108 protein-coding genes (1 of these 108 running past the window's edge) are annotated in these 115,343 nt (G+C 31.5%); 24 read left to right on the top strand and 84 right to left on the bottom strand.

Translation table 11 applies throughout. The features are described 5' to 3' along the window. A protein-coding gene (locus tag MUN68_RS03545; RefSeq protein ID WP_249995343.1) for a DUF6122 family protein crosses the window boundary here: on the top strand, positions 1–229 show its 3' portion. 80 nt of this gene lie to the left of the window's left edge; only the last 229 of its 309 coding nucleotides appear in the window; the start codon falls outside the window, past its left edge; its stop codon occupies positions 227–229. Positions 230–286: 57 nt separating this feature from the next. Here the strand turns inward: MUN68_RS03545 and MUN68_RS03540 are convergent, their stop codons facing one another. The 7 genes from MUN68_RS03540 to MUN68_RS03510 form a co-directional block, all read right to left on the bottom strand. Beyond that, complete coding sequence (locus MUN68_RS03540) at positions 287–1,309, bottom strand: endonuclease/exonuclease/phosphatase family protein (RefSeq protein ID WP_249995342.1); 1,023 nt, start codon at positions 1,307–1,309, stop codon at positions 287–289. Between the two features lie 8 nt (positions 1,310–1,317). Then, complete coding sequence (locus MUN68_RS03535) at positions 1,318–2,193, bottom strand: rhomboid family intramembrane serine protease (RefSeq protein WP_249995341.1); 876 nt, start codon at positions 2,191–2,193, stop codon at positions 1,318–1,320. Beyond that, positions 2,190–2,963, bottom strand: coding sequence for a rhomboid family intramembrane serine protease (locus tag MUN68_RS03530; protein WP_249995510.1), 774 nt, complete (start codon positions 2,961–2,963; stop codon positions 2,190–2,192). Before MUN68_RS03530 ends, MUN68_RS03535 begins: the two co-directional genes overlap by 4 nt. Positions 2,964–2,973: 10 nt before the next feature. After that, positions 2,974–4,833, bottom strand: a complete 1,860-nt coding sequence (gene mutL / locus MUN68_RS03525; protein ID WP_249995340.1) for a DNA mismatch repair endonuclease MutL — start codon at positions 4,831–4,833, stop codon at positions 2,974–2,976. After that, positions 4,833–5,120 (bottom strand): riboflavin synthase subunit beta, encoded by a 288-nt coding sequence (locus MUN68_RS03520; protein WP_249995339.1) that lies wholly within the window; start codon positions 5,118–5,120, stop codon positions 4,833–4,835. Before MUN68_RS03520 ends, mutL begins: the two co-directional genes overlap by 1 nt. A gap of 351 nt (positions 5,121–5,471) precedes the next feature. Further along, positions 5,472–5,954: a 6,7-dimethyl-8-ribityllumazine synthase gene (gene ribH, locus MUN68_RS03515; RefSeq protein ID WP_249995338.1), complete on the bottom strand. Its 483-nt coding sequence runs from the start codon at positions 5,952–5,954 to the stop codon at positions 5,472–5,474. Positions 5,955–5,960: 6 nt separating this feature from the next. After that, the gene (locus MUN68_RS03510) at positions 5,961–6,725 is read right to left on the bottom strand and encodes a tetratricopeptide repeat protein (protein ID WP_249995337.1); all 765 of its coding nucleotides are present in this window, start codon (positions 6,723–6,725) and stop codon (positions 5,961–5,963) included. Between the two features lie 121 nt (positions 6,726–6,846). Here MUN68_RS03510 and recF point away from each other — a divergent pair, with 121 nt between their 5' ends. From recF to MUN68_RS03495, 3 genes are read left to right on the top strand one after another with little or no spacing between them, the layout of a single operon-like run. Then, complete coding sequence (gene recF / locus MUN68_RS03505; protein WP_249995336.1) at positions 6,847–7,926, top strand: DNA replication/repair protein RecF; 1,080 nt, start codon at positions 6,847–6,849, stop codon at positions 7,924–7,926. Between the two features lies 1 nt (position 7,927). Next, positions 7,928–8,350: a hypothetical protein gene (locus tag MUN68_RS03500; RefSeq protein WP_249995335.1), complete on the top strand. Its 423-nt coding sequence runs from the start codon at positions 7,928–7,930 to the stop codon at positions 8,348–8,350. An 18-nt stretch (positions 8,351–8,368) separates the two neighbouring features. After that, the gene (locus MUN68_RS03495; RefSeq protein WP_249995334.1) at positions 8,369–8,665 is read left to right on the top strand and encodes a DUF721 domain-containing protein; all 297 of its coding nucleotides are present in this window, start codon (positions 8,369–8,371) and stop codon (positions 8,663–8,665) included. A 129-nt stretch (positions 8,666–8,794) separates the two neighbouring features. Here the strand turns inward: MUN68_RS03495 and MUN68_RS03490 are convergent, their stop codons facing one another. Further along, positions 8,795–9,727, bottom strand: a complete 933-nt coding sequence (locus MUN68_RS03490) for a peptidylprolyl isomerase (protein WP_249995333.1) — start codon at positions 9,725–9,727, stop codon at positions 8,795–8,797. 188 nt (positions 9,728–9,915) lie between these two features. Here MUN68_RS03490 and MUN68_RS03485 point away from each other — a divergent pair, with 188 nt between their 5' ends. Next, on the top strand, positions 9,916–10,371 hold the full coding sequence (locus MUN68_RS03485) for a hypothetical protein (RefSeq protein WP_249995332.1): 456 nt from the start codon (positions 9,916–9,918) through the stop codon (positions 10,369–10,371). Between the two features lie 5 nt (positions 10,372–10,376). Here MUN68_RS03485 and MUN68_RS03480 read toward each other — a convergent pair whose 3' ends face one another. From MUN68_RS03480 to MUN68_RS03460, 5 genes are all read right to left on the bottom strand, one after another. After that, positions 10,377–10,985: a MarR family transcriptional regulator gene (locus MUN68_RS03480; RefSeq protein ID WP_249995331.1), complete on the bottom strand. Its 609-nt coding sequence runs from the start codon at positions 10,983–10,985 to the stop codon at positions 10,377–10,379. A 53-nt stretch (positions 10,986–11,038) separates the two neighbouring features. Continuing rightward, on the bottom strand, positions 11,039–11,302 hold the full coding sequence (locus MUN68_RS03475; protein WP_249995330.1) for a DUF2024 family protein: 264 nt from the start codon (positions 11,300–11,302) through the stop codon (positions 11,039–11,041). Positions 11,303–11,306: 4 nt separating this feature from the next. Next, positions 11,307–12,032: a hypothetical protein gene (locus tag MUN68_RS03470; RefSeq protein ID WP_249995329.1), complete on the bottom strand. Its 726-nt coding sequence runs from the start codon at positions 12,030–12,032 to the stop codon at positions 11,307–11,309. Between the two features lie 48 nt (positions 12,033–12,080). Continuing rightward, the gene (locus MUN68_RS03465) at positions 12,081–12,314 is read right to left on the bottom strand and encodes a thioredoxin family protein (RefSeq protein ID WP_249995328.1); all 234 of its coding nucleotides are present in this window, start codon (positions 12,312–12,314) and stop codon (positions 12,081–12,083) included. Positions 12,315–12,473: 159 nt separating this feature from the next. Then, a complete protein-coding gene (locus tag MUN68_RS03460; RefSeq protein ID WP_249995327.1) occupies positions 12,474–14,675 on the bottom strand; it encodes an ATP-dependent DNA helicase RecQ in 2,202 nt (733 codons plus the stop codon). A gap of 86 nt (positions 14,676–14,761) precedes the next feature. Between MUN68_RS03460 and MUN68_RS03455 the strand changes: the two genes are divergently transcribed. Genes MUN68_RS03455 through lptB form a run of 4 tightly spaced genes read left to right on the top strand, consistent with a single transcriptional unit; the run spans position 14,762 to position 17,701 of the window. Then, positions 14,762–15,727 carry a KpsF/GutQ family sugar-phosphate isomerase gene (locus MUN68_RS03455; protein WP_249995326.1) on the top strand — a complete coding sequence of 322 codons (966 nt, stop codon included), beginning with the start codon at positions 14,762–14,764 and terminating at the stop codon, positions 15,725–15,727. Then, complete coding sequence (gene tatC, locus MUN68_RS03450) at positions 15,727–16,554, top strand: twin-arginine translocase subunit TatC (RefSeq protein ID WP_249995325.1); 828 nt, start codon at positions 15,727–15,729, stop codon at positions 16,552–16,554. Before MUN68_RS03455 ends, tatC begins: the two co-directional genes overlap by 1 nt. Continuing rightward, positions 16,547–16,906, top strand: coding sequence for a carboxymuconolactone decarboxylase family protein (locus MUN68_RS03445; RefSeq protein WP_249995324.1), 360 nt, complete (start codon positions 16,547–16,549; stop codon positions 16,904–16,906). The genes tatC and MUN68_RS03445 overlap by 8 nt, the downstream gene beginning before the upstream one ends. 51 nt (positions 16,907–16,957) lie before the next feature. Next, entirely contained in the window at positions 16,958–17,701 is a 744-nt protein-coding gene (gene lptB / locus MUN68_RS03440) for an LPS export ABC transporter ATP-binding protein (RefSeq protein WP_249995323.1), read from the top strand. A 60-nt stretch (positions 17,702–17,761) separates the two neighbouring features. Here the strand turns inward: lptB and MUN68_RS03435 are convergent, their stop codons facing one another. Continuing rightward, positions 17,762–18,655, bottom strand: a complete 894-nt coding sequence (locus tag MUN68_RS03435) for a DUF808 domain-containing protein (RefSeq protein WP_249995322.1) — start codon at positions 18,653–18,655, stop codon at positions 17,762–17,764. Positions 18,656–18,677: 22 nt separating this feature from the next. Continuing rightward, on the bottom strand, positions 18,678–19,433 hold the full coding sequence (locus MUN68_RS03430; protein WP_249995321.1) for a CDP-alcohol phosphatidyltransferase family protein: 756 nt from the start codon (positions 19,431–19,433) through the stop codon (positions 18,678–18,680). A 121-nt stretch (positions 19,434–19,554) separates the two neighbouring features. On the opposite strand from MUN68_RS03430, the gene MUN68_RS03425 reads away from it, so the two are divergent. Together MUN68_RS03425 and MUN68_RS03420 are read left to right on the top strand one after the other, a co-directional pair. Then, complete coding sequence (locus tag MUN68_RS03425) at positions 19,555–20,625, top strand: putative type IX sorting system protein PorV2 (protein WP_249995320.1); 1,071 nt, start codon at positions 19,555–19,557, stop codon at positions 20,623–20,625. A gap of 13 nt (positions 20,626–20,638) precedes the next feature. Further along, positions 20,639–21,808 (top strand): lipoprotein N-acyltransferase Lnb domain-containing protein, encoded by a 1,170-nt coding sequence (locus tag MUN68_RS03420; RefSeq protein ID WP_249995319.1) that lies wholly within the window; start codon positions 20,639–20,641, stop codon positions 21,806–21,808. 7 nt (positions 21,809–21,815) lie between these two features. On the opposite strand, the gene MUN68_RS03415 is transcribed toward MUN68_RS03420, so the two are convergent. The 42 genes from MUN68_RS03415 to MUN68_RS03210 form a co-directional block, all read right to left on the bottom strand. Then, on the bottom strand, positions 21,816–23,210 hold the full coding sequence (locus MUN68_RS03415) for a sugar transferase (protein ID WP_249995318.1): 1,395 nt from the start codon (positions 23,208–23,210) through the stop codon (positions 21,816–21,818). Between the two features lie 46 nt (positions 23,211–23,256). Then, positions 23,257–24,273: a glycosyltransferase family 4 protein gene (locus tag MUN68_RS03410; RefSeq protein WP_249995317.1), complete on the bottom strand. Its 1,017-nt coding sequence runs from the start codon at positions 24,271–24,273 to the stop codon at positions 23,257–23,259. After that, the gene (locus tag MUN68_RS03405; RefSeq protein WP_249995316.1) at positions 24,233–25,588 is read right to left on the bottom strand and encodes an O-antigen ligase family protein; all 1,356 of its coding nucleotides are present in this window, start codon (positions 25,586–25,588) and stop codon (positions 24,233–24,235) included. Before MUN68_RS03405 ends, MUN68_RS03410 begins: the two co-directional genes overlap by 41 nt. A gap of 72 nt (positions 25,589–25,660) precedes the next feature. Further along, positions 25,661–26,467 (bottom strand): transglutaminase-like domain-containing protein, encoded by an 807-nt coding sequence (locus MUN68_RS03400; RefSeq protein WP_249995315.1) that lies wholly within the window; start codon positions 26,465–26,467, stop codon positions 25,661–25,663. 163 nt (positions 26,468–26,630) lie between these two features. Further along, on the bottom strand, positions 26,631–27,095 hold the full coding sequence (locus MUN68_RS03395; protein WP_249995314.1) for a hypothetical protein: 465 nt from the start codon (positions 27,093–27,095) through the stop codon (positions 26,631–26,633). Further along, the gene (locus tag MUN68_RS03390) at positions 27,092–28,165 is read right to left on the bottom strand and encodes a lipid II:glycine glycyltransferase FemX (protein ID WP_249995313.1); all 1,074 of its coding nucleotides are present in this window, start codon (positions 28,163–28,165) and stop codon (positions 27,092–27,094) included. The genes MUN68_RS03395 and MUN68_RS03390 overlap by 4 nt, the downstream gene beginning before the upstream one ends. Then, complete coding sequence (locus MUN68_RS03385) at positions 28,162–29,772, bottom strand: polysaccharide deacetylase family protein (protein WP_249995312.1); 1,611 nt, start codon at positions 29,770–29,772, stop codon at positions 28,162–28,164. The genes MUN68_RS03390 and MUN68_RS03385 overlap by 4 nt, the downstream gene beginning before the upstream one ends. Before the next feature lie 83 nt (positions 29,773–29,855). Next, complete coding sequence (locus MUN68_RS03380; RefSeq protein WP_249995311.1) at positions 29,856–30,986, bottom strand: glycosyltransferase; 1,131 nt, start codon at positions 30,984–30,986, stop codon at positions 29,856–29,858. After that, positions 30,983–31,939: a hypothetical protein gene (locus MUN68_RS03375; RefSeq protein ID WP_249995310.1), complete on the bottom strand. Its 957-nt coding sequence runs from the start codon at positions 31,937–31,939 to the stop codon at positions 30,983–30,985. The genes MUN68_RS03380 and MUN68_RS03375 overlap by 4 nt, the downstream gene beginning before the upstream one ends. After that, complete coding sequence (locus MUN68_RS03370; RefSeq protein ID WP_249995309.1) at positions 31,939–33,384, bottom strand: MBOAT family O-acyltransferase; 1,446 nt, start codon at positions 33,382–33,384, stop codon at positions 31,939–31,941. The genes MUN68_RS03375 and MUN68_RS03370 overlap by 1 nt, the downstream gene beginning before the upstream one ends. A 41-nt stretch (positions 33,385–33,425) precedes the next feature. Next, on the bottom strand, positions 33,426–34,523 hold the full coding sequence (locus MUN68_RS03365; protein WP_249995308.1) for a glycosyltransferase family 4 protein: 1,098 nt from the start codon (positions 34,521–34,523) through the stop codon (positions 33,426–33,428). After that, entirely contained in the window at positions 34,520–35,848 is a 1,329-nt protein-coding gene (locus tag MUN68_RS03360; RefSeq protein ID WP_249995307.1) for a glycosyltransferase family 2 protein, read from the bottom strand. The genes MUN68_RS03365 and MUN68_RS03360 overlap by 4 nt, the downstream gene beginning before the upstream one ends. Beyond that, on the bottom strand, positions 35,848–36,675 hold the full coding sequence (locus MUN68_RS03355) for an FkbM family methyltransferase (RefSeq protein ID WP_249995306.1): 828 nt from the start codon (positions 36,673–36,675) through the stop codon (positions 35,848–35,850). The genes MUN68_RS03360 and MUN68_RS03355 overlap by 1 nt, the downstream gene beginning before the upstream one ends. Positions 36,676–36,708: 33 nt before the next feature. Continuing rightward, a complete protein-coding gene (locus tag MUN68_RS03350) occupies positions 36,709–37,503 on the bottom strand; it encodes an FkbM family methyltransferase (RefSeq protein ID WP_249995305.1) in 795 nt (264 codons plus the stop codon). A gap of 133 nt (positions 37,504–37,636) precedes the next feature. Then, positions 37,637–38,533: a hypothetical protein gene (locus MUN68_RS03345; protein WP_249995304.1), complete on the bottom strand. Its 897-nt coding sequence runs from the start codon at positions 38,531–38,533 to the stop codon at positions 37,637–37,639. Positions 38,534–38,535: 2 nt separating this feature from the next. Further along, on the bottom strand, positions 38,536–39,963 hold the full coding sequence (locus MUN68_RS03340; protein ID WP_249995303.1) for an MBOAT family O-acyltransferase: 1,428 nt from the start codon (positions 39,961–39,963) through the stop codon (positions 38,536–38,538). 38 nt (positions 39,964–40,001) lie between these two features. Continuing rightward, complete coding sequence (locus tag MUN68_RS03335; protein ID WP_249995302.1) at positions 40,002–41,189, bottom strand: glycosyltransferase family 4 protein; 1,188 nt, start codon at positions 41,187–41,189, stop codon at positions 40,002–40,004. 26 nt (positions 41,190–41,215) lie between these two features. Beyond that, a complete protein-coding gene (locus MUN68_RS03330; RefSeq protein WP_249995301.1) occupies positions 41,216–42,388 on the bottom strand; it encodes a glycosyltransferase family 4 protein in 1,173 nt (390 codons plus the stop codon). A 7-nt stretch (positions 42,389–42,395) separates the two neighbouring features. Further along, complete coding sequence (locus tag MUN68_RS03325) at positions 42,396–43,109, bottom strand: class I SAM-dependent methyltransferase (RefSeq protein WP_249995300.1); 714 nt, start codon at positions 43,107–43,109, stop codon at positions 42,396–42,398. A gap of 12 nt (positions 43,110–43,121) precedes the next feature. Further along, the gene (locus MUN68_RS03320; protein WP_249995299.1) at positions 43,122–44,351 is read right to left on the bottom strand and encodes a glycosyltransferase family 4 protein; all 1,230 of its coding nucleotides are present in this window, start codon (positions 44,349–44,351) and stop codon (positions 43,122–43,124) included. Further along, a complete protein-coding gene (locus MUN68_RS03315; protein ID WP_249995298.1) occupies positions 44,344–45,579 on the bottom strand; it encodes a glycosyltransferase family 4 protein in 1,236 nt (411 codons plus the stop codon). The genes MUN68_RS03320 and MUN68_RS03315 overlap by 8 nt, the downstream gene beginning before the upstream one ends. After that, complete coding sequence (locus MUN68_RS03310) at positions 45,579–46,367, bottom strand: glycosyltransferase (protein WP_249995297.1); 789 nt, start codon at positions 46,365–46,367, stop codon at positions 45,579–45,581. Before MUN68_RS03310 ends, MUN68_RS03315 begins: the two co-directional genes overlap by 1 nt. A 3-nt stretch (positions 46,368–46,370) precedes the next feature. Further along, entirely contained in the window at positions 46,371–47,201 is an 831-nt protein-coding gene (locus MUN68_RS03305; RefSeq protein ID WP_249995296.1) for a hypothetical protein, read from the bottom strand. A 68-nt stretch (positions 47,202–47,269) separates the two neighbouring features. Then, positions 47,270–48,706 carry an MBOAT family O-acyltransferase gene (locus MUN68_RS03300; RefSeq protein ID WP_249995295.1) on the bottom strand — a complete coding sequence of 479 codons (1,437 nt, stop codon included), beginning with the start codon at positions 48,704–48,706 and terminating at the stop codon, positions 47,270–47,272. A gap of 161 nt (positions 48,707–48,867) precedes the next feature. Then, entirely contained in the window at positions 48,868–49,830 is a 963-nt protein-coding gene (locus MUN68_RS03295; protein ID WP_249995294.1) for a glycosyltransferase family 2 protein, read from the bottom strand. Positions 49,831–49,863: 33 nt separating this feature from the next. After that, positions 49,864–51,222, bottom strand: a complete 1,359-nt coding sequence (locus MUN68_RS03290) for a sulfotransferase (RefSeq protein ID WP_249995293.1) — start codon at positions 51,220–51,222, stop codon at positions 49,864–49,866. A 1-nt stretch (position 51,223) separates the two neighbouring features. Further along, the gene (locus MUN68_RS03285) at positions 51,224–52,462 is read right to left on the bottom strand and encodes an ABC transporter ATP-binding protein (RefSeq protein WP_249995292.1); all 1,239 of its coding nucleotides are present in this window, start codon (positions 52,460–52,462) and stop codon (positions 51,224–51,226) included. A 2-nt stretch (positions 52,463–52,464) separates the two neighbouring features. Beyond that, positions 52,465–53,322, bottom strand: coding sequence for an ABC transporter permease (locus MUN68_RS03280; RefSeq protein ID WP_249995291.1), 858 nt, complete (start codon positions 53,320–53,322; stop codon positions 52,465–52,467). Next, positions 53,323–54,954, bottom strand: coding sequence for a glycosyltransferase family 39 protein (locus MUN68_RS03275; protein WP_249995290.1), 1,632 nt, complete (start codon positions 54,952–54,954; stop codon positions 53,323–53,325). It abuts the gene before it with no gap. After that, on the bottom strand, positions 54,944–56,071 hold the full coding sequence (gene rffA / locus MUN68_RS03270; protein ID WP_249995289.1) for a dTDP-4-amino-4,6-dideoxygalactose transaminase: 1,128 nt from the start codon (positions 56,069–56,071) through the stop codon (positions 54,944–54,946). The genes MUN68_RS03275 and rffA overlap by 11 nt, the downstream gene beginning before the upstream one ends. Continuing rightward, positions 56,071–56,703 (bottom strand): acetyltransferase, encoded by a 633-nt coding sequence (locus MUN68_RS03265; protein WP_249995288.1) that lies wholly within the window; start codon positions 56,701–56,703, stop codon positions 56,071–56,073. The genes rffA and MUN68_RS03265 overlap by 1 nt, the downstream gene beginning before the upstream one ends. 7 nt (positions 56,704–56,710) lie before the next feature. Further along, complete coding sequence (locus MUN68_RS03260; protein ID WP_249995287.1) at positions 56,711–57,640, bottom strand: glycosyltransferase family 2 protein; 930 nt, start codon at positions 57,638–57,640, stop codon at positions 56,711–56,713. Continuing rightward, entirely contained in the window at positions 57,633–58,289 is a 657-nt protein-coding gene (locus MUN68_RS03255) for an HAD family hydrolase (protein WP_249995286.1), read from the bottom strand. Before MUN68_RS03255 ends, MUN68_RS03260 begins: the two co-directional genes overlap by 8 nt. Then, positions 58,289–59,272: an ATP-grasp domain-containing protein gene (locus tag MUN68_RS03250; RefSeq protein ID WP_249995285.1), complete on the bottom strand. Its 984-nt coding sequence runs from the start codon at positions 59,270–59,272 to the stop codon at positions 58,289–58,291. Before MUN68_RS03250 ends, MUN68_RS03255 begins: the two co-directional genes overlap by 1 nt. Further along, positions 59,251–60,099 carry an NAD-dependent epimerase/dehydratase family protein gene (locus tag MUN68_RS03245; protein WP_249995284.1) on the bottom strand — a complete coding sequence of 283 codons (849 nt, stop codon included), beginning with the start codon at positions 60,097–60,099 and terminating at the stop codon, positions 59,251–59,253. Before MUN68_RS03245 ends, MUN68_RS03250 begins: the two co-directional genes overlap by 22 nt. A 16-nt stretch (positions 60,100–60,115) precedes the next feature. Then, the gene (locus tag MUN68_RS03240; protein ID WP_249995283.1) at positions 60,116–61,231 is read right to left on the bottom strand and encodes an acyltransferase family protein; all 1,116 of its coding nucleotides are present in this window, start codon (positions 61,229–61,231) and stop codon (positions 60,116–60,118) included. Positions 61,232–61,259: 28 nt separating this feature from the next. Further along, positions 61,260–63,077 (bottom strand): DCC1-like thiol-disulfide oxidoreductase family protein, encoded by a 1,818-nt coding sequence (locus MUN68_RS03235; RefSeq protein ID WP_249995282.1) that lies wholly within the window; start codon positions 63,075–63,077, stop codon positions 61,260–61,262. A 53-nt stretch (positions 63,078–63,130) separates the two neighbouring features. Beyond that, positions 63,131–64,114 (bottom strand): SDR family oxidoreductase, encoded by a 984-nt coding sequence (locus MUN68_RS03230; RefSeq protein ID WP_249995281.1) that lies wholly within the window; start codon positions 64,112–64,114, stop codon positions 63,131–63,133. Then, a complete protein-coding gene (locus tag MUN68_RS03225) occupies positions 64,114–65,406 on the bottom strand; it encodes a nucleotide sugar dehydrogenase (RefSeq protein ID WP_249995280.1) in 1,293 nt (430 codons plus the stop codon). Before MUN68_RS03225 ends, MUN68_RS03230 begins: the two co-directional genes overlap by 1 nt. Continuing rightward, complete coding sequence (locus tag MUN68_RS03220; protein ID WP_249995279.1) at positions 65,403–65,972, bottom strand: sugar transferase; 570 nt, start codon at positions 65,970–65,972, stop codon at positions 65,403–65,405. The genes MUN68_RS03225 and MUN68_RS03220 overlap by 4 nt, the downstream gene beginning before the upstream one ends. Before the next feature lie 26 nt (positions 65,973–65,998). Next, a complete protein-coding gene (locus MUN68_RS03215) occupies positions 65,999–68,485 on the bottom strand; it encodes a polysaccharide biosynthesis tyrosine autokinase (RefSeq protein WP_249995278.1) in 2,487 nt (828 codons plus the stop codon). A 1-nt stretch (position 68,486) separates the two neighbouring features. Beyond that, positions 68,487–69,281, bottom strand: coding sequence for a polysaccharide biosynthesis/export family protein (locus tag MUN68_RS03210; RefSeq protein ID WP_249995277.1), 795 nt, complete (start codon positions 69,279–69,281; stop codon positions 68,487–68,489). A gap of 103 nt (positions 69,282–69,384) precedes the next feature. On the opposite strand from MUN68_RS03210, the gene MUN68_RS03205 reads away from it, so the two are divergent. From MUN68_RS03205 to MUN68_RS03175, 7 genes are all read left to right on the top strand, one after another. Beyond that, on the top strand, positions 69,385–71,253 hold the full coding sequence (locus MUN68_RS03205) for an ABC-F family ATP-binding cassette domain-containing protein (protein ID WP_249995276.1): 1,869 nt from the start codon (positions 69,385–69,387) through the stop codon (positions 71,251–71,253). 3 nt (positions 71,254–71,256) lie between these two features. Further along, positions 71,257–72,027, top strand: a complete 771-nt coding sequence (locus MUN68_RS03200) for an O-methyltransferase (protein ID WP_249995275.1) — start codon at positions 71,257–71,259, stop codon at positions 72,025–72,027. Positions 72,028–72,102: 75 nt separating this feature from the next. Next, positions 72,103–72,786, top strand: a complete 684-nt coding sequence (locus MUN68_RS03195) for an ABC transporter ATP-binding protein (RefSeq protein WP_249995274.1) — start codon at positions 72,103–72,105, stop codon at positions 72,784–72,786. A 66-nt stretch (positions 72,787–72,852) separates the two neighbouring features. Continuing rightward, complete coding sequence (locus MUN68_RS03190) at positions 72,853–73,428, top strand: cob(I)yrinic acid a,c-diamide adenosyltransferase (RefSeq protein ID WP_249995273.1); 576 nt, start codon at positions 72,853–72,855, stop codon at positions 73,426–73,428. Positions 73,429–73,580: 152 nt separating this feature from the next. Beyond that, positions 73,581–73,802 (top strand): DUF2795 domain-containing protein, encoded by a 222-nt coding sequence (locus tag MUN68_RS03185; RefSeq protein WP_010177336.1) that lies wholly within the window; start codon positions 73,581–73,583, stop codon positions 73,800–73,802. 177 nt (positions 73,803–73,979) lie between these two features. After that, on the top strand, positions 73,980–77,333 hold the full coding sequence (gene secA / locus MUN68_RS03180) for a preprotein translocase subunit SecA (RefSeq protein WP_249995272.1): 3,354 nt from the start codon (positions 73,980–73,982) through the stop codon (positions 77,331–77,333). A gap of 131 nt (positions 77,334–77,464) precedes the next feature. After that, on the top strand, positions 77,465–77,872 hold the full coding sequence (locus tag MUN68_RS03175) for a hypothetical protein (RefSeq protein WP_249995271.1): 408 nt from the start codon (positions 77,465–77,467) through the stop codon (positions 77,870–77,872). Positions 77,873–77,881: 9 nt separating this feature from the next. On the opposite strand, the gene MUN68_RS03170 is transcribed toward MUN68_RS03175, so the two are convergent. The 6 genes from MUN68_RS03170 to MUN68_RS03145 all read right to left on the bottom strand — a co-directional run bounded on the left by MUN68_RS03170 (position 77,882) and on the right by MUN68_RS03145 (position 84,772). After that, entirely contained in the window at positions 77,882–79,741 is a 1,860-nt protein-coding gene (locus MUN68_RS03170; protein ID WP_249995270.1) for a T9SS type A sorting domain-containing protein, read from the bottom strand. Positions 79,742–79,830: 89 nt separating this feature from the next. Then, complete coding sequence (locus MUN68_RS03165) at positions 79,831–80,511, bottom strand: peptidoglycan DD-metalloendopeptidase family protein (protein WP_249995269.1); 681 nt, start codon at positions 80,509–80,511, stop codon at positions 79,831–79,833. 4 nt (positions 80,512–80,515) lie between these two features. Then, on the bottom strand, positions 80,516–82,021 hold the full coding sequence (locus MUN68_RS03160; protein WP_249995268.1) for a serine hydrolase domain-containing protein: 1,506 nt from the start codon (positions 82,019–82,021) through the stop codon (positions 80,516–80,518). A 41-nt stretch (positions 82,022–82,062) separates the two neighbouring features. Further along, the gene (locus MUN68_RS03155; RefSeq protein ID WP_249995267.1) at positions 82,063–83,532 is read right to left on the bottom strand and encodes a hypothetical protein; all 1,470 of its coding nucleotides are present in this window, start codon (positions 83,530–83,532) and stop codon (positions 82,063–82,065) included. Positions 83,533–83,652: 120 nt separating this feature from the next. Next, on the bottom strand, positions 83,653–84,237 hold the full coding sequence (locus MUN68_RS03150) for a hypothetical protein (protein WP_249995266.1): 585 nt from the start codon (positions 84,235–84,237) through the stop codon (positions 83,653–83,655). Continuing rightward, complete coding sequence (locus MUN68_RS03145; RefSeq protein WP_249995265.1) at positions 84,221–84,772, bottom strand: RNA polymerase sigma factor; 552 nt, start codon at positions 84,770–84,772, stop codon at positions 84,221–84,223. Before MUN68_RS03145 ends, MUN68_RS03150 begins: the two co-directional genes overlap by 17 nt. A gap of 214 nt (positions 84,773–84,986) precedes the next feature. On the opposite strand from MUN68_RS03145, the gene MUN68_RS03140 reads away from it, so the two are divergent. Continuing rightward, entirely contained in the window at positions 84,987–85,562 is a 576-nt protein-coding gene (locus MUN68_RS03140; protein WP_249995264.1) for a DUF2911 domain-containing protein, read from the top strand. Between the two features lie 6 nt (positions 85,563–85,568). After that, entirely contained in the window at positions 85,569–86,642 is a 1,074-nt protein-coding gene (gene meaB / locus MUN68_RS03135) for a methylmalonyl Co-A mutase-associated GTPase MeaB (RefSeq protein WP_249995263.1), read from the top strand. On the opposite strand, the gene MUN68_RS03130 is transcribed toward meaB, so the two are convergent. Beyond that, positions 86,632–87,576, bottom strand: coding sequence for an NAD-dependent epimerase/dehydratase family protein (locus tag MUN68_RS03130; RefSeq protein WP_249995262.1), 945 nt, complete (start codon positions 87,574–87,576; stop codon positions 86,632–86,634). The two genes, meaB and MUN68_RS03130, sit on opposite strands and share 11 nt — an antisense overlap. A gap of 99 nt (positions 87,577–87,675) precedes the next feature. On the opposite strand from MUN68_RS03130, the gene MUN68_RS03125 reads away from it, so the two are divergent. Continuing rightward, a complete protein-coding gene (locus tag MUN68_RS03125) occupies positions 87,676–88,392 on the top strand; it encodes a glycosyltransferase (protein WP_249995261.1) in 717 nt (238 codons plus the stop codon). Between the two features lie 2 nt (positions 88,393–88,394). Here the strand turns inward: MUN68_RS03125 and MUN68_RS03120 are convergent, their stop codons facing one another. Genes MUN68_RS03120 through MUN68_RS03110 form a run of 3 tightly spaced genes read right to left on the bottom strand, consistent with a single transcriptional unit; the run spans position 88,395 to position 90,597 of the window. Then, positions 88,395–88,970 carry a phosphatase PAP2 family protein gene (locus tag MUN68_RS03120; protein WP_249995260.1) on the bottom strand — a complete coding sequence of 192 codons (576 nt, stop codon included), beginning with the start codon at positions 88,968–88,970 and terminating at the stop codon, positions 88,395–88,397. Further along, positions 88,970–89,197 carry a hypothetical protein gene (locus tag MUN68_RS03115; protein ID WP_249995259.1) on the bottom strand — a complete coding sequence of 76 codons (228 nt, stop codon included), beginning with the start codon at positions 89,195–89,197 and terminating at the stop codon, positions 88,970–88,972. Before MUN68_RS03115 ends, MUN68_RS03120 begins: the two co-directional genes overlap by 1 nt. A 17-nt stretch (positions 89,198–89,214) precedes the next feature. Further along, a complete protein-coding gene (locus MUN68_RS03110; RefSeq protein WP_249995258.1) occupies positions 89,215–90,597 on the bottom strand; it encodes an MATE family efflux transporter in 1,383 nt (460 codons plus the stop codon). Positions 90,598–90,986: 389 nt separating this feature from the next. Here MUN68_RS03110 and MUN68_RS03105 point away from each other — a divergent pair, with 389 nt between their 5' ends. Beyond that, positions 90,987–91,934, top strand: coding sequence for a TolB-like translocation protein (locus MUN68_RS03105; RefSeq protein WP_249995257.1), 948 nt, complete (start codon positions 90,987–90,989; stop codon positions 91,932–91,934). Here the strand turns inward: MUN68_RS03105 and MUN68_RS03100 are convergent. From MUN68_RS03100 to MUN68_RS03080, 5 genes are all read right to left on the bottom strand, one after another. After that, positions 91,885–93,045 (bottom strand): ATP-grasp domain-containing protein, encoded by a 1,161-nt coding sequence (locus MUN68_RS03100; RefSeq protein ID WP_249995256.1) that lies wholly within the window; start codon positions 93,043–93,045, stop codon positions 91,885–91,887. The genes MUN68_RS03105 and MUN68_RS03100 overlap by 50 nt on opposite strands. Before the next feature lie 49 nt (positions 93,046–93,094). Then, positions 93,095–94,042 carry an NAD(P)H-dependent flavin oxidoreductase gene (locus tag MUN68_RS03095; protein ID WP_249995255.1) on the bottom strand — a complete coding sequence of 316 codons (948 nt, stop codon included), beginning with the start codon at positions 94,040–94,042 and terminating at the stop codon, positions 93,095–93,097. After that, complete coding sequence (locus tag MUN68_RS03090) at positions 94,043–95,656, bottom strand: S8 family serine peptidase (RefSeq protein WP_249995254.1); 1,614 nt, start codon at positions 95,654–95,656, stop codon at positions 94,043–94,045. 32 nt (positions 95,657–95,688) lie between these two features. Beyond that, positions 95,689–96,876, bottom strand: a complete 1,188-nt coding sequence (mnmA, locus tag MUN68_RS03085; RefSeq protein WP_249995253.1) for a tRNA 2-thiouridine(34) synthase MnmA — start codon at positions 96,874–96,876, stop codon at positions 95,689–95,691. Positions 96,877–97,042: 166 nt separating this feature from the next. After that, positions 97,043–97,765 (bottom strand): toxin-antitoxin system YwqK family antitoxin, encoded by a 723-nt coding sequence (locus MUN68_RS03080; RefSeq protein WP_249995252.1) that lies wholly within the window; start codon positions 97,763–97,765, stop codon positions 97,043–97,045. A gap of 63 nt (positions 97,766–97,828) precedes the next feature. Between MUN68_RS03080 and MUN68_RS03075 the strand changes: the two genes are divergently transcribed. Beyond that, complete coding sequence (locus MUN68_RS03075) at positions 97,829–99,235, top strand: fasciclin domain-containing protein (protein ID WP_249995251.1); 1,407 nt, start codon at positions 97,829–97,831, stop codon at positions 99,233–99,235. 168 nt (positions 99,236–99,403) lie between these two features. Here the strand turns inward: MUN68_RS03075 and yidC are convergent, their stop codons facing one another. The 10 genes from yidC to prfA form a co-directional block, all read right to left on the bottom strand. Continuing rightward, a complete protein-coding gene (yidC, locus tag MUN68_RS03070; protein WP_249995250.1) occupies positions 99,404–101,320 on the bottom strand; it encodes a membrane protein insertase YidC in 1,917 nt (638 codons plus the stop codon). A 64-nt stretch (positions 101,321–101,384) separates the two neighbouring features. Then, a complete protein-coding gene (locus MUN68_RS03065) occupies positions 101,385–103,022 on the bottom strand; it encodes a CTP synthase (protein WP_249995249.1) in 1,638 nt (545 codons plus the stop codon). 234 nt (positions 103,023–103,256) lie between these two features. Further along, entirely contained in the window at positions 103,257–103,487 is a 231-nt protein-coding gene (locus tag MUN68_RS03060; protein WP_249995248.1) for a DUF3820 family protein, read from the bottom strand. A gap of 141 nt (positions 103,488–103,628) precedes the next feature. After that, positions 103,629–104,171 carry a DUF922 domain-containing protein gene (locus tag MUN68_RS03055; RefSeq protein WP_249995247.1) on the bottom strand — a complete coding sequence of 181 codons (543 nt, stop codon included), beginning with the start codon at positions 104,169–104,171 and terminating at the stop codon, positions 103,629–103,631. Between the two features lie 50 nt (positions 104,172–104,221). Beyond that, positions 104,222–106,129 (bottom strand): LysM peptidoglycan-binding domain-containing protein, encoded by a 1,908-nt coding sequence (locus MUN68_RS03050; protein ID WP_249995246.1) that lies wholly within the window; start codon positions 106,127–106,129, stop codon positions 104,222–104,224. Positions 106,130–106,197: 68 nt separating this feature from the next. Further along, the gene (gene guaA, locus MUN68_RS03045; RefSeq protein WP_249995245.1) at positions 106,198–107,733 is read right to left on the bottom strand and encodes a glutamine-hydrolyzing GMP synthase; all 1,536 of its coding nucleotides are present in this window, start codon (positions 107,731–107,733) and stop codon (positions 106,198–106,200) included. 108 nt (positions 107,734–107,841) lie between these two features. Then, complete coding sequence (locus MUN68_RS03040; RefSeq protein ID WP_249995244.1) at positions 107,842–109,212, bottom strand: pyridoxal phosphate-dependent decarboxylase family protein; 1,371 nt, start codon at positions 109,210–109,212, stop codon at positions 107,842–107,844. 11 nt (positions 109,213–109,223) lie between these two features. Then, on the bottom strand, positions 109,224–110,042 hold the full coding sequence (pyrF, locus tag MUN68_RS03035; protein ID WP_249995243.1) for an orotidine-5'-phosphate decarboxylase: 819 nt from the start codon (positions 110,040–110,042) through the stop codon (positions 109,224–109,226). Then, a complete protein-coding gene (gene lepB, locus MUN68_RS03030; RefSeq protein ID WP_249995242.1) occupies positions 110,042–110,716 on the bottom strand; it encodes a signal peptidase I in 675 nt (224 codons plus the stop codon). Before lepB ends, pyrF begins: the two co-directional genes overlap by 1 nt. A gap of 37 nt (positions 110,717–110,753) precedes the next feature. Next, positions 110,754–111,830, bottom strand: a complete 1,077-nt coding sequence (prfA, locus tag MUN68_RS03025; protein WP_249995241.1) for a peptide chain release factor 1 — start codon at positions 111,828–111,830, stop codon at positions 110,754–110,756. A 749-nt stretch (positions 111,831–112,579) separates the two neighbouring features. On the opposite strand from prfA, the gene MUN68_RS03020 reads away from it, so the two are divergent. Then, on the top strand, positions 112,580–113,245 hold the full coding sequence (locus tag MUN68_RS03020) for an ATP-binding cassette domain-containing protein (RefSeq protein ID WP_249995240.1): 666 nt from the start codon (positions 112,580–112,582) through the stop codon (positions 113,243–113,245). On the opposite strand, the gene MUN68_RS03015 is transcribed toward MUN68_RS03020, so the two are convergent. Together MUN68_RS03015 and MUN68_RS03010 are read right to left on the bottom strand one after the other, a co-directional pair. After that, positions 113,242–114,420, bottom strand: coding sequence for an AIR synthase related protein (locus tag MUN68_RS03015; RefSeq protein WP_249995239.1), 1,179 nt, complete (start codon positions 114,418–114,420; stop codon positions 113,242–113,244). The two genes, MUN68_RS03020 and MUN68_RS03015, sit on opposite strands and share 4 nt — an antisense overlap. A 36-nt stretch (positions 114,421–114,456) precedes the next feature. Beyond that, complete coding sequence (locus tag MUN68_RS03010) at positions 114,457–115,104, bottom strand: Curli production assembly/transport component CsgG (protein WP_249995238.1); 648 nt, start codon at positions 115,102–115,104, stop codon at positions 114,457–114,459. Positions 115,105–115,343 lie beyond the last annotated feature (239 nt).

Raw genomic sequence — 115,343 nt, 5'->3', positions numbered from 1 at the left:
GAAATTCGCATATATAATAATGATTAGCACAATGCTAATAGATTTAGATCATCTTTTGGCAACACCTGTTTTTGATCCTAATCGCTGTAGTATTAATTTTCATCCACTACACTCCTACTACGCTATTGGCATTTATGTTCTGTTGTCAACACTAAAAAAAACAAGAATTTTAGGAATTGGTTTTTTAATTCACATCTTAGCTGATGCTATGGATTGTTGGATGATGTAAAATGGTTGTTGGCAAAAACCTTACTTTTTATAGAATAATCCATTTGACTAAATATAATTAATTTTCCAGTTTCAACTTAGCCATTACAGGATAATGGTCGGATAATTTAACGTCATAAGTTTTAAATGAATTCACTTTAAAGCTATTGTCAACAAGTACGAAATCAATTCTAACGGGAAAGAATTTAAAATCAAATGTTCGTCCGAAACCATTTCCAGCTTCTTTAAATGCATCTTTAAGGTTTCCTTTTATCTCTTTATAGACGTAAGAATAAGCTGTATTATTAAAGTCACCACAAATAATCATTTTATAAGGACATTGCTTTTTATGCTTTAAAAAAAGCTCTGCTTGAAATTGTTGCATTTTAAACGTACTGCTCACACGCTTAAATAAATTTTCAGAATCCTCATTCTTTAACTTTTCAACAGTTGGATCAATTCCTAATGACTGTAAATGCACATTGTAAATTCTAATGGTATCAGAACCTTTTACAACATCTGCAAAGATGGCATTATTAGAAGTGTTTGGGAACTCAATAGAACCCGATTTTATAATGGGAAACTTAGTAAAAATTGCTTGTCCGTTTTTCACTTTATTTCCAGATAGTTCTTCATATTTATAATAGCCTTCTAGGTCCACTTCAGCATCTGGTCTATACTCTTGAATACACAATATATCTGGTTGTTTTTCAGCAATAAAATTCGAAACATCTAGCTTTACATTGGTGCCTTTAATCCATTCAAACACATTAAATAAACGAACATTATAATTCATAACAGAAAGGTTCTCATTATCATCTACATTTTTAGAAGAAGAAAATTTATACAATGAGAACACGTGATTATAACCAATAGCAAGCACGAATAGAGATAGCATGATTTGCCGTTTAATATTGAGCAACCAATACACCGCAAATAAAATATTGATAATTATCAACGCTGGAACAGCAAGGCTTAGAACAGATAAAAAAGCAAATTGTTTTGGAGCCATAAATGGTAAGACATAAGATAATAACAAAGCAAATGCCATCAATGAATTGACGACAAATATTAACTTGTCAAAACCTTTAAGATTTTTCATTTAAACACCTAATCTTTACCTGCTTTAAATAGGAATGTCTTTTCCTCATTGGTTAGACTTTCATAACCACTCTTACTTATTTTATCAAGAATAAGGTCAATCTTTTTTTGATTATTAAACTCATTAAACTGTTCTTTATTATGACCAGCAAACGGTTTTTTTTTATTTCTATGTACCGTTTTTAATGGTGACTTCGGTTTAAACACATTTGAAATCACATCCATAAACTGCCCAAAGCCTTTACCAATATCAGTCCCTTTAAGCAATTGTGTAGCATATAAATATCCTAGAAAACTACCGCCTAAATGTGCTATTTTACCTCCTTGATTAGCTCCAAAAAGCCCAATAAAATCAATTAAAACAATAGCCAAACCAATATGCCACAATTTAATTGTTATTGCAAAAAATTTAGTTTCACGATTCGGCATATAAGCACATAAAAAAATAAGTAAAGCATTCACTCCTGCAGATGCACCAACTAATGCTCCTACTGTATCAGAAAAGCTATCTGGCATTATATTATACACAGCTAAGTAAGCCAATGCTCCTGCTATTATACCAAGGAAGTATATATTTAGGGATTGTTTTTTTGGAAACAAATTCACCATAGTCCTTGAAATAAAATACAGAACAATCATATTAAATAATAAATGGAAAGGTCTGTAATGTATAAAGCCATACGTAATGATCGACCAAGGCTGCGCTATAAAATCAAAGATATCTTTAGGCAATTCAAACCAAGATAGTGTATCTACTCTAGGCGTTTTTAGAAATACCTTAAGCAACCAGCTTGTAAAAAAAACTAAAACATTTACAGCAATAATCTTTTCAAAAACATTAAGGTGTTTTAGCTTGTCTTTTATGTCGTATGCTAACGAGGTCATCGATCCCAACGATTTTGATTAAACTGATTTTTTTTCCAGTACCACATGATAATAAATCCGGTTATAGCACCACCAATGTGAGCCATATATGCGGTGTTACTTGGGCTAAAGAACGACTGACCAGTTACCGCAGAAATAACATCTAAAAGAATAATTCCAGGAATAAAGTACTTGGCTTTTATAGGTATTGGCAAGAAAATCAACATAAGTTTAGCTTCTGGATTCATCATACCGAAAGCTGCTAGAATTCCCATAATACAACCTGATGCTCCAACCATGGAAGCGTTATAAATTGGATATAATTTATTCAACTGTGCCTCTTGTATATCTGTAGTCTGGAAATTCCATTTTCCAGTATTCATAATATCATTAATGGTATCAATTGAAAGTCCTGAAGCTTGCAATTCTGAAAAAGTTGGTAAATAATTAAAGTAATAATATCCTAATTGAAATAATACAGCTCCAAATCCTGCAGACATATATATAAATAAGAATTTCTTACTTCCCAATTGTGATTCAACTGCAGTTCCAAACATCCATAACGCAAACATATTAAACAAAAGATGTGTAATACTTAAATTTTGCAAATTTGCTCCTCCATGCATAAACATATGTGTAATAATTTGCCATGGCTGAAACAATTCATTCTGTGGAAAATATAATGCAAACCATCTATAAAATAACTCGCCATTACCAACAAACAATGTCCCAATGAACATTATAACATTAATAATAATTAAATGTTTTACCGTATCTGTAATACCTCTCATCATAAATTAATTACATAAATTTTTTATCAAAATCATCTACACTCATGGTAATAAATGTAGTTCTATTGGTTGGCGAAACTGAAGGTTCCTTACAAGCGAATAAGCTATTTACCAAATGTTCCTGCTCCATATTTGATAAAGATTGTCCACCTTTAATAGCTAAACTTTTAGACAATGATTTAGCAAGCAAATCAGTGGAGCTAAAATTACTATCTGGTACTTCTTGTTCGGCATCACTGATAAGCTGTTCTAAAATGATGGACACTTCACTTTCAGGCACATTTACAGGAACACCTGTGATTTCAATGGTCGTGTCTTCAAATTTAGAGAACACAAATCCTGTATGTTCTAAATCTTCTTTTAAGCGTAGTAATAATTCCATTTCAGAAGATGAAAATTGCAATTGCAATGGGAATAATAGCTGCTGACTTATCGCTTCTTTCCGCATCGTATGCTTTAATAAACCTTCATAAAGCACACGTTGATGCGCTCGATGTTGATCTAAAATCAGCATACCAGATTTAATTGTGCTAATTATATATTTATTGTGTAACTGATATGTTCTTTGTTTAGTTTCAATAGAACTATTCTCCTTAAAAAGGGATTCATTCTCTGGCTGACTCTCAAACTCAACTTCTCTAAACTCCTGTGTAGATTTTGTGCCTTTACTTTCAAGTCCAACATACAAACTTTCCCATTGTGCAGCAGGTTCTTTTTTATATGGCATTGAAAAACTACTAGATTTACTTGGCGATTTTTCCTCTTGGAAGGGATTAAAACTTCGATCTACTTCAACGGTTGGATTAGACACTTTTTTCCTTTCAAAATCGTAAGGTGTATCAAGATTTTTGTCACGATCAAAATCTAAAACTGGAGCAATATTAAACTGTCCTAGACTATGCTTCACAGAGGAACGCAAAATTGCATATAGTGTATGTTCATCATCGAACTTAATTTCAGTTTTAGTTGGATGAATATTTATATCTATTGTTTTTGGATCGACAGTTAAGTTTAGGAAATAACTTGGATGACTTCCATCTTTCATCAGGCCTTCAAATGCAGCATTAATAGCATGATTGAGGTAAGCACTTTTAATGAATCGGTTATTAACAAAGAAAAATTGTTCGGTTCTTGTTTTTCTAGAAAACTCAGGTTTACCAACAAAACCAGAGACTTTTAAAACTTCAGTTTCTTCTTCTACAGGTACTAATTTCTCATTAGTTTTACCTCCAAAAATATTGACAATACGCTGTCTATAATTACTTTTAGGAAGGTTAAAACTTTCACTTCCGTTATGAAACATTGTAAAGGAGATATCAGGATGTGCTAAAGACACACGATGAAATTCATCAATAATATGCCTTAACTCTACATTGTTCGATTTCAAAAAATTTCGTCTTGCAGGAATATTGAAAAACAAATGCTTCACAGCAATCGACGTTCCTTTTGGAGTTACAACAACTTCTTGGGATTTTATTTCACTACCTTCAATTTCAATTTGAGTACCTAGCTCATCTTGTTCTTGTTTGGTTTTTAATTCTACATGCGCAATTGCAGCAATACTGGCAAGAGCTTCGCCACGAAATCCTTTAGTATTTAAACTGAATAAATCTTCGGCAGAACGAATTTTAGAAGTTGCATGACGTTCAAAACTTAATCGAGCATCTGTTGTACTCATCCCTTTACCATCGTCAATGATTTGAATTAACGTTTTTCCAGCATCTTTAATAATTAGCTTTATAAATGTTGAACCTGCGTCAATAGCATTTTCAAGTAATTCTTTAACCACAGAAGCTGGACGCTGTACGACTTCGCCTGCTGCGATTTGGTTAGCAACATGATCTGGTAAAAGTTGAATAATGTCTGCCATTAGCTATTTGAATAGAAAATAGAGAGATCAAAATCTATAACAAATAAGAACACCAAAATTAAAATACCAATAATTATCATGATACGACTATTAGCACCTGATTTATCATCGTTGTATTTATAATCCTCAATAGCATTATTAAGCTTTGTCTTAAGACCTTTATGATTTGTCACAGTTACACGATACTCATCAAACTTATGTTTAAGTTCATAAGGACTCCCTTCACCTTTATAATAGCGAGGAGTGTAACTATACTTTTTATTTTTACGTGTGTTTAGAATTCCCATAATTATGATATTTCGTAATGAGTTAATATAAACCAAACCGCAATTATCATTCCTAAACCAATTAATAGCATTACTAATTTATTCGAGGATTTACTTGAGTATTTACCTTGATTTCTTACAGTTTTCCATTGCGATTTGATATTATTATCTGAATTGCTTTTGGAATCTCTAAGATGCCTAGGTATATAACTGAAGCGTTTATTTTTTTGTTGCTGAAATAAGCTCACTACAAAACCTAATAGATGTTATATCTCAAAAGTACTGAATTTACAAGGAAATATAAGTTTTGAAGTCTTAAAAATTGTTAACAATAATGAAGTTGGCAAGTGAGTTAAAACCAGTTAAATAAACTTACTTCAAGTTTAGATCTGCCATTTTAATTGCAGCAATAGCTGCTTCTGTACCTTTATTACCATGTTTACCTCCAGAACGATCTATAGATTGCTGCATGTTATTATCGGTTAACACACAAAAAATCACAGGAGTGTTAGTGGTCAAATTTAAGTCTTTAATGCCTTGAGTGACACCATCACAGACAAAATCGAAGTGTTTTGTTTCGCCTTGAATCACACAACCAATAGCAATAACAACATCTACATTTTGTTCTATCATTTTTTTTGAGCCATAAATTAACTCAAAACTTCCTGGCACATCCCATTTAATGACATTTTCAGGTAATGCTCCACAATCTAATAAAGCATCTAAAGCCCCTTTAAAAAGTCCGTTTGTCACATTATCATTCCATTCTGAAACAACAATCCCAAACCGAAAATCTTTCGCGTTTGGGATTGTGCTTTTATCGTAATTAGATAAGTTATGGTTTGCAGTAGCCATAGTATATTAGTTCTTTGCCTCTGCTCTTCCTATAAAGACATCAATATTCGTAGCTTCAGCAGCGCTTGAAAATTCTTCTTTTATTCTTTTGAAATATCCCAAAGCTTTATCAGCTTGTCCAAGTCCTAAAGCAACATTAGCAGCTTTAAACAAATACATTGGTGTAGTATACTCATTTGTTGAACCAGCAATAGCTTTTTCATAATAACCTAAAGCATCTTCAGGCTGATTTAATTGAACAAATGCATCACCAATTCCTCCTTTAGCAACAGGTCCTAAAACTGCATCATCAGTTTTAAAATCACTTAAGTGCTTCACAGCATTTGTATAATCTTTAAGATTTAAGTATGCTATTCCTGCATAATAGTTAGCTAAATTTCCAGCTCGTGTACTACCATATTCGCTAACAATATCTAACATACCATATTTTCCTTCTCCACCTGCAAGTGCTAGATTATATAATGAATCTTTAGCAGTTCCATTAACCGCTTCCTCAAAATATTTTTGAGCTGTGAACATTTCATTCATAGCTTCGTCTGCTTTAGGTTCGGCTATAAATTTATTATACCCTAAGTAACCTAAAACTATAACAGCAGCAAGACCAATTAATATGAAAATATTCTTCTGATTCTTAACAGCCCAATCTTCAGCTTTAGAAGCTCCTTCATCCAAGGTATTAAAAACTTCAGCAGTTGTTGAGTTTTCTTCGATAGCCTCAACTTTCTCTTCTTTAGTTTTTGGTTTGTAACCTCTTTTCTTATATGTTGCCATAATTCTATATTTGTGCCCGCAAAAATAAAATTTTTATTGGGATTTAAAAGGTAAATTATTTGTTATTTTTACTTCTTCTTACTTTAAACTAAACCCAAACACAAATATTCCGGTCTGTTTTATGATTTTAAAAACCCTTAGCTTGGTCAATTACAAGAATTTTGAAAGTCAAGATTTTGAGTTCGACAATAAGATTAATTGCTTTGTTGGGTTTAATGGAGTTGGCAAAACAAATGTCCTAGACGCCATATATCACCTATCTTTAGGGAAAAGTTATTTTAATCCTGTAGCGACTCAAAACATAAAACATAATGCCGAGTTTTTTGTAGTTGACGGGATTTTTGATAAGCACGAACGTACCGAAAAAATTATAGTTTCGCTTAAGCGAGGTCAAAAAAAAATGATTAAACGCAATGGAAAAGCTTATGAAAAATTTAGTGACCATATCGGATTTATTCCATTAGTTATCATTTCTCCAGCAGATCGTGACTTAATTATTGAAGGAAGTGACACAAGACGAAAGTTTATTGACAGTGTGATTTCACAAAGTGACAAAGGATATCTTAACAATTTAATTAGCTACAATAAAGTGTTATCACAACGAAATGCATTATTGAAATATTTCGCATTAAATAATACATTCAACCTAGATACTTTAGAGGTCTATAATGAACAACTTCATACCTATGGCTCAGAAATATTTAAGACAAGATCTGAATTTCTAGAAGCCTTTATTCCTATTTTCAAACAACGTTATGAAGCTATAAGTAATAAAAACGAAATTGTAAACCTTAGTTATAAAAGTGATTTGCATGAAGATGATTTAAATGCACTTCTTATGCAACGCATTAATAAAGACAAAGCTCTGCAATATACTAGTGTAGGCATTCATAAAGATGATTTAAGTTTTGAAATTGAAACACATCCAATTAAAAAATTTGGCAGTCAAGGTCAACAAAAATCATTTTTAATTGCTTTAAAATTAGCCCAATTTGATTTTGTAAAACAACAAAGTGGTGTCACACCTTTATTACTTTTAGATGATATTTTTGACAAATTAGATGAACAACGAGTCGCTCAAATTATTGGTTTGGTTGATAATAAGGACTTCGGTCAATTATTTATAAGTGACACACATGCTGAACGTACGGAAAATGTAGTCAAGCAAATTCATCAATCGTATAAAATTTTTAAACTATAATATGAATATAAAAAAAATTAGTTTATTCGTCTTAATACTTATATTTTTAAGTTGTTCAAAAGACCCAAAATCTTTTGTACCTCATCTTAATGGGTATTGGGAAATTGAAGAAGTAACACTTTCTGATGGTTCAAAAAAATCATATAATTACAATGACACGGTTGATTATATTGAAATCACAGATGGTTTAATTGGATTTAGAACAAAGTTGAAACCAAATTTATCTGGCACTTATGAAACGTCCACTGACAAAGAACGAATTGAGGTTAAAATAGAAAACGATAGCTTACATCTTATGTATTCTACACTTTATTCAAATTGGAAAGAAACCGTTTTGAATGCTGATAAAGACAAATTATTAATCATAAATACCAATAAAGATATGTACCTTTATAAACGGTATGTACCTTTAAATTTAGAGTAAGACTTAATTAAAATTGACATGGCAAAACGCAATAACGACAATCAACCCATTAGTGATATCTTAAAGGAATTTGTCGATGCTAATAATCTACAAACTGGCTTAGACAAAGTCAATGTAAGAGAAGCTTGGGCAAAAATGATGGGCAATGGTGTAAATAATTATACTACCAATATTATATTAGAACGCGACGTACTTTATGTACAATTAAGTTCAAGTGTATTACGTGAAGAATTAAGTTATGGTAAGGAAAAAATCATTAAAATGTTGAATGAATCTTTAGGTAAAGACGCTATTTACAAATTAGTCTTACGTTAGACTTCTAAAAATTAAGACATAAAAAAAGCACCTATAAAGGTGCTTTTCTTTTATTCAAATGAGTCCTGAAACAAGTTCGGGATAAACCGATTCACTCAAGTTTTGCTTAAACAAAATTTGGCTCTTTGCTTACTTTACATCCATCAATTCTACATCAAATACCAAAGTAGCATCTGGTGGAATTACACCTCCTGCTCCTGCAGAACCATAACCCAAATCGCTAGGAATAACCAAGCGTGCTTTATCACCAACGTTTAAAAGGCAAATACCTTCATCCCAACCAGCAATCACCTGACCAACACCTACTTGAAAATCTAAAGGTGCATTTCTTTTGTAAGACGAATCAAACACAGTACCATCAGCTAATTGTCCTTTATAATGTACAGAAACTGTTTTACCAGCTTCAGCAGATGTACCATCACCTTTTTGAATGATTTGGTAACGCAATCCGCTTTTAGTTTCTTCAAAACCTGAAGCTAATTTATCTAATTCAGCTCTTGCAGCTTCACGCTCAGCAGCTACACGCTTTTCTCTTGAACCTTCAAAAGTTCTAAATGCTTCAACTGCATTAAAGTTTTCGGCAGCAGCTCCAACTCTTATAATTTTTAACGTTTCAATAGCATCATCTTGCGAAATCGCATCAACAACATCTTGTCCTTCTTGTACTTTTCCAAAAACAGTATGATTGTTATCTAACCAAGGTGTCTCTATATGAGTGATGAAAAACTGGCTTCCGTTTGTTCCTGGTCCAGCATTTGCCATAGATAAAATTCCTGGAGCATCATGTTTTAAATCTGGATGAAACTCATCATCAAATTTATAACCTGGATTTCCAGTACCAGCTCCTTGTGGACAACCACCTTGAATCATAAAATCAGGAATTACTCTGTGGAATTTCAATCCATCATAATAAGGAGTTCCTTGAGGCTTAGCAGAATTCTCTAAATTACCTTCGGCTAAAGCAACAAAGTTACCTACTGTTCCTGGTGTTTTTTCAAATTCTAAAGCGACTAAAATTTCGCCTTTTGTCGTATTAAATTTTGCGTATAAACCGTCTTTCATGTTGTTTTATTTTAATTGAGGTGCAAAGATACACAATGATTTATGATATCCGAATTAGGATTTATGAAATTAGAAATGAAGTCACGTGTTTTTATCATCGTAATATTGCATTATTACCAAAAAATTATTATCTATTGTAATTTTGTACAAGTCATTATTAAAACTAATTTTACCTAAAATTCTTATTCATGAGCTTTATCACCAAATTAAAGTCAGCTTTCGGAAAACCTAAAACCATAAAAAAAGGTCAAGTTGATGATCATACTAATGCTATTATTAATGATATTGACAATGATCCTTTTGCTATTTCAGAATCTAATGTGCTTTATGCAGGACTTAACGAATTAGGAGGTTACTATTTTTTTCAAACTGTTATCGTTGGAACGTTTCATGTTAAAACAGTTAAAGGTGCACAACTAAAAGTTTTGGGCCATGATTTTGAATTGGTATTAAATTCTGATATGATAGAGTTAGAATCTGATCATTCTAGTGTTTCAAATAGAAGTATTTCGAAAATAGATTTTCAAATTGAGGAAGTTGATGCAGCAAGAATAGATCGAGCTAACATAAAGCAACTTATTTTAACTTCAAAACAAGAAAACATCTTGTTCTCTATATATGAATTAAGTGATGAGGAAGAATAGAAATCTTAACTTTTTTCTTCAAATTCCGGACAATCTAGCCTAATATCTTCATTTAATAATTCTTTTTCTAGTAATTTACAATAATCTGTATCACCTTGCTTTTGATGATATTTGCAACCAAAACATGTACGCTGTATTGTTAACGTTCCATTTTGATTCAATTTATAAATTAATTCGCTCAACGTTTTGAAAATATTTTCAAGTTCTACCTTATTAAATTTATCGATTTGTAACTTTAGAGGAGATGCAAAATCATGAGTTTCTGAAACAATTTGAGTTCCTAATTGAGATAAGTGAATACTATAACTTCTGCTATCGCTCGAAGAATAATCTTTTAAAATCAATTGTTTCTTATCGAGAATTTTAACCGCGTCACTAATTGTAGGTTTTGTAACATTAAATTCTTTAGCTAAATGACTCACATTACATAAATCCTGTTTATGAAAAGCTACAAAAATTAAAATTTGAATTTGTATCGGACTTAAACCAACTTGTTTAGCTTTTTCCCAAAGTAACACTTTAAATACTTCAGACACACGCTCAAGACCTGAAACAATTTTACTTGAAAGATCTTCTACCTGATGATTGGGATTAAAAACACTGTTATCCATCATAAAAAAGCCTGCCGAATTTATGTCGACAGGCAAAGTTAGTCATCCTAATTAAATTAATTACAGTTTTTCAATTCAATTATGGAATATCCTTTTTTTGAAATATCATCAACTACTGATTCTGGTGCTGTTTCTATATGACAAAAATTACAAATGTCTGCAGTGAGGCTTTTAGTTTCAAATGTCTTAGCAGATAAATAAGAATTCCCAAAACTTATAATCTGTGTTTCATTCTTAAAATTACTAGGTACTAAAATATCAAAATGCATAGTTTTTCCGTCTTTTCTTTGAACATAAGTATCCCAAACTGAAACTTTCATAAGCTTACTGTTTTACTTTATAAGGCAATGACAAATCTCCACTAGCAATACTAAAGACTTCATAAACGCCAAGCATTGGAAGTTCTGTATTACTCGTATTAACTTTCAAAAATGCGGTAACACCATCATAATTAAAATCGGTTCTATTATTGATTCTATAATCTGGAACTACAACTTTAATGGTATTCATTTTTGCAGTTACAGGATAACCAGGTGAATCCATATACATTGGCATTCCAGGATTAGTTGGTGGCAAAACAACGGTTTCGTCTGCTTTTTGAAATTGTTTAACTGAAAGTCCGCCAGCAACTCTTTTATCTTCATGCAAGACGACCCAATGTGGATGCCATACAATACCATCATTATTATAAATATTGTCGCTATTCTCATCCCATAATGGCGTATCATCAAAATCTGGATGAGAGGTTAAGGCAAGCGCTACAATGCCTTCCGTTTGATTAAAACCAACATCTATGGGCTTTAAACTGGTAGGAAACACATATCCTAATACTGGAGCTCCATCTAATTGACCAGCTTTTATTGGTGTCGTTTGCGCAGCTTTACCATATACTGTTATTTCCCAAACGGTAATACCTAGATCGATATGGTGTGAAACATTTACTTCATTTATATTGAAGTCTTCATTGTGGTATTTGCCTATTTGAGCACAAGTATTATATGTTATGCTTGAAAATAAGGCTGCTGTAATTATTGATATAATTGATTTCATAATTGCTTGTTTTTACTATATTAAGGAATCCTAACTATTTATCGTCTATCAACTTTTAACATCAATCAATGATGCTCCAAAATTGATATGTAATATATTTCCATTTGGTGTTAGCAAAGCTGGAACAGATTCTACTCCTGCACTTTCTGCTTCTTGAATTCTTGATTGATTTTCTCCAATATTGACAATTTCAACATTTTCTGAACCGACTAAATTAATGATGTCATGTTCTGCACTTATACAAACCGGACATCCTGCATGATAAAAAATTGATTTATTCATTTTACTATATTTAAAAATTATTGCATTATTGCAATTCAAATATAGTTAGGATTCCTTACTTTATAAAATAAATTCATATAAAATATCAGTTTTAAATTCTAAATACTTGAATATAAATACATTACACTACTAAATTATTAGGTTTCAGGAATAAAAAGATTAATTAGCGACTTCACTCATAAACTTAATACGATACAAACGAAGTTCATCTTCCTCATAATCACCATCAAATTCTTCAATGGCATCAGAAATTTTATCAGTTTCAGATTCCATAAAATAATCATGGATTTCCTCTTGTTGATCTTCATCTAAAATTTCATCAATCCAATAGTTAATATTAAGTTTTGTCCCAGAAAACACAATAGCCTCCATTTCTTTAGTAAAATCGGTCATCGTCATCCCTTTAGAAGACGCAATATCATCTAAGCGTAACTTTCTATCTACATTTTGAATGATATATAACTTTATTGCAGAATTTGATCCAGTACTTTTAACAACAAAATCATCTGGCCTCATAATATCATTCTCTTCAACATAGGTAGAAATCAGCTGAATAAAATCGTTACCATATTTTTTTGCTTTACCATCACCAACACCATGAACATGACTTAACTCTTCAATGGTTATTGGATATTTCAAAGCCATATCGTCTAATGAAGGGTCTTGAAAAATCACAAAAGGAGGAACACCTAATTTTTTAGCATTACGTTTTCTAAGATCTTTAAGCATCTTCATTAATTTCTCATCAGCGACTCCACCTCCACCTTTAGATGCCGTAATAATGCCATCATCAGAGCCTTCATCAAACACATGATCTTCAGTCATCATGAACGATTTAGGTGATTTTATAAAGTCGTGACCAGCTTGTGGCATGCGTAATACACCATACGTTTCAATATCCTTTTTTAAGAAACCAGCCACTAAAACTTGACGAATTAGTGCCATCCAATAGCGTTTATCTCTATCCTTTCCTATTCCGAAGAAAGGTAAAGCATCTGTTTTATGAGAAGAAATTAATGCATTAGATGCACCAATTAAAACATTAACTAAATCTTTAGATTTATATTTTTCTTTTGTTTTTTCAACGGTTTCTAATAAAGTAATGACTTCTCCTTTAGCTTCATGTTGCTTTTTAGGGTTGCGAACATTATCATCCATTTCACCACCTTCGCCAGTAGCATTATCAAACTCTTCTCCAAAATAGTGCAATATAAATTTTCGTCTGGACACTGAACTTTCAGCAAAAGCAACTACCTCTTGAAGTAGTGCTTGTCCGATTTCCTGTTCGGCAACAGGTTTCCCAGACATAAATTTTTCAAGTTTTTCAATATCCTTATACGCATAGTATGCTAAGCAATGCCCTTCACCTCCATCACGTCCAGCTCGACCAGTTTCCTGATAATAACTTTCAATACTTTTTGGCATATCGTGATGAATAACAAAACGCACATCAGGTTTATCGATTCCCATTCCAAAAGCTATGGTAGCAACAACAACATCTGCGTCTTCCATTAGAAACATATCTTGATGTTTGACACGAGTTTTTGGATCTAAACCTGCATGATAAGGAACTGCTTTTACACCATTCACTTGAAGAACTTGTGCTAATTCTTCTACTCGTTTTCGACTTAAACAATATACAATTCCAGATTTTCCTTCATTTTGCTTAACAAATCGAATAATATCAGCATCTACATTCTTAGTTTTTGGGCGTATTTCGTAGTATAAATTTGGTCTATTAAATGATGCTTTAAATGTGGTTGCATCAGTAATATCTAAACTTTTCAAAATATCCTCTTGTACTTTAGGTGTTGCAGTTGCCGTTAATCCTATGATAGGAATATTGTCACCAATGCGTTTTATAATATGCCTCAGGTTTCTATATTCTGGTCTAAAGTCGTGTCCCCATTCACTAATACAATGTGCTTCATCAACAGCCATAAATGAAATCGTAACCGTTCGCAAAAACTCAACGTGTTCTTCTTTGGTTAGTGATTCTGGAGCAACATAAAGAAGTTTGGTCACACCATTTGTGATATCTTCTTTAACGCGTTTGACTTCAGTTTTGTTTAATGAAGAATTCAAAACATGTGCGACACCTTCTTCATCGGAAATCCCTCTGATGGCATCAACTTGATTTTTCATTAAAGCTATTAATGGAGATACAATAATTGCTGTACCTTCTTTTATTAATGCTGGAAGCTGGTAACACATTGATTTCCCGCCTCCTGTTGGCATTATTACGAATACATCCTCACCAGTAACAACACTTTCAATGACACTCTCTTGAAGGCCTTTAAATTTTGAAAATCCAAAGTATTGTTTTAGTGCAGAATGTAAATCAATTTCTTTTATACTCATTAATCCCTATTAGTATTTTTGATACATTTGCATAAGACTAAAGATAACAATTTCTTTAAACCCATCAAACTCAAAAAAAATTAATTTTGAACAGTATTCAATCTATCCTAGAAACCGCTAGAAAAACTATAGATTTAGAACGTGATGCTATAGCAAATCTCAGTCATTTATTAACTGAGGACTTTGCAAACGCTGTCTCATTAATATACAATTCTAAAGGTCGTGTCATTATTACTGGTATTGGAAAAAGTGCAATAATCGCAAATAAAATTGTTGCAACTCTAAATTCTACAGGAACTCCAGCTGTTTTTATGCATGCTGCAGATGCCATTCATGGCGATTTAGGATTAATTTTAGAAGATGATGTCGTGATATGTATTTCAAAAAGTGGAAATACACCCGAAATCAAAGTCTTAGTGCCTTTGATTAAAAATGCTAAAAATAAAATGATCGCTATTACTGGAAATCACACATCGTTTTTAGCACTTCAATCAGATTTCATACTTAATACATTTGTTGAGCAAGAAGCTTGTCCGAATAACCTAGCTCCAACCACAAGTACAACTGCACAATTGGTTATGGGAGACGCCTTAGCTGTTTGTTTATTAGAACTTCGTGGTTTTTCTAGCCAAGATTTCGCAAAATATCATCCTGGTGGAGCCTTAGGAAAACGTTTATATATGCGTGTGAGTGATTTATCATCAGTTAACCAGAAACCTAAAGTTGAATTAAATACTTCTGCAAAAGATGTTATTGTTGAAATTTCAGAAAAAATGCTAGGCGTTACTGCAGTAGTTGACAACAATAAAATTGCTGGAATTATTACAGATGGAGATTTAAGACGGATGCTTACAAAGAGTGAAGATTTTATTCACTTGTGCGCCAAAGACATTATGGGAAGTAACCCAAAACGAATAGATGAAGATGCTATGGCAATTGACGCCATGGAACTCATGGAAGAACATGGAATTTCGCAACTTTTAGTTGAAAAAAATGGAGAATACGCAGGCGTCATTCATATTCATAACCTAATAAAAGAAGGCATTATATAATGGGAGAAACAAATACCAAAGAAATGTCTTTTTTGGATCACATTGAAGAACTAAGATGGCATTTAATACGAATCACACTTTCGATTTTAATTTGTGCTACTGTTGCATTTATTTTTAGTGGTTTCGTTTTCGAACATATTATTTTTGCGCCTAAGCGTATGGATTTCCCAACCTATAAATGGTTATGTCAAGTATCGCAATTTATAGGGATAAATGACACCACGTTTTGTGCTACAGAATTCCCATTTAGAGTTCAGAGTAGAACTATGGGTGGCCAATTTTCAGCTGATATTTGGACCTCTATTTTTGCTGGATTCATACTAGCTTTCCCTTATGTAATTTATCAGTTATGGAGCTTTATTAGTCCAGGATTACGCAGTAGTGAACGTAAATATTCTAAAGGTTTTATTTTCATGACTACATTTTTATTTTTCTTAGGCGTGTTATTCGGTTATTATATAGTGACACCATTATCTATTAATTTTTTAGGAAATTATAGTGTAAATGATCAAATTTCAAATGAGTTTGATATCAGTTCTTATATTTCATTAATTCGCTCATCAAGTTTAGCCTCTGGCCTTGTATTTCAGTTACCAATCATTATTTATTTCTTAACAAAAGTTGGGTTGGTTACACCACAAATCTTGAAAAAATACAGAAAATTTGCATTGGTTATTGTGCTAGTGCTTTCTGCTATAATTACACCTCCAGATTTAGCAAGTCAAGTTATTGTTGCTATTCCTATTTTAGTATTATACCAAGTAAGTATTTATATCTCTAAAGTTGTTTTACGAAACCTAAATAAAAAAAAGAAAGCCAATGTCTGATGTAGTTTCTGAATTTAATGCCTATCGTTCAAAAATGAATGATGCTATTTTAGCAGATAATAATAAAATTATTAAACGTATTTTTAATCTAGACACCAATGCGTTTGCTGAAGGTGCTTTAGATAAAAAAACTAAAGAATTATTAGGCCTTGTTGCATCAACAGTACTTAGATGTGACGATTGTATTAAATATCATTTAGAATCCACTCATAAAGAGGGACTAAAAAAAGAAGAAGTCGTTGAAGCTTTAAGTATAGCAACTTTAGTTGGTGGTACTATAATAATTCCGCACTTAAGACGTGCTTATGAGTATTGGGATGCTTTAGAAGATCAAACAACTTCGGAGAGTTAAACTTTTAATAAAGAAAAAGCTTGTCCTAGTAAATTTACTATTTTAGCAATCATGAAAAAATTAAGAGCCGATAATTTGATGAAATCCTATAGCGGAAGAAAAGTCGTTAAGGATGTGTCTTTGGAAGTAAATCAAGGAGAAATTGTTGGATTACTAGGACCAAATGGTGCAGGTAAAACAACATCATTTTATATGATTGTTGGTCTTATTAAGCCAAATGGTGGTCAAATTTTTCTTGATGATACCGAAATCACATCGTTTCCAATGTATAAACGTGCTCAAAATGGAATTGGATATTTGGCACAAGAAGCTTCTGTATTTAGAAAGTTAAGCATTGAAGATAATATCTTGAGTGTATTACAAATGACAAAGCTTAGTAAGAAAGAGCAGCAAGACAAAATGGAATCTTTAATTGAAGAATTCAGTTTGGGACACATTAGAAAAAGCAGAGGGGATTTATTATCTGGTGGAGAACGTCGTCGTACGGAAATTGCTAGGGCTTTAGCCACAGATCCTGATTTCATTTTATTAGATGAGCCATTTGCTGGTGTTGACCCTGTTGCTGTTGAAGATATTCAGCGAATTATTGCCCAACTCACCAAAAAAAATATTGGTATTTTAATTACGGACCACAACGTTCAAGAAACTTTAGCGATTACAGATCGAACGTATTTGATGTTTGAAGGTAGTATTCTTAAAGCTGGTGAACCTGAAGAACTAGCTAATGATGAAATGGTACGCAAAGTATACTTAGGTCAGAATTTTGAGTTGCGCAAGAAGAAATTGCATTTCTAGAATTCCATTCGTAATAATTTAATCTACTTGCTATTTTAAAAGCCAAATAGTATTTAGCAATTATTTACTACTAGCCTTTTTCGAAAAAATAACACTTATCATTTTTTTTATCAGTTTAACCACTACAAGTGCAGCTATACCAACTAACAATCCAACAATAAAATCTCTAAGTATTGATGGGAGTTCTTCCAAGAAATGATGTAAAAAATCTAAATTGTGTATAAATATTCCGCCTGCAACCAAAAGTAAAGCTATAGTTCCTATAACAGATAAGCTTTTAATTATGATTGGCAATGCTTTCACGAGAAGAGTTCCGATTGCAAAAGCAACTCCTTTTTTATTTTTACTCATTTTAATCAATCGAAAACCAAAATCATCCATTCTAACAATGAGTGCAACAATTCCATAAACTCCTACAGTAGCAATAACAGCGACAATTGAAACTACTAAAATCTGAAACAATAATTCTTTTCCAACTACAGTTCCTAAAGCGATGATTACGATTTCTACCGAAAGGATAAAATCGGTAAAAATAGCAGACTTTATTTTAGATTTCTCTAAAACCAAAAGCTCTTCTTCAGTTAAGTCTTCATTCAATTCAACAACATGTTCATGCTGATGTGGTACAAAATATTCATAAATTTTCTCAGCACCTTCGTAAGCTAAATACACACCACCTAATACAAGGATAACTATTACTCCTATGGGTAAAAATGCGCTTAACAAAAATGCCAATGGAAGAATAATGAGTTTGTTTAGCATCGAGCCTTTGGTTATTGCCCAAAGCACTGGAATCTCTCTTGAGGACACAAAACCTGAAGCTTTTTCTGCATTTACAGCCAAATCATCACCTAAAATACCAGCTGTTTTTTTAGTCGTAATTTTACTCATAGCGGCTACATCGTCCATAAGTGCGCCAATATCATCTAATAATGCAAAAAACCCTGATGCCATTAGTTTTAGTTAATTAAATAAATTATTTAGTTGTTGCATTTTTTAGTATCGAAAGTACAATGTAAAGAATAATAATTAATGGAATTGCAATAAAATGAAAAAGCACCATTAAAAGAATACTCAAAACAATCAATATATATCTGAATTTATTATCTGAAAAATCGAAATTTTTAAATTTTAAGGCAAAAAGTTTAATATCAGAATTCAGTAAATAGCAACTCACAATAGTTAATACTATTAAAAACCACAGATTGGAAATTAATGACATAAAAATATCACTATTCTGAAATTCAATAATTAGAGGCAATGACATGATAAGCAATGTATTTGCAGGAGTTGGAAGTCCTTTAAAATAGGCTTGTTGGTCTTCGTCAATATTAAATTTTGCTAAACGATATGCAGATGCAAGTGTAATAAACAATCCGACTAGAGCAATTGGCTCTATATGCATATTTGAGACATTAAAATTAGAATTCCACGATTGAATTGGCATCATTTCAGGTGCTTCAACACTCATAGACATCAATTTAAACATAACAATTCCAGGTACTAATCCACTAGTCACCATATCTGCTAAAGAGTCAAGCTGTATTCCTAATTCGCTTTGAACATTAAGTTTTCTAGCCAATAAACCATCAAAGAAATCGAAGAAAATACCAAGAAAAACAAATAGAGCAGCTGCCACGAAATTATTATGAACTGCAAATACAACAGCAATACTTCCGCTGAGTAAATTAAGAAGTGTTACAAAATTAGGAATGTACTTATTTATAGACATGCATTCAATTTTTGTAAAAATAGCAAACTATTTCTGACTTATACAAGTTGTATGCAATATCTACATCATTTTGCAGTTTAATAGATGAAAAATATTATGCATATTTGTAAAAATTTTGCTGTTGAAAAAATACTTACTTTTTCTACTGTCATTAATGACATTGGTAGGCTCTGCTCAAACTGTTCGTAAATACTCAAATGAGTTTTTAAATATAGGTGTTGATGCGGCAGCACTAGGCATGAGCAACTCTGTAGTTTCTCATACTTCAGATGTAAATTCGGGATATTGGAATCCTGCAGGACTACTTCATTTGGAGGACAATCAATTATCGGTTATGCATTCTAGCTACTTTGCAAATATTGCCAATTACAATTATATTGCTTTTGCGAAACCTATAGATGATAGAAGTGCCATTGGTGTATCCTTAATTCGTTTTGGTGTTGATGATATTTTAGACACGACACAGTTAATTGACGACCAAGGAAATGTTAATTATGATCGTGTAAGTCTATTTTCAACTGCAGATTATGCTTTAACAATTTCTTATGCTAGGAATTTACCAATTCCAGGTTTAAGCTATGGCGTGAATGCAAAAGTTGTTCGACGAATTATTGGTGATTTTGCTAATTCTTGGGGATTTGGTTTAGATTTAGGTGTCCAATTTGAATCTAAAAACGATTGGAAATTTGGCATCATGGCAAGAGATATTACTACAACGTTTAACGCTTGGTCTTTTGATGACGATAAGCTTAAAGACATTCAAGATGCTATTGAAGGTCAAAACCAAACAGTTCCTGAAAGTACTGAGTTGACCATTCCTAAATTACAAATTGGAATGTCTAAGAAATACATCTTTCATTATGATTATTCATTATTAGCCTCTTTAGATTTAAACGTAAGATTTGAACAAAACAATGATCTTATTTCTAGCTCTTTTGCAAGTTTTAATCCTGCTTTAGGGTTTGAATTTGGTTATACAGATTTAGTGTTTTTAAGAGCTGGTGTTGGGAATTTTCAAAATGAATTACAATTAGATAACTCCGAAAGCCTCACCTTTCAACCGAGTTTAGGGTTAGGATTTAAATACAATGGGATTTATGTAGATTATGCGTTTACAGATATAGGTGATCAAAGTGTTGCGCTTTATAGTAATGTGTTTTCCGTAAAAATCGATTTTAGTATCTTTAGATAGTGAATAGGTGCTTATGAAGCTAAACGTATTATTTTTTTTATCTGTATTACTTTCTATAGCTACATTTGGTCAACAAAGACAGTTATCTAATCAAGCAGAAATATCAGTTTTAACAATTGGTCCTGGTGATAATCTTAATGATGCTTTTGGTCATAATGGTTTCAGAATAAAAGACAAGCAATTAGGCTTAGATGTTGTTTATGGCTATGGAGAATATGATTTTGACACACCTAATTTTTATTTAAAATTTGCTCAAGGCAAACTTAATTATCTCATTAGTAAACATTCATTTTCTAATTTTTATAAAATCTATAAGTATTATGATCGAACTATAGATGAGCAGGTTTTAAATTTATCATCTTCAGAAAAACAACACCTTTACGACTATCTCGTCAATAATTATAAACCAGAAAACAGACGATACCTCTATGACTTCTTTTATGACAACTGTGCGACTAGAATTAGAGATGTTACTAAACGTGTTACCGACAAAAACATTGTATTCTCTACATCTCCAGATTACAAAGCAAAAACTTTTAGGCAACTCATACACGAACATGTAGGTTTAAATACTTGGGGAAGTTTTGGTATTGATATCGCATTAGGCTCTGTGATTGACAGAAAAGCAGAACCTTATGAACAGATGTTCTTACCTAAGTATATTCATGATTTTTTTGGTCAAACTAAAATTAATAACTCGGAAAATCTAGTAAAGAAAAATACTACTATTTATAAAAGAAAAAATCAAAACACTGCTAACGAATTTCTTTGGAGTCCATTACTAATAATGAGCGTTATTTCGGTTTTAATTCTATTTGTAACCTATAAGGATCGTAAGCATAAACGACTTAGTAGATGGTTGGATGTTGTATTATTTGGATTGACAGGTATAATTGGTATTCTGCTATTATTTTTATGGTTTGGCACAAATCATTCAGCTACAGCTCAAAATTATAATATGCTTTGGGCATTTCCTTTAAACCTATTAATGATTCGACAGTTATTAAAAACACAAGTAAAAAATTGGTTTAAAAAATATTTAAAATTTTTAATCATCATGTTTTGTTTAATGACGTTACATTGGATTATTGGAGTTCAGGTATTCGCTATTGCACTAATTCCACTAATGACAGCTCTATTTATCAGATATATTTATATGCTTAAATATTTCAATAGAGTTTAAATCAACTTTATTGTCCACGATAATATAATATTGTACTTAAGGTTTTAACGACAATATTCAAATCTAAAAAAATACTTCTGTGCTTAATATAATACAAATCGTATTGTAGTTTAGTTAGACTATCATCAACTGAAGATCCATATCTTGTTTTAACTTGAGCCCAGCCTGTAAGCCCTGGCTTTACAATATGTCTAGTTTCGTAAAATGGTATTATTCTAGATAGCTCATTAACAAAAAATGGTCGTTCGGGTCTTGGACCAATAATACTCATTTCACCTTTCAAAACATTAAGAAATTGTGGCACTTCATCTAATCTAGAGCGACGCAAAAACTTCCCAAAAGTAGTAATTCTAACATCATTTTTTTGTGCCCATTTTGCACCATCACTTTCAGCATTTACAATCATACTTCTCAATTTCGTTATCTGAAATATCTTTCCGTTTTTACCAACACGTTCTTGAGTATAAAATAAAGGACCTCTATTAGCGATGAGATTGCCCAATAATATAATGGGTGTTAAAAGGATTCCAAATAACAGCCCAATTATAGAGAAGAGAACATCAAATGTTCTGTGAAAAAACAGATAAAGTGTATTTTGATTACTTCTGCTAAAAGGGAAATATTTATAAAAATCTTTTCCAACAAACTGAATAGGGACTCGATACGTTATTTCTTCATAGACTTGTGTGTACTCTCTAATTGTAAAACCATGCTCTAACAAATTAATTAAATCATGATAAATCTCTGTTGTTATTGTTTCTGAATCGTAACTAGCAACAAGGATTTCAGAGATTTTATGTTTTTGAATAACCTCCATAAGTTCATTAGGCTGAAATTCTTGCAAGCCTTTAAACTTAATTGGATCTTCAGATTCTTTTTCACAATTGATAAATCCTATTATTTTGTAATTTGGATCGGTTTCTTTTAATGGCTTAACGATGTTTTCAATATTAGAAATTTCTCCAACCAAAAGTACTTTTTTATAAAAACGAGGTGAAGAAATAAAAGTAGTATAAGCTAATCGCCATAAAAAAAGCATGACAATTATAATTAAGTAGAAGTAAATAATTTGTAGCCTATTCTCTGGTAGAAATGGTGTAAAGAATGGTGTTAACAAATAAAACAAAACTGTAGTTGACACAGTAATTACAATGTTTCTAAAAGTAACATCAAGTTTATTTGATTTCTGAAGGTCGTAAATTTCAAAAATAGTACCAAATATAGATATGTATAAAATTAGTACAAATAAAGCGACTCCGTTTTGATTATTAATTCTTAAATAATCAAAATCAAGAAACAACTCAATGAGATAGAGTCCAAAAAAAATGAACAATACATCAAAAATACGCAAGAGAATTTTACGTTCAGATATTTCAAAATGTATCCCTTTCTTTTTAGTCATTTTTCAAATTATTGATAAATATAATAAGTTAAAATAAGTTTATCACCTAATTAATGTTTAATGCGTTAAACCAAAGTAATTTTACTTGATTCCAATCAAATATATTTACTTTTTCTCTAGCATTTTGCACCAAAGAGTTTCTTTTTTTTGAATTCCTAATTATTGAAACTACAGCAGAACTCATCTCTTCAGGTTGATTAGGTTCAACTAAAATTCCATCAACTTCATGCTCTATTAAATATGGCATACCTCCAACATTTGTAGAAATAACAGGCAGACCTAAAGCCATCGCTTCAATTACACTTACTGGTGTATTATCATAATTTGTTGTGTTAATAAACACATTATACGCTCTAGATAAATTTATCCAATCTTTCTTTTCTAATTTGCCTGTGAATTTAATATTAAGATTTAACTTTTTTGCTAATTCTTCTACTGTTTTACGAGACCCATCAGCATCTGGGCCAACCATACATAAACTAGCACTTGGATATAATACTTTTAACTTATTAAATACATGCACAGCCAACTCTGGGTTATAAATTTTAGAAAATGAACGAACCCAAAGTAATCTTGGTTCATCATAGGCTCTATCACTAAGTGGATAATTATCAATTTTAATGGTATTAGGAATATGCATTATATTTTTAAAACCAACATCTTCAAAAGCATTTTTTAAATACATTGAAGGTGACACATTATGCTTTGAATTGTTAAAAATTAAGCGACTCAATTTAGGAGACCTACTTAGTCTTGACGTAAGATTTCCACCATGTAAAATGGGAATATATTCTATATTTAAAAGCCTACAAAACTGACTCACAACAAATGCATAATAAAAATTTTGAGTACTATATGTATCTATTAATACTATATCTATTTTTTTAAATAATTTAAGGCATGTCCAAACCATATCAAAAAGTCTAAGGATTTTATTAGCTTTTGAAGATGCGTAATGAATCACAAAACCTTCTGTTTCCAGCAAAGGTCCTAGAGTTTGGATTCCAGATAAATTTGATGTTTTATTGTTTAAGTTGTTTCCTATGTATAGGATGTTTCTCATTAGTTACATTTAAAAGTGCTAGTGCATATATAAAAGCTGGTGCTGCAATACGCATTGATGAATGATTTATAGTAGCGAACCAAAAACACAAGAATGCATAAAAATAGTAGTTTCCTTTATTTCTAGATCTAAAATCTAAAGGTTTAAAAATAAGAATAATCAACACAATAACACCTAACATACCATGTTCAGCCAAAACTCTACTCACTTCATTATGTGAGGTAACTCCTTGTCCCTCTTCTTCTATTCGTTGATCTTTAGCTCGACTAGATCCTATTCCAAAAAAAGGATTATCAATAAAACCTTGTATTTCCTTTTCAAATAAATCACCTCGTCCTGTTGAAACATCTTGTTTTTGACGTCCAGTGTGATCTTTATTAGCATATCTTAAATCAATAAAACCTCCTGTTTCACTAGAACTAATTACCCAAGTTACTGCCATTGTTGAACAAAAAATAAGAAATAGCATAACTATATTATTTTTTTGACGCCTCGATACTATTGAATAATAAATGACTAAAAAAGCCAAAATACACATTATGGCAGTTATAACTCCTCCTCGACTAAACGTAACAATGGCACGAAAACTCATTGCACAAAATATGATTATATTAAGAATTTTGAGACCTATTGATGGTGACTTTGCAAACAAACGTGCGGCAAATACAAACATTCCAATACCCAATATAGTTGCTACTTGATTTGCTCCCCAACCACCTGAACTTGCCCTATTTGAACCTGTATTTGATAATACTTCTTTCACACTCGGATTATATAAAAAGATATAAACAGTATGTGATACAATAGGCAAAGCCATATATAGAAGTAGTGAATTCACTTGCTTCATTGTTACTCTTTTATCATAACAGAATAAAACAGCTGTTCCTAGACATATTGGACCACTTAAAACAAAGGCAATATTAGTTCTAAAATTAACATCAAAACTTAATGTCGTTGAAGCCACAAAAATTGAAGGGATTAGAAGCAATAAATAAATAAAATAGGGATAACTATTTCCGGATAACCCTTTATAAAACATGCCAACTATAGAAAAAAGAATGACTATATATTTTACAGCTTCATACGAAAACGCGCCTTTAGTCATTCGGAAAAATACTTCGGCACCAACGAAATAGGCGCAAGCATTTAAAATTTCTATTGTTTTTCTACTACTAGGAGATAAAATAATTCGATATATAAAAAATCCAAATGCTAAAAAAAAATAAAACTTAGAAAGAGTTTCATTAAAAAAGACTAGCATTCCTAGGAGAATGTGAAGTGCAATTAGACTAATATAAGTAATGTTAGTTTTCAACTATCTGGAATATATCTGATATTAATTAACTTTTCGAATTACCCTTTAATAAACAAAATGAGCAATAACAATTTAAGAGAATATATTTTTATAATTATCTAAAGGAAACTTATAGTTATAGCTTTTTCCAATTATAAATAAAAAAAAGTGTATGATAAAAATTGGAATTAATGGACGAAATGTTTTTAAAAATGAATCATATACTTTATTCGAATAATTACAAATAAGGAAAGGTACATTGTCAGGATTTAAATAATTCTTGTCTATACTTTCATGTTCGACTGCTATACTCGTATTAAAAATTTTATACGAGACTTTTTTCCCTTCTCTAAGCAATTTATAAAATTCGGTTACTGATAGAGGTGTATCACCATCTAGATAAAATAAAGCACAATAAGACACATCAATCATTATCCATTTATTCAATTCTTTAATATATACTTCATTAAATGAATGTCCTCCATAATCTGTATTAAATGGTGCTCGAGTCACTCCCCATTCACGGACTTTAATATCATTAATAACACAAAAATTATTAAAGATTTGTACCATATCACTACAAACTCCGCCTTTTCCAGCTAACATTATTTTTAAGGCATCTTCAGAAGGCACACTAAGACCTGGTCCTCCATTTACATTATCAACTAACCAATTCCCTAATTTTTTAACGAGGTCAAAGTCTGAAATCTGTTCATCATTCTTAAATATGGTATCATTTATTTTGGTAAAGTAATTTGGAATATCTTTTTTGTCATTAATAATATTATAGGAATAACCCATAATCTCATTTATATTAGAATTCTTAGACAGAAGTCTAAATCTAGTCAAATATAAGAAGGGATGACGTTTAAGCGTCCAAAGTATTTTCTTTAATATCATAAATTTATATTACATATAATAAGTAAAACAAAGGCTAAAAATAAATTTTTTTTTTTGTTACACCTAATAAATAAATTTATAACAAAAAATATTTACTCTTCTCCTTTTCAATTCTTTACAAGTTATTTATTTATATTTTCAATTAATTGGTTAAAGTAGCCAATTAATTATAGTTTTTCACTTTCTTTTTCAAATAAAACCAAAGCCATCTCTTAGCGTTTACAGAAGCTATTTTGGTAAATCTAGCCTTTTCAATTCCTTTTATTGAACTTTGATTATCTACATTTACTATGACATATATATCTTCTTCTTTTTTATCTAAAACATCTTTAGCAATTTTATTAATTACATAAGGATAAATTGATTTACCTCTATGACTTTTTACAGTAACACAATCACCTATTGCAAGCCCATTCTTTTTAATCGAATTCAATAAAAACACATTCGGAATCAAGTAACTTTTATGAACAACTCTATCATTATCTTCAATGAAATAACGTGTTTTTTCACCTTCAACAGACGTCTTTATTGCATAATTGTTAGCTATATTAGTTGGTTTATAGTCTATCATTTGATATATATAAACATCAATTAAAACAATCTTTAATTTTCTAAGTAGTCTTTTCATCTGCTTAATTTTGAGAGTACTTTTGAAATCTTTGCCTTATATGGTTCTAAATACTTATCTAAAAATAAAAACAACTTGAAATAAAATCCATTTAAAACACTATGATAATGAGGGTTTTCATAAGGAATTGCAGTTGTACTAAATTTTGATTTAAAATTTAGCACACCTCTTGATCCACCCATTGATATATTATAACCATTAAAATTTTTATTGATAGACATTTTTAGAGCTTCCCATTGCAATACATAACCACTTAAAAGATTTGGATGTTCACGTTTTGTGCCTCCAAAAATGTAGGTATAAAAACCTCCTGATTGTACAATAAAAACAGCTCCTTTTTGATCTTCATCTTTGAATACTCCAATAAAATGAGCAATTCCTTTTTCTATAAGATCTAAAACGGTTGTTTTAAAATCTGTCCATGATCTGAGTGCATAACCATGTTCATCAGCATTTTGTTGACATAATTGGTATGCTCGTTTAATGTCAGATTCGGTAGTAAGTAACCTAAATGCATCATGTTTTCTTAAACCAGCTCTAATATCTCTTCTCGTATTTGACTTTAGGGTGTTCAATAATTCTTCTTCATTAAACCCTTGCAATTCAACCCAATTTAACCCATAACCACTATACACATAATTAAATAATTTTCCTTTTTTTAATATGGGTTCTAAAAATGAAACGTCTTGGGGTCTGTATGTATTTGCATGTATCATTTTATTTGATGATAATGGAACACTAATTTGCATGTAACAACAGCCTTTTTGCTTTGCTCTATTTTTTATTTCTGGCACATGAGTTTCAAAAAGATGTTCATAATCACTATCATAAACTAAACCATGAGGTATGATATAAAATTTAAAAAACATAAACTTGGGAATCACAGCACCATAGCCACCTACTATTTTATCATTTTCTAATACTAACCCTAATTCAAAATCAAAACCATAAGACTTATATGATTTCAGCCAATCTGATAATATTAAATGGCTTCCTTTGGGATTATTTACCAAAAACTCATCCCACTTCTTTAGCCAAGCGCTATCTTTTGTAAATATTAATTCCTTCATTTAACTTGTCTAGAAACTAATTTATAATCATTAATTATAAAAATCTCACCCTTTTCATTACAATCAAATACAATGTGATTAATTTTTTTCATATGCGTAATTAACTCCTTTAAAGTTGGATTCCAAATGTCTTTTGAATTTATTTTCTGAGACAAATATTTAAATCGTTCTTCTACTTCTGAATCAATTTTATCATTATCATCATCAAATAATTTTCCTTTATGATAATTCATTGGTGCGGAAAAATAAGTATGAGCAATAAACAATCCCTTTTCTCTAATTAACAAATCAAGATTATTTTTACTTAAAGCTCTCTTAAAATTGATCATTTCTAATGTTTGAAACACAGTAAATGATTTTCCATTTATAATATGCTCGAAAAATACTGGTGCGAATTCTGCTAATTGATATACCTTATGCCTTTTAAATCTCCAAAATAATATAATTGGTATAAAAAGCACCATCAATTTAATCATATTAACTGCAAAATACAGATGCTTAATTCGGCTTTTTTTTAGCTTTATTGTTTTAACATAATTAGCAACTTGTCTGTATAGGCTTAATCCATAATCATCATTAAAATAATGGAAAATTATATTTTTAATCATTAAACTAGTAACTGCTTTAACGCCTAGGTGATTGATGCCTTTATAAAACGAATGCAAGGTAAAATAGTTTGGATTAATTTGATTAATTACGCCGTCAACAGCAGTACCTGAATCTATATAACTCCATAACTTATTAATATGTCTTTCCTTTAAATGATTTCCGTAATTATCCTTTATTTCATCTTTACAATTAGACAAAGTAAAATTATAAGGCTGAAATCCATGATCTATCCAAGTGGAAATATTTTCAAAAGGAGGTTTGAAGGACAAAAAGTCTATAAAACTTTCTTCTTGTGACTTTAAAGACTGAGATAATGAATGATAAGCTAATTCATGACCATCTTTAATCCATTCTTCTATTTCATCCTTATTAAATTCAATCGAAGCGGTATCTTTTCGTTTTGAATAGTGGTTTAGAAAAAAACCCTTAGTTACTTTTATATTATGTTCTTTAAAAAAATGTCGTTGTTCAATTAAATTATTCAATGTATCAAAATCACAATGATCAGTAAAACATGCAATTGCAGAAAAAGGGAATTTAGATCTACTAACTTCAATTCCAAAATGATTTGAAAATAAAAAAGATAATGGTTCATCTAAATTAACCTTAGAAACTGCCTGAGTAATGTTTTTTGAATTACTCTTATCATAACTTGAAATTGGATTAGCATTATCAGGATTAAAATGCCAGAGTAAAATATTTTTTCTATTTGTATTTACATCCCAAATACCAATATTTTGATTAGACTGAACTATTTGATTGTTTTCTAACTTTAAAAGTTTTGGTGAGTACCAATTTGATATTCGTCTCTGATTAATATCAACCCAAGTGTAATCATGATTTCTGAAAGAAACTATAAGGCAATTAAATTCAATTTTTAAGGAAAAGGATGATAAATCACCTTCTAAAGCATCAAGCAGAACTTTATAATCATGAACAAAAGTAAAGTCAATGTTCTTGTTTATTTCCTTGCTTAAAAGCTGAATTGATTTAATCATATACTTTTATTACTTGTTTTGGAATTTGAATAAGCAAATTACGCGAAAATCTCATCAATTCTTATTGTTATTTCACATAAAGATTATTTAATCAATTCATTTTGCACTCTTGAATTGTAAAAATCAAACGTAAATTTTTCTATTTGCTCTCTATTACAATTCAACATTTCTAAATAGTCTTGTGCTGAAAGGCTCAAAATGCATTGTAATTTTACAGCTATTTCTTCAACCGAAATATCGTCTAATAAAAACCCATTTTGGCCATCTTTAATGTAATTGGAAATTCCAGACACATTAGACACAACAGGCAAACATCCAAAATTTAAAGCTTCAGCAATTACTTTTGGAAAACCTTCCGAAGATGATGGTAAAACAATTGCATGAGATTTAATATAGATTTCATGAACCATATCTCTTGACAAAAAACCATGAAAATGAAAATTTAATTTAGAATCTTTAGTGTCATTTTTATAAACCTCCATCCTTTTTCCATCTCCAACAACATGAATAGTTCCAACTTTAGATGAATCCTTTTCATTTAGACTTTTAAAAGCATTAATTAGCAAATCAATTCCTTTTGCCTCTTCAAGTCTACCTACAAAACAAAAATTAATAAGGTTATTGCTAAAAGTTTTATTTTTTGCTACTCGATGTCCTTTTTCAATGTCTTCTTTGCTTAAACAAGGATTTTCAAATGTTAAGCATTGACTTGGTTGATTGGCCCATGAACCATTAATAGTAACATGTCGATTTTGTTTTTCTAACATCCATTTTTGAAATCTATAAGCTAAAGGTGCATTACTTTGTTTCCAGTTTCCTGCATATTTAAACCAACCGGTTTTAGCACTAAAAAAAAACAAATAAGGAATAACATATACGCCTATTCCTGTTGGTGCTCTAAACTGAAAACAATCACTTTGCTTTAAAGCTTTTTTCACAACGTTTATAACTTTAGGTGCTTGCCATATTACTGAAAACTTATCGACAAACCTTTGTCCACCAACAGCCTTTAAAGGAATAAGCTTCACTCTATCTGACAAATAAGGTAATGTACTCGCAGGAGCAGATGTAGAATGCAACATTGCCACATGGTTAATTTGATCAAATACCTTTAAAAGATGATTAATTTCAGTAACAGTAGATGCTAAACCGACAATAGTTCCATTTGACAATTTGTAATGCTCGGTATGTGAAATTATGGTTAGTGTTTTCATTTTTTAATTAGGTCTGTTTTTATTTTAGATGCTAATTTCTTCGTAAAAAGTTCTGACCCATTTTTATTCAGGTGCCTTGCATTATAAAAATATGATTTATCAAAACAGATGTCATCATTTGTAAAATCAAAAAACTTAAAATTATAAGTTTCAGCAAAATTGGTGTAAGTTTTCTTTATTTCATCTATGTTTTTAATAAACTCTTGCCCTTCAATATAAACAGGAGTATAAACTAATACTACTTCAATATCACTAGCTTTACAAGCTTTAAGATACTCATTAAATCTTTGTTTGAGATCTTCATCAATTACAACCTCATAGTGTTTCATTATTTTTTTTGCATTATCAAAATCCTGATTCCATATTCTTTCTTGCCCTTGATACCCTTTTATTCTTTGCTCATTATTCGTTGAACTTTTAAAACTCATTTTAAATGCTGTGGAAATAGCATCAGTTTCACCATAATATCTTAAAATTGGAAGCTTATAATCTAAGTAGGAATATGATGTATAATTAGATGTGTACTTTTCGAAATCTTCATCCCAAAGCATGAAAGGTAAGATTTGTTCAGCATTATAGAAATTCCCTTTTTGCAATGTTGTAGCATCAACAGAATGAATAATCATTTTTGGTTTCTCATTATATTTTAATGCCAATTCATGTCGCAATTGTTGCATATTAAATGTATGACCATCAACACCAAGATTATAGGAAGATAAATGCAATGTGTCTTCTAAAATTTTAGGAGCTATATGAACCCAAGCACGAGAACTTCCGTGAATTAATATATCAGCATTTAAATTACTTTCAAGAATATCATTCCAAATTGGATATTCCAAATGTGCAAATACTCTTGATTTCCTCAAATTATTTGAGAGATAAGCATCAATTCCATAAGCCAATACAAGAATTGGAACAACAAAAGTTAATATTTTTAAAATGAACTTCTTCATCAAAATTGAAAGTAAATAAATTCCTGACTAGTTCCTGCGAAAACAAAAATTAAAATCAAAATCAAGTAGTAAAAACACCATTTTAATAATTTATTTTTCATTAAGAGAGATTCAATTCCATATTGATCTTCTCTACCAAACCATTCAATAATCACAAAAAACATGACTAATATTAATGTAGGTATTGCCAAAGTTCCATCTTTAAAATATGGCATCGAGAAAAGAGATTCTGTGAAAATCCCAGAAATATAACTAAAAGCATGCGCTATAGTTTCTGCTCTAAAAAAGATCCATGCAAAAACTGTTAAAGCAAAGGTCACAAACATTAAGCTAAACTCTTTAAAGCTTGGCAAGTATTTGCCTTCTGCTATTGTATTTAAGTGATTGCGATTATTTTTTGTAAGCAATATGGGTAAAAAATACAGCGCGTTTAATGCGCCCCAAATTATAAATGTCCAGTTAGCACCATGCCAAAACCCACTTACAATAAAAATGATAAAAACATTCCTAATGGTCTTAGTTAATGTTCCTCTACTTCCTCCTAGCGGAATGTAAAGATAATCTCTAAACCATGTTGACAATGACATGTGCCATCGTCTCCAAAATTCAGCAATATCTCTTGAGAAATAAGGAAATGCAAAATTTTGTTTTAGATTAAAACCAAACAACCTAGAAACACCAATGGCTATATCAGAATACCCAGAAAAGTCTCCATAAATTTGAAATGTAAAAAAGACAGCACCTAAAACTAAAGTGCTTCCACTTAAATCTGCTGAATTATCAAATATATAATTGGCATATTTGGCACAATTATCTGCTATCACTACTTTTTTAAACAAACCCCAAAGTATTTGACGTAAACCATCAACTGCGTTGGCATATTTAAATTTTCTTTTCGCATAAAACTGAGGTAATAAATTTGTTGCTCTTTCAATTGGACCTGCGACTAATTGTGGAAAGAAGCTAACAAAAGCTGCAAATGAAATAAAATCCTGGGTAGGTTTTAATTTTCTATTATATACGTCAATAGTGTAACTAAGTGTTTGAAAGGTATAAAAACTAATACCTACTGGTAATATAATATTTAATGAATTGGCATTGATTTCATTTCCAAAAAACGAAAAAGCTGACACAAAATTATCTAGAAAAAAATTGTAATATTTAAAAAAACCTAGAAACCCAATATTCACTAAAATGCTAATCCAAAGCAACATTCGCCTTTTAGTTTTACCTTGCTCTTTTGCCACTGCTTTTCCAACAAAAAAATCAACTAGTGTACTAAAAAGAATCAGTGATAAAAAACGCCAATCCCACCATCCATAGAAGAAATAACTAGAAACGACAAGCAATACATTTTGGAGTTTCAAACTTCTATTTGTCACAAACCAATACAGTACAAAGACGATTGGCAAGAAAATAGCGAAGTCTAATGAGTTAAAAATCATTGGTTAATTCCTTAATATTAATTTATAGAGTTTTGACTCGTCTAAAATAATTCTTCATAGCGTTTAATTATATGTGACCAATCATGAGTGTTTGCCCAAGTCACAGCTTCAGTTTTAAATTTTGTGGTATTCTGAAGTATTTGTAAAATACGCTCTTTAAACTCGTTGGTGTTTTTAACATCAATTAAAAATCCAGATTTACCATTATTTATGGCATCTTCTATTCCGCAGCCCTTAGCACCTATTGCAGGAATTCCCATGGCATTAGCTTCTAAGATCGCTATTCCGAATCCTTCAACATCACCTGTCATACTTTCTGTGCTCAACATTACAAAAATATCTGTAGCCTCTATTGATTGTTTTAATTCATCTTCTGTTACACTGCCGTGAAACGTAACATAAGACGCAACTTTTAAGGATTCTGCAACCTTAATAAACGCATCAGCTTCAGTAGGAATACCTACACAATGGTAATGCAACTCAGGAAATTGTTTTACAAGTTGTGGAAGATGTTGAATGACATTTAACTGACCTTTTCTAGAACTCACACGACCAACCGTAGTTATAACTGGCTGACCTTTGAGTTTAATTTTCTCCTTTGAATTCTTCCATTCTGATGTTGTAATACCATTTGGAATCACAATAATTTTTTTATTCAAATGCGAAATCAGACTTTTGGTATAATTAGAAACTGCTACAATTTCATCAAAACGTTTCAGTGAAAAATTAATAGATTTTCGCAACAAAGCAGACTTAAAATTAACTTCAGTTCCGTGAACTACTGCAATAGTTTTTCGATTAAAAAAAAGTCTACAAAAAGCAACATTCCATAAGGAAAATTTCCCAGTAGCAATACAATACGTTGCACTTTTAATGTATTTAATAGTAAGTATAATCCGTTTTAAATACATTATAAATCGAAACTTATACAATTTGATGCGCTCTACAGAAAATGGTAATGATTTATCAAATTCTAATTCTTCGTCACCTGTTTTTGAACGTTGATCTGCAATTACCTTAACTTGATAACCAAGGTTGCTTAAATGCAATGCCAAATTATACGCATGATTTCCTATTCCTCCAGGTTGTGGTGGAAATTCTGATGTTACGATTACAATATTTGACTTCAATGTGATCATGTTAAGACTTCAATTAAAGCGCCTTCTTTTATTTTTTTACTAGATAAATTCCAAGATTTCCATACTTGAAACACAACTATTGGCAATATTAAAATTGTTACTATTAGTCCGACAAACAATAATGGTTTATTTTTTTTGAATTGGTATGGCATAATTGAGATTGGCACAGTTCTTAACAATGCTAGTCTAGCTGACGAATTCCCAAAATACCTTCTGAAATAGTATAAAACACTTGGTATTGGTCTTGGAGCTAAAAAGTTTGAAGGTCTAAACGCATCCCAACTTCCCATTTCTCTTAATCCTCCAGTTCCTGCTTTTACATCGACACAAGAAGCGAACGGATTTGAAATGCTTTTCAATCCTTCTAAATAAAGCCTCATTCCAAACTCGCCATCTCCCATTCGCTGCTTTTCAAACTGACGATCAAATAAACCTACATTTTTAAAAACAGTTTTATGTAGCATTGCATTTCCTGTTGCAAATTGAGACGCAACTGCAAAAAACGAACGAGATTTTGGTATGTACTGACCTTCAGGATAAAATACACCTGCAGAAATCTTAGAATTAAAAAAGTCGAGACATTTTAGGTGCATACTTATCCAATCTGGACCGATCCGAACATCATCTTCAGACAAAGCAACCCAATCGCCTTTACTTGTTTTAATAGCAGTATTTCTTGCCAACCATAAGGCTTTTTCCTTTTGATTAACAATTTGAAAATTCAGGTTAAAATTCTTATAAAATTTCTCATTAAAATCATCAGATTGATCCACCACAATCACCTCAAAATTAGAATAATCTTGAGCTTCTAAATCTTTTAATACGTCTTTTAAATACTCATATCGATTTAAAGTAGGAATAATAACACTTACAAGTGGTTTTTCTTCAATTAACTGGGATTGAAATGAATCCCAATCTTTATAAACAATAGAATTTTCTACTTCTTTTATCTGATTAACATTTCTTGTGCTTAGCCAAGCAACACATTCTTTAAACGGATTATGAAATGAAAGTATGCGACATAAAAACACGTAAAACACCCAAACCGAATGGAAATTTTTTCGAATAAAACGGTAATTATCTTTTAATGGGAGTTTTACAAACTTTTGATAGGTTGCAACTTCTCCAATATATCCTGACTGTATGGCTTGCCATGATACATCGTATGCTTTTGCTTCTTCAGAAAGGTATTGATCATCCTGATGTAATTGACTTAAAATATTAGAAGGCAACGCATCTACTTTAGGAAATATAGAATGACCTGCTTTAGTAAAGCTTAGAAAATAATGAGTTGGCTGTAAGTATTTTAAGAAACTGAATAGCATCAATTTGATTTTGGAATGCAATATATATTTGGTGGCAACGGTTTATTTGAATCGTATTCTTTTAGGTTTCCATTTAATACTTGATAATTGTTTTCAATAAAAAACTCTACAATTCGTATATCATCATTAATTTCGACAATAACTATTGGTCTAAATTTATTTAGCATGTTTATGCTCCCTTTCAAAATATCTAATTCTATTCCATCTACATCAATTTTAACTAAATGACATTGAGTTAATTTTTGACTTTTAATAAAGTCATCAATTCTAATCATTTGAATAGTTCCTAATGATTGAGAAATATCAGATTGTATAACATTTGAAGTGGTAGAGTTTTCAAAAAATAAATTGACAGACTTGTTTTCATTTCCAATCGCTAAATTTTCAACTTGAATATTATTTAAGTTATTAATCGCAATAGATTTTAATAAGCTATTATAAACATTTTTATTAGGTTCAAATGAAATAACCTGTCCTGTTTTGCAAACAGATTTTGCCCAGACTAAGCTTAAATAACCAAAATTAGCTCCAATATCTAAAATTGAAATGTCATGTAAATCTTTATTATATTTTTTAAGAAGTGTAATTGAATTTCTGAGCAAGGTATTTTCGACACCTTTAGAATATGCTTTAGAGGCATCTTTTATAGACGCTACAAATTTAAATTCAACTGGAAACTCTAGATACGATCTATTAATTTTGACGATACTCTCTCTAAAGACACCCTTATTTCTAAAAATTAAATCTCTTACAGATTTTAATGCCTTAGCTTTTCCAACCTTATGCCTTAATGACTTTGGTATTTTATTATAGAAATATACAAGCATCTGCATCTTTATTTTTTTATGTAATTTAAACTACTATATATGATTAGGAAGTGGGCTATTTTGAACTACAGCTTTCAGATATTCTGGATAAGCTGCATCTTTAGGCAATAACAATAAGTGACATTTCCCTCTTGTAGCAATAGGTGTTCCAGACGAAAGCACTTCTTGTGTTTTTAAATACCACGCTTTATAATCATTTTCGTTGCACCATTGAACCATTAAATCACCAGCAGCTTCCATACCTAAATTCTCAACATTATGCATTTCAATAAAAAAGGTACATTTCGTTTCCTTTGCTAATTTAGTAGCTGCCTTCATTACTAAAGTTTCTGCTCCTTCAACATCAATTTTCACTAAATCTGGTTTGATTCCATAAAAGTCATACATATAATCTAAAGTTATTGTATTCACATCCATAAATGAATTCATAGCAGAAGCAGTTTCAGCATGCGAAGCATACATACTTCCAGCGGCTCCTGAACCTACAGTATAAAATTTAACAGTATCGTCTAATTTATCTCCAACAAAAGCAGTGAGATATTGTACTCTACGACCTAAACCATTATTAATAATATTCATTGCTGCATGTTGCAATGCGACAGGATTAGGATCAACAAGAACAATTTGTTTGTTAGTATCTTGAATTAATGCTAATAACGCAGTATAACCAATATTACATCCAACATCATAAATGATATTGTGATGCTTAGTAAGATAAAACCACCAAGTATCATCTTGATCTACTTTTGTTCTAACTGCGCCTGGTAAAACGTTTAAAGGAACACCACATAAGTTAACCTCAACAAAATTGTTTTTTTTGGGTTTCATAGAATGATAAAACCTTTTTATTGTTCTCTTAAAATTCATTAATGTGTTGATTTAAATATAAAATATGCATGCAAGTTAAATATAAAGATTAGAATTGAATAGAAATTCTTAATTTGATATAATTTGATGTTTTTTAATCCTTAAAATAAGAACTTAAATCATTTGCGAAACGTTCACTAATGACTTGACGTCCTAAGCTATTGACATGAACATTGTCAAAAAAGTAATCTGTTTTTATTAAAACATCACTATGATTAATAATCTCATAATCAGAAGTATTACTTACAATTTCTATATTCTTAATTGGTGAGATATAGCAAATTAGCTCAATATTGTTTCTATCACAAAGCTCCTGAATTTTCTTTAGAGCACCATTTTTAAAATTCAATTTTATAGATTGCCGATTTTTAATATGTCCAGACATTAGGTCTTGTACTGGATACGTATAATTACCATTAGTATCAAATCGGTTGTGGCGATTTGGTTGAAAAACACTTAATAGTGATGGATAAAACACTTCAGAATTATAATAAGAAACGCCTAACATAGGAAAATATTTACTTCCAGACAATAGTTTAGCATTCACTGAAGAAAAAGACTGAAAATAGTCTGAAACATAAGAACGATCTACATATGGCAAAAACCTATAGTCGTTTGCATTTAGACTTTGAATTTGAGTATCAAATGATGTAAAACTTGGTGCAATGACACATATTTTTGTTGTTTTCCCTAATGCCAAAAAATGTTCAAGCATTAAATACTGACTAGAAATTGACGTATCATCAATTGCTAGATTAATACCTTTTTTACCACTAAGAGAATCGATAACCTGTGTATCAAGTGTAGTTAATCCAGTACTTGCACCAAGTACAATATAATCAAAATTCGTTTCAGAAACAGCATTAACCAAAAACGAAGGTTTATAAAAACTACTTTGTCTTAAAGTCCACAGACTAATATAAGACAACAGATTAGCTATAACGAAAGTGCTAATAATTAAAATACCTATTTTTTTTAGAAAAATACTCATAACTAAAACTGAAAATAAATAAAATCTGAAGGATTTTTAAAAACACCCATAAATATGATTAACATGACAATGAAAATTGCAGACAATTGATTTAAATGCACTTCCCTTTGATTACGTTGTAAAGTTAAAAACTCAAAAACAAGCATCACCAATAAAGATGTTAGAATAATACTGCTAAATAATAGCATTTTAGAGCTTTTGTAAAACAATTCTAAACTCCAGCCAGAAAATTCTAGAATATTTAAAATATAATCATATGCCATATGTATACTATCTGCTCTAAAAAATACCCAAGCAAATGTTACCAACATAAAAGTTAAAACTATTTTTGGCAATTGCTTCAGTACGATTCGAGTTTTAGTAATGTGATTCCTGTTGCTTTTTGAGAGCAATAAAGGCAAAAATAGGAGTCCGTGAATTAAACCCCAAACTATAAAAGTCCAATTAGCACCATGCCAAAATCCGCTAACCAAAAACACAATCATCACATTTCGAATTTGTGTATAACGTTTACCTCTTGAGCCACCTAATGGAATGTATAAATAATCGCGAAACCAAGTTGAAAGTGAAATATGCCAACGCCTCCAAAACTCAGCAATATCTCTTGAAAAATATGGAAATACAAAATTTGTCATTAATGAAAACCCAAATAAACGCGCTACACCAATTGCAATATCAGAATATCCTGAAAAATCACCATAAATCTGGAAACCAAACAGAATAGCACCAACTAGTAATTCAATGGAAGAGCAGTCTCCTGGAGAGTTAAAAATTTGGTTTACAAAAAATGCGCAATTATCTGCAACAACAACTTTTTTAAACAATCCCCAAATAATTAGATATACACCACTCATAGCAAAATCACTATTAAATACACGTGCTTTTTGAAATTGAGGCAATAATTGAGTAGCGCGTTCAATTGGACCTGCTACTAATTGCGGAAAAAATGCAACATAAGCCATGAACTGCAACAAATGTTGTGTTGGCTCAATTTTTTTACGATACACATCAATAGTATAACTCAAAGTTTGAAACGTATAAAAAGAAATTCCAACAGGCAAAATGATATTCAGAGTACTCGCTTGCATGCTAATCCCTAAACTTTCCCAAGCTGCAATCCAACTGTCTACAAAAAAATTGCAATACTTAAACACTCCTAAAAGCCCTAGATTGAAGAAAACACTTATAGAAACGAATACTTTTCTTTTAAAATTTCGTTGCTCATCTTTCAGTAGATTTGCGACAAAATAATCTAACAAACTACTAAATATTATCAAACTCAAAAAACGCCAATCCCACCATGCATAAAACACGTAGCTAGCAAGCACAATCAATAGATTTTGCAATCGAATAGATTTCTTAAACAGAAACCAATACAGTATAAATACTATAGGTAGAAATATGGCAAAATCTAACGAATTGAATAACATGTATTCTTATTTAAATGGCTTTGAAATTCATGTACTAATTACAAACGTATTTCATTATTATAAAAATCAACAAATTGTTTTTGCTGTTCTTTGACATTAAAGTTAGCCATTACATGATTAATTGCATTTTTTGAGATTGATTTTTTTTCATTGTCAGATAATTCATTAATCTCAAGAATTTTTTCTGCTATTAATCTAGGCGCTCTTTTAGGAACTATCCAACCTGTTTTTTCGTGTATGATATTTTCATTGAGTGCTCCTCCATTGGTAGCTAAACACAATAATCCCATTGCTTGGGCTTCTAAAACCGCATTACAAAATCCTTCTTGTATGCTTGGCTGTAGATAAATATCAGCTGAACATAATTTTAATAATGTCTCTTCATGTGATAACTTACCATGAAGAAATACATGGTTTTGCAATTGATTTTGATGCAACTGAAATGTATAACGTTCAATTTCTGTTGGTGTACCAGATCCTATAATATGATATTCAAATTCTAAACCTTTATCGTTTAAAAGCTTCATCGCATTTAGTGCATGATCCAATCCTTTTATCCAGTTTAATCTTGCTATAGTGATAATTTTAAGCTTTGAGTTTTCAGATTTAAAATCCTTCCTAGCATTAAAATTTGAAACATCAACAGCTGGTGTTATTACTTTGTAAGATGAATCATTAGCCAGTCCTAGACCATAAGCTTTTTGGAGTAAATCTATTGAAATACTATGCACTTTATTTACATGTTTCCAAACCAAATCATAACAATTTGGGTGTTTCACAGGATAAACATTAATATCAAATCCTCTAAAACTCACAGCCATTTTAGCTCGAATTGCTTTTGCTACAAGTTCGCTTTCTAAAGCTTGAGTTGTAAATCCAAAATGCAACCAATCTAATTTTTGACTTAACAAATGTGAATTAAAATATACCTTTTTAATAATACGAGAGGTTGAAATATTTTCTTGCCGTTCTAGTTTTATATAATTGATTACAGGTTTTAAATGCCATAATAATTTTAAAAACACAAATATCATGGCAATCATTTGAAGAGCTGTGCTTTTATAAATTTTTGGTGCCTTAACAACAGGGCATAAATCAAAATTTTTCCCTATGGTTTGTGTTAGTAACACAACACTAAAACCATGCTCTTGAAGCCCTTTAATTTTTGAAGTAAAAAAAGTTTCAGAGTAACCAGGAGTTGAAGGAAGGACGAGTCCTATTTTCATGTATTAGTGTTTGTTTTAATTATCATTTAACATGTATAGAAATCATTAAAACTTTGTTTGAATGTTTTCCAATTGTGCTGAATTATTACTTTTTTCAATGCCGTATCTGTCATTTTTTTAACGTCTTCTTGAGGCATTGAATTAAAACCCTTTATCATTTCGGCTAAATCGTTTACATCTCTATTTTCGAATAACAATCCGGTTTCCTTATGAATTACCAATTCTGACATACCAACTGCATTTGTACTAATTACTGGTAAGCCAAGTGCCATAGCTTCAATAACCACATTGGCAAGACCTTCAGAAACGCTTGGTAACACTAACACATCTGCTTTTTGCATTTCTTTCAAGACGTCTTGATAATCCATTTTTGACGTTAAGCGTACTTCATTTTTAAGATTTAAATCGTGAACAGTGTAAATAATCTCTTCTGAATCTGCTGCTCCAATAATTGTAAACGTTGCTTTAATATCTCTTTCAAGAACAATTTTTAAGGCTTCTAAAGCATAGTTATATCCTTTTTTCCAATGCTGTCTTCCTACTGAGAGTATTTGCAACGTGTCTCGTTTTGCATAATCTTTCTTTCTAAAAGCATCAAAAGAATTCACTTCAACACCTGAATAGATGACTTTAATTTTATCTTCAGCCGCTCCATATATCATTGCTTGTTTTTTGATATGATGTGTCACAGCATGAAACTGATTTACTTTTGGAAAGGTTCTTTGATATAATGCTTTTAAATCGGCTTCGGCAAGTGGTGTGATGTTTATTAATCGCCCTCTTAAACTTACCATAGTTTTAAAATATGAATGCTCTAATATTTCTTCAAATAAAAATATATGTGAAGCCCATTGAATATGAACAACTTCAATATTATTAGAAATGAATTTTGACCAAATTAAAAACTGTTTAAATCTGGTTAAAAGTGGTTTATCTGAATTCCGTAGAAGCGAAACAAAGTGTCTACATTTTTTTGGTTGAACACAAAAAAAAACCAGAAGTCTCAATACAAACTGAATTAATAATACTAATTTATTACTTGGGTCAGTAGGCAAATAATTAAGGCCTTGTTTTTGATGCTTAAATAACTTTGGTGACGATCCAGAAACTAAAACTGTATGTTCTTCATTAACAACTTGAGCTAATCTTAAAACAAAAGTTGTGGGCTGTAAATTACCATTGTAGATTGCTATATTCATTAAGTTATTAAATCATATTTTTTTTTGCAAATATACATTGATGCAAACCATAACCAAATTTACCTAATGTTCTTTCTCTAAACTTTCTTAAACCAACTTTGTTACAAAACCCAGTTAGATACCTGTTATTTATAAGCTTAAAGTAACCTTGTTTCCCAAAATTAAGTATTATACTATCATAATCTATGATTTTGAATTTCTTTTTGACAAGCTGTTTAAGATCATTTGGTGTTAAAACCTTCTCAATGGGTTGTCTAGACCAATTACCACCTTCCATGTGGTCAAATACTTTTTTATTAGGTGTTGTTAAAATAAGGTAACCTCCAGGTTTAAGAATATTGTAACAAGCCTCAAAGTACTTATCTTGTTCTTCAATATGTTCAATGACTTCTTGTGAAATTACAACATCATAAGTAGCTTGTTCAAGCGGATGATCTATAGCATTACCATGAATGTAGTTAACATGAGGGTAAAGTTCATTAGCTCTTATAACAGCTTCTTTAGAAAGCTCAATTGCATCTGCATTACCAAATTCGCCAATAAATGCAGTAAATCTTCCATCTCCACTTCCTAGTTCAATAATTCTAGGCTCTTTTATTTCTCGTTTTACCGCTATAAAGTAATCTAAAATTTTAACTGCACGTCTTAATTTTAAATTGTTAAGCACCTTTCTTCCAGACCAGTACTTATCATAAAACTCTATTTGATTCTTAATATCCATATTCAAAAATTGCTATTCGAAATTTTGCATAAAGTTATTAAACTTATCGACCATAATATCATTTGTATGGTGTTGTTTTATATATTTTAAAGCATTTGTAGACATTTCATTAAGTTGCCCTCTATTACTGATAATAAATTCAAGTTTTTGAATCAAGTTTTGCTTTACGTTTTCAATGTCTATCAGGAATCCATTTTCACCATCAGTAATCATCTCTAGATTGCCACCAATACGTGTTGCAATCATTGGAGTTCCCATAGAAAGTGTTTCAAGGAGAAACATTGAATTCCCTTCACTATATTTTGACAAGAGCACTCCAATATCTAAAGCATTATAGAATTCATACAACTTTTCGTTCGGCAACCAGCCTAAAAAATGTATTTGATCTGAAAGATTTTCATTCGCATAGTTGACGATTAGATTGTAATAATCTTCATTAGGTGTGGTTTCTATCGCAATACTTCCTGCCACCAATACATGGACTTTCAAGCCCTTATTTTTCAAATAATGAACCGCTTCAAAGAGTTCTAAAACGGATTTCTCTTCGCTGAGTCGTCCTGCATATCCTATAACGAAGTCGTCTGGTTTTAAATTGAAAGTTTTCCGATATTGCTCTGAAAGTTCTTCACATATTTTATCAGTAAAATCGTTTAATTTAACTGAATTATAAATGGTTTCAGTTGGAAAATTTAATCTTGGAGAAATTGTTTTAAGCTCTTCGATTGGCGACTTTGTATTGGCTAGAAATCCACTAGAATTATTAATTAAAAAATCGATGTTTTGATCTCCTAATCGCAACTTTAAATCTGTGCTTCTAAAAAAATAAATGTGCTTTGCTTTTGGATGCACTTTGCAAAGCTTTTTAAACAATTCAAAGTGCATAAAGGTAATAATAACATCAGGCCTCTCTTTTCGAATAAGTCGCTTAATACCTTCATAGTAAACAATGCGATCTGTTAAAGAGTAACCATATACTCGCTTTTTAATTCGTAGTGGCACCTTGTTCAAAATGGATTCAAAAAAGCGATTCCAAAGCGTAGGTTTTATGTGAAGATATTTCCTTTTATTATAATCTTGATGTATTAAACTATCGTCATATTTACTAACCACTTTATAGCTAATAGATGTCGTATCATTATTAGACAGTTTTTCTATAATTCTTGGAACTCCAGGACTTTTTTTATTTGGCGGAATAGTGTGTCTTGATCCTGAAACTAAATAAACAACTTTTGTTTTACTCATCAAAAAAATTAATTGCTTTTAATGCCTTTATAAAAGCTTTATTATACGACTCATAAGAATGATTTTCAATATACGACGTATATGCTGTTTTTGAAAACTTTGCATAAAGTTCTTTATTAGAACTTAAGTTTAACATGGCTTTAGTTAGCTCATCAATATAAGGATTAGAAGTAATAAGAATACCATTTTGACCATCATTAAGAATTTCAGAACTTCCACCTGAATTGGTTGCTATTAAAGGTTTTGACAAGGACATAGCCTCAATTAGAGACAATGGCATTCCTTCTTCATAATGTTTGGTATCTGTTGGCAAAATGAGAACGTCAACTTGTGATAACCCTTTTAATAAATCTTCATTTGGAAGAAATCCGGTAAATGTGACTGGAATATTCTGTGATTCGGCAAATGCTTTACAGTCTAATAGATATTCCGTTTTAATTTCATGTGTACCTCTTGTACCAGCAGCTCCAAAGACGACCAGATGAACGTCATGATTTATGTCATGTACATTTTTAAACGCATGTAATAAATTAAGTACACCTTTTTCGATACATATTCTTCCTGAAAATGCAAATACAAAAACATGCTCGTCATATGGTCTATTTTTATAATAATCAACTGCTTGACTTAAAGTTACTTTTGGAATAATAGCATTAGGAATTGCAAAATATCTAGACGGTTCTAATTGTTTTTTAAAAGTCTGATTGGCCATTTCAAGTGCTCTTTTATTCACAGAAAAAATGGCTTCGCAATTTGATATTAGTTGACACCATTGCTGTTCATCATACTTTTTATGTAATGAAGTACCATGATGAAAATACACAACTTTTCGACTAGGCAAAAACAGCTTAATCATTGTAACCAAACCTACACTAACATGCACTACAATTTTTTTATGCTTTTTAAATAGCAGAAAACGACACACAGAAATAAAATATAATAATTGCTTATCTGAACCTGTAGTAAACTTCTGCTTTCGCTTTTTAAATGGATATCTTAATTTTAAAATCAATAACACAAGAGCATCAAACCTATTCGATTTGACATGTAAATACACTTCTTTATTATATGATTCCTGATTGAGCCTAGGATTGTAATTTGAAAGGACTTTAAAGGCTTTATTATTTAAGGTTTCAACTGTTTCATAGATCACTTTGGCAGGAGCTGCGCCTTCTGGAGAAGGTACTGAATTGAGCGAACCATAAATTATTAAAACATCGTTTTTCATTAGCCAAAAATAGAAGTTTTAATGGTAGATAATAGCTTTCTATAGTATTTTTTTGGTTTCATTTTTTTTTGATTTCCATTCGTAATCATCTTAAAAAAAGCTTTTAAATATCTTCTTTGATGAATTAATTGAAACTCATTATAACCTTTCCAAGATCTTTCCCATAAATGAACAGCATAGGATGTTTCAGTTATATGTTTTAAATAATCATCATCTTGTTTACGTATTTTAGGATCTGGATTGGGATATGCATAAAAATAATTCACATCTAAAATCAATAAATCCTCATACTCAATTGCTTCAAGAATTTCAGTTTTATACATGCTTTTATATACTGAAGTAAATATTTTTGGAATAATTAAATCCTTATAATTCACAGATTTAGAAACATCAATTGTATCATAATGCCGAAGGCAATTTACAATATAAGGATGATTTGCTTCAGTTCCTATCACACCACAACTCACATAGCGTTCAGACTCTAAACCTACAAAACATTTACGATCTAGAAACGTTGAAAAATTTTTAAGCACAAGCATGTCTGTATCTAGATATACACCGCCTTGATCTGATAATACATTAAGTCTCACATAATCTGATAGGAAAGCCCATTTTTGATCTTTGAGTGCTTGTTTGGCAAAAGGATGACTCAAATCAGAATTTGTTTCATTCCATAATACAAGTTCAAAATCTGGTAAATGCTGCTGCCATGATTCGATGCATTTCAGAATGGTTTGTGACATAGGCTGAGTACCAAACCAACAATAATGTATTTTTTTTGGGATCATTTTTTATTGCTTGAGCTCTTTAAATAAATCTTGAACAAATAATTCTCCTCCTTCAAATGTTAAATGATCTTCATTATAAAACATATCATCTTTGTCTATGTAAGCTGATTGAAAGTCTAAAATTTTTAAATTTTTATCCTTAAATATTGAATCTACTCCAAACATCTTATGTTTTGTAGCAGTGTAATATTCTTTTGTTAAAGGATACTTTACACCTATAACAATCACGTTATTAGTTTCACAAATATTAAAAATTTCTAACAAAGTTTCTTCCAATATTACAGACTTTTCTAGATAATTGAATTGCGTTTCTATTCTTTTTTTAATGCGTTCAATTTTAGTATCATCAGACCTTTCATTCCAATTTAAATAGGTGTTTGATTCTTTGACGTCAACGTCTTCTTGAGATGAAACTAGGTTTTCAAATTTTGACACAATATACTTTCTTATAACGGCTCCTGTTTTAGGTTGAAAATAAATTATTTTTTGAGCAGCCTCATTCTTATAGTATTCAAATGTTGATGAAAAATCGCTAGCAGTAGTATAATAAGATGATTTATCAAAATTATTATACTGTTCCCTGTATGGACTTAACATATGCTCATCTGCACTTAAATAAATGGTATCAATAGTTGTACTTTCTATTAAAAAATTAAGTTTTCGCTTTATATCAATATATGAATCTGCGCCTACTGAAAAATTATACACATTATAATCTTGGGTATGATCTCCTAGTGGTGATCCATGTGAATCGGCAAATAAATAGTTATTAAAATTCAAGGCATACGTATCATAATTTTTATAATATAAATCGTTCCCTAAATTAAAGAGCAACAAATTTACTACAAAAAGTATCACAACAAAAAGTCCTATTTGATAACCAAATTTCCTCATAAAAGCTTCTAAAACTGAAAATAAATAAATTCTACATTTTCAGAATTACTTCCAAATAAATAAACTAAAACTATAATTATAACATATAAAAGCCATCTTAAATACTTATTAAAATTTAAATATTCAAGGGCATATTTTTTATCTCTACCAAACCATTCGACGCAAAAGAAAACAAAAATCAATACAAATACATCTTTTGGTCTAATTTCTGGCAGTGAAAAAAGGCTTGCAGAAAACATACCATCTAAATACGCAAAGGCATGATTAATATTTTCTGCTCTAAAAAACACCCAAGCTATAAGTGTTAACGCAAAGGTAATGAGCATACCTCTAAATTCTTTAAAACTTGGAAATAGTTTTCCTTCAGCAATATTACCTGTGTAAACTCTATTTTTATTTCGCAATAATAAAGGAAGAAAATACAACGCATTTAGGAAACCCCAAATTATGAATGTCCAATTTGCACCATGCCAAAATCCGCTAACAATAAAAATTATAAATGTATTTCTAACTTTTTGAAATGTGCCACCTCGACTTCCGCCTAATGGAATATATAAGTAATCTCGAAACCATGTTGATAATGAAATGTGCCAACGACGCCAAAACTCTGCTATATCTCGTGAAAAGTACGGATAAGCAAAATTACGTTTCAAGTCGAAACCAAATAATCGTGAAGTTCCTATAGCGATATCCGAATAGCCTGAAAAGTCACCATAAATTTGTAAAGTAAAAAATAATGCACCTATAAATAACGTACTACCATTGTAAGTTTCGTAATTATTAAATATGTCGTTTGCAAAAACCGCACAACTATCTGCAATGGCTATTTTTTTAAATAAACCCCAAAGTATTTGACGCATTCCGTCAACAGCTTTTGCATAATCAAATTTTCTATTCTTATAAAATTGAGGCAATAAATGTTTTGCACGTTCTATTGGTCCAGCAACGAGTTGAGGAAAAAAACTAACGAAAGCTGCAAAGGACAGGAAATCTTTTGTTGGCTCAAGTTTGCCCTTATAAACATCAATAGTATAACTTAAAGTTTGAAATGTATAAAAACTAATTCCGACAGGCAAAATAATTTCTAAACCTGTAAACGTCATATCCTGACCAAAAAAATGAAATGACTGAGAAAGGTTATCTATAAAAAAATTGAAATATTTAAAAAACCCTAAAAGCCCTAAATTAACAATGATGCTAGTCCATAATAATAACTTCCTTGTCTTAACTTTTTTAGCTTTAGACAAGTAAAGACCAATTGAAAAATCGACAAGTGTACTAAATAAAATAAGTGATAAAAAACGCCAATCCCACCATCCATAGAACACGTAACTGGCAATTACAAGAAATGCATTTTGAGTTTTAAGTTGCTTATTAAAAACAAACCAATAGAGAATAAAAACGATTGGCAAATACAAAGCAAAATCAAAAGAGTTAAACAGCATAATTTAAAATTGAGATGTTTTTATAGCCATTTTTTAGTTTTCTTTTTTTTGGGAACTCTTTTGAAGGTTTTATAAAATAGATATTTATTATTGCAAGTTACTAAAATATAATATCTGAATGGTTTATCTATACTTGTCTGGATTTTTTAAAACCCATATTCCTAAGTTAAAATCTTATGGCTTCGCAAATGCTTTTTTAAAATAGTTCCTTTTTTAAGACTGAGATAAATCTTGCTAAATAGGATCAATTTAAATTTAAGAATTCTATTTCTTTCATTTAATGTTCTATTTAAAAAGCTTATAACCTGTTTTGCATTACTGTTATGGTCATTGTCTACACTTCTAAAAAATTGTTTTAAAAGTAACTTATAATAAAAATAGATGAGATCTAAATCTTTTAGCTTCAAGGCCCTTTCAAAATTTAGTTTGCTGATATGTAACAAGTCTTCTTTATGACGTTTATTATAGGTTTGACTTTGTTCTGTCTTCGATTTAGAATGGCTTCTATAATAGAATAAAGGCTTATTGATAATTGAATACTCTTCTGGATTCAAGCCATAGAAAATGCGTGTAAAAAACTCAGTCTCTTGCCCTCTAATTATTGTTTCATTAAATGGACTTTCTTTTAAAAATGATTTTCTAAACAAAACTGAAGGCGTATAAATTTCAAATTTCCATAATGCATATTCTTTATATAAATTAACATCAGTTTTTAATTTAACTTCACGTGTTATATTTAAATTTTCATCTGTACTAAATCCGCTACAAATGACTATTTTCCTTTTTTTTGTAAATAAAGCTATACGTGCTGAAAGATAATTTTCGGCCATGATATCATCATCATCAAACCATTGTATGAAATCGCCTTTACTACATTCAAATCCGTAGTTACGTGCTGCATTTCCTCCTTTAGGGCTTTCTGCAGGTCTTTTGAGGTACTTAAACCTATTATCTTTAATACAATATTGGGCTAAAACTTCTGCGGTATTATCTGTACTTCCATCATCAATTACCAAACACTCCCAATGGGTATGTGTTTGAGACAAAATACTATCTAGAGTTTCACTAATGAGATTGGCTCTGTTGTAAGTTGGTATAACTATAGATACCAAATCAGTAATCATAAACTATGTTTTAAATCTTAGAAATCAAGTGTATTATAAATACTTTTTAGTTTCATTAGCTACACTTTCTTCAATTTCATCTAAATTATCTGCTGCTAATTTTATATAATCGGTCTGTCTTTGACTATTCTTTTTATTAAAATTTAAGTCAACTTTAGTTAAATTACAAAATTCTAAAATGGAGTGCATTTTTTCGGAGATATTTTCCAATTCAACTTTTAAAGTCCTCTCTTGTGGCAATTTTGAAAGTTCTGCTGTAATGGTTTTATTAATAAAGTAGTAGTACCAAGTACATTTTTGTAAATGTGTCATTTTAGTCCAATTTTCTGAGCTAACATCACCAATTTGATCTCCTTGAATTCTATATTTTGCCCAATCATGATAAAATAGGTCAGGATATTCATCATCTGCATACCATTCTCTAATAACCATAGATTTAATACAGCTAATTGGTTCGCGTACTACATGTATAAATTTAGAATTTGGAAAGTAATTTGAAAGAAAAGGAATCAAATTCCAAAACCTTTGGTCTGAATGCACAATGAGCTGATTTTCAGAAGCATTCCATACCTTAACTTTTAAGATCTCATTTATTTCTTTATAAGATTTATCTATATCTCCTTTATGCGCTAAATCAGTACTAATTCTAATTAACTGATGTATATCTTCATGAAATGCTTTACAATTTGGATGCTGATTAAATAAATCGGTTATAGATACGGTTCCGCTTCTACCAGTTCCAAGTATGAAAAGAATATCTTTATTTCGATTGGTTTCATAAGATTTCAAAAACTGATTTAATTCGATTTCTTCTAAACGTTTTCCATTAACTCCTCCATAATGTTTATTATCATTAAGGCTTTTATAATGCTCAATATCTCGAAGTTTTAAGGTGTTGATTTTAGGGCTTCCGACGATTTCAAAAGGCTCTATATTTCTATTTACAACGGAACCTATACCAATGATTGCACCTTCACCAATTTCAACTCCAGGTACTATAGAAACATTCATACCAATCCAAACATTTTCTTTAATTATTACAGGTTTGTAATTAGTAGTATTATCATATGGAAGTGCTTTTCCTGTATAATTATGATTTTCTGTGTAAATAGTAACATTTCTAGAAATGTGTGTATTATTTCCAATTACAAGACCACCTTCAGATTTAGCAAAAAAATTATTTCCGATATGAACATTATTTCCAATAATCACTTTGGAAGGTTTAGAGAATATATGGCTTTCTCCATTTAGTCTAAGGTTATAACCTACGCTACTAATTCTGCCAATTAATTCATTCTTTTGCAGTTCCTTTTTAGTTGTTTCTTTTTTCTGGTAGTAGTGAAACAATCTGTCAGCATAACGTTTTGCAATACTTTTTAATAGTTTGTTCATTTTACATCCATTTATAATCTATATAAAATGCTTTGCTATGTCCTGGTAATTTTCCTGTACCATAAAAATCACCCTTTTCAACATATAAAACTCCTGCTTCTTTAATGTTTTCAATCATTGACGACTTATCATGAACAGCTAAGTTATAAAAATATTTACCTGCGCTTAAAGGCCATTTATCAATTTCTAAAATAGCTTCTCCTTGAGATTCGTCATACGATTTGTTAATAATATCGCTTCTACAAGAGAACTTAAAATTAGAAAACATATCAAAAAACCCAATACTAATAGATAAGTTTCTACAATCTGGATTTTGATATTTAACATGCATTAAAATTTTTTGCCCTACAGAAACTAATTTAATTTTTTCTTGGTTAGCATCAAAGAAATCTACAGAATGAATGCCAAGTTTACAATTGTCATTTCTATAATCTAGACCAATAATATCTGTATTATTTAAATAAAATTCTATGCCTTTATCTACATCACCTGAATAAGACACACAACCATCTTTTAGCACAATCAATCTGTAACAAAGGCTTTGAATTGCTGCCATATCATGGCTTACAAACAACACAGTTCGTCCTTCACCTTTTGAGATATCTTGCATCTTCCCGATAGCCTTTTTTTGAAACTCTGCATCTCCAACCGCAAGAACCTCATCGATAACTAAAATATCTGGTTCTAAATGCGCAGCAACAGCAAACGCTAATCGCACACGCATTCCAGAAGAATACCTTTTTACAGGTGTATTCACATAACGTTCACAACCTGAAAACGCGACAATTTCATCAATTTTTGCTGTTACTTCTTTTTTGGTCATTCCGAGAATAGCACCATTGAGATAAATGTTTTCTTTACCTGTAAGTTCTGGATGAAACCCTGTACCTACTTCTAATAAACTAGCAATTCTTCCTTTAGTTTTTATTTCTCCAGTGGTAGGACTTGTAACACGTGACAGGATTTTTAGTAAGGTAGACTTTCCTGCTCCATTTTTTCCAATTATGCCAAGAACTTCCCCTTTTTTGACTTCAAAATTAATATCATTTAAAGCCCAAACATAATTGCTATTTCCTTTTACACTTCTATCATTTGATTCACCAATTTTTAAATAAGGGTCTTCTTTACCTCGAATTTTATTCCACCAACGATTTAAATCATGACTAACCGTACCTGTACCAACAATACCTAATCGATATTGTTTGCTTATATTTTCTGCTTTAAGAATAACATCAGACATATTTATACTGTATCAATGAAAGATTTTTCCGTTTTGTTAAAGATAACTAAACCTATTAAAAATAAGATAATGCTTAATACCAATGTATAAAAGAATCCAAACCAAGTAAAAGTGCCTGTATCTAATAACATATAACGAAAACCTTCTATAATTTGAGTGAGAGGATTATATTCAACAAATAGAGCTACGCTCTCAGGAAACTTAGCTTTAGCTTCAGAAACTGGATATGGAACAGCAGACACATACATAAGGAGTTGTACTGCAAAACCAACTAAGATGGTTAAATCTCTATATTTTGTGGTCATTGACGAAATAATCATTCCTAAACCCAGTCCGAGTAGTCCCATCATTAAAACATATACTGGAAATAAAAACAGCTTAGAATTCAATCCTATTTCAACACCATTAAACACGTAATAACAGTAAAATGCTACAAAAATCAAGAATTGAATACCAAATTTTAATAAATTAGAGATTACTATAGACATAGGAACAACAACTCTAGGAAAGTAAACTTTTCCAAATATTGCTTGATTATTAGTAAAGGTTGTTGAGGTCTTTGTTAGGCATTCTTTAAAATAATTCCATGCCGTAATTCCTGCAAGATTAAATAAAAATGGAGGTAATCCTCCTGTTCCAATATTTCCTAAATTATTAAAGATTAAAGTAAAAATAACCGAAGTAAACAAAGGTTGAATCACATACCACAAAGGACCTAAAATGGTTTGTTTATATACGGTTACAACGTCTCTCTTTACAAACAACAATAATAAATCTCTATAGCGCCAAATTTCTTTAAAATTAAGATCTATAAGTTTATGCTTAGAAGAAATAGTATAAAGCCAAGGACTATCTTTCATTTAATCATTCAGTGTTAAAATGCCCCAAAAAGCACCTTTCTGTTTAAATTGATTTTTATATTTTGATTGTAACTTCGTCATAATATTTGTATACGTTGAATAGATTACAATTTTATTTTTTTTAGATGTTGACAAATAAGAATTCATTAATTGACTATCAAAAAGTGCATTTTTATTTTTAAAAACATCAATACTAACACTATCTCTAGCTCTATAAAAAGTTCTATGAACTCCAAATTGACTTATCTTATTAAACTTATCTTCAGTGTAATACCCAATTTCACAAAGCTTAGATGCCATAAATGAGTGATTAACATCCTGCAAAATATTACAATTATTGTCAATAGCATAATTAACTGAAGATTCTCTTTCAATATTATTATTTGCTACAAAACGACACCAATCCTTTAGCAAAACTTTACCAAATCCAAATAAAGGTCTAGGGCCTTCCGAAGTTGGCATTGCCATACCTGAACCTACAACAATATTAATGTCATTTATAGATGTTGATTTATCTGGATTAAAATTGATTTCATTAATATTATTGTTAGTAATTGATCTCACTTCAAATCCAGGTCCCCAAGCTGTATTGCTTTCTATCTGAAACCCAATAAACCAAGGAATCACAATCACAGCAAATAAAACATACTTAAAACTCTGCCTTTTAATGGATACAAAACCATAAGCCGACACTATAACTATTGGTAAAACCGTAGTGACCATGTACTTGTACATTGGTATAATTCCCATTGTAAAATAAGGCAAAATTGAAATTAATAACAATGCTAAGGGGAACAACAATTTTTCTCTAACACAATGTATAGTACCTAATATAAGTAACACTACTAAAGCAGGAGTGGTAAAAGAAATCGCAGTTGCGCCTATTGATAGTAAAGAGGTTTCTTTCCCTTCTAAATATTTAGTTCCATGAACAAACACATCGTAAATATCAAAAATAGAATAGCCTGAAATTTGTATCCATAACAATACTGATACTATAAAAAAAGGAAAAACAATTAAGCTTTTCTTTAGTTTATCTATTGAAATTAAAGTCTTTATACTCGAAGAATTTGAAAAAATAAAGTGTCCAAACAACACAAAAATGTAAAATCCACTAATCCATCTAAAACTTACACCAAAACCAAATAAAAGTATTGCAATGATTAAGAACAACAACTTGTTATTTTTCAAGTATTTAATTAAAAAAATATGAGATAATAAAACTAACGCAAAAGAAATGTTTGTAGGATTAATGATTAAGCCACTAAATAACATTTCAGGTATAACAAAAGGCATCATCAATAAAAACCAACTGACATTTTTCTTTTTTTCTTCAAAAACTTCATTAACTATTTTAGCAATAAAAAGAAGAACAAGCAAACTAAAAGTAAAAGTAAAAACAATACTAAAAATTCTTAGTGAGGCTTCATTTTGAGTTGACACAGCGGACAAAACAGTATCAAACATAGAATGATAAGGTGAATAAGGAGGCTGAAACGAGGCGTCTCTACCAAAGACATGATGTAAAACTGTTTGAGCATCGTCACCTTCAATATAATTAAAATTTAGAGCTGTAAATCCTAAAACAACAAATAGTATACAGTAAAATAGATATACTTTTTTAATGCTCATAAAACTCAGAAATTTGTTTAACAATATAAGTTACATCCTCCGATTTAAGTTCATAAAATAATGGCAACCTTAGTAATCGATTAGAAAACTCTTCAGTCATAGTAAGAGTTCTACCATCATGTTTCCCATTATAATATTCACTTTTGTGCAAACTCAAATAATGAAATACGGCATAGATTCCTTTACTTTTAAGAAAGTTAATTAATTGAGTGCGTTCATCATTTGTTTTACATATGATATAGAATATATGTGCATTATTACTACTGTCTTTAGGAATTTGTGGCAAATCAACTTCTAATGTATTACCAATAGCTTTAAATTCTTGTTCGTATTGCGACCATAATTTAATTCGTTTAGCTTGAATGTCTTTGCTATTTTCTAATTGAGCCCATAAAAAAGCCGCAATGATTTCTGAAGGCAAAAAAGAAGACCCAACATCTACCCAACCGTATTTATCAACTTCACCTCTAAAAAAAGAAGATCTGTTGGTTCCTTTTTCCCATATTATTTCCGAACGTTCAATAAACTGCTCATCATTGATCGCAAGCAAACCGCCTTCGCCAGAAATAATATTTTTTGTTTCATGAAATGAAAACGTTGCCAAATGACCAATACTTCCTAAGGCTTTTCCTTTATAAAAAGAATCTATAGCCTGTGCAGCATCTTCTATAACGAAGACATCATGTTTATTAGCAATCTGCATTATAGCATCCATTTCACATGCACAGCCTGCATAATGTACAACCACAATAGCTTTCGTTTTTGGAGTAATTAGCGCTTCAATTTTAGTTTCATCTATATTTGGATGGTCTAGTTTTGAATCTGCAAAAACAATTTTTGCGCCTCTTAACACAAACGCATTTGCTGTAGACACAAAAGTGTAAGAAGGCATAATAACCTCATCACCTTCCTTAATATTTAATAACAATGCACACATCTCTAGTGCATCAGTGCAAGAGGTTGTGAGGAGTGCTTTTTTTATATTATAGTTGTCTTCAAAAAATTTTTGACATTTTTTTGTATAATTCCCATTTCCAGAGATCATACCAGAATCAACAGCTAACTGGATATATTCAGATTCTTTTCCAGATAAATATGGTTTATTAAATGGTATCATTAGCGTATAAATCTATGTGGATTCCCAACGTATAATCCTTTATTTAAAATGTTCTTATTTACGACAGTTCCGCCTCCAGTTTGTACGTCACTTACGATTTCAATATTATCGATAATGGTTGTATTAATTCCAATATTACATCGAATTCCAATGGACACAAATCCAGCAATGGCAACACTTGGAGATATAAATGTATGTGCTCCTACTTTAGAATCATGAGCAATTGTACACGACACATTAATAACTACATTATCATCAATTACTGTGTTAAGATCTAAAACAGAGCCAGGAAGCATAAAAACGCCTTTACCAATACGACAAGAAGCATCAACATAACATGAAGAATGAATTATAGTAGCAAATTCTACTTTATTGTGTAAATCATTATAGAGTTTTTCTCTAAATGACAAATGATTATAACCTATACCACAAATAATAACATCAAAAGCGCCTTGATTATATTCGGTTTCTATGTCTGAAATTTTTCCTAAAACTTGTATGGTATTAACAAAGCTGTTCGTTTCAGCAAAATCATCAAAAAAACCTACGACTTCAAATTGTTTATCATGCATGGCATGGTAAGCAATTAATTGGCCTAAATCACCTGATCCTATGATGGCTAGTTTCTTCATAAATAATTTATTCAAAATTAGTCATTTCTCTAATTGAGAATAATGGTCTTCCTTTAGATTCTTTATAAATTTTACCTATATATAACGCTGCTATTCCTAAAAAAAATAATTGAATTCCTGTAGCAATTATTAACGCGCCAATTATAGAAGGCCAACCCGATTGAAAATCGACCAAATAAATTTTCAAAAACACAATAATTAACAAAATTAATATACCAACAATTATAAATGCTGCTCCTAATCTAACTGCAATTTTAAGAGGCAATTCAGAGAAGTCAAAAATGGCATTAAAAGCCAATTCCATTTTTTTCCTAAAATTGAATTTACTAGTACCAGCATATCGCTCACGTTGTTCAATAGTGATAACAGACTGTTTCATACCTATATGAACAAAAATCCCTTCAATAAATCTATTTTGCTCTTGGTACTCTAAAAACTTATCTGCAAATTTTCTATTAAAAATTCTCATTACAGCTAAGCCTTTGGGTAAATCAAGACCTGTAAATCGTCGTAAAACTCCCCAAAATATTTTTGAAAACAGACTATTTAAAAAGGTGTCTTTTTTTTCTTTTCTTACACCAAACACCAAATCATAACCTTTCTCAATTTCTTGAATAAAACGCCCTATTTCTTTTGGTGGATCTTGCAAATCCGGATCCATATACAATAAATAATCACCAGAAGCATTTTTAATTCCTGCAGTTAAAGCCGCCTGTTTACCATGGTTATATGAAAGTTCTATCAGTTTTAAATTATTATTTTTAATAGCGTGTTCCTTAATTATCTGAACTGTTTTATCTGTACTACCATCATCAATAAAAACAATCTCATAATCCAGATTAAGCGCCTTCAATTCTTCAGTCATTTCTAAAATAAACCTTGAAATAACGTCTTCTTCAAAATACACTGGTACTACAAATGATATTTTTTTATTCACGTGTTTTGTTTTGAATGCATTCCTTTAATGTTGCAATACTATAATTTGACATAGGATAAGCATCATCTCTATCGATTAGTTTTACTTGAAATCCTAATTGTAATGCTGGAATAACATCTAATTTTAATGAATCTCCAATATATAAAATTTCATTTGGTTTTAATCCGATTTTCTGGATTGCGCATTCAAAAAATTCAATATTTGGTTTTGAAACACCTTCTTCTTCTGAAATTATAATGTGTTTGAAATTAATATCAGGCAATTTATCTTTTAATAAAGTCCTCAAGTTCGAGTTAAAGTTTGAAAGCACACCCAATTCATATCGCTCTAATTTTGAAAGGTATTTGGTGTCTTCAAAAACTTCCCAAGGCAGATATTTGCATGCACTAAAAATTTGTTCGAGTAATTGAGGTGTCTCTATAATTCCCAACGCATGCAACAATTCTTTATTAAACGTAGAATAGAATTCTTGCGAAGTCACATCGGGAAACTTAATAAACTCACTTAATAGTTTATGTTTATTTTTCAATTCTTTGATTGAGACGTCATAACCTTCTACCTTAAGGACATTAGCAAAATTGTCCCACAAACTTGGTTTATGAATCAAGGTATTAGCCGCATCAAACAATATGTATTTAATTGTACTCATTAGTAAATATAATGTGTTGCTGAGTTATCTTTTGCTTCCTTAAAATCATTGGTGTTTTTATAAATAACATCCATTAAAATTCTGGTCGCTATTCCTTTTTCAATTATTGGTTGTGAAGGTGTTTGATTAAATAGCCATTCTTCAAGTGTATAGGTCACATCTTTAAATCCGAAATTAGCACGAATAGAATTGGTGCCAGAAATTCGACAATTAATCTCAAAAGGTTCAATTTTTCCTGTTTTGGTAACAATAGCTTGTAAATTTGCTGACCCTTTAATATGAGATACTTTTATGATATCTAAGAGTATTTTTTTTAATGCAGAATCATAAACAGAAACGACTTTACAATGCGTCGTTGTTCCATTTTCAAGGCTGCGTTCAAAGGTAATAAAACCGTGTAACTCATTTGATTTGTTAACATAAAATGCTGTCGTAATTTCTACACCTTCATGAAGTTCTTGAATCATGTACTCATCATCAGAAAATGTTTTATAATCTTTCGGATTAATTTGCAGTCCTCTTGAACCTCTACCCTGTCTTGGTTTTAAAATAAAGCTAGAATATTCGTTATTGTACTCACTTGGCAAAAAGGAGTTTGCAAAAGGAATATCATGTTTTTTTAAATGCAAAAAAGTAGTGTACTTATCCAAATAATATGCAGCAGTTTTATTTTCTGAAACAGCAATTTCACAAGAAATTTCATTTTGATGTTTGGATAAATAAAATATTTCAAAATCTGTCGTAGGAAGAATTAGATCAATGTGTTCTTTTACCACAATATCTTTAATTGATGCAATATAAGCCGCTTCATCATATGCAAAAGGCACTTTATAAAAAACATCACATAAATGATTACCCGCTGAAAAATCTTCAACGTTAGTGCCAATTACTTTAATATTAAAGTGAGTTGCTCTAATATTTCTTATAACACCTTGTCCGACGTTTCCTCCAATTCCAGTAACTATAATCCTTTTTTCATCCATTCAATTATACTTTTCACTTCTGTTTTAAACTCTTTTCTATTTCTAATTTCTAACTTTTTATTGGTTACAGAATTATCATAAAAGTATGATTTTGAATTATCTTCTCCTTCAAATATGATATTTATATCTTTTAAAACTTTTTTAATAGTTTTTGCAACTTCTAAATTAGAAATTGAAATTGGACTCACTGCTAAAAAAGTAGCATTCACACTATATCTTGAAGCCGCAATTAAATAATTGGCCACATCATTTACATGAATATAGTTTTGCTCTCTTTTACCATCTCCATACAATTTGATTTGATTATTTTTTATAGCCGATTTAATAACCAATGGTAAAAACGTTGAAAGTTTCATATTAATCCCATACATAGATGAAATTCTTACAATTGCATATTTATCGTGCTTCATTACAATTTTCTCTCCAAATCGTTTTGATTCAGCATATGGTGACTCAGGAGACCAATCACTCTTTTCTTTTAAAATGCCATTGGTTGCACCATAAACCGAAACACTAGAACAATATACAATTTTAGCATTTTTAAATTGATGACATATTCTTGCGACCAACTCTTGATTAACGTCAATTAATCTTTGCTTTATGTCTTTATCTTTTGAATCTGGCACAAAAGCACTAATGATGTATACAACATTGAAATCGGAATTTAAATTCTTCAATTTGGTAATTGGTATGTGATCAATTTCCTCAAAAAGATTGTTCTTATTTTCATGAAAAACACCTAAGACAGTCTCATTAGATTTATGAAGTGCTTTTGATAAAGCAACACCTAAAAAACTATTTGAACCTATGATTAAATGCTTGTTCATGTCCACCAAAGTTATATTAACTGTTTCCACTTTTTATGGGTGAAAACTTTGATTTTATTTTTAAGAAAAACAGTTCTATATAATTATAAGACACATAGCTAGCTAAAAAGGTTAAACCTAAAACTAGTGAATAGACTAATACATTATAAGACATAGAATTATAAATATTCAATTTATTCATGATTGAAAAAGACAAATACATCATTAAAGGATGATACATATAAATGCCGTAAGACAGTTTCCCTAAATAGGATAAAATACTCACCTTAAAATTCCATTCAATACAACATACTATTAGTAATCCAAAAGTTAAAGCTTGTGTAGTACTTGTAATTTCAAAAAACAAATGTGCCACAATACTAATAATTAAAATTATTAAAAACACCTTCTTTTTAAGTAACAAGATTAGCTTTTCCTTATGATATCTATAAATATATGCAAATAAGGCTCCAATAGCCATAAAATCTATTTTTGAAACGCTATATAATTTTTTAATAAGTGTTTCGGGAAACGCATATTTAAATAATATACCTCCAAAAATAATTAACAACAATACTTCTAATAAATTTTTATAAAACAATTTTATGATCCAAGGCCAAACTACATAAAACTGTTCTTCTACGCTAACACTCCTTGAATGAGCAGAACCTGCAACAGGACCATATAACACCAATGCTATGTTGGACATAAAAAACAAATAAAGAACTAAGTTGCCATCATATATCAATGATTCTATACGTTGATTATAGAAATATTGTTCTTGAAAAAAACTTGTGAAATTCTCATATAAAAATGGTAGCAACCAAAAGCCAATAATGACTACAATAAAATATAAAGGCCAAATCCTTAGAATTCTACGACCATAAAATTTATAAATAGATATTTTTCCAGTTTCATTTTTTTCTTCAATTAGTAAATATGTAATTAAAAAACCTGATAGAACAAAAAATAAATAAACAGCATTATTCCCTAAATCACTGATAAATGACCTCATATAACCTCCGAAATCATAAAGTGAATGTAATTTTGATTTGTATTTATAGAGTTCAACATGATGAACTAAAACACTTAAAGCAGCTATTGCTCTTAATTCATTTAGTCCATTAAAAAACAACCTCTTTTTTTTATTCATTCTTTAAAGTACTAACTTTTGAATAATGCTACTTTAACAATTGAAATGTTGCTTGACTATTCTTCCAGGTCATTTTTCCAACTTCAACCCAAGGAGTTTTTAAATTATCTTGAAGTGAATTTAACTTCCAGCCTGAAGGCAAATCAATGTCTTTTCTAAGTAATTTAAATGTTGTATTATCCAATCCAACACTATTTTTATAAGCCCAAAATGCAACATACCTTTCTAAACCTTTTCTTAATTCTATATGATTTGCATCTCTACCTCCTTTATTAACTCTAAAACTAAAATTAACCCAAGAACCTCCTCTTATATAATAATCTGGCATCCCATTTTTATGATAAAATGGTAGTAGTTCATCATTGTAAGATATTGTAAAAATTTTATTATAATCTTTATAATGTCCATCCATAAACACACCATGCTCAGTCACACCTAATAATTTAGAAGAAGCATTACTTATCTTATTATGTATAGCGTTAGCAAGATCATTAGAAAATGGTTGCTTAAAATTCACAAGTATCTGCAACATAATAATACCAACAACAAATAGTTTTAAAGTTACTATTTTAAGATCCTTAAGCTTAAAATTATGCAACAACATGAGCATTTCTGTATCTGTTTTTTGAGGAGCTGGCAAAAACCCACAATTCTCAGCAGTACATCGTTCTACTTTTCTATTTTTCGCAATGTAATTATAGATTTTTTTTGCGATGTGTGAAAGACCTGGAATATATAATAAAACACCAAAAACAAAAAACATTGGCACTATTAGAAAAGCTTTTTTATAGGTTTCAATTCCTGAATACACATTCCCTTTCCTATTAACTGCATGAATGTTATTTAGCAGTTCCTCTTTAGAAAAATCTCTTAAACAGTCATGATTATCAAAACTTTCTTGAACTGAATTAAATTCTAATGTATTAAAAACGTCAAAAAAAGACAATACAATTCGTGTTTTCATACACAATGGACATTCTGCATCGTAAAACAAGATAAGGTTAGGCTTTTTTGCTTTAATTTTCCTTTCTAATCTTTTCCATAAATGATTAGGAATCAATAGTACATATACAGCTATAACACCTAATCCGAAATACGGAATAGGAAACTCTATTAAAATCCCTAAATGCAGTCCAATTCCAATAATTAATAATGGGATTCTTAGTTTTTTCATCCAAAACAAAAAAGGAAATACAATTTCAAATGCAAATGTGAGGTAACCTAGAAACTTGATTAAAAACTCTTGATTTAATAGCCATTGATTATTAAAAATAGTCATTTGAGGTAAAGACGCTGGATACCACATTCCTAAACCACTTGTCCATATCTTAGAATTCAATTTAAAAAACACCGAATCCAAATACACTAAACCTATACCAACAAATAGGACTAACCAATAATTAATTACAGATGTACTCTCTTTTGGTTGATGTACATAAGTAAGATTGGAAAATTTAAGTTTTTCTGCCAATCGATCAAAAGAATACGATTTTGAAACAGAAAGAAATATAAACATAAAGCTCACTCCAGTGTAGGTGTAGTCCATATGATATTCAAATACACCTATTGAAGAAATATAAATAAGAATGAATATGTAATTAATTAGTGCTGCTACTCTTGTAAACGCACCTATTACAAGCATAAATAATGCAATCATCCAAATCACAAAAGGGACCTCTTCACTTAATGCACTCGTTTGAATAAAAGGAATAGGATCAAAATATAACTGTCTAAATTTAAATATTCTGATAACTTCTAATAAAAAAACAGATGAAAATAAAATTCTAAAGACACCAAGCCCTTTTGAAGATATTTTCTTGTCATATAATTTACTTATAAAGCTCATATGGCAATATTAATAAATTTATGACAATTATATAACTCGTATTTTATTAAAGATTAATGCTCTTCAAACCATTTGTATGTAATGGCCAAACCTTGTCTAACAGTAAATTCTGGTTTATAGTTTATTAAAGATGTAGCTTTAGAAATATTTGCCAAAGAATCTCGAACATCACCTTGTCTTGGTGGTCCATAAATTGCTTTTAATTCAGAGTTAGCAGCAATTCTTAACGATTCCCATAAATAGTTCACTGTAATACGCTCACCACAGGCCACATTAAACACTTGATTTTTAGCAGCTTCAGAAGCAAAAAATCCTTTTATATTAGCTTGAACTGCATTATCTACAAAAGTAAAGTCGCGCGTTTGCTCTCCATCTCCATTGATATTAGGAGCATCATTATCTTTTAATGCTTGCATAAACAAAGGAATTACCGCAGCATATGCACCATCTGGACTTTGCTTTGGTCCAAATACATTGAAGTACCTTAAACCAATCACATCAGTGTCATACGTTTTTCCGAAAACATCAGCATATAATTCATTTACATATTTAGTAACCGCATAAGGAGATAAAGGTTTACCAATATTATCTTCAACTTTTGGAAGTTCAATACTATCTCCATAAGTTGAACTTGATGCAGCATAAACCATTCTCTTAACTGAAGATGAATCTTTTAAAGCAATCATCATATTTAAAAACCCTGAAATATTTACAGCATTAGTAGTAGCAGGATCATTTATAGAACGAGGTACAGAACCAAGAGCCGCTTGATGTGTTACGTAATCAATGCCATCCATAGCATCTTTACACGTTTGTAAATCTCGAATATCACCTTCCAATAATTCAAAAGAAGGATTACTATGGAATTCTAATAAGTTTTCGCGATGACCATTTGAAAAATCGTCAAGAACACGCACTTTCTTAGCTCCATATTTTAAAAGGTATTCTACAATATTAGAACCTATAAAACCTCCTCCTCCTGTCACAAGGAATGATAACTGACTTAAATTGACTGAATGGTATTTATTTTCGTACATTATAATCTTGCGTCTACCGTATGTATAGGAAGTAATGATTTTACATCAAAAATTACACCTATATCTGATTTCATTTTTTGTAAATCTAATTTTAAAAACTCATTGTGAGATACAGCGAGTACAATAGCATCGTAATCCGATTTTAATTTTGAAGTATCATCTAACAGATCAAAACCGTATTCATGCTTTACTTCTTCTTTAGAAGCCCAAGGATCAAAAACATCCACATTAACATTGTATGTTTCAAATTCTTCAATAATATCTATGACTCTTGAATTTCTAATATCTGGACAGTTTTCTTTAAAGGTAATCCCTAAAACTAAAACATTTGAATCTTTAATTCTAGCGCCTTTTTGAATCATCATTTTAACAGTTTCCTGAGCAACATATGATCCCATGCTATCGTTCATTTTACGACCAGCAAGAATAATTTCAGGATTATAACCAGACTCAATAGCTTTTTGCGCTAAGTAATATGGATCGACACCAATACAATGCCCTCCAACAAGACCTGGACTAAACTTTATAAAATTCCATTTTGTTCCAGCAGCTTCTAACACCGCTTTAGTATCGATATCTAATAATCTAAATATTTTAGATAATTCATTAACAAAAGCAATATTGATATCTCTTTGAGAATTCTCGATAACCTTAGCCGCTTCTGCTACTTTTATTGAAGGAGCACAATGCGTTCCTGCAGTAATTATACTTTTATATAAATCGTCAACTACAATTGCAATTTCAGGAGTTGAACCTGAAGTTACTTTAAGAATCTTAGTTACAGTATGTTTTTTGTCTCCTGGATTAATACGTTCTGGAGAATAGCCAGCGAAGAAATCATCGTTGTATTTTAATCCAGAATGTTCTACTAAAATTGGCACACAGATATCTTCTGTTGCTCCAGGATATACTGTAGATTCATAAATAACAATATCTCCTTTTTTAAGCACTTTACCAACACTTTCACTTGCCTTAATCAATGGCGTAAAGACTGGTCTTTTAAGCTCATCTGTAGGTGTTGGAACAGTAACAATGTATATATTAGAATCTGCTGTATGATTAGTATCATTGGTAATAAAAAGTCCGGTTTTAGAATTTGGATCTGAGGTCAGTACAGACTTCAAAAGATCATCTTCAACTTCTAATGTATTATCGACACCATTATTAAGTTCTTTGATACGTTTCTCATTAATATCAAAACCAATTACCATATATTTTTTTGCAAATTCAACTGCAAGAGGTAAGCCTACATAACCTAGGCCCAAAATTGTTATTTTATGTGTATTATTCATCTTTTATTTACTATCGAATTCAAAATAAAGTTCAAATCTAAAGAAAAACTATAATTCTCAATGTATTTTTTGTTTATTTTGACCTTATCTGGCCAAATAATCGTTCTATTGTATGTTTCCGGGTCAAGTTGTTGTGACAAAATGGTTTCTTCATCTTTATACTTTAAAGTTGCTGGACCTGTTATACCAGGTTTAACTTTTAAAATTATCCTATCTTCATTTTCTAACTTATCTGCAAAACCAATAACATCTGGTCTTGGACCAACAAATCCCATATTTCCTATAAGAACATTAAAAATTTGCGGTAACTCATCTAGTTTGTAATGTCTTAAAAACTTCCCGAAGCGTGTTGCACTTAAATCAAGATGCCCCAAAACATGCTTTCCTTTACGCAAGGTTCTTATTTTATAAATATCGAATAGTTTACCATGCTGACCGACTCTTTTCTGTAAAAACAATCCAAACTGACGTGTACTTATAGAAGCGATGACAACAAAAAACATGATAGGTATAATCAACACTGGGATTAGTAAGATTGCTAATACTAAGTCAAAAAAGCGTTTCACCTTAAGTTGAGTTTTTGTGATCACAATTAAGCGCGACTAAAGACTTTTTTTATCCGTTTCCAAATTGACTTTTTATCCTTTTCATGATAAGCATTTCCGTAAACACCATAACCATAACCGTAACCATAACCGTAACCATAACCATAACCATAATTATGGTTTGTTTTATGTTTATAGAAGTTCAATACAAAACTTATATTTTTTACTTCACCTGTTTTGTGCTTGGCATTTATTAGAGACAGCATGCCCTTTTTAGTATAATCTAAACGAATCATAAAAATAGTTGCATCAGCGTATTGTGTCAGTTCAAGAGCATCAGTCACTAATCCTAGTGGAGGCGTATCTAGAACAATCATATCATACTCTTTCCTGAGATTGGTTATAAGATCACGCATCTTATCAGACATTAAAAGTTCTGAAGGGTTAGGTGGCACTGGTCCAGATGGGACTATATCTAAATTTTCAATTTGAGTTGAGTATTTTACTTTTTCAAAGGTATGTTCTCCTATTAAGTAATTTACAACACCTAAATCATTATCAATATTAAAATCACCAAAGATTTTAGGCTTACGTAAATCAAGACCTAACAATATAGTTTTCTTACCAGACAGGGCATACACAGTAGCAATATTAATTGAACAGAAAGTCTTACCTTCACCACTAACTGATGACGTAATCATTAATGTTTTTCCTTCAGTTTTACCTAAATCATTGTTCTGTTTTTTATATATAAATTGCAAACTAGACCTAATTGCTCTAAAGGATTCAGAAACAGCCGACTTAGGTTTTTCAAAAACAATTAAGTTGTTTTTATAATTATACTTACCTATTAAACCTAAAATTGGAATTTTGGACAATTGTTCAATTTCATCAGATCCATGTATTGTATTATCTAATAGAAAAACAATAAAAATTAAGGACATAGGAATAAAGAACCCCATCATTAATGCCATCATATAATTAAGTGACTTATTAGGTCCGATTAATCCGCCACCAATGTCTTTTGCTTCATCAATAATAGTAAGATCAGAAATATTTGCTGCCTTAACAATTGCAGCCTCACTACGTTTTGCTGTATATATATTATAAGCTTCTTGACTAATATCAAGTTTTCTTTGAATTCTTAAGAATTGTTGCTGATCTTCTGGTAAACCACTCAACTTAGCTTCTAAATTAGCAATATTTCTTCTTAATGTAGACAGTTGAATTCTTATGGTTCGCATTGTTGCATCAATAGTCTCAAGAAGCACATTCTTTTCAGAATCTATACGACGATCTAAATCTTTAAAAAGACCAGAACCTTCTTTGGTTGTATATTCCAAATTTTGCCTTTCTGCAGCAAGAGCAATAATTTTAGAAACACTATTAAGAATATTCCCTTCATCAATACCTACACTTGTTGGTGCAGCAATATTTGTATAATCTGTTTTTGTATTTAAATAAACTTCAAGGTTATTTAAATAATCTAATTTTGATTCTTCACTTTGTTCGGCTAAATCAAATTGCCTCAACTGTTCTGAAATTTGAGTAATTTCATTTGTAACATCAAATACTTTATTTTTTTTTCTGAATTTGTTCATTTCATCAGTGACATCCTTCAGATTTGAATTTACAGCAGCCAGACTACTATCAATAAATCTAATCGTATTTGTAGCATATAAATTTTTCCTTTCTAACTCTGTAATACTCAATATAGCAGAGGTAGCGTTGAGATAATCAACAATTTTATCTTTGTTATTTCCAGATAGCTGTAACTTTAAAATAGAAGGAGATGTTTGAGAATTTGGGCCAATTATAATTTTAGATTTATAATTATTAACAACAATATCAAAACTACTAAACCTTAAGAAAAACTCTAAACCTGGCTTCACACTTCTGGAAGGCTTTATCAATATTTTTCCATTAAGAAATGGCAACTCTATCACATCGCCATTTTTAAATTTTTTCACATAAGATCCTACTGGCACTTCAACTCTAGCCTTAGATTTATCACTATACTTTTGAGTTGCAGCAAATGCACCTTCAAATTCGGTAAACACTTCAAACTCATTATTATTTATAAATCGTATACCAATTGGATGAGCAAGAACCTGTCCTTTAGTTTTATCAATAATAAATTCAAAAGGCGCTTTTTTATAAATATCTTCTTTCCGATACTTGCCTTCTTCCAAATACTCCATGTAATATTGAAGTGAATCAACTACTTTTTCATTATGACTTCTTGTTTTTATTGCAGTAAGTATTTTACCAACTTTACCAGAAACTCCACCCCAATTAAAGGATATACTTGTATTTGCTGTAAAAAAAGGATTTTGATCGTTATCAACAGAAATTAAAGAATCTAACTTATAAACATTCTGTTTTCTTACATTTACGAAGTATGCAATTAGCATCGCTACTCCAACGCTTAACAATACAAATTTCCATAGGTTTAACACTTTAAAGAGATAACCTCTAAAGTCAAAACTTACGCGACCAGCTTCTTCATTATCTAAATAGTCTTGATTTGACATGCTATGCTCTATTAATTAACAAAATGGTAGTAGTTAGTAAACTTAAAATAGATATTATAGTCGTTAACGATTCACGTCCAGTAGTACCAGTTCCCCAAGTTTTCTGCTTTAATGGTCTAACATAAATAACATCATTTGGCTGGATGTAATAATATGGAGATTTCATAACAGCAACATCTGTTAAATCTAAAGTATGTATTTTTTGACCTTGAGGATATTGTCTAATTATTTGCACTTCTTTTCGATTACCTGAAACGGGTATTTCTCCAGAATTTGCTATAGCCTCAAAAATATTAACGCGCTCCTGAAAAAGCGTTATAGTTCCAGGTGAACCAACTTCTCCATTCACAGTAAAACGTAAACCAGCCAATTTAACTGTAACAAAAATATTTGCAGTTTCTTTAAATTGCTCATCTAAAAGCTGCTTTTCAATACGTTTTTCAATGTCTTCACATGTAAATCCGAGGACATTAATTTTACCCAAAGTAGGAATGCGAATATTTCCATGCATATCAACAGTGAACCCATCAAAATAAGCTCGTTCTGCACTATCTGCATTTAAATTCCCATCTCCAGCTGGATTTAAAATTGTTACTGTTTCTTGATCTAAAGCTTTTACTCTAACATTCAAAATATCATTAATCTGAACTCGGTAAGGCTTCTGCTGTTCAACCATTACTTGTGTTGAGTCTGAAGGTTTATCTTTCTCTTGCAGATAAACAATATCCTTGTGAGGGATACATGATGTAGACAAGACACAAAGTAACAATCCTGTAAGCAATAATAGTCTATTCATTGTAAATTTACTTGTTGCTTGACAAATATAACTTATCACCATTAATATCAAAACTATTCGCAGTATTTTTGAGTAATATCCTTTTCTTTGTAAAAAATTTGATTTGAATTATATAACTGTTGAAAACATATCGAAATCCTATGGCGAATTAGAACTTTTTTCTAATCTCTCTTTTAGTATTCATAAAGATGACAAAACTGCATTCGTTGCTAAAAACGGAAGCGGTAAGACTTCTATTTTAAATATTTTATCTGGTGACGACTCTCCTGATTCTGGTCAAGTCGTCATGCGAAATGGCTTACGAATCTCCTTTTTATCACAGTCGCCTCATTTTGATAATAACCTTACCATAAATGACACCATTTTTAATTCAGATTCTCCACAATTAAAAATCATCGAAAACTATGAAAAAGCCTTATTGAATCCTGATGACACAGAAGCTTACCAAAAAGCTTTTGAACAAATGGACATACATAACGCTTGGGAATTTGAGCTTCAGTTTAAACAAATTTTATCGCAACTTAAACTAGACAATCTCGATCAAAAAATTAGTACAATGTCTGGCGGACAATTAAAACGCCTCGCTTTAGCACAAGCTTTAATCAGCAATCCAGATGTTCTAGTGCTAGATGAGCCAACCAATCATCTTGATTTAGAAATGATTGAATGGTTAGAGCAATATTTTGCGAAATCGCAGTTTACATTGTTCATGGTCACTCATGATCGTTACTTTTTAGAACGTGTATGTAATGAAATCATTGAACTTGACCACGGAAAACTATATACTTATAAAGGTAACTATTCTTACTATCTAGAAAATAAGGAAGCACGTATTCAACAAGAACAGGTTGAAACAGGAAAAGCAAAACAATTGTTCAAAAAAGAATTAGAGTGGATGCGTCGTCAACCTAAAGCGAGAACAACAAAGTCTAAATCTAGGATAGATGATTTTTCAGACATAAAAAAACGTGCACATCAACGTCGAAATGATCATAAAGTAGAACTAGAAATTAATATGGTACGTCTAGGCAGTAAAGTCGCAGAATTCCATAAAGTTTCAAAAGCATTTGAAGATAAAGTAATTCTTGACAAATTTGAGTATGTGTTCAAACAAGGAGAACGTATTGGCATCATAGGAAAAAATGGAACAGGAAAATCAACGTTTCTTAATATGCTAACAAATACCATGCAACCTGATTCTGGGAAAATTATTCTTGGTGACACTGTAAAATTCGGATATTATACTCAAGGTGGAATCGAAGTCAAGTCAGGACAAAAAGTAATAGATGTTATTAAAGAGTTTGGAGAATTTATTCCCTTAGCAAAAGGCAGACAAATTAGTGCAAAACAATTATTAGAACGCTTTCTTTTTGACGGAAAAAAACAACACGATTATGTTGAAAAGCTAAGTGGTGGCGAACAAAAACGCTTATATCTCTGTACGGTTTTAATTCAGAATCCTAACTTTTTGATCCTTGATGAACCAACTAATGATTTAGACATTGTAACATTAAATATTCTCGAAGAATTCTTGCTCGACTTTCCGGGTTGTCTTTTAGTAGTTTCTCATGATCGATATTTTATGGACAAAATAGTAGATCACCTTTTTGTCTTTCAAGGTAATGGCGAAGTTCAAGATTTTCCAGGAAATTATTCTGATTATCGCGAATATGAATCTTCAAAGCCTCCAGAAATAAAATTAGAAGTCAAAGAAAATTCTATTTCAGAAAAAAAGGATAACCAAAATAAAGCTCAAAAATTATCTTATAATGAGCAGAAGGAATATAAAAACTTAGAAAGTAAAATTCGCTCTTTAGAACTAGACAAAAAAGCTTTAGAAGAACAATTTAATGATACAAGTCTTCCTCAAGACAAAATAAATGAGTTATCTCAACAACTTCAAAAAATAATAACTGATATTGAATATAAAGAGATGCGTTGGTTTGAATTATCTGAAAAGTTTGAATCCTAATTCATGTTTCAAATTATTGAATACATAACGTTTTTATTCAAATCCACCAATCAACATGGTGTACATTCACCTTTTGTTTATGATTTGGTGACCAAATGTTTTTATGACAAAACAAAATACAATGCATACTCTAAATTATCAACCTATAAAGCATCCATATTAAAAAACAAAAAACAAATTGAAATCACAGACTTTGGTGCAGGTTCTAGAATATTCAAATCTAATTTAAGAGCCATTAATTCTATCGCAAAAACCTCAGGCTCAACACTAAAAAGAACCCAACTACTCTATAGAATTGTTCACTATTTCAAACCTCAGCATACTTTAGAATTAGGAACATCGTTAGGAATAGCTACTCAAGCTCTAGCAATAGGTCATTCTGAAAACCAAGTAATTTCCATTGAAGGTTGTCCGAATATTTCAGATGTAACAAAAAAACAACTTAGCACTTTTAATATAAATAATATTACTCTAATAACTGGAGAATTTGACAAAGCACTTTCAGAATTAAAAGACGACAATTTTGATTTGGTATTCCTTGATGGCAATCATAATAAAGAAGCGACCTTGAAATATTTTAACAACCTAATTGATAAAGCACATAACGATTCTATCTTCATTTTTGATGATATTCATTGGTCGAAAGATATGGTTGAAGCTTGGGAGGTTATCAAATCACATTCAAAAGTTACAGTAACCATAGATACCTTTTTTTGGGGATTTGTATTTTTCAGAAAAGAACAAGTCAAAGAAAATTTTACGGTTAGATTGTAACAAGCACTAATGTATTGCGTCTTATGGAGAGGAATCTGTATCTTGCAGAAACATCAATTAAAAACCAATTTTATAATGAGTAACGTCATTGAAATTAGAGACATCATTCGTGATTTTCAACTCGGAGAAGAAATAGTTCATGTTTTAAAAGGTATCGATTTAGATATCGAGCTTGGTGACTATGTTGCCATTATGGGACCTTCAGGCTCAGGAAAATCTACTCTAATGAACTTGTTAGGATGTTTAGATACTCCTACAGCAGGTTCCTATATTCTTAACGGAAATGATGTAAGCACAATGAGTGATGATGAACTCGCTGATATCAGAAATACCGAAATTGGTTTCGTATTTCAAACCTTTAACTTATTACCAAGAACAACTGCATTAGACAATGTAGCCTTACCAATGGTATATGCTGGAATGTCAAAATCGGATAGAAACAAACGTGCTGAAGAGGTTTTAACTGATGTAGGTCTTGCAGATCGTATGGATCATAAACCCAATCAACTTTCTGGAGGACAACGTCAACGTGTTGCTGTTGGTCGTGCCTTAGTAAATAAACCATCCATTATACTAGCAGATGAACCTACTGGAAATTTAGATTCTAAAACTGGCCATGAAATCATGTCTCTTTTTGACGACATACATAAAGCAGGAAATACTGTAATTATGGTAACTCACGAAGAAGATATTGCTGCACACGCTAAACGTGTGATTCGTTTAAGGGATGGTTTGATTGAAAGTGATACAAGAAATTAGTGTTTATGCTTAAACAATTTCTAGCAAACCTTTTAACTTTTAACTTATAACTTTTAACTTGCATATATGAAAATATATACAAAAACAGGTGATAAAGGGACTACTGCTCTTTTTGGTGGTACGCGTGTTCCTAAACATCATATTAGAATTGAAAGTTATGGAACCGTTGATGAACTCAATTCACATTTAGGACTCATAAGGGATCAAGACATAAACCAACACTACAAAGCGGTTTTGATGGATATTCAAGATAAATTATTTACAGTTGGTGCCATTTTAGCTACAGATCCCGAAAAATCTGTTTTAAAAAATGGAAAAGAACGCTTAAACATTCCGAAGGTTTCTGAATCACATATAACCAAACTAGAACAAGAAATGGATACCATGAACGAAGCATTGCCTCCAATGACACACTTCGTTCTACCTGGAGGACATCAAACTGTGTCATTCTGTCACATAGCACGTTGTGTTTGCAGAAGAGCCGAACGTTTAGCAAGTGCGCTTAACGATATCGAACCGTTTCAACCTGAAAGTTTGAAGTACTTAAACCGACTTTCTGACTACCTATTTGTATTGGCACGAAAGTTGTCTTATGACTTACAAGCCGAAGAAGTAAAATGGATTCCTCAAAAAGAATCTTAAAGTACCACTTTGCAGAATAAAGTATCAGTTCTACTAGGCTTAAATTCAATAAAAAAGTATACGTTCTTTAAATTATTATTTAATTAATTCGATTTTTTCTTGGCTTTATGAACTATAATTTTATTTTTGCAAAAAATAAACACCATTAAGAAATGTATTGGACATTAGAATTAGCATCGTATTTAAGTGATGCGCCTTGGCCAGCAACAAAGGACGAATTAATCGATTACGCAATTAGAACAGGAGCTCCATTAGAAGTTGTTGAAAATCTACAAGCGATAGAAGACGAAGGCGACTCATACGATTCCATTGAAGAAATTTGGTCAGATTACCCAACTGACGAAGATTATCTCTGGAATGAAGACGAGTATTAAAGATCATTGAAATGAAAATTATCTTTTCGATATAAGAAACGTAAAAAGTCTCATTTAGAGACTTTTTTTGTGCCTTAATCTTTCAAAATAAATAACACAAATCATATCTTTGAGGTTCTTAAACCTAGAAGATAAAACGTTGAACACAACGTTTCTAAATAAAATAAATAAACACCAATGAGTTTTTTAAATTCAGTATTAAAAGTATTTGTAGGAGATAAAGCCAAACAAGATGTTAAGGCACTCTCTCCTATTGTAGAACAAGTGAAATCATTTGAAGGCGCTCTTGAGCAATTATCACATGATGAGTTAAGGGCAAAAACAGCAGAGTTTAAAGCAAAAATTGCTGAAGCTCGCAAGCCTCTACAAAACGAGATTGATCAATTATTGAAAGATGCAGAAGACACTGATGATATCGACAAAAGAGAAGACATCTACGAATCTATTGATAAAATTAAAGACGACATCTACGAAGTTACTGAAGGTGTTTTAAACGCTATTATGCCTGAAGCTTTTGCAGTGGTTAAAGAAACAGCAAAACGTTTTGTTCACAATACTGAAATCCCTGTTCAAGCTAGTGAATTTGATCGTTTGGTTTCTGGTGATAAAGACTATGTAACCTTACAAGGTGATCAAGCCATTTGGTCAAATTCTTGGGATGCTGCTGGTAAAGCCATTACTTGGGACATGATTCATTATGATGTTCAGCTAATTGGTGGTGCAGCAATGCATCAAGGTAAAATTGCAGAGATGCAAACTGGTGAAGGTAAAACCTTAGTAGCAACACTTCCTGTATATCTAAATGCTTTAGCAGGAAAAGGTGTCCACTTAGTTACTGTAAATGATTACTTAGCAAAACGTGATAGTGCATGGATGGCTCCTATTTTCCAGTTTCACGGAATGAGCATAGATTGTATTGATTACCACCAACCAAACTCTGAAGCTAGACGTAAAGCTTACAGAGCAGATATCACTTACGGAACCAATAATGAATTTGGTTTTGATTACTTAAGAGATAATATGGCACATTCGCCAGATGATTTAGTGCAACGTCCACATCATTATGCCATTGTCGATGAAGTCGATTCTGTATTAGTCGATGATGCACGTACACCATTAATTATTTCTGGACCAATTCCTCAAGGAGATCGTCATGAGTTTACAGAATTGAAACCTAAAGTTGATGACATTTCAAATGTTCAAAAGAAAGAACTTGTTGGTGTTTTGGCCGAAGCAAAAAAACTTATTGCAGAAGGAGACACAAAAGAAGGTGGTTTCTTATTATTAAGAGCTTACAGAGGTATTCCAAAGAACAAAGCTTTAATTAAATTCTTAAGTGAAGAAGGTATAAAAGCATTACTTCAGAAGACTGAAAACTTCTATATGCAAGATAACAATAGAGAAATGCCGAAAGTTGATGCAGAGCTCTACTACGTTATCGAAGAAAAAAATAATCAGGTTGAATTAACTGATAAAGGTGTTGAATATTTGTCTGGTAAAGACAATCCAGATTTCTTTGTCATGCCAGAAATTGGTATGGAAATCTCAAAAATTGAAGCTAAAGGACTTTCTAAAGAAGAAGAAGCTGCTGAAAAAGAAGATTTATTTAGAGAATTCGGAATAAAATCTGAACGCATCCACACACTTAATCAATTACTGAAAGCTTATGCGTTATTCGAAAAGGATATTCAGTATGTTGTCATGGATAATAAAGTCATGATTGTCGATGAGCAAACAGGTCGTATTATGGATGGTCGTCGTTATAGTGACGGTTTACACCAAGCGATAGAAGCAAAAGAAAATGTAAAAATTGAAGATGCGACGCAAACTTTTGCAACTGTAACCCTTCAGAATTACTTTAGAATGTATCGCAAACTTTCTGGTATGACAGGTACTGCGGTTACTGAAGCTGGAGAATTTTGGGAAATCTATAAATTAGATGTGGTTGAAATCCCAACCAACAGACCCATTGCTCGTGATGACCGACAAGATTTAGTGTACAAAACAAAACGTGAAAAATACAATGCTGTCGTTGATGAAGTGACCAAATTATCACAAGCAGGACGACCAGTATTAATTGGGACAACCTCTGTAGATATTTCGGAATTATTAGGTAAAATTTTAGCGCAACGTAAAGTTCCTCATAATGTCTTAAATGCAAAACAACACAAAAAAGAGGCAGAAATTGTAGATGAAGCTGGTCGTTCTGGACAAGTAACCATAGCAACTAATATGGCTGGTCGTGGTACTGACATTAAATTATCTGATGAAGTAAAAGCCGCTGGTGGTTTAGCTATTGTTGGTACAGAACGTCATGATTCTCGTCGTGTAGACAGACAGTTACGTGGTCGTGCTGGTCGTCAAGGTGATGTTGGTAGTTCACAGTTTTACGTGTCTTTAGAAGATAATTTAATGCGTCTTTTTGGTAGTGAGCGAATTGCTAAAATGATGGATAAAATGGGATTAGAAGAAGGTGAAGTCATTCAGCATTCTATGATTTCAAAATCTATTGAACGTGCTCAGAAAAAAGTAGAAGAAAACCAGTTTGGTGTTCGTAAGCGTTTATTAGAATATGATGATGTGATGAATGCTCAGCGTGAAGTGGTTTACAAACGTCGTCGTCATGCACTTCATGGAGAACGTCTTCGTGTGGATTTAGCAAACATGATTTACGATACGTCTGAAGGGATTGCTACAACAAACAAAGAAGCTGAAGATTTCAAGAATTTCGAATTTGAACTCATTAGATATTTCTCTATGAGTTCTCCAATTTCTGAAGCTGAATTTGGAAAGCTTTCAGTTCAAGATCTCGCTGGTAAAATATATAAAGCTGCTTTTGAGCACTACAGACAAAAAATGCAACGTAATGCTGAATTAGCATTCCCTGTGATTGAGAATGTTTATTTAAATCAGCGTGACCAATACAAACGTATTGTTGTTCCTTTTACAGATGGTGTTAAGAATTTACAAGTAGTAACAGATCTTGAGAAAGCATACGAAACCAAAGGAACGCAGCTAATTAACGATTTTGAAAAGAACATTACTTTAGCTATTGTTGATGACGCTTGGAAAACACATTTACGTAAAATGGATGAGTTAAAGCAATCTGTACAATTAGCTGTACATGAGCAAAAAGATCCATTATTAATTTACAAATTTGAAGCTTTTGAATTGTTTAAAGAAATGATTGATCAGGTAAATAAGGATGTTATTTCGTTCTTATTTAAAGGTGAATTACCTACTGAAACTCAAAACAACATTCAAGAAGCTAAAGCACGTAAGCAAGAAAAATTAGAGACTCAAAAAGACGAAATCCCAAATATGGATGAACGTGCGGCACAAAGTAGAGCTGCAGGAAACACACAACGTCAGCAAGAAGTTGTAGAAACTATTGTTCGCGACAAACCAAAAATTGGTCGTAATGATCGTGTGACAATCAAGCATGTTATGAGTGGTGAAAATAAAACGGTTAAATACAAACAAGCTGAACCCTTAATCGCTAAAGGCGAATGGGTTCTCATTGAAGAATAGTCAGTAGCTAAGTGACATTTGAATATTACTAATATTGTGTCATTCAGAACGAAGTGATAAATCTAAAAAATCCCGAACAAAACGTTCGGGATTTTTTATTACCTTGAAACCACTAATTAAACAACAGCATCATGAAAAATATTCTAGCAACCATAATCGGGTTAATTGTAGCCTCTTTAATTGTTTATATTTTCGAATCACTTATTGGTCAAAATTTATTTCCGTTACCAGAAGATGCAAATCCTATGGATATGGAATGGATAAAAAACAATATGGATCAAATACCAATGGGTTCAAAAATCTTTGTTGTCATTGGTCATTTTATGGGAATTGCAGCAGGAATGTTTGTTGCTGGATTAATTTCTAAAACGAGTATGATTCCTGCCTATATTGTTGGTTTACTTATGGTAGCAGCAACCTTTTTCAATATTTTCATGTTACCAAAAGAACTATGGTTCACAATTTCGGATGGTGCTTTGGCTTTTGTTGGGTTTTTAGTTGGAACATCAATAGCTAAAAAACAGATGTCAAAAACTTAAAAAATCAATTTAATTCTTGATTATCTTTTCAGTAAATGTAGACTTACTTGTTTTTATAGATAAAAAGTAAATTCCTTGATCAAATTCGGAAATATTCATTTTAATTAATTTCGAATTATTTTGGTCATATTTTACGGAGTTCACTAACTGTCCAGTCATTGAAAAAACTGTAATCTCCAGAATATTTTCATTAACCTCAATATTTATAAACTCATTAGAAGGGTTAGGATAAATATCTAACTCAGGTTTTTGATTTGAAACATCATTGACATTTAAAACCTCTTCATCTGGATTAATGGTTTGAATCAGTCTAAAACTTGACTCTGTACTTTCAGTAGTTGGGTTTGTTTGTTCTGTTAAAAACAAATCATATACCAATTGGTCTCCATCTATAACTGGGTAATCAGGATCGTTTTCGCTATTATAGCGTATTCGTAACCAAATGACAATATAATCATTAGCATCAATAGTTAAACTATTCCAAATCGTATCTCCATTAGACTCACTATCTGGAAATACATCATAGTCTAAAGGAGATGTAAAATTATTATCGTAATTAAGCCTTAAACTTCCTGTATAGTTTACATTAGTCGTATTGGTTAGCACTACGTAACTATCAAACCTATCTAGGCTTGGGTCTGGCGGATAATAATAAGGAAAAAACTTTATCTCAATCCCATTAACGGTTTCAACCCTTGGTTTCATACAGAGATTCTGTTCAAACATTTCACTATTATTTGTCGCAAAAGAGACATTAAATTGTTCAGGAACTACCTTATAACCATCTGAAAAATTAACCGTTGGAATTACCACATAATCACCTTGATCTAAACCAATAGGTGTTTCATAATAACCAGAATTAACAGGCAAAAAATTAGAAACAGACTCACCATTCTGCATCACATTAAATCGCAATGGATTTACAAAATCATTAGATCCAGTAGGAGTTCCGCAGTCTTCACTACCACTAGTAGATGCATTTCTATCAATAAATCCAAAAATGACATTTGAACCATCTGCATCTTCGCAAGTTGTAGTCACAGTATCAAAATTATTAACCATTTCACCAAGACTATCAAGTTCCATCTGATTATCATCAACACATAAGACGTTACCAAAAGTACTAAAGCCGCTAAATGTTTCTATAACTGAATCGTTTTTAAGATATAACGAATCAAATTGGTTTTCACTGATATCCAATACTCTCAAATTAGTTAAACAATTGAGATTTAAATTAATTAGTCCAACAGATGGATCCAATGCAAAACTATTCAATTCCTCGATAGTTGGTACTTGACAAAAATCTATATCTAATAAAGAATTCATCATATTTAGATTCAACAGGTTAGAACAATCTTGAAGGTTTACAGGAACGGGTTGAACTCCAACTCCTTGAGAACTTCCATAAAGAACATTAAACAACTGAAGGTGAGTTAGGTTGGTTAAACCAGAAACATCAATTGCAGTAAGATATTCAGTAGTAATTAAAATTCGCTCTACACTAGACATAAAAGTAAGATCTAAAATACCTATACCTGTATATTGAGGTATGCCTCCTACAAATCCAATCTCATAGAAATCAGCATTTTCTGCATTAAAAGTTTTGAGGTTAGTAAAGGATTCTAAACCTGTTAAATCAAAAATCACTCCTGATAAAATTAGATATTCAACAGCTTCTGCTTCACTTACTTGAATTTCACCATCATCATTAGTATCTGCATCTGCATCTGGAAAACCATCATTATCAATATCTACACAATTAAATGACGTTAAAACAAGTTTTAATTCAGAATCGGGTATATTAACAATTTGTGCTTGAGTTAGAGCAATTGAAAAGAAGAATAAAAATAGAGTGTAAAATATTTTCATACCCTTTAATTTAAATTAGTTTATACTACTAAGATACAATTATCTACAAAAGGTTACTACAATAGAATTTATATTTTCCGATTATAAAATTAAAAATCCAGCAAAAATAAAGGATCTGGACAATTATTCCTATAAAACTCCAAATCTTGTTTTGAACAAACACCAGGATAATCGCCAACATAATCCTGTATATCTTTTATAATCTGAAAATGCAAATGTGGTGGATAATCGCCATTAACTGAAGCATCGCCCAAAGTTGCAATTTGATCGCCTTTTTCAAACACCTGTCCTACTTTCAAACTCTGAATAGACGCTAAACTCAAATGACCATACAAGGTATAAAAACTAATGCCTTTTATTTTGTGTTCAAGAATAATCGTTGGACCATAATCGCCAAAATTGGTGTTGTTTTTAAAACTATGCACAACACCATCTAAAGGCGAATAAATTGGTGTTTTAGCAGCAATCCACAAATCAAGTCCTAAGTGAATATTCCGTTCGGTTTCTGGGTTTTTATTGTTGAAATAATTGCTTCGTTGGTAAATATTTCTAGTCTCAAGATAACCACCAAAAGCGATTTGCACTCCATTAGACTTGATATGGCTATTGATGTAATTTTCTAATGCTTCCGAAGATGTGACATTAATTGATTTAAGCGTATTGTTGGTTATAGATAAATCTAAAGCAACATATTGGTTTTTAGAAATATCCGTGTCAAATATTGAGCATTTAGGTAATGCTTTCAATAGGGCTTCTAATGACACTCTCATAACGTTATTTAACTTTCAGAGCAGCTTCTAATACTTTAGATTTATCTTTAGCGTATAGTAAAGTACTATCCATAGCAAAACATTTTCTAAAATTCTCTAGGGCTAGCAACGTATCACCTTTAACCAATAAAGCATCACCATAACTATCATATGTATTTGCTGATTTAGGAAACTCCTCAATATTTAATTTAAATATGGCTAATGCATCAGATGGTTTATTTTCATTTAAGAATGCATAACCTAACCAATTATTATCGCCTTCACTTACAACATAACCTATTGTATCAGTTTTCACCTTGTGATAAAATTCAATAGCATCTTTAACATTGGTATTATAAGTGCGTTTAGCCATCTCTTTATAAACACTTTTCCTTGGCATTACATAATGTTTCCCATCACTCATATTTCTAACATTATCTAATATAGGCCTATAATTCTCACCTGAATCATTAGTTAAAATAATGAAACCGTTTTTCGCATCTACTTCATTGTGTAAAAATGTAGCAAAACCAACCCATCCTCCTGAATGATTTACCACTATTGGCTCTCCTGGTTTAGATACCAAACCCCATCCAAAACCATATTCTGTAGCATCACCATTATTCAGTTTCCCAGGAGTCCATGCTTCATCTAAATAATCTTTAGGAATAATTGTGTGGTTAACTAATGCCATATTCCATTTGTACAAGTCTTCTAAAGTAGAATAAATCCCATCATCACCTCTTACACCATTGACGATATTGTAATCATTAATAATCAAATCTTTTTGATTCAATCCATATCGATATCCATACACTCGGTTCGGCATATTGGAATCTGCATCTATTTGATAAGAATACAAAGTTGTATTTCTCATTCCAACAGGATCAAAAATCTTTTGTTTTAAAAAGTCTCTGAAATGTTGTCCTGAAATTTTCTCAACTATAGAAGCCAAGACTATATAACCAGTATTACTGTATTCCCATTTTTCTCCTGGTTGAAAGTCTAGTTTTGGGTTAACACGATAAAATTCTTTTAAAACTTCATCATTTCCAAGAATATAAGTTTTGGTAGTATCTTCTTTTACAAAATTTCGAGCTATAATACGCTCATAATCTGTGAGTCCTGAAATATGATGTAAGAGGTGACGCACTGAAATATTATCATAAGGAAAATCTGTTAAAATGGTATTCACATTTTGATCGTACTCAATTTCTCCAGCTTCCTTTAATTTCATAATAGCCATTCCTGTAAATTGTTTACTTACAGAAGCCAATCGAAATTGAGATTTGAAGTTTAAAGAATCAATTGGATTAATAGAACGTAACCCATTAGAACTTTTAAAAACAACTTTACCATCTTCATACACCAAAATATTTCCGGTAGCTAAACCCTCAGCTTTCATGTCCATGATAAATCGAGTATACTTATTTTTCGTGTCTTCAGCGTTTGCTGTGTTCGTATCAGTTTTACATGAAAAAAAGCATGCCGAAATGAGACATACCAATGTGATCTGTTTTAAAAAAATCATAATGTTTTGATTATGTAGTTTTATGTGATAAATGTACAGTTTTAATTTTTAAGGACAACATCACTATACTTAGCATTCAGTACAATTGATTTCACCATCGTTTTACCATTAGGATAATTTTCAATGGTTTTATTACTCGTCATTACATTATTTAATTTTGATCGATTGCCTTTAAAATAAACGCTATACTCATTTTGAGGCAACGCTATTAAAGCCTCACTATTTTCTAAAATAATATTTAAATTAGAAAAAGAATCCGCAATATTAGCAATTGTCAAGTCACCAAAACTCCCATCAATAATTGCAGTATCCAACAGATTTCCGAGAACAATATCTGAAGAAATACTATTTAACATCATACCACCAACGGTTTGAATATGCGCATCTTCAACATATTTAATATTGAGTTCACCTAAACTCCATGTAGTAATATCGATAGGAGAATAAGATACATTGATGGAAGTCTCGCTTCCATCAATGTGATTTGCCACAAATACACCATGTGATATATCTGCTTTCATATTATTTATTACTGAAGACATTTTTAATTCGCCATGTCTCACATTCATTTTCAACTTTGCTTTTTTAGGCATTTTGATTTTAATTGTTTTTTTAACATTATGACTACTTGAAAACAAACTTCTACTATGATTTCTGCGTTCTAGTGCTTCATGGCGTTTTTCTAATAAATCTGCTCTTTCATCATGACGTTTCTCCATTACTTTAGCTCTAATTTCCATTTCTTTTTCACGATCTGCCATTCGCTTTTCTAAAATTAAAGCTCGCTTTTCCATTTTTTCTCCATACTTTTCTTGCCAAACTTCCATTTTTCTCGACCAATCTTCGTCAAACTCCTCTTCTATTTGTTCACTCCAAACTGCCATTTTAGCTTCATAATCTTTGCCAAATTTTTCTCCCCATTTTTCCATAGCTTTTTCGTAACCTGAGAAATCAACTTTTGCCATTTCTTTTCCCCAAACTTTCATTGCTTCCTCATTTTCTTTACCAAATTCTTTACTCCATTTGTTTAAATATGATTCTCCTTCCTTTTCATAAGCTTCTGTATCAAAGCTTACATTTGTAACTCCATCAGGTAATTCTGGTAATTCTGGCAATTCTGGCATAACTATTTGAGCCATTTCTGGCATCTCTGGCAACATTGGCATCTCTGGCATTTCAGGCATTTCTGCTATAAATAGATTTAAATCGCCTAAACTTTCAAGCGATTCTAAATCTAAATTCAAATCTTCTAAATCCAGATTTAAACTATGCAAATTACTCCAAGAACTGTGAGAACCTTCCGAGTTTATTTTTACATAATCTCCAGACCCTTCTACTTTAAGATTCCATTCTTTAAGTGCGTCTTGCAATTCTTCTTTAGATAGTTTTTCGCCTTCTATAAAAGCTTCAACTTCTAATGTGTTCTTGTTCCATGTATCGATTTCAATTTCTACATAGCTTGTATTTAAATCGATAATTACATCTTTAGTAACATCAATTTCCTTTGACAATTTTGTTAACTTTTGCTGCGCTGTGACACAAATTGTGAAACAGAAAAGCAATAGAAATAACGTGGTATATTTTGTTTTCATGGTTTTATTTTTGTTTTGAAATATCATTTCAATAAAGTCTTAAGTATTTAGTTTGGCTTCATCCGAAGCATTTAAATCATGTAATTGTTCTTTTAAGCGATACAATAAATTAAGACGTAATTTTAAATTATCAATCAAGGCACTAATGGTTAACTCATTTGGTCCATTTTCTGTAAGTTCTACCGAAAGACGTTTATACTCTTGATTTAACTCTGCAAGTCTTACAACATAACCATCAAAAAGTTCTTTATTTTCTGGAGTTTGCTTAATTTTAGATAATTCTAGACTGATATTTGCCAAATAATAATTTTCAACCCTTTTTAAATCTGGAGAAATATCTCCAAGTGACTTAAGTTGATCTTCACTGGTTTGATTATCATTAGTTACAACCTGATTTGTAATCGATTTTGGTTGCTGTGAGAACTTATATGCTCCAAAGACCAACCCAATTAAAACAACTATACTTGCCGCTATTTGTAAACTGCTGAAACGTTTTTTGATTGATGTTTCTTCAGGCAATGCGTTATCTAACTTTTCAAGAAAACGCGTTTCATGACCTTCGCTCATTTTTAATTGCGAATCCTTCTGATCATTTTCAAATAAATTTCTAAGATCTTGTGCCATTTTTAATGGGTGTTAAAAGTGCTTTTAATTTTGATTTCCCTCTTGAGAGTTGAGTTCTTGATGCGATTTCTGTAATATTTAAAATTTGAGAAATCTCCTGATGGTCATAACCTTCTACCAAATACAACATGACGACATATTGATATTTATCTGGTAATTTTTCGATGGCATCTTTTACCTCATCTACTGTTATTGTATCATCTACTAACCATTCGTTTTCATAATTTGAGTCGACTACTTTCAGGTGCACCTCATCTAATTCTTGCAAATGTTGCTTCTTAGATTTTAAACAGTCAATACATTTATTGATAACGATACGTTTTAACCAAGCTCCAAAAGTGACTTCAGCTTTAAACTGATCTAATTTTGAAAATGCTTTTACAAAAGCTTCTTGTACGATATCTTCAGCTTCCATTGAATCTTTCATAAAGCGCATAGCAACGATATACATGCCATCACAATACTGCTTATACAACTGCAGTTGAGCGATGCGATTATTTTGCCTACATTTTTCAATAATATTAGATTGTAACATCTAAAATTTCTTTTGGTTTGGTTAAATACCCAATAACTTTTATAAGCTATTTGATATCGGTTCACTTTAAAGACGACACAAAAAACAGAGTGTTGCAAAAAGGCTATACTTTTTTATAAAAATATAATAGATATCCTAAAAGTACGTTAAGTAATATTGTGATGTCATTGATTTACTAGTATCTTTATAACCCACTTTGAAATTAATATTTATTATGAATACGTTTTTAAAACGACTTCTTATTTTTTTGTCCATTGTAGCTATTGGACTTTTTCTTTATTCGCATTTTGTTGAAGACATTTTCTCTAACCGTTTAAGTCCGAAAGACACTGTTGAATTTAAATTAAACGATTTAAAATTAGAAGTTTTTTATAACAGACCTTCAAAAAAAGGACGTGAGGTTTTTGGCGCTTTAGTTCCATTTAATAAAGTTTGGCGAACTGGAGCAAATGAAGCAACGACTTTTGAAACTAATAAAAATTTGATGGTGGATGGCATTTATGTGCCTTCTGGTAAATATTCAATTTGGACAGTTCCAAATGATAGTGTCTGGAAAGTCATGCTTAACAAAAAGCAATATCCTTGGGGAGTTGATGAGCAAATGCAACCCTTATGGGATCCAAATTATGATCTTTTGGAGATAGATGTTGCCACAGAACATTTAGATAAAGTTGTAGAACAATTTACAATTGCATTTGATAACTCTACAGATGACCTTAAGCTAACTATGGCTTGGGACAAAACAAAAATTGCCGTACCTTTAGTGGTGTTAAAAGACAAAAAGGAATAAAGGCATTTGACCAAAAAATCGAAATCTTCTGCTTTACAACATAAAGAAGGTGTTTCTCAATCTGAAATCACTAACGCATCTTCTATTACAAAAATTCAACAACAGCGTAAAGCAAAACCAACTGCACAGGAATTAATTTCTCAAATTATTAAAGGCAATATTACTGCTTTAAGTAGAGCAATTACACTAGTTGAAAGTTCAAACCTCAAACATTTAGAACAAGCTAACGACGTTATAAAAGGGTGTTTACCATACGCAAATACGTCTATTAGAATTGGAATTACAGGCGTTCCTGGTGTTGGCAAAAGTACTTTTATTGAAGCTTTCGGAATGCATCTCACTTCCATTGGAAAGAAGGTTGCTGTTTTAGCTGTTGATCCTAGTAGCAGTTTAAGTAAAGGAAGTATTCTTGGTGACAAAACCAGAATGGAAGATTTGGTAAAAAATCAAAATGCATTCATTAGACCTTCACCTTCTGGAAATTCTTTAGGTGGTGTGGCTCGTAAAACTCGTGAAACCATTATTTTATGTGAAGCGGCTGGATTTGATACTATTATGATTGAAACTGTTGGTGTTGGACAAAGTGAAATTGCAGTACACAGTATGGTAGATTTCTTTCTGTTATTAAAATTAGCAGGTGCTGGAGATGAATTACAAGGCATTAAGCGAGGCATTATTGAAATGGCTGATGCGATTGCTATTAATAAAGCAGATGGCGATAACCTTAAAGCCGCAAAGCTTGCTAAAGTAGAATTTAATAGAGCTTTACATCTATATCCTCAAAAAAATTCTGAATGGCAACCAAAGGTCCTATTATGTAGTGCTTTAAATAGAGAAGGTATTGAAGATTTATGGAAGGTGGTACGTTCTTATATAGAACACTCAAAAGCGAACAATTACTTTGATCAAAATAGAACAGAACAAAATAAATTCTGGTTATTACAAACTATTGAAGACCGATTGAAATCTGATTTTTTTAATCAGACTACAATTAAAGACGCATTAAAACGTCAGTTACAATTAATTGAAGATAGTAAAACCACTCCATTTGTCGCTGCGGAATATTTGCTTAATTTATAAAATTCTTTTTATACCATTCCGCTTGCTTTTTTACAGCTTCTAACAAGGTGGTTTTCGGATTGTAATTCAGTAACTTTCTGGCTTTATCGATATTAGCTTTTGTTCGCGATTGATCTCCTGGACGCTTCGGAATGATATTAAGTTCTATTGATTTTCCTAAGATTTTTTCAACAGCTTCAATCCCTTCTTTTGTAGTATGCTCTACTTCTGTTCCTAGATTAATAGCTTCACCATTAACAACAGCTTCCTTACCAATAACACTAACAATTCCATCTACAATATCTTCTACATATGTAAAGCTTCGTAAATGTTTATCACTACCTTCAAATAATGGAAATGATTTTCCTTCTAGACCTAATGAAATAAGCTTAGTGTACATTTTTTCAGGTCGTTCTCTCGGACCAATAACAGAATACAATCTTAAAGAACAAGCCTTCAGTAGTTCTTCCCTACTCTTTTGCAAAACCAATTGTTCACCTGCTAATTTTGTAACTCCGTAATATGAAGCAGGCTTTGGCGCTTCGTCTTCCGTAAATGTGGCAACCAAACCATAAATTGAAGAGGTACTAATATTTATAAAGAGTTTTAAATTAGAACAAGACAAGGCGAAATCGACTAAATTCTTGGTAGCAAAAACATTATTAGACAAATAATCTTCAAAAGTTGACGTTTGAGAAATACCTGGTTGCGCTGCAAAATGAAAAATATAATTGAAATCATTTGGCATATCTTCAGCAAAAGTTGAATCACATAAATCTTTTTTAAGAATAGGAATCCCTTTTTCAGTTAAAGCCTTAGCATTCAGATGCTTTAAATCTAAGCTATAGTAATCATTAAAATTATCTAATGCAACGACCTCATGCCCCAAACTATGTAGACGTTCAGCAGTGTGAGAACCAATAAAACCAACTGCACCTGTAACTAGTATTTTCATTTATACAATTTGTAGTCGCAAATTAACAATTTTTAAAACAAACCAAATCAACAACAAGCTTATAAAAAAGAATATTTTTGCAATACAAAGATTCTAGTCATGTCATTTAAATTCACCATAATTATTCCTATCTATAATGAGAAAGACAATTTAAAGCGTCTTGAAGAAGAATTATTGGCATTTATTCAAACGTCAACAATAACTACAAAAGTTTTACTTATTAATGATGGTTCAACAGACGAGAGTCAAATTAGTATTGAATCTATTTGTAATAGAAATAAAAACTTTAGTTTCTTATTATTTGATACTAACTACGGATTAAGTACTGCTCTAAAAGCAGGATTTGATTATACAGACACTGAATTTGTTGGATATATTGATGCCGATTTGCAAACTTCTCCAAAAGATTTTAATTCATTATTAGAACATATCAGCACCTATGATTTGGTGACAGGTGTTCGTAAAAACAGAAATGATGGGTTTATAAAAAAGATATCTTCAAAAATAGCAAATAGCATTCGTAGAGCTTTTACCAATGATGGAATGGATGATACTGGCTGTCCATTAAAAGTAATTAAAACCGAATATGCAAAACGGATTCCAATGTTTAGAGGTTTGCATCGATTTTTACCTGCAATGATTCTTCTACAAGGCGGAACTGTTAAACAAATTCCTATTCAACATTTCCCAAGACTAGCCGGAACTTCAAAATTTGGAATAACAAATCGATTACTTGGACCATTAATTGATTGCTTTGCTTACTTATGGATGAAGAAAAAAAGAATTCATTATAAGGTTAGTAAACAACAGCTTTAATCTTAATTTTCATCATATTTCTTTTGAAGAAATTTAAAAAGCCTGTAAAACAAGAAGCCTGAAAACGATCCAAATAACATGCCGCTTAACACATCTAAAGGATAATGAACACCAACATAAATTCTACTATAACCCATAGCTACAGCCCAAACAAATAAGAGATATGGCAAGTATTTGTATTTAGATCGTAACATTAAACTGATAAATACTGCAACAGACATTGAATTAGAAGCGTGACCAGAGAAATACCCAAATTTACCACCACACGAATCTTTAACCAACCTAATGATATCATTTATTTCAGAATTATAACAAGGTCGCATACGCATGACCAACACTTTTTTAAACAGGTTTGTGATTTGATCTGTGAATGTTATCATCAGTATTATAACCAGAATCGTGACTAAAAACATTTTCATTGTAAGCCGTTTGTACAATAAATAGAGTAGCACTGCATAAAACGGAATCCAATTAAACTTGGTGGTATAAAACATCCAAAAACCATCCCATGCTTCTGTACCTAATCCGTTTAGGTACACAAATAATTCGGTATCAAATTGTACTAATTCTTCTAACATTAGTCGTCGTATCTAGAAACTTCTCTATCGTAAAAATCGGTTGCAGACTGGATAAGATTTTCAGCTTCTGCCTCAATTTCTTTCTGATCGTGCTCATCAAACTCTTCAAACCATTCTACATCATCATCTTCGAGATTGATAATAAATCGAGGAAACTCAGTATGAATAACATAAATCGCATTGGGATGATCTGTATTATCACCTAGTATGAATTTTGGAAGTTCCATGAAATAAAATTTTAGTCTTAACTGTTAGTTGAATTCAAAATTAACTTTTTAGTTAGATAATTAAACCTAATAAACAATAAAATTGCAGCGACTGTTAATCCTGCTATTAATCCTAGCCAAATTCCGAAGCTACCATAAGCATCTTCTTTACCCAAATAATAGCTAATTGGAAATCCGATCATCCAATAAGACACAAACGTAATCACAGTTGGAATTTTAACATCTTGCAATCCTCTTAAAGCACCCAAAACAACCACTTGAATTCCATCACTTATCTGAAAAATAGCAGCAGCAATCATTAGTTTAGATGCGATACTCACAACTTCAATATTGTCTATTAAATTTTCGGCATCCTTATAATCTACATATAATTTGGGAAGTTGATTATGAAAGATAAAGAAAAGTATAGCAAAGCATGTCGATAAAATAATAGCTAATAAAAAAATTGAAAATGCAATGCGTCTTAATTCAAAATATTGATGCAGTCCTTTTTGATTTCCAACTCTAATCATAGAAGCCACACTTAGTCCCATAACAACCATAAAGGTCATTGACGATAAATTTAATGCTATTTGATTAGCCGCTTGAGGATTCTTTCCTAGCAAACCACTAAGCCAAATTGCAGCTGTAAATATCGCGACTTCAAAAAACATTTGCATAGCACTTGGATATCCTAAGTTGATTACTTTTTTAAGCATTAATTTATCCAATACGAATAACTTAATATTAGTCACATAAGCTTTAGATTTCTCTTTTTTAGCAAGTAACCACCAAAGATAAATGACCATAATAATTCTAGAAACAAGAGTCCCATATGCAGCACCAACGATTCCCAATTCAGGAAAACCAAACTTCCCAAAGATGAGTAGATAGTTTAATACTACATTAACTAAATTAGCTAAAACGGTAGCATACATAGGATATCTCGTCATTGAAAGCCCGTCACTAAATTGTTTAAACGCTTGAAAAATTATTAAAGGAATTAAAGAAAATGCGACAAGATTAAGATATGGTAAAGCAAGTTCTACAACCTCAACGGGTTGCTTCATAAAATACAGGAGTGGTTTGGCTAAAAAAACAGACAAAAATAATACTAATCCTAAAATGGCACATAAAAACAAACCATGCTTAAATGAAGATTTACCTTCATTAAAATTTTTTGCGGCATCAGCCTCAGCAACAATTGGTGTGATTGCTGTAGAAAACCCAATACCAATAGACATGGCGATGAACATAAAGCTATTTCCTAAGGATACTGCAGCTAATTCTGCTGTTCCAAGCTGACCAACCATGATGTTATCAATAAACTGAACAAAGGTATGGCCTAGCATTCCTAGCATTACTGGAGCAGCTAATTTCCAATTAAGTTTAAATTCTTTTGTGTAATCTGATAAAGTCAATGCTATAATTTTAAGTCATCAAAGGTAAGTCTTTACTGTATATTTGAAGTTAAATAGCTCTTTTTTGTAAAAAAATGGAACACAATAGATTGGCAATTATAGCGTTATGAACTTAAATTGTTAATAAGTTGAATTCTATTTGTTTACCTAGAACATCTGAAAGCATTATTTTTACTTTATGAATACCTTATTTTAGTAGGTTAGGTATTTGGGGTAGAAACTTTTTTAGCTATTATTTTAGAGGGATTTAAAAATTTTGTTGTTAAAAAACGTTTCAGACAAAAAGAGGATTTATTCCTCTTTTTGTTGTTTTATAGAACGCTGTTATTTAACAAAACTTTTGAATAACCAATACCTAGGTTTTGTAAATTATACTCCAAACCTTGATTATGAAATTTATTACACTCCTCTGTTTTTGCTTTACATCAATTACATATTCTCAACCTAAAGACACTTATGTCATTCCTTTTTTAAAAGATATAGTCACTCAATTTCCGAATGTTAGAGATATCTCTTTAACTGCAAACGAGAATGAAGTCATTTTTTCGGCACAAAGTGTTATGGGAGATGTTTCAGCATTAGTACATGTTACAAAGAACAATACTGGCTGGTCAATTCCAGAAGTTCTTCCTTTTTCTGGACAATACTTTGATATTGAACCACATTTTTCAAGTGATGGACTCACATTATACTTTGTTTCGAATAGGCCTTTAGATGAAAAGTCTTCAGAATCTAAAGATTTTGACATTTGGTTTGTAAATCGAAATGATTCCAACTCTAAATGGTCTGAACCTCAAAATATAGGTGCTCCAATAAATACTGAAATGGATGAATTTTATCCAATAATCACAGATTCAAAAAACATATACTTTACACTTGACAACAAATCTTTGAAGAGAAAAGATGACATTTATATCAGTGAATATATAAATGGAAATTATACAACTCCAAAACCTTTAGGAAACACTATAAATAGTGAAGGCTACGAGTTTAATGCTTTTATAGCTCCAGATGAATCCTTTTTAATTTATTCATGTTATAATAGAAAAGATGGCTTTGGAAGTGGTGATCTTTATATCAGTTATAAAACAAATAACAATGAATGGAGTGAAGCCAAAAATATGGGTCCATCTGTAAACACTGATAAAATGGATTATTGCCCTTTTGTAGATATGAGTTCTAAAACTTTATACTTCACAAGTAAACGCAATTCGACACCTAAACAATTTAATGCAAAAATGACTATTGAAGAATTAAAAACTGTATTTAATACATATCAAAATGGACTTAGTAGATTGTATAAAATGCAAATTCTTGACTTAAAAACAAAAGAATAAAATTAAATCGCCTCTCAAGCCATTCTATAAATCTGTAGCATGTTGGTAAAGGATCTTTTAGAAATGATTTCGTTTCAGAATTATTTAAGAGGTAATTCTTTTTGAATAGAAATGAAGGTTTACGCTTGATTGATTTTAATACGCCTTTAAAACGCATATACTCAATCTCGTTAAATTGTGTATTCTCGATCTCGTTATTCATTGCCAATTGAATTGCTAAATCCGGGAAATTTATTCCAGCAAATTTAGATCCTTCAACACTTCCCCAAAAACGAGCGTTTATTTCAATAATTTTATAATCTTTAGTTTTCACATCGTATCGCAAATCAATATGAGCAACTCCAGACCAATTTAAGGCTTGCATGAGTTGTTTTATAACGGAAAGCAGTACATCATTTTTCAAAAATTCAAAACCTAATTGAGGTGCAAATGAACTATGCCCTTCTAAATTCCCTTTTTGTATGGTATGCGTAAGTACTTTTCCATTTAAACAAAGCACACTACAATCTATATCATAGCCATCGATAAATTCTTGAATGAATAAATCACTAAAATCAGAATGTTTATGAATATAACTATCCAACTTTTCTTGATTCTTAAATTTTAAGATACCATCACCTCCTTTTTCATGCAATGGCTTTAATAATACAGGAAATTGCAACTCAAGCAATTCATTTGAATAGGATTCAAAGCTTTTAAAATAACTGTATTTTGGATGTGGCAAATGTGCTTCATCTAAAAAGCGACTAAGCATATGTTTATTAATAGCTGTTTCAAAATCATTGATTTTCGGTAGAGGAATAACTTTTACAGATTTCGGTAAACGATCAGAATTAGTTATAAAAAATCTAATTTCATCTTCAGCTATAGGGACAATAATTGAAATGGTCTGATCTACAATTTCCTTAGAAATAATATTCAACCAATCATTATCTGTAGTTCTTTTATAATATTTATAATACGATGTATATTTTGAGAATCTTGTAGCTGTTCGTTTCTTATCTGACAACACAAAAAATTCGTACTCTGAACTTTGAGACAAGCAGTTTAAAACAGACAAAGCCCATGTGCTATTACCATCAGGAATTAAAACATGCAACTTTGAATTCATAAATTCGTAGAGAAATTAGTCCATTAATTTTGATAAATATAACTTTTTTTCAATAAAATGATTGACTTGCTTTTTTTTGCGCTTCAACGAATTCTAAAATCATATCATTAACTATCTCTGCAGCAGGTTTTATATCATGAATTAACCCAGCAATTTGTCCGATTTCTAATTCACCATCTTCAAGATCACCTTCAAACATGCCACGTTTTGCTCTAGCTCTTCCAAGATGAGCCTTTAATTCTTCAGTAGAAGTTCCCTTTTTATAGAGTTCTTGCAACTCATTGAAAAATTTATTTTTTATAAGCCTTACAGGTGCTAATTCTTTTAAAGTCAATTGTGTATCACCTTCTTTCGCATCTACAACAACCTTCTTAAAAGCCTGATGAGCAGAAGCTTCTTCACTTGCAACGAATCTACTTCCTACTTGTACAGCATCAGCCCCTAAAATCATAACGGCTAACATTGTAGTCCCAGTTGCGATTCCACCAGCTGCAATTAGTGGAATACTCAATTGTTCTTTCACCATTGGAATTAATGTAAGAGTCGTTGTTTCTTCTCTACCATTATGTCCACCTGCTTCAAAGCCTTCAGCAACAACAGCATCTACTCCAGCTTCTTGAGCTTTAAGAGCAAATTTCACACTACTTACCACATGAACAACAGTAATTCCTCTGTCTTTTAACCAAGTGGTCCAAGTCTTAGGATTTCCTGCAGAAGTAAATACGATTTTCACGTCTTCTTTCACAATGATATCCATAATCTCTTCGATGTTAGGATACAGCATCGGAACATTAACACCAAAAGGTTTATCAGTAGCATTTTTACATTTTTGAATGTGTTCTCTCAACACATCAGGATACATAGATCCTGCTCCAATTAAACCCAATGCTCCAGCGTTGCTAGCTGCCGAAGCTAATTTCCAACCACTATTCCAAATCATTCCAGCTTGAATTATTGGGTATTTAATGTTGAAAAGCTCAGTGATTTTATTTGCCATTTATGATTTTATAAGTTTGAATGTTTTGGATCCAATATTAGACTCAAAAGACATCATATAAACTCCTGAAGCCATTGAAGATAGATCTAATATAGATTCTGATTTTGTAATATTTTTCTCTAAAACGAGTTTTCCTAACATCGTATATATTTTCAAATTCGTTGGTTCAGAACTTGTTGGAATTTGAACATTAAGACTGTTTGAAACAGGATTTGGAAACACTTTAAAACGGACAAATTCTTCTTCAGAAAGTGACAAACCAATGTCAAGAGCTAATTCTAAATTTGGTATACCAAAACCTAAAAAGAAGTCAGGAGTATTATATTGTGATGCAGACATCCTTACATATTGTTTAATTTCTTCATTAGTAGCATCTGGCAAAGCTTGCCATAAGGACGCAATTCCTCCAGCCATAATTGGAGAACTAAACGAAGTTCCGCTATTGCTAATTATTTCATTACTTGAATTCACTACAGCTGCTGAAGCTCCACGAGCAACTACATCTGGTTTTTGAGTGGGTTGATTAGCATCACCTCTAGAACTAAAGGATGCATAATTCCCATCTGAATCGACAGCTCCAATACTTAAAACACCTGAAGCATCAGCTGGAGCACCAACAATTTGCCAATCACTATTACCAGAATTACCTGCAGAGTTTACAACAAGAATTCCTTTTTCGTTAGCAATATTTGCGCCTTTTGTAATAAAAGCGGTGGTACCATTCATATCACTTGGCATATAGCTATAGTTGTCATTATCAAATACGCGATAGCCTAAAGACGAATTTATTATATGTACACCAAGACTATCTGCACGTTCAGCAGCTTCAACCCAATAACTTTCTTCAACTGGCATTTCACCTGAAGAATCTTCAGTTCTAAACAAATAATAAGACGCATCTGGAGCAGTACCTACAAATTCATCTTGAATAAAACCAGCCATATCACTTAATACTCTTGTACCATGTTCGTTGCCATCATATTCGTAAACATTACTGTTTCGACTAACAAAATCATAGCCTCCTAATAAATCATCATTATCTCTTAAACGCTGAAAAGCATCGATAGTATCAACATTAGGAAAGCCTGCGTCTAAAACGGCAACGACAACACCTTCTCCTGTATAATCTGACAGATGTAAATGATCTACACCTATCATTTCTACTTGATTTAGAGTATTACCATAATCGAAATCGATAAGACTTTCTTCGATTTCAAATTTATTATTATTCAAAGCGATTCGTGATTCTGCATTAAGTTGTTTATTAGCAAAATCAATAGATTCAACAAAGTCTAAATCCATAAGATCACTAATATTGACTTCTTCTAATCCTATCACATACACAGCATTAAACCATTTTGATTTTGCCATGACTATAATTCCGGTTTCACTTTTAAGTTGCGTAATGTAATTTTCGTTAACAGGAACATCACGCTCATCAATAGGTATGTTCTTATCTGCTTTCCTATCGATTGCGTTTTGAGTTAAAATTAAGATTGGATTAGCTATTGAAGCAGCTACATTTTCTTTATCTGTAAGATAAACCCAAGCATGTTCTTGTGCAAAAGACAAGTATTGAAAAAGTAATATGCCTAAGAGTAATAGTTTTTTCATCTTGCAATTATTTGGGTAATTTTTACTGCAATTTAAGAAATAACTCCTGAACCTACTAATTCATCCTCTAAATACCAAGCTACAAATTGTCCTTCAGTAATTGCAGATTGAGGCGTTTCAAATTCAACAAAAAGTCCTTTATTCACTTTATAAATTGTTGCATTTTCAAGTGTTTGGCGATAACGAATTCTGGCTTTTATTGTCATAGATTCACCATCAGCAATCGTTAAATCTTCACGAACCCAATGCAATTCTTCATTAGTTACAAATAAGGTCGTTTTCAATAAACCTGGATGACTTTTACCTTGACCAGTATAAATCACATTTTGATTCACATCAGTTTCTATAACAAAAAGTGGTTCAATTGTGCCACCAACAGCGAGACCTTTTCGTTGTCCTTTTGTAAAATAATGAGCACCTTGATGTTTTCCAACAACTGATCCATCAGTTACAGAATACTCAATTCGCCTTGCAAAGCATTCTAATTCACCTTCTTTAGAATCAAATTTAGGAGTTTCTGAATGATACAACTCTGAATCTTTAGGAACCTCCACAATAACACCTTCTTTTGGTTTTAGTTTTTGCTGAAGAAATTCAGGCAATCTCACTTTTCCAATAAAACATAAACCTTGAGAATCTTTTTTATCTGCTGTAACCAAATCTAGTTTTGTAGCAATCTCTCTAACTTCTGGTTTTGTTAATTCACCTATTGGAAATAATGCTTTGGCTAATTGCTTTTGAGATAATTGGCATAAAAAATAAGATTGATCTTTATTAGTATCAGTACCAGCAAGCAATTGATAAACATCGCTTCCATCTTTTTCAATGATTCCTTTTCTACAATAATGACCAGTCGCCACGTAATCTGCTCCAAGATCGAGAGCTATTTTCATAAACACATCAAACTTGATTTCTCGATTACAAAGTACATCTGGATTTGGAGTTCTTCCTTTTTGATATTCGTCAAACATGTAATCTACAATACGTGCTTTGTATTGCTCACTTAAATCTACAGTTTGAAACGGAATGCCTAATTTATCTGCAACTAGCATCGCATCATTACTATCATCTAGCCAAGGACATTCGTCAGAAATGGTTACAGAATCGTCATGCCAGTTTTTCATAAACAAACCAATCACTTCATAACCTTGCTCTTGTAATAAGTAAGCAGCAACACTTGAATCTACACCTCCTGAAAGTCCAACTATAACTCTTTTCATCTGATATTTATTATTATTTTTTTTAAGGGCAAATGGAACATCTTATCATAACCTTTTACTTATTAAGTCATATGCTTAGATGTTTCATTTTACAAAATTAAGAAATAAAAATAGCAACGTAAACACCGTTGCTATTGTAAATGATTATATGGCAAATAACTTTTAACTATTGCTTTTTCGGATTCTTACTACGTCTTGTATGATCTTTCGATTCTTTAAGCTTTCCACCTTCGTAATAGTTCCAAATTTTATGTTTTCGTCCGTGTTGGTATTCGCCTTCAGCTAATATAATCCCATCAGCATCATAATACTTTGCCAAACCATGAAGTTCATCATTACTATATAATAAGTCTTTTATTAATGTGCCTCTTTCAGAATACCATTTAGAAATCCCTTCAAACTTTCCGTCTTTATAATTAACAATTTCAGCGGTCTTACCATTTGGATAATAAACAATCTTCTCTCCATCTAATTTACCCTGATCATTATAGGTTTCGGCAGACAATACTCCTGCAGATTTATTTTGATAATAGGTCCATTTCCCTGTATACAATCTACCATTCATTGTACCTTCACTAATCAGTTTTCCTCTTGAAGAAATAAACTTAACAGATGCCAAATTATTATTAGGATTAAACACTTTTACAGCACTCAAAACACTTTTCTTATTCTTTAACGTATAAAAATTAAACGTGTCTATTTCTTTGCCATGATCGAATTTCCCTTCATATCGCAACTGATCGGTTTTATCAAAATACTTCTCCCAAACACCATGACGCTTTCCGTCTTCATCAAGCTGGTTTACAGATCCTTGAGCATATAATACAATGCTAGACATTGTTAAAATAAACATAAAAAACAAGCGACTCATAATATTTTGTTTAATCATTTTGTAAATTTGTTAAACAAAATGATTTAGATTATTATACCTTAACATTAAAAACACAAAAAAATGAAAATTATTTCAAAAACATTAAAATTATTACCACTATTATTATTTGCACTTGTTTTACAAGCATGTAGTAGTGATGATGACAGTGGTACAACTACCATACCACAAGAATTAAACATCGTTGAAACGGCTCAAGCAACGCCAGTTTTATCAAGTTTAGTTACTGCAATCCAGGCTGCAGATGGAGATTTAGGAACATTACTTAGTGGAAATGGACCATTTACGGTTTTAGCACCAACAAACGACGCTTTTACAGCTTTTTTAAACGGAACACCTTTAGATCAAGTAGACACTGCTGTTTTAGAACAAATCTTAAGAAATCATGTAATCTCTGCCGATGTTAGTGCTGCAGGTTTAGTGTCACTTTCTGGTGCTGATGGAAAAGGATATACAAAAACTAATGCTGCAGGTGCAGGAGGAGAGAATTTAAGCTTATTATTTGATACTAGTAGTGCATTACCAAGATTTAATAATACCGCGAATGTAGTATCTGCTGATCTTGCAGATATATCTGCTTCAAATGGAACTGTACATGTTATTGATGCCGTATTAGGCTTACCAAATATTGTAGATCATGCATTAAATAACGACAATTTCACTTCTTTAACTGGAGCTTTGACATCTGAAAATTTAGTAACGACTTTACAAGGAGATGGTCCGTTTACTGTATTCGCACCAACTAATGATGCGTTTACTACATTTACAAATCCAAATGGCAATATATTATCAAACATTCTATTAAATCATGTGCTTGTTGGAACCACTGCTTTATCTTCAGGATTATCTTCTAGTTATGTTAGTACAGGAGCTACGAATGCAGATGGAGACGCTTTAAGTTTATATGTTAATGTTGGAGACAATGTTAAGTTAAACGGATCAACAATGGTTGTGGTAACTGATATTGTTGGAACAAATGGTGTTGTGCATGTAGTAGATAATGTTATTGATTTACCTACAATTGCAACTTTTGCTACAACAAATGATGCTCTAGAGAACTTAGTTTCAGCTTTACAATTAGCAGACACAGGTATGCCAACAGTACCATGGATTGAAACTGTTTCTGATAGTTCTGCTGGACCATATACTGTTTTTGCTCCAACAGACAATGCATTTGAAGATTTATTATTAGAATTAGATCCTACTGGAAATACTACTTTAGGTGATATTGACCCTACTACTGTAGATGCTGTATTATTAGTTCACGTTGTAAATGGAAATGTTCGTGCTGAAGATTTACAAAGTTTAATGGGAACTGTTCCAACATTAGGAGGAGATTTATCATTAGATATAAATACATTAACGCTTACAGATGCTTTAATGAGAGAGATTGGCATCATAGCTGAGCTAACAGATGTACAAGCTGTAAATGGCGTTGTTCATGTAGTAGATAGAGTAATTCGTCCTTAAGATATTCAACTCAAATTAATTAGTACTACAAATTAATTTGACAAGTTGATTAGTTGGTTGGTTGAAAGCGTTTCTAGAAATTCTAGGAGCGCTTTTTAATTGCTTTTTTCAAACAAAAAAGCCTATGATATTATCAAAGGCTTTTACTATTTATAATCTAAATATAAATTATTTTTTACGTTTTTGTTGTGCTTGTTTTTGTGCTTCAGCCTGCTCCATCATATCTGCCATTTTCTTCTGAAACTTATTCTGCTTTTTAGGCTTTTTCTTATTCACCTGAATCTGAGCATGAATCTTATCTTCATCCAAAATGTAATTCTTAATCACTAACATAATAGCAATACTAATCATATTAGAAATAAAGTAATACAAACTCAAACCTGAAGCATATTGATTAAAGAATACGAGCATTAGTATTGGTGAGAAATAAATCATATACTTCATCATTTTTCCCATATCTGGCATTCCTTCTTGAGTAGGTTGTGACGCCATTTGTTGACCAGTTGTCATTTTCATGTAAAAGAAAATTGCAATCGCAGCTAATATTGGAAATAAACTCACATGATCTCCATACATAGGAATACTAAATCCTGGAGGGAAATCATAAATAGAATCAAAAGATGATAAATCATCTGCCCAAAGGAAGCTCTTTTGTCTTAATGCAAATGCCGTTGGAAAGAACATAAATAATGCATAAAATACTGGCAATTGAATTAATCCTGGCAAACATCCTGCTAACGGACTTGCGCCTGCTTTGTTCTGAAGTGCCATCGTTTCCTGTTGTGCCTTCATTTTATTGTCTTTGTGCTTTTCCTTAATCGCTTCTAATTCTGGTTTTAAAACACGCATCTTAGCTTGTGACAAGAATTGCTTGTATTGAACAAATGACATCAAAAGTTTAATTAAAACGGTCATCACAATAATAGCAATACCATAAGGCAAGAACGAACTTAAGAATCCGAAAAGCGGAATAAATAAGTGCTTGTTAATCCATCCAAAAATTCCCCAACCAAATGGAATACTTTCTTCTAAATCATAATCATATTGTTTTAGGATTTTACTATCTGTTGGCCCAAAATATAATTGAAAATTATTATCAGCTTCACCACCTTTAAAAGCTAAAGGCAATTTTGAAGCATATTGTTTTGTAAAAATCGTATCAATGTGCTCATCTTTCACTAAATCTACTGATGAAATTGTTGCTTTTTTAAACGGCTCGTCTGCAACTAAAATAGAACTAAAAAAGTGTTGTCTGTAAGATAACCATCTTGCTTCTTCAATGAGTTCTTCATCATCACCAGCTTGAGCCAACTTACTAATTTTATCACCTTCATGCATGTAGGTTAATCGTGTGTAACGATTTTCGTAAGTGATACTTTGATCGTGACGATAGGTTTTTAATCTCCAATCTAAATTGATTTCCTGAGAACTATTAACAACAGAATTTAAACCTTGAGATACGATTGAAAAATCTATCATATAATCATCTGGTTTTAATTCGTAACGGTATTCTAGGAATTGACTCTCAGACACTTTAAGTTTCATAGAGACAACTGTGTTTTCTCCATTTTTTGTTACTGAAGACTGAAACGGTAAATCTTGAGTATTTAGAATACGATTATCTGCTGTTGGAAATTGAATATTAAAACTCTGATTTCCATTTTTAATCAAGTGAATAGGAATCGAATCATAGTCTACAAATTCTTTTAATCTAACTTCTGAAAGAAATCCACCTTTATTGTTAAACTTCAAAGCAAGAACATTTGTTTCAACTATTGTCTCATTATCTTTTGCTGTTGGCAACGTAGTTGCATAAGCGAAAGCACCTAACTTATTTTTTAAGTCAACAATCTTTAATGAATCGGTTGGTGACACATTAGAATAATCTTCTGCTGTGCTTACTACAGTATCTTCTGTAGTTTCAAGAGCTGCTTTTTTCTCAGCTTCAACTTGTTCTTGTTTTGCTTTTTCTTGTTCTGCTAATTCTTCAGGAGTTGGCTGATTTTGCCACATCATGAATATCAAGATTCCGAAAATAAGAACGAATCCTATGATGGAGTTTAAGTCAAATTTTTTTTCTTCCATATACATTTAAATTTCTCCAAAAAAAGGAGAGGACACTATTCAATTAACAAAAAGCTGTCCACTATTAGTTTTGTGCCATACTGACACTATTTTTATTGTTTTTGAAATTTAGAGCTGCTTTTACAAAAGCCACAAATAATGGATGTGGATTTGAAACTGTACTCTTATACTCTGGGTGATATTGCACACCAACAAACCAATTATGGTTAGGGATTTCTACAATTTCCACCAATCCAGTTTCCGGATTTATTCCTGTTGCTTTCATTCCAGCATCTTCAATTTTCTGCTTGAAATCATTATTAAATTCGTAACGATGCCTATGACGCTCTTCAATATTAGATGATTGATATACGTCTTTAGCAATACTTTCATCTAACAAAGTACAATCCCAAGCACCTAAACGCATGGTTCCACCTTTATCAGTAATGGCTTTCTGAGATTCCATTAAATTAATCACAGGATATGGAGTATTTTCATCCATTTCTGTAGAATTCGCATCTGCGAGTTTGAGTACATTTCTGGCATATTCAATGACTGCCATTTGCATGCCTAAACAAATTCCTAAAAACGGAATATTCTGCTCACGCACAACTCTAACGGCTTCAATTTTACCTTCAATACCTCGCTCTCCAAAGCCTGGAGCCACTAGCACAGCATCTAAATGTTTTAAAATTCCAGCTGCACTCTTTTCAGTTAAAGATTCAGAATGTATCGATTCAATTTTCACTTTCACTTCATTTTCTGCACCAGCATGAATAAAGGCTTCTAAAATAGATTTATACGAATCTTGTAGCTCTACATACTTTCCAATTAATCCAATAGTGACTTCACCTTTAGGATTTTTATGACGCGTTAAAAACTGATTCCAATGCGTTAAATCTGGTTGTGAACTATCAAGTGCTAATTTCTTTAAGACAACTGTATCTAAACCTTGTTCCAACATTAAATTTGGCACATCGTAAATGGTTGAAGCATCAATAGATTGAATAACTGCTTCTTGACGTACGTTGCAAAATTTAGCTAATTTCACTCGTAATTCTTCTGGTAATTCATGCTCTGTACGACATACCAGAATATCTGCCATCACTCCACTTTCCATTAAGGTTTTCACACTGTGTTGTGTTGGCTTGGTTTTTAATTCTCCAGCAGCAGACAAATAAGGCACTAAAGTTAAGTGAATCACAATCGCGTTGTTGTCACCTAAATCCCATTTTAATTGACGTACAGCTTCAATGTAAGGTAGCGACTCAATATCACCAACTGTCCCTCCAATTTCGGTAATGACAATATCGTAATCTCCTGTTTGACCTAGGATTTGCACACGATGTTTAATCTCGTCTGTAATATGAGGAATTACCTGAACCGTTTTTCCTAAAAACTCACCACGTCGTTCTTTTTCGATCACACTCTGATAGATACGACCTGTGGTTACATTATTAGACTGACTAGTAGGTACGTTTAAAAAACGTTCGTAGTGGCCAAGATCTAAATCGGTTTCTGCACCATCATCTGTGACATAGCATTCGCCATGTTCGTACGGATTTAAAGTTCCTGGATCGACGTTAATGTAAGGGTCTAATTTTTGAATGGTCGTCCTGTAACCTTGAGCCTGAAGCAGTTTTGCTAAAGAAGCAGCAATGATGCCTTTTCCAAGTGAGGACGTTACTCCTCCTGTTACAAAGATGTATTTAGTAGTTGTCATGTTGCGCTGTTAAACGCATGCAAAATTACAAAATAAAACGAGGAATTAGTGAATTGTTTTGGGTTTATTAGTTAAAATATGGCTGAAGATAATTTTAAAGGAAGACTGTGCAAAACTATTAATACAATAGTAGAACTACGTATTGACTTTATTGATAAAATAAACGAACTTAACTTTGGATATATATCATTAAAACGAGCTTTATATCCAGTTAGTTAAGCGCTACACTAATCCTCATCTAGGATACCGTTCCCGAATATCACGAATCAAATACTCCAAACCATTAAGTTTGAGTTCATACACTTGTAACAACATATCACCAAGTTTTCCTTTTGGGAAACCTTTGTTATGATACCAAACCACGTAATATTCTGGCAAGTCAATGAGGTATCTGCCTTCGTATTTACCAAAGGGCATTTTGGTGTGTGCGAGTTTGATTAGGAATTGTTTGTCAGGTTGGAGCATTAACTATATTATAAGTTACTAAAATAGTCTAAAAAGAGTTCTCGACTGCGCTCAAAGTGACAGTATTATTTATTATTAAAAAATCACTTGTTCTCAATACGATTCTAACACCTTAAAACTACTCGAACTGACAAATCATCACTACTCAGATTTATAAACCGCAAACTTCTGCAAGTTTTCAGCAACATAAGAAGTCCATTTGGCTTGTTCTTCTTTATTAATAGAATTTCGACTTTGCGAATCATATTGGTGTTGCATATCTGACAATTCTTTATTAACGGTTTTATGCACTTCGTTTAATTTGGTCTTTATGTTTTGAGAGGCTTCCAATTGTGCCAATCTGTAACGAAAAATACGTACATGTAATTCGGTAATATCAAAATGAAGCTGTTCGTGTGCTAAAATATAATCATTGCATCTGTCCTTAATAAACCACGAACTTTCAGGATAAAAATGCGCAAACACTTCAGCATCAAAACCAGTAATGCGATCATCTGTTTTTCTTACAGCATATGAAAATGTAATTCCGGAAGCAGTAACAGCTGCGGCATCAGAGCTAGTGTCTTTTGGGCCTTTAAAATCTGCCCATGATAATTTGTTAGACTCATTCCAAGAAATGGTGTCCTCATTTTTAGCTGAGCTATTTAAACACAATGCGAGAATTAAAAAAAATCGAGTAAGCATACCTTCTAGTTAAGTGCAATGGCTAAACACAAAACGCTACAGTAATGCTATTATTGTTTTGCTTCAACAATTGTTAGGTCTTCATACTTTACAATGTATACCGCTTCGTTGTAATAACCACCAAACATCTTTTTTGAATATCTGAATTTGTTCTCAACATATTCAGTTTCAATATCACTAGTTGAAGCTTCATATAAATCATCTCCTGAAGCCAAACGCAATAGCAAATCTAAGGTTAAATCGAAACCACGAACGGCATATTTGTTCGGACTCACATTATAGGTATTCATGTATTTTTTGACAAAGTTATCTCGTGATCCTACGGAAATTGTCTTATTTACAGAAGGATAATGAAACTCTAAATTAGACAAGTGGTAGTTAGAGATCTCTTTACCTTCAAAAGCTTTATTTTTATTGGTCGTCATTAAAACGATTTTCTGATCGTCCATATTTAAACCATTAATCATACTAATCACATTAGATGCAAAGCCTTCATTATCGGTTTCTAAAAACACGATATTCGTTCCTGTTTGAAACACATTTTCTAAATCTTGTTGATATATAAAATAGGCTTCTTTTCCTTTTTTATCTTTTCTAGAATGGATTTGTTTCGCTGAAGGAAACTCACCTTTCAGCTTATCACTAATGGCTTTATGTTTTGAATCTGAAATAATTACCATATGCCTAGGAAAGGAATCTTTCTTGATATAATTGATTATAGCTTGCTCTAATAATTCGTCTGTTGGAATGGTTTGAAATACATTCGAGTGCAAATTTTTTGGCATTGTTAAAGGTGATACCACTGGAATATGATCACTTTTTAATTTTGAAGCAACACGCTCTAAATTTGCTGGCATTAATGGTCCAATAACAGCGTCGTACTCTGAAAAATCGTTAGCATCTAATATACTCGAAATCTCAGCGATTTGATTTCTTGTATCCAAAACTTTTAAATTTGTAGAAATACCTAATTGTTTTGCAGAATCTAAAGCCATCAATACACCAGAATGAAAATCTAATGACACAGATAATAAGCCATTGGCACGAATCATCTTTTTAGCTTCTTGAACAGAATCGACATCAACTTTATTTAAGCTAAAAGGCAACATTAAAGCAATACGCTTTGCTCTTAAATTTTTAAGATTAGCAGATAAATTTGTATTCGCAACATCTCTAAGTGTATTTGTGGTTTCGATATTTCCAGGTACTTTTAAAACCATTCCTAATTTCAATCCGCCTTCTTTAAGTCCAGGGTTTAAGGCTTCTAATTCCTCTTGCGTCACACCGAGTTTACGATTTAAAGCCATAAAACCTTCACTCTTTAAAACTGTATAATAGTTGAATTCTTCATCAACTGCTTTCTCTTCGTTGTTACTAATATTAGGAACGTTTAGTTCGTCTCCAGGCTGTAACACTTCATTCATATTTGGATTTAATTCTTCTAAATCTGGAACTGTAATTCCGAATTTATAAGCCACTCTCCATTTGCCTTCTTTAGGCTGAACTTTATACTTTTTTATCGTATTATTTAACTTTACTTTATTGACAATTTTCTTAAAACGTGGAATCTGTAGTTTGTCGCCTTTTCTAATATTCTTAGAATACAATGCTGTGTTGTATTTTTTGATGTCTTCAACTTCAATACCATATTTTTGAGAAATACTAAAGAGCGTTTCTTTCCGTCTCACCTTATGAGTTTTATAACCAATAAGCTCAGTCGTTTCTTCGGGAATCTCTTCATTTTTCACACGAGATCTTGGAATAATCAAAACCGTATTTGGTTTCAAATCCTTTTTCACATCAGGATTAAGTGCTAAAATATCGAAAGGAGTCACTAAGTATTGCTTAGCAATTTTTTCAATAGTTTCGCCTTCTTTGACTTTGTGTGTTTTGTAATCTTGAGCCGTTACAGAAAAACTGCAAAGCAAAATAACAATGATGATTAATTTTTTTTTCATTCGAAAAATATATTTATATGTAGAATGTGTATTCTTTTGAAACAAATTCAGCGCATTAGTCACAAAATTTATTCCCATTCAATAGTTGCTGGTGGTTTTGAGCTAATATCATATACTACTCTATTAACGCCTTTCACCTTATTTATTATCTCGTTAGAGGTTTTTTGTAAAAATTCATATGGAAGATTTACCCAATCTGCTGTCATTCCATCTGTACTTTCAACAGCTCTTAAAGCGACGCATTTTTCGTAGGTTCTTTCGTCTCCCATAACACCGACACTATTTACAGGTAATAAAATTGCACCTGCTTGCCAAACTTTATCATATAAATTCCAAGATTTCAAGTTATTAATAAAAACAGCATCAACCTCTTGTAATATACGTACTTTCTCTAGAGTTAGATCACCAAGAATACGAATTGCAAGTCCTGGACCAGGAAATGGATGACGACCTAATAGTTGTGCATCCATATTCATAGAAGCACCAACACGTCTAACCTCATCTTTAAATAATGTTTTTAGTGGTTCGACTATTTTCAGTTTCATAAAATCTGGTAAACCTCCAACATTATGATGACTTTTAATCGTAGCACTTGGTCCTCCAGTTGCCGAAACACTTTCGATTACATCTGGATAAATGGTACCTTGTGCTAACCATTTCACATCTTGAATACGATGCGCTTCATCATCAAAAACCTCAATGAACACACGACCTATCGTCTTTCTTTTTTCTTCAGGATCGCTCTTACCAGCCAAAGCATCCAAAAAGCGTGCCGAAGCATCAACTCCTTTTACATTGAATCCCATGCCTTCGTATTGATGCAATACATCTTCAAATTCATTTTTACGAAGCAATCCGTTATTAACGAAGATGCAATATAAATTTTCGCCAATGGCTTTGTGCAATAACATTGCAGCTACTGAAGAATCTACACCTCCAGATAAGCCTAAAACGACTTTATCGTTACCTATTTCAGCTTTAAGACTTTCAACTGTTTCTTCAACGAAGGATTGTGGTGTCCAATCTTGTGCTACTTTAGCAATTTTAATTAAGAAATTACTTAGCAATTGGTGACCATCAGTTGTATGATATACTTCTGGATGAAACTGAATTGCATAGGTGTTTTCGCCTTCAATTTTATAAGCTGCATTTTCAACATCGCTTGTACTTGCTAACAAAACACCTCCTGTTGGCAGTTCTTTTATAGTATCACTGTGGCTCATCCAAACTTGACTGCCTTCATGTATGTTTTCAAAGAATGCTTCATCAGATTTTACAAAATCTAAATTTGCTCTACCATATTCTCTTGTATTTGATTCGGCAACTTTTCCACCAGAAAAATGTGCCAAATATTGCGCACCATAACAAACGGCTAACATTGGTTTTTTTCCACGAATATCTTGCAAGTCTGGGTGCAATACATCTTTTCCTCTTACAGAGTTTGGGCTACCTGATAAAATAACCGCTTTAAAGGAGTCTGAATCGTTGGGTATTTTGTTGAATGGGTGAATTTCGCAGTAGATGTTTAACTCTCTCACACGACGCGCAATAAGCTGAGTGTATTGCGAACCGAAATCTAAAATAAGGACTTTGTTGTGTTGCATGTACAAAAGTAATCAATTGCCATTTTTTGACAACCTTTAATTTATAAATTTTAATAAGTTTTCTTCAGAAAAAACATCATATAATCTCTTCAAAACTTATTGTATTATTTAAGCCATCGTATCTAAAATCATTAAAATATCTTCTTCACTAGTATCTGGATTGATAAAACAAAATCTTGAAACCGTTTCATAAATATCTCCATTTTTCCACTTTGTTGGTGTTACTAAGGCAAATCCTTTATCGTGATTATCATAGGTCCAATTTGTATATTCTTGAGGCTTCCATCCTTTTCTTCTGAATATGACACAAGATAAACTTGGTTCTCTCACCAATTCAACATTAGGATTTTCCTCGATCATTTTACCAGCTATTTGAGCTAATTCGATACCACGCTCAACAGCTTCTTTGTAACGATCTGTTCCATGAGTAGCCAATGAAAACCATAAAGGCAAACCTCTAACACGTCTCGTTAGCTGTATTTGGTAATCTGTAGGATTAAATCCATGAGCGCCTTCATCCTTAAAAATATCTAGATAAGAGCCTTGTTGTGAATGTGCATTTTTTGCAAGCTCTGGACGTTTATAAATTACAGCGCCACAATCGTAAGGAGAAAACATCCATTTATGAGGATCGATAGTGATACTGTCGGCTTTTTCTATTCCGTTGAATAGATGACGAACAGAATCGGCAACCAATGCTCCACCACCATAAGCAGCATCAACGTGGAACCAGAGTTTCTCTCTCTCACAAACCTCAGCAATACCAGTTAAATCATCAATAATTCCAGCGTTGGTAGTTCCTCCAGTAGCTACGACTGCAAAAAGACGTTTTCTCTGATGGAAATTTAAATTATCAATTGTGTTCCTTAGATTAACTCCTGTTAATTTCTCTTCAGAATCTACTAACAAGATGTCTACATCTGCCACTTTCGCCATCGCTTTAATAGACGAATGCGCTCCAATAGATGTAATAATTAATCCTTTTTCTCTTTTATAAGTATCATCTTCTCGCCAATGCTCTCTGGCAGTTACAATTGCTGACAAATTAGCAGCTGTTCCACCACTTGTAAAGACGCCAAAAGCACCTTCTGGCAAACCTGTTAATGAAACAATCCATTTCATGGCTTCGTTTTCACAGAAAATGCCACCAGCACCTTCCATCCAATAAGCGCCATGAATACTAGACACAGACGTCACCAAATCAAACATAATAGCTGCTCTTGTAGGAGCTGCAGGAACAAACGCTAAATTACGTGGATGATCAACAGGAACATTAGCTTTTGCTAGATGCTCTTTCCATAATTGAAACGCATTTTCGCCACCAATCCCTTTTTGGGTGATTGTTTCACCAACCAAAGCTTTTAATGCTTCAGCTTTTTGTGGCTTTCCTATTTTTTGTTTTGTATGTGAAATTCGACCGATAGCATATTTCATGACATCCATAGTCATTTCAATAAGTTCAAAATCTATTTTATGCATAACTTACTGTTCTAATATTTAATTAGCTCTTGAGCCATATCTTTTTGTAAATCTTCCGCTTTTTGAGCTGCAGCTTGAGCAAAATCTCCTCTATTTGAAGCATATATAATTCCTCGAGACGAATTGACTAACAATCCTACATTTGAGCTCATTCCATATTTACAAACGTCTTGCAAGTTTCCACCTTGAGCTCCAACACCTGGAACCAATAAAAATGCTTCTGGAATAATATTTCTGATGTCGGCAAAATATTCCGCTTTAGTAGCTCCAACTACGTACATTAAGTTTTCTGAATTCTCCCAAGTTTTAGAGGTTTCTAATACTTGCTTATACAATTCCTTTTGATTGACGCTTAATGTTTGAAAATCGAAAGCTCCAGCATTAGATGTTAGCGCTAACAAAATGGTGTGTTTGTTTTTGAATTCTAAAAAAGGCTCTACAGAATCTTTTCCCATATAAGGTGCGACTGTTACACTATCAAACTCTAAATCTTCAAGAAATGCTTTTGCGTACATGCGACTTGTATTACCAATATCACCACGTTTAGCATCTGCAATTGTAAAGATTTCAGGATGTTTTACATTGAGGTACATGATGGTTTTTTCTAGAGCTTTCCAACCTTTCAATCCGTAAGCTTCATAAAATGCTGTGTTAGGTTTATAAGCCACACACAGGTGGTGCGTTGCATCGATAATGGCTTTATTAAATGCAAAAATTGGATCTTCTTCGGTTAATAAATGTTTTGGGATTTTATTAAGGTCAACATCTAATCCTATGCAAAGGAAAGATTTCTTTTTTCGAATTTGTTCGGTGAGTTGTTGCGTTGTCATTAAAATTGAAATAGTAAAGTTCCTTTTATATTTTTTTCATCTACAAATCCTTTATAACGAGAATCCAAAGAATTATCCCTATTATCTCCAACAAATAAATACTTACCTTCAGGAATGGTGATTGGTCCAAAATTATTTATAGTCCAAGAAGGATTATTTTCAGTTTTTAGTTCATTCGATAAATCTTCAACTGAATTTAATAGTTCAAACGGTAATTTGAGTTTAGAAGCATAATCTTCATCTAAAGTTACATGTATATATGCTTCGTCTTCCTTAAACAATAATATTGACTCATCATTTAAAGCTGCTTTTTGAATAACAGAAATATCATCAGAACTTTTAAACCTGTACATTCTTCTTAAATTTATAGTTTTATCGACATTAACACCATTGACATAGAATTCACCATCTTTACATTGCACTACATCATTAGGCAATGCGATAATTCTTTGTATAATAGTTATATTCCCAAAATATTCATCGTATGTATTGTAATAGGCAAAATCTAATCTTTTTGGCGACATTAAATTAGTTCCAATAAAATTAGAATTCATCTTTAAATTAGGTTCTGTTCCTGCAGAAGCAATATCAAAAAACCGAATTACTCCACTAATTCTAGCAATACCAAATAGTATTAAAATTCCTATAAGAACATAAAGTAATTTCTTTTTCATCTTAAGAATAAAAAAAGCCTCAAAAAGAGGCTTAGTGTTAAATATGTTCGTCGCTTGCTTTTAGCTTTTCAGTATTTTCAGCAAGTTGTAATTCGTCAATAATTTTTTGGATATCTCCATTTACAATATTAGACAGATCGTATAAAGTCAAGCCAATTCTGTGATCTGTAACTCGACCTTGAGAATAGTTATACGTTCTAATCTTAGCACTTCGATCTCCAGAACTCACCATACTTCCACGTTTTTCGGCATCAGCAGCATTCTTTTTAGCCAATTCCATTTCATATAAACGCGAACGTAATACTTTAAAGGCTTTCTCTTTATTTTTGTGTTGTGATTTTTGATCTTGACATTGCGCAACCAATCCTGTTGGCTCATGCGTTAATCGTACAGCAGAATAGGTTGTGTTTACCGACTGACCACCTGGACCAGAAGAACAGAAGAAGTCAACACGAACATCTTTAGGATTTATTTCTACATCAAACTCTTCAGCCTCTGGAAACACCATACAGGTAGCTGCACTTGTATGCACTCGACCTTGCGTTTCAGTTTGTGGTACACGTTGTACACGATGCACACCAGCTTCAAATTTTAAAGTTCCGTAAACATCTTCTCCATTTACTTCAAATTGGATTTCTTTAAATCCACCATTTGTTCCTTCACTATAATCTACAACATCGACTTTCCAGCCTCTGCCTTCACAATATTTGGTATACATTCTGAATAAATCACCTGCAAAGATACTCGCTTCATCACCACCAGTTCCAGCACGCAATTCTACAACAGCATTTTTAGAATCTTCAGGATCTTTCGGAATTAGTAAGAATTTAATATCATCTTCCAATTGAGGAATACCTGTTTTGGCTTCATCGTATTGCATTTTAGCCATGTCGACCATTTCTGCATCACTTCCATCAGCAATGATTTCTTCAGCTTCTTTAAGATTATCTGTTAATTCGATATACGCTTCACGTTTATCCATTAACAACCTTAAGTCTTTATACTCTTTATTAAGTTGAACATAGCGCTTTTGATCTGTAATAATATCTGGCTGAATGATTAAATCACTCACCTCATCAAAGCGTTGTTTTATGATCTGTAATTTCTCTAACATCTATCTCTTAAAATTGTGTTTCAAAAATACAATATTTTATGGATTATTAGTCGTTGATGAATTGTTAACAACTAAGAAAAATAAAATTTCAAGTTTTGACGTTATATGTGATATGCGAAAGCAATTTTCATCCATACTAAACTATTATAAATCCATGGCTTTTTGGTCATTTTTGGTCACCTTAACCATTACGATTATTAATCCGGAATTGATTATAGCACTCAGCACCAAATTATGTATAATTTTTGTGTTGTGGTTTATTTTGAATGATAGAAAAATGAGGCAACGACTTCGTTTTTATAAAATACGAGGTGTTTCCAACCTAACATTCTTTAGTGTAATTTTTCTATTTGACAGCTGTGTAACCTGTGGGTTTTTATTGCTAATCAAAGGATTTATTTAGTCTTTTAAATTTTAACTATACTATAAGAGCTTTTTTTAATGAGATTGAGTTTCTTTATAAGAATGAAACAGTTAAAAATTATTTTCGCTTTTTATAATTCGTTAATCTTATGGTCTATAATTCTAACGGTTATTCTTTTTGTCATTAATACAAGTATGGTTTCAATATTAATCACAAAGTTGTTACTAACCGTTTTCCTCTGGTATTATACGAATGAAATTTCAGTTCAAAAAAAATTAATTTTTTATAAAAATATTGGCTTTTCATCATCCAGATTGTATGCAAGCACTTTCGTTATAGATGCATGTATTACCTATATAAGTTTTCAACTCTTAAGATTAATATTATGATTTTAGAAGTTGATAACATAGAACTTTACTTTTCGAATAAACGGATTTTAAATGGTATTTATTTAAAGGCAGAAACAGGAAAAACAACTGCAATAATTGGTAGTAATGGAGGTGGAAAAAGTTGTTTACTCCAAATTATTTTTGGAGTCATAAAACCAAAATATAAGCTAATACGAATTAACAACAAGCCGTTTCTTAAACCATTATACCAAACAAAACTTATTGGATTTTTACCACAATACAATTACACTCCTAACCGCTTAAAAGTTTCGAGTATTTTTAATTTATTGAATGTTGACTGGCGTGAATTCATTTCTTTTTTTGATGGCTTTTCGCACTATAAAAATCATACTATTAATAATTTATCTGGAGGCGAAAGACGAATTATTGAAGTGTATTTACTTTTAAAAGGAGATTACAAAATCATCTTACTAGACGAACCTTTCTCTCATATTTCTCCATTACATATTGAAAAAATCACACAACTTATTGAAACAGAAAAACACAATAAAGCCATTATCATTACAGATCACATGTATCAACATATTATTGAAACAGCAGATGACATTTACTTACTTAAAGATGGACATACAAAACTAATTGATGATTTAAAAGATTTAGAATTTTTTAAATATTTAAGTACTGGTAGCCTGAAACACTAATACTCAAACACTCCAAATTCACTTGTAATTGTCAGTTTTTTGTTTTCTGAAGCTTCAACACGACCAATCACTTGAGCATTCACATTAAAGGATTCTGAAATGGTGATGATATCTTCAGCAATTTCAGGTGACACATATAATTCCATACGATGTCCGCAATTAAAGACCTGATACATTTCTTTCCAATCGGTTTTAGATTGCTCTTGTATTAATTTAAACAAAGGCGGAATTGGAAACATATTATCTTTTACAATATGTAAGTTATCAATAAAGTGAAGAATTTTAGTTTGTGCTCCACCAGAACAGTGTACCATTCCATGAAGGTTTTCGCTAGTATATTTTGAAAGTATTGCTTTTATAATTGGCGCATAGGTTCGTGTAGGTGATAATACTAATTTACCCGCATTAATTGGAGAATCGTCAACAGCATCTGTTAATTTCGTTTGTCCAGAATACACTAAATCTTCAGGAACAGAAGCATCAAAACTTTCAGGATATTTTTCAGCTAAGTATTTATGAAATACATCGTGTCGAGCTGATGTTAATCCGTTGCTTCCCATTCCTCCATTGTATTCAGTTTCATAAGTTGCTTGTCCGAAACTTTCTAAACCAACAATTATGTCACCTGGTTTAATATTGGCATTATTTATAACGCGACTACGTTTCATTCGCGCAGTAACCGTAGAATCAACAATAATAGTTCTTACTAAATCACCAACATCTGCAGTTTCACCACCTGTAGAATGAATTGTTACTCCAAACGATTTTAAATCTTGAATAAGTTCTTCAGTACCATTTATAATAGCAGAAATAACATCACCAGGAATTTTATTTTTGTTACGACCAATAGTAGACGATAGCATGATATTATCTGTTGCACCAACACAAATCAGATCGTCGATATTCATTATGAGAGCATCTTGAGCGATGCCTTTCCAAACTGAAATATCTCCAGTTTCTTTCCAATACATATATGCTAAAGACGATTTTGTACCAGCTCCATCAGCATGCATAATTAGGCAATAATCGTCATCATTAGTTAAATAATCTGGAACAATTTTACAAAATGCTTTAGGGAATAATCCTTTGTCGATATTTTTTATGGCATTATGAACATCTTCTTTAGATGCCGAAACACCACGAAGTGCATAGCGTTTACTTATGTCTTGACTCATAACCTAAAATTAGACCACAAAAGTAACAATTGTTATCTATTTTTTACCGTAATATTCATCATTTAAAAGATTAGAATCAATTACAGTAGCTTGTGCTTCTACTTTTTTAGATTTCATTTTTGAACCACCAAAATAGAAATTAACACCAAGAGCTAACCTAAAATATGTATCGTCAGAGTTTCCAGCCTCAAGACCATCAAGTTCATCACTTAAAACATAGTTATAATCTGTGTATAACTTTACACCAATTTTCTCTGAAGCGATATATTCTATTCCACCACCACCTTGAAACTTATTGGCAGTTTGTTTAAAATGGTTAGATGCATTTAAACCTGCACCTGCAAAAATAAAAGGCGAAAATTTACTATGAGGAAGCACTATAACTTCAAGATTGAGATCAAATGACATAAAGCCTTCATTATACACATCGATATACGCTAAATTGAATTTATGGTATCCAATATCAATTCCTAAATATGGCGTGATATGTCTTTTATAACCTAAATGGCTATAAATTTCAAACATTGGATCTACGAAATCGCCATTAATCACCGAAGTACCAAAGGCAACATCAAATACATTTGCACCTCTTAGGTCATAAAATTCAGTTCTGTAAGCGTTTTTAATTTTAACTTCGCTAGTCTCTTCAGAAATTTCTTCTTGAGTTTTTTCCTGTGTTAACACGGAAAAGGGTATTAAAAATATACACAATAAAGCTATTGTCTTATAATAAAACGGTTTTGCTATCATCAATTTTAATATTAATTAAACCTAATAATTAATAACAAAAGAGAATTAAAGTTCACAATTTAGGGAAAAATTGGGCTGTAATATAAAAAATTAAATATCAATAGGTTATCTTTTTTATAATTTCACCTATGATTACAAAAAAAAGACAAACGAATATTTTTAATCCGTTTGTC

Origin of the sequence: Psychroserpens ponticola, from assembly GCF_023556315.2 — a bacterium.
GTDB classification, from domain to species: Bacteria; Bacteroidota; Bacteroidia; order Flavobacteriales; family Flavobacteriaceae; genus Psychroserpens; species Psychroserpens ponticola.
The sequence above is the reverse complement of the archived record's forward strand: the minus strand, read 5'-3'. Positions and strand labels throughout refer to the sequence as shown.

Coding starts and splice junctions, on each gene's coding strand:
- mnmA (WP_249995253.1), bottom strand. CDS start 96,876: ATGAAAAGAGTTATAGTTGGACTTTCAGGAGGTGTAGATTCAAGTGTT.
- recF (WP_249995336.1), top strand. CDS start 6,847: ATGATTTTAAAAACCCTTAGCTTGGTCAATTACAAGAATTTTGAAAGT.
- secA (WP_249995272.1), top strand. CDS start 73,980: ATGAGTTTTTTAAATTCAGTATTAAAAGTATTTGTAGGAGATAAAGCC.
- MUN68_RS03355 (WP_249995306.1), bottom strand. CDS start 36,675: ATGCTTGTATATTTCTATAATAAAATACCAAAGTCATTAAGGCATAAG.
- MUN68_RS03295 (WP_249995294.1), bottom strand. CDS start 49,830: ATGATTACTGATTTGGTATCTATAGTTATACCAACTTACAACAGAGCC.
- lepB (WP_249995242.1), bottom strand. CDS start 110,716: ATGAAAAAGAAATTACTTTATGTTCTTATAGGAATTTTAATACTATTT.
- MUN68_RS03215 (WP_249995278.1), bottom strand. CDS start 68,485: ATGTCAAATCAAGACTATTTAGATAATGAAGAAGCTGGTCGCGTAAGT.
- MUN68_RS03335 (WP_249995302.1), bottom strand. CDS start 41,189: ATGAAAATAGGACTCGTCCTTCCTTCAACTCCTGGTTACTCTGAAACT.
- MUN68_RS03420 (WP_249995319.1), top strand. CDS start 20,639: ATGAAGCTAAACGTATTATTTTTTTTATCTGTATTACTTTCTATAGCT.
- MUN68_RS03100 (WP_249995256.1), bottom strand. CDS start 93,045: ATGAATTCAAAGTTGCATGTTTTAATTCCTGATGGTAATAGCACATGG.
- MUN68_RS03485 (WP_249995332.1), top strand. CDS start 9,916: ATGAGCTTTATCACCAAATTAAAGTCAGCTTTCGGAAAACCTAAAACC.
- MUN68_RS03315 (WP_249995298.1), bottom strand. CDS start 45,579: ATGAAAAACGATGTTTTAATAATTTATGGTTCGCTCAATTCAGTACCT.
- MUN68_RS03275 (WP_249995290.1), bottom strand. CDS start 54,954: ATGAGCATTAAAAAAGTATATCTATTTTACTGTATACTATTTGTTGTT.
- prfA (WP_249995241.1), bottom strand. CDS start 111,830: ATGTTAGAGAAATTACAGATCATAAAACAACGCTTTGATGAGGTGAGT.
- MUN68_RS03170 (WP_249995270.1), bottom strand. CDS start 79,741: ATGAAAATATTTTACACTCTATTTTTATTCTTCTTTTCAATTGCTCTA.
- MUN68_RS03050 (WP_249995246.1), bottom strand. CDS start 106,129: ATGAAAAAAAAATTAATCATCATTGTTATTTTGCTTTGCAGTTTTTCT.
- MUN68_RS03540 (WP_249995342.1), bottom strand. CDS start 1,309: ATGAAAAATCTTAAAGGTTTTGACAAGTTAATATTTGTCGTCAATTCA.
- MUN68_RS03495 (WP_249995334.1), top strand. CDS start 8,369: ATGGCAAAACGCAATAACGACAATCAACCCATTAGTGATATCTTAAAG.
- MUN68_RS03095 (WP_249995255.1), bottom strand. CDS start 94,042: ATGGCAAATAAAATCACTGAGCTTTTCAACATTAAATACCCAATAATT.
- MUN68_RS03520 (WP_249995339.1), bottom strand. CDS start 5,120: ATGGGAATTCTAAACACACGTAAAAATAAAAAGTATAGTTACACTCCT.
- MUN68_RS03165 (WP_249995269.1), bottom strand. CDS start 80,511: ATGAGAGTGTCATTAGAAGCCCTATTGAAAGCATTACCTAAATGCTCA.
- MUN68_RS03175 (WP_249995271.1), top strand. CDS start 77,465: ATGAAAAATATTCTAGCAACCATAATCGGGTTAATTGTAGCCTCTTTA.
- MUN68_RS03535 (WP_249995341.1), bottom strand. CDS start 2,193: ATGACCTCGTTAGCATACGACATAAAAGACAAGCTAAAACACCTTAAT.
- pyrF (WP_249995243.1), bottom strand. CDS start 110,042: ATGACAACGCAACAACTCACCGAACAAATTCGAAAAAAGAAATCTTTC.
- MUN68_RS03055 (WP_249995247.1), bottom strand. CDS start 104,171: ATGCTTACTCGATTTTTTTTAATTCTCGCATTGTGTTTAAATAGCTCA.
- MUN68_RS03360 (WP_249995307.1), bottom strand. CDS start 35,848: ATGCTATTCAGTTTCTTAAAATACTTACAGCCAACTCATTATTTTCTA.
- MUN68_RS03240 (WP_249995283.1), bottom strand. CDS start 61,231: ATGAATAAAAAAAAGAGGTTGTTTTTTAATGGACTAAATGAATTAAGA.
- MUN68_RS03480 (WP_249995331.1), bottom strand. CDS start 10,985: ATGATGGATAACAGTGTTTTTAATCCCAATCATCAGGTAGAAGATCTT.
- MUN68_RS03365 (WP_249995308.1), bottom strand. CDS start 34,523: ATGATCACATTGAAGTCAAATATTGTAATCGTAACATCAGAATTTCCA.
- MUN68_RS03330 (WP_249995301.1), bottom strand. CDS start 42,388: ATGAATATAGCAATCTACAATGGTAATTTACAGCCCACAACTTTTGTT.
- MUN68_RS03060 (WP_249995248.1), bottom strand. CDS start 103,487: ATGCTCCAACCTGACAAACAATTCCTAATCAAACTCGCACACACCAAA.
- MUN68_RS03340 (WP_249995303.1), bottom strand. CDS start 39,963: ATGTTATTCAATTCGTTAGATTTTGCCATATTTCTACCTATAGTATTT.
- lptB (WP_249995323.1), top strand. CDS start 16,958: ATGAAAAAATTAAGAGCCGATAATTTGATGAAATCCTATAGCGGAAGA.
- MUN68_RS03125 (WP_249995261.1), top strand. CDS start 87,676: ATGTCATTTAAATTCACCATAATTATTCCTATCTATAATGAGAAAGAC.
- MUN68_RS03325 (WP_249995300.1), bottom strand. CDS start 43,109: ATGGATATTAAGAATCAAATAGAGTTTTATGATAAGTACTGGTCTGGA.
- MUN68_RS03065 (WP_249995249.1), bottom strand. CDS start 103,022: ATGACAACTACTAAATACATCTTTGTAACAGGAGGAGTAACGTCCTCA.
- MUN68_RS03185 (WP_010177336.1), top strand. CDS start 73,581: ATGTATTGGACATTAGAATTAGCATCGTATTTAAGTGATGCGCCTTGG.
- MUN68_RS03390 (WP_249995313.1), bottom strand. CDS start 28,165: ATGAAGGAATTAATATTTACAAAAGATAGCGCTTGGCTAAAGAAGTGG.
- MUN68_RS03210 (WP_249995277.1), bottom strand. CDS start 69,281: ATGAATAGACTATTATTGCTTACAGGATTGTTACTTTGTGTCTTGTCT.
- MUN68_RS03015 (WP_249995239.1), bottom strand. CDS start 114,420: ATGAGTCAAGACATAAGTAAACGCTATGCACTTCGTGGTGTTTCGGCA.
- MUN68_RS03190 (WP_249995273.1), top strand. CDS start 72,853: ATGAAAATATATACAAAAACAGGTGATAAAGGGACTACTGCTCTTTTT.
- MUN68_RS03300 (WP_249995295.1), bottom strand. CDS start 48,706: ATGCTGTTTAACTCTTTTGATTTTGCTTTGTATTTGCCAATCGTTTTT.
- MUN68_RS03350 (WP_249995305.1), bottom strand. CDS start 37,503: ATGAAACCCAAAAAAAACAATTTTGTTGAGGTTAACTTATGTGGTGTT.
- MUN68_RS03410 (WP_249995317.1), bottom strand. CDS start 24,273: ATGAGAAACATCCTATACATAGGAAACAACTTAAACAATAAAACATCA.
- MUN68_RS03130 (WP_249995262.1), bottom strand. CDS start 87,576: ATGAAAATACTAGTTACAGGTGCAGTTGGTTTTATTGGTTCTCACACT.
- yidC (WP_249995250.1), bottom strand. CDS start 101,320: ATGGAAGAAAAAAAATTTGACTTAAACTCCATCATAGGATTCGTTCTT.
- MUN68_RS03200 (WP_249995275.1), top strand. CDS start 71,257: ATGTTTCAAATTATTGAATACATAACGTTTTTATTCAAATCCACCAAT.
- MUN68_RS03150 (WP_249995266.1), bottom strand. CDS start 84,237: ATGGCACAAGATCTTAGAAATTTATTTGAAAATGATCAGAAGGATTCG.
- MUN68_RS03510 (WP_249995337.1), bottom strand. CDS start 6,725: ATGGCAACATATAAGAAAAGAGGTTACAAACCAAAAACTAAAGAAGAG.
- tatC (WP_249995325.1), top strand. CDS start 15,727: ATGGGAGAAACAAATACCAAAGAAATGTCTTTTTTGGATCACATTGAA.
- MUN68_RS03375 (WP_249995310.1), bottom strand. CDS start 31,939: ATGAAGAAGTTCATTTTAAAAATATTAACTTTTGTTGTTCCAATTCTT.
- MUN68_RS03160 (WP_249995268.1), bottom strand. CDS start 82,021: ATGATTTTTTTAAAACAGATCACATTGGTATGTCTCATTTCGGCATGC.
- MUN68_RS03120 (WP_249995260.1), bottom strand. CDS start 88,970: ATGTTAGAAGAATTAGTACAATTTGATACCGAATTATTTGTGTACCTA.
- MUN68_RS03370 (WP_249995309.1), bottom strand. CDS start 33,384: ATGATTTTTAACTCATTAGACTTCGCTATTTTCTTGCCAATCGTCTTT.
- MUN68_RS03490 (WP_249995333.1), bottom strand. CDS start 9,727: ATGAAAGACGGTTTATACGCAAAATTTAATACGACAAAAGGCGAAATT.
- MUN68_RS03115 (WP_249995259.1), bottom strand. CDS start 89,197: ATGGAACTTCCAAAATTCATACTAGGTGATAATACAGATCATCCCAAT.
- MUN68_RS03460 (WP_249995327.1), bottom strand. CDS start 14,675: ATGAGTATAAAAGAAATTGATTTACATTCTGCACTAAAACAATACTTT.
- MUN68_RS03500 (WP_249995335.1), top strand. CDS start 7,928: ATGAATATAAAAAAAATTAGTTTATTCGTCTTAATACTTATATTTTTA.
- MUN68_RS03400 (WP_249995315.1), bottom strand. CDS start 26,467: ATGATATTAAAGAAAATACTTTGGACGCTTAAACGTCATCCCTTCTTA.
- MUN68_RS03430 (WP_249995321.1), bottom strand. CDS start 19,433: ATGTCTATAAATAAGTACATTCCTAATTTTGTAACACTTCTTAATTTA.
- rffA (WP_249995289.1), bottom strand. CDS start 56,071: ATGATACCATTTAATAAACCATATTTATCTGGAAAAGAATCTGAATAT.
- MUN68_RS03395 (WP_249995314.1), bottom strand. CDS start 27,095: ATGAAAAGACTACTTAGAAAATTAAAGATTGTTTTAATTGATGTTTAT.
- MUN68_RS03530 (WP_249995510.1), bottom strand. CDS start 2,963: ATGAGAGGTATTACAGATACGGTAAAACATTTAATTATTATTAATGTT.
- MUN68_RS03105 (WP_249995257.1), top strand. CDS start 90,987: ATGAAATTTATTACACTCCTCTGTTTTTGCTTTACATCAATTACATAT.
- MUN68_RS03345 (WP_249995304.1), bottom strand. CDS start 38,533: ATGAGTATTTTTCTAAAAAAAATAGGTATTTTAATTATTAGCACTTTC.
- MUN68_RS03245 (WP_249995284.1), bottom strand. CDS start 60,099: ATGAACAAGCATTTAATCATAGGTTCAAATAGTTTTTTAGGTGTTGCT.
- MUN68_RS03320 (WP_249995299.1), bottom strand. CDS start 44,351: ATGAGTAAAACAAAAGTTGTTTATTTAGTTTCAGGATCAAGACACACT.
- MUN68_RS03090 (WP_249995254.1), bottom strand. CDS start 95,656: ATGAAAAAACTATTACTCTTAGGCATATTACTTTTTCAATACTTGTCT.
- mutL (WP_249995340.1), bottom strand. CDS start 4,833: ATGGCAGACATTATTCAACTTTTACCAGATCATGTTGCTAACCAAATC.
- MUN68_RS03145 (WP_249995265.1), bottom strand. CDS start 84,772: ATGTTACAATCTAATATTATTGAAAAATGTAGGCAAAATAATCGCATC.
- MUN68_RS03235 (WP_249995282.1), bottom strand. CDS start 63,077: ATGAGCTTTATAAGTAAATTATATGACAAGAAAATATCTTCAAAAGGG.
- ribH (WP_249995338.1), bottom strand. CDS start 5,954: ATGGCTACTGCAAACCATAACTTATCTAATTACGATAAAAGCACAATC.
- MUN68_RS03435 (WP_249995322.1), bottom strand. CDS start 18,655: ATGGCATCAGGGTTTTTTGCATTATTAGATGATATTGGCGCACTTATG.
- MUN68_RS03290 (WP_249995293.1), bottom strand. CDS start 51,222: ATGAACAAACTATTAAAAAGTATTGCAAAACGTTATGCTGACAGATTG.
- MUN68_RS03475 (WP_249995330.1), bottom strand. CDS start 11,302: ATGAAAGTTTCAGTTTGGGATACTTATGTTCAAAGAAAAGACGGAAAA.
- MUN68_RS03465 (WP_249995328.1), bottom strand. CDS start 12,314: ATGAATAAATCAATTTTTTATCATGCAGGATGTCCGGTTTGTATAAGT.
- MUN68_RS03470 (WP_249995329.1), bottom strand. CDS start 12,032: ATGAAATCAATTATATCAATAATTACAGCAGCCTTATTTTCAAGCATA.
- MUN68_RS03415 (WP_249995318.1), bottom strand. CDS start 23,210: ATGACTAAAAAGAAAGGGATACATTTTGAAATATCTGAACGTAAAATT.
- MUN68_RS03280 (WP_249995291.1), bottom strand. CDS start 53,322: ATGAAAGATAGTCCTTGGCTTTATACTATTTCTTCTAAGCATAAACTT.
- MUN68_RS03075 (WP_249995251.1), top strand. CDS start 97,829: ATGAAAATTATTTCAAAAACATTAAAATTATTACCACTATTATTATTT.
- guaA (WP_249995245.1), bottom strand. CDS start 107,733: ATGCAACACAACAAAGTCCTTATTTTAGATTTCGGTTCGCAATACACT.
- MUN68_RS03020 (WP_249995240.1), top strand. CDS start 112,580: ATGATTTTAGAAGTTGATAACATAGAACTTTACTTTTCGAATAAACGG.
- MUN68_RS03310 (WP_249995297.1), bottom strand. CDS start 46,367: ATGATCCCAAAAAAAATACATTATTGTTGGTTTGGTACTCAGCCTATG.
- MUN68_RS03255 (WP_249995286.1), bottom strand. CDS start 58,289: ATGAGTACAATTAAATACATATTGTTTGATGCGGCTAATACCTTGATT.
- MUN68_RS03040 (WP_249995244.1), bottom strand. CDS start 109,212: ATGCATAAAATAGATTTTGAACTTATTGAAATGACTATGGATGTCATG.
- MUN68_RS03445 (WP_249995324.1), top strand. CDS start 16,547: ATGTCTGATGTAGTTTCTGAATTTAATGCCTATCGTTCAAAAATGAAT.
- MUN68_RS03140 (WP_249995264.1), top strand. CDS start 84,987: ATGAATACGTTTTTAAAACGACTTCTTATTTTTTTGTCCATTGTAGCT.
- MUN68_RS03195 (WP_249995274.1), top strand. CDS start 72,103: ATGAGTAACGTCATTGAAATTAGAGACATCATTCGTGATTTTCAACTC.
- MUN68_RS03225 (WP_249995280.1), bottom strand. CDS start 65,406: ATGAATAATACACATAAAATAACAATTTTGGGCCTAGGTTATGTAGGC.
- MUN68_RS03230 (WP_249995281.1), bottom strand. CDS start 64,114: ATGTACGAAAATAAATACCATTCAGTCAATTTAAGTCAGTTATCATTC.
- MUN68_RS03285 (WP_249995292.1), bottom strand. CDS start 52,462: ATGTCTGATGTTATTCTTAAAGCAGAAAATATAAGCAAACAATATCGA.
- MUN68_RS03250 (WP_249995285.1), bottom strand. CDS start 59,272: ATGGATGAAAAAAGGATTATAGTTACTGGAATTGGAGGAAACGTCGGA.
- MUN68_RS03265 (WP_249995288.1), bottom strand. CDS start 56,703: ATGAAGAAACTAGCCATCATAGGATCAGGTGATTTAGGCCAATTAATT.
- MUN68_RS03380 (WP_249995311.1), bottom strand. CDS start 30,986: ATGAAAACACTAACCATAATTTCACATACCGAGCATTACAAATTGTCA.
- MUN68_RS03385 (WP_249995312.1), bottom strand. CDS start 29,772: ATGATTAAATCAATTCAGCTTTTAAGCAAGGAAATAAACAAGAACATT.
- MUN68_RS03080 (WP_249995252.1), bottom strand. CDS start 97,765: ATGATTAAACAAAATATTATGAGTCGCTTGTTTTTTATGTTTATTTTA.